The following is an 81,150-nucleotide window of genomic DNA, read 5'->3' on the forward strand; positions in this document are numbered from 1 at the left end:
GGCCTCCGCCGCCGAAGCCGCCGCCACCGCCGCCGCGCGGGCCACCGCCGCCGCCGCCGCCGTAGCGATCACCGCCCCCGCCGCCGAACCGGTCGCCGCCGCCGCCGCCGAAGCGGTCACCGCCCCCGAACCGGTCGCCGCCGAAGTCGCGGGGCGGAAAACCGTCATTCCCGCCGCCAAACGGATCGAAGCCATCTTCGCCGAAACCGTCGCGCTTGTCGCGGCCGCGCCGGCGTCCCCTATCGTAACCCATAGATCAAAACGTACCTTGCCACACTGCCCGTCCTCCAAAGCTCCGATGTCGTGAGCAGTGAGCCGCACCGGACACAGTCGCGCCGATCTTGTGGTCCGGCAGCGCACGTGGTTTCAGGTATAGCGTACAAAAGCCTGCTTTGCGAACGAAATAACCGGGACGACCGGTGAGCCCGGCTGCGAGCCCCGCAAGCCATGGCGCGCGGGCGCTTGCGGCGCGCCCCGCCTTTGGGCAAGAGTGGCGCGCAGGGTCACCGCGACAACAGGACGACAGCATGAGCGATTTTCGCCGCCTCAACGAAAATGTGTTGGTGAGCCCGCAGCTTGCGCTGGAGGATATCGCCGCTGCCGCCGCGCTTGGCGTCTCCACCATCGTCAACAACCGCCCCGACGGCGAGGAGCCCTCGGCGCCGCAGGGTGACGCGATCGCGGCGGCGGCGGCGGCGGCGGGGCTCAACTATGTCGCCATTCCCGTCGGCCATTCGGGCTTCAGCGAGCCGCAGGTCGATGCGATGATCGCCGCGCTGGAACAGGCCGAGGGGCCGATTCTCGCCTATTGCCGCTCGGGCACGCGCTCCACGCTGCTGTGGGCGCTCGCCAGCGCCAGGCAGGGCGACGATCCCGACACCATCGCTCGCACCGCTGCGCAGGCGGGCTATGACGTGGGCCCGATTCGCAGCCTGATCGACATGCTCGCGGCGCGCTGAGGCGCTGCCGTTTCGTGGCCCTGCTGACCCAGACCGCCGGCTCGCTCGTCGCCATCCTCGCGCTGGCGGGGCTGGCGTGGTGGCTGAAATTGGGCGGGACGCCGCGGCTCGACAGTGCAGCGACGGTCGCGCGCGCGGCGGGCGAGGTCGAGGACGGGTTCGCGCCGGTAACGTCCGCCTGCGACGCTGCGGGCGCGGCCGCGCTCGCCCGCGATGCGCAGGGGCGGATCATGGTCATCAAGCGCCACGGCAACCGCTTTGCCGGCCGCGTGCTCGGCCCGGGTGCTGCGGCGCGGATCTGGCGTGACCCCGGCGATATCGCGCTCGAGGTCGATCCGGGCGAGCCGCGCTTCGGCAAGGTTGTCCTCACCCTCCCCGACGCCGAGGCTTGGGCCGCGGCGATCAATCGGGTAAACGGGGCGCGCGATGCCTGACTTCAACCCCACCCAATATGCCGTGCCGCTGTTCGTGGCGGCGGTGCTCGCCGAGATGATCTGGGCCCGGTTCCGCGCGCCCGCAGCCTACGAGCCCAGGGACACCCTCGTCAGCCTGATGTTCGGCCTCGGCTCGACCGTGGCGGGCGCATTGCTCGGCGGATTTGCGCTCACCCTCTTCATCGAGACCTACGAATACCGCATCTTCGATTTCGGCCCCGAGTGGTGGACGGTGTGGTGGGCCTGGCCGGTCTGCTTCGTGCTCGACGATCTCAAGTATTACTGGGTCCACCGCGCCGGGCATCGCATCCGCTGGATGTGGGCGAGCCACGTGAACCACCACTCCTCGCAGCACTACAACCTCTCCACCGCTCTCAGGCAGACATGGACGGGGATGTTCACCTTCGGCTTTCTCTTCGCGGTGCCGCTGGTGCTTCTGGGCTTCCATCCGGCGATGATCGCGATCTGCGGCGGGTTCAACCTCATCTACCAGTTCTGGATCCACACCGAGGCGATTGGCCGCATGCCCGCGTGGTTCGAGGCGGTGATGAACACCCCCTCGCACCACCGCGTCCACCACGCGACCAACCCGCGCTATCTCGACACCAATTATGCGGGCGTGTTCATCGTCTGGGACAGGCTGTTCGGCACCTTCACCCCCGAGGTCGATGACGAGACAATCCGCTACGGGATCGTCAGGCAATTGGGCAGCTTCAACCTCCTGTGGTCGGTGTTCCACGAATGGATCGGGATGCTGACCGATATCTGGCGCAGCCCCTGGCAGCACAAGCTGGGCTACCTGCTGCGCGAACCCGGCTGGAGCCATGACGGCAGCCGCGAGACCTCCGGCATGATCCGCGCGAAGTGGCAGGCCCGGGTCGGCACTGTTGGCCTGCAAGCAACATCAGTGGCGGAACGAAACCCGATTGCGGGCGGCACGGAAGCTGCCTAAACCTCTCCTAACGAGCACGTCCCGGCCACTCTGTGTCACCGTGACGGAGCGGAATCCGGCGCAGTGCAAGGCGCGAGGAGGGAGCGATGCTGATGCATCGTGACCGACGAGCAACGCCGCAATGCGCCGGATTCCGCCCGCCGCGAAGCGGTTGCGTCAGGGAGCCCGCTGGACGGCGTTCCGGCGATTGCAGGGGCAACCAGCCCCTGCTGCACGCCGCGCCTTGCCAGCGGGCTCCCTGACGCAATCACGGTAACACGGAGTGGCCGGGACGTGCTCTGAAAGGGAGAGATCATGGAAAGTTTCGACTACATCGTCATCGGCGGTGGCAGCGCGGGCAGCGCGGTTGCCGGGCGGCTCGCGGTGGACGGCACGCGCCGGGTGTGCCTCATCGAAGCGGGCGGGCGCAACGACAACATTCTGGTGAAGACGCCGGGCTTCATGCCCTTCCTGCTCAAGAACGCGAACTATCGCTACGAGACCGTGCCGCAGAAGGGCTTGGGTGGCCGCACCGGATACCAGCCGCGCGGGCGGGGCCTGGGCGGCTCCTCGGCGATCAATGCGATGGTCTATATCCGCGGCAACCGCTGGGATTACGACAACTGGGCGGCCGAGGGCGCGACCGGCTGGGGCTATGACGATGTGCTCCCCTATTTCAAGCGCGCCGAGGCGAACGAGCGCGGGGGAGATGACTTCCACGGCGCGGGCGGGCCCCTGTTTGTCGAGGACCAGAAATACGCCAACCCGGCGAGCCACGCCTTTGTCGAGGCGGCCGCCGCGCTCCAGCTGCGCACCAATGCCGATTTCAACGGCGCGCGGCAGGAGGGCTTCGGGCTCTACCAGGTCACCCAGCACAAGGGCGAACGCTGGTCGGCGGCGCGGGCCTATGTGGAGCCGATCCGGCAGCAGGGCAATTTCGCGGTGCGCACCGACACGCTGGTCGAAAAGCTGGTGATCGAGGCCGGGCGCGTCATCGGCGTCCGGGTCCGGCGCGGCGGCAAGTCCGAGACGCTGCTCGCGAAGGCCGGCGTGGTGCTGAGCGCAGGCGCGTTCAATTCCCCCCAGATCCTGATGCTGTCCGGCATCGGCCCGGCGGAGCATCTCAAGACGCACGGGATCGACGTGGTGCTTGACCGCGCAGGCGTGGGCGGCAACCTTCAGGACCATATCGACTATGTCTCGGGCTGGGAGACGCAAAGCGACGTGCCGCTCGGCCAGACGCTCAAGGGCACGCTCAAGATGGCGGCCGCGATCGTCGAGCACCGCCGCAAGCGGACCGGCACGATGACCACGCCCTATGCGGAAGCGGGCGGGTTCTGGACCGTGATGCCCGAGAGCCCGGCCCCCGACGTGCAATGGCATTTCGTCCCCGCGGTGCTCGAGGATCACGGGCGCGAGAAGGTCAAGGCGCACGGCTTCTCGCTCCACGCCTGCGTGCTGCGGCCCGAGAGCCGGGGGACGGTGCGGCTGGGGAGCGCGGATGCGGCCGCCGCGCCGGTGATCGATCCCAACTTCCTCGATGACGAGCGCGACATGGCGGTTCTGCGCGCCGGCGTGCGCCTGTCGCACCGCATCGCCGAGGCGCCGCCGCTGCAGGCCTTCGGCCCCAGGGACCGCCACCCCATCGACATGGACGACGACGCCGCGCTCGATGCGCTGATCCGCGCGCGGGCGGACACGGTCTACCACCCGGTCGGCACCTGCCGCATGGGGAGCGACGCGGACGCCGTGGTCGATCCGAGTCTCAGGCTCAACGGGCTCGAGGGCCTGTGGGTGGCGGACGCGAGCGTGATGCCCAAGCTCGTCAGCGGCAACACCAACGCGCCCAGCATCATGATCGGCGAGCGGTGTGCCGATTTCGTGATGGCGAGTGAATAGTTTACGCCCTCAAGCGCCGGGCGCGGCCCGTCCGGGCCGCTTGGCTTTCGCGCCATAAGGCGCGGCGGCCGTTCGGCCTTGCGGTCGCTTCGCGCCCGAACCAGAACCCGCCCGATCAGACTGCGCTGATCCGGCCCGCCATCGGACGGGCCGCAAGCGCGACCGCGCGACCGCAGGCGCCCGGCGCGTAGCGGAGGAACAGCGCCGAGGACGAACGCCCGGAGGGGCGAGCGAAAGACAAAAAAGGGCCGGAGACGCATTACGCGGCTCCGGCCTTATTCAGTCTGTTCGTTCGCAGGAGGAACGTGGTGAGGCGGGGGGAGGGGAGAGGGAGAGAGAGGCCTCCCCCCGCCAAGCTGGGTGGGTGAGGGGCTTAGTTGTAAGCCCGCTCCCCGTGTTCGGAGATGTCGAGGCCGTTGGTCTCGGCTTCGGCGTCGGGGCGCAGCCCGATGGTGTACTTGAGCGCGAGGAACAGCGCCGCCGAGACGATCCCGGTCCATGCGACGGTCACGCCGACCGCGTAGATCTGGGTGGTCACCTGGCCGACGAGGTCGAACGCGCCAGCGACGGCCACCGGCGCGGTGTAGTCGATCCAGCCCTGCCCGCCGAGCGCCGGGTCGGCGACGATGCCGGTCCCGATCGCGCCGATGATCCCGCCGACCGCATGGATGCCGAAGACATCAAGGCTGTCGTCGTAGTTGAGCTTGTTCTTCACCGTGGTGACGAAGACATAGCAGATCACCGAGGCGACAGCGCCGAGGATGATCGCCGTGCCGGGGTGGGCAAAGCCCGCCGCCGGGGTGATCGCCACAAGGCCGGCCACCACACCCGAGACCGCGCCGAGCAGCGAAGCCTTCTTGTGGGTGATCTGTTCGATGATCGCCCAGGCCGCACCGGCTGCCGCAGTGGCGACGAAGGTGTTGACGAAGGCGAGCGCGGCGAAGGCGTTGGATTCGAGCGCCGAGCCGGCGTTGAACCCGAACCAGCCGATCCACAGCAGGCTGGCGCCGATCATGGTCATCACCAGGCTGTGCGGGGGCATGGGCTCCTTCTTGTAGCCGATGCGCGGGCCGATCACGAGGCAGCCGACGAGCCCGGCGATCCCTGCATTGATGTGCACCACGGTGCCGCCGGCGAAGTCGAGCGCGCCCCAGCCCCACAGCAGGCCGTAATCGGTCGGCGCGGCGTGGAGGAAGTCGGGGCCGGCCCAGTACCACACCATGTGCGCGATCGGGAAATAGGCGAGCGTCATCCACGCGACCACGAAGATGATCAGCGGGGTGAACTTCACGCGTTCCGCAAAAGCGCCGACGATCAGTGCCGGCGTGATGCAGGCGAAGGTCATCTGGAACATCACGAAGACCAGCTCGGGGAGATAAACCCCGTTCGAGAAGGTCGCGGCAAGGCTGGTGACGGTCACCCCCTTGAGGAACGCCTTGTCGAGCCCGCCGACAAACGCCGGGAAGGGGGTGCCGGTGGAGGTGAAGGCCATCGAGTAGCCCCAGCCGAACCACACCAGCGCGGCAACGCAGACGATGGTGAGGACCTGCATCAGCACGCTCAGCATGTTCTTGGCGCGCACCAGGCCGCCATAGAACAGCGCGAGCGCGGGAACGCTCATCATCAGGACCAGCGCGGTCGAGACCATCATCCAGGCGACATCGCCCTTGTTGACCATGTCGGCAGTGGGCACGAACGGCGTCGGCGCCGCCGCGGGCGCGGCCATGGCCGGCGCGGCGAGCAGCGCCGCCCCGGTCGCCACGACCGCAAGATTGGAGAGAATGCGCTTCATTGCTTTGGGTCCCCTTACAGCGCGGTTTCGCCGGACTCGCCGGTGCGGATGCGGGTGGCGGACGACAGATCCAGTACGAAGATCTTGCCGTCGCCGATCGCGCCCGTGTTGGCGGTCTGCTGGATGGTTTCGACCACTTGCGCTGCGATCTCGTCGCTGGCAGCGATCTCGAGCTTCACCTTGGGAAGCATGTTGGTGGAATATTCGGCGCCGCGGTAGATTTCGGTCTGACCCTTCTGGCGGCCGAAGCCCTTGACCTCGGTCACGGTCATTCCCGCGATGCCGATGCCGCTCAAAGCCTCGCGCACGGTGTCGAGCTTGAACGGTTTGATGATGGCGATGATGAACTTCATCTGTGGCCCCTGTTGCACCGGATTTTTTCCGGCCGCCGGACACACAGCAACAAGCGTGCCAAGATTGTGTAACGCAGGTGACGCAAAGGAATCCGCGCGTTTTTACGCAAGCGCGGGATAATACCCGCCTAATTTACGGGCACGTGATTAACACTTAGGCAATTTTTGCGGCCAGCCGTGCGTCACTCACCCGCGATATAGCGGTCGGTCGCGCGGGTCGGCAGGCCGTCGATACTGCGGGTCCGCTTGGCCATCTTGGCCTCCCACTCGGCGGGATCGGACTGGCGGTGGGCCTTCTTGAGCGTATCGCGCTCGCCCTCCAGCGCCATGAAGGGCACGCCCCAGCCGCAGGAGGACTGCACGCTCTCGACCGCAATGTCGAAGAACTGGCGCGTGCCGGGCATCAGCGTGAAGTGCGCCGCGAGCGCGCTCCAATCGGGGTCCTGCGGCAGCACCGGCCGCCCCCGCCCGTAGATGCGCAGGATCAGCGCGGGCTGCTGGAAGTTGCAGAACATCACCGTGATCCGGCCCGCATCGGTTTGGGCCGCAGCAAGGTGCGCGTGGGTCTCGTTGCCCGATCCGCCAAGGTCGAGCCAGGCGACCCGGGTGGGCGAGAGCACGCGGAAGGCGTCATAGCCCTTGGGGCTGAGGTTGATCCGCCCCTCCCCCGCCGCGCTCGCCACGAAGAACACCGGCTGTGCGGCGATCATGGCGATGTGCTTTTCGGTGAGCGCCTCGGTGAAATCGGCCATGCGCGAACCCTCCTTTTGCACGCGTTCTAGCCCGCAACGGCAGGCTTTCCTACAGCGATGCTGCCGGGGTAGATTGCGCGCGGCTCTTTCGCATTGTCTGCCCCCCGGTCGCAGCCCGGGTCATGCGCCCGATCCCGGCACGAACATGCGCGAATCTGTGTGAACTTCGCTTTTGCCCCGCAACTGCCTGAAACGCTTTAGGAAATCCTGTAGGATTGCGCGTTTTGCAATGTGAACTTCGTGAACTTCGCAAGATTGTTGCGCGCCGCCCCGGCTCCTAGAGGAAATCGCGCAGGGTCTTGATAAAGCGGTCGAACTGGTCGTGGTGAAGCCAGTGCCCGGCCTTCTCGAACTCGATCACGCTGGCGGTTTTGAAGTGGGCGATGCGCCCGTCCTTCTCCGGGTTCGAGGCCCACGAATCCGCCCCGTAGAGCAACAGCGCCGGGCACCGGATCGCGCTCCACAGCTGTTCGATGAATTCATCGCCGATATCCTCGACCGGCCAGACATTGAGGTGCGGATCGAACTTCCAGCTATAGGTGCCGTCCTCGTTGCGGTTGACCCCGTGGACGGTGAGGTGGCGCGCCTGTTCCTTGGTGAGGTAGGCGTTCTCCTCGATCATGCGGGCGAAGGCCGCCTCGATGCTCTCGTATTTGCGCGGCGTGCGCCCGGCCGCCTTGCGCTTTTTCTCGATCCATTCGGCAAGGCGTTCAGGGTAAGGTGTCTCGCGCTGTTTCTCGCGCCATTCGGGCGAGGGGCCGAGACCCTCGATCGCGACGAGCTTCGTGACCATGTCGGGAAAGGCCCCGGCATAGCGCAGCGCGACATTCCCGCCCATCGAATGCGCCACCATCCTGACCGGGCCGACGCCAAGCTGGTGGATCAGCTGGGCAAGGTCATAGACCATGTCGGCGGCCGAATAGACCCCGTCCGAGACCCAGTCCGAATCGCCATGCCCGCGGTGGTCCATGGCGATGACATGGTAGTCCGCGCTCAGCGCCTCCGCCGTCCAGTCCCAGCTGCGCGCGTGATCGCGCCCCCCGTGGACCAGCACCAGCGGCGGCTTCCCCCGCCCGCCCCAGTCGAGGTAATTGAGCTTGAGGCGCTGCGAGATGAAGCTCTGCGAGGTCGGGCCGGTCGTATCCATGGCCCCCGCCATGCCGCGAAGCCCGCGCCCCCGCAAGCCTAGCGTTCCTTCGTCGCCGAGAAGGTCAGCTCCGGGTTCTTTTCGACCTGGTAGGTCACGTCCCACGGGCTCTTGGCCATGAACACCATGTCCCCGTCGCGGTCCTTGGCGAGGTTGGCGCGGTTGAAGCCGGCGAAGTCGTACAGCGCCTTGGCGTCCCCCTTGATCCAGCGCGCGGTGGCGAAGGGCGAGGGTTCGAGCACGGCTTCGACCTTGTATTCGGCCTCGAGCCGGCTGATCAGCACCTCGAGCTGCAACTGGCCGACCACCCCGACGATGTGGGCCGAGCCGATCTCGGGATAGAAGACCTGGATCACGCCTTCCTCCGAGAGGTCGTCGAGCGCCTTCCTCAGCTGCTTGGTCTTGGTCGGATCGCGCAGCTGCACGCGGCGCAGGATTTCGGGGGCGAAGTTGGGAAGGCCGGTGAAGCGCACCTGGTTGCGTTCGGACAGGGTATCGCCCACCCGCAAGGTGCCGTGGTTGGGAATGCCGATGATGTCGCCGGCCTCGGCTGTGTCGGCGAGCTCGCGGTCCTGCGCGAAGAACAGGATCGGGGAATGCACCGCGATCGGCTTGCCGAGGCCCGACGGGGTGAGCTTCATGCCGCGTTTGAAGGTGCCCGAGACCTGCCGCATGAAGGCGATGCGGTCGCGGTGGTTGGGGTCCATGTTGGCCTGGACCTTGAAGATGAAGCCGGTGACCTCGTCGCGGGTCGGGGGGATCTGCTCCTCGCCTGCGGGCTGGGGGCGCGGCGGCGGGGCGTGGCGGGCGATGGCGTCGATCAGTTCGGTGACGCCGAAGTTCTTCAGTGCCGAGCCGAAATACACGGGCGTGAGGTCGCCGTGGCGGAAGGCTTCGAGGTCGAATTCGGGGTAGCCGCCGCGCGCCAGCTCGATCTCGTCGAGGAAGCGCTGGGGGATGGCAGCGGTATCGCGGGTGCCGAGGAATTCGCGGCTCGGCCCTTCGGGGCGGGCGACGGTTTCGGTGGCGAAATCGAGCAGCCCCTCGAACTCGCCGCCCATGCCGATGGGCCACATCTGGGGCGAGACGTCGAGCGCCAGCATGTCGGCGACCTCGTCCAGCGTCTCGAAGGGATCGCGGCCCTCGCGGTCGACCTTGTTGACGAAGGTGAGGATCGGGACGGAGCGCAGGCGGCACACCTCGAAGAGTTTTCGCGTTTGCGGCTCGATGCCTTTCGCCGCGTCGATCACCATCACTGCGCTGTCGACCGCGGTGAGCGTGCGGTAGGTGTCCTCCGAGAAGTCCTCGTGGCCCGGGGTGTCGAGCAGGTTGAAGACGATGCCGTCCTTCTGGAAGGTCATCACCGAGGAGGTCACCGAGATCCCGCGCTGCTGCTCGATCTTCATCCAGTCCGACCGCGCCCGCCGGGCAGCACCGCGCGCCTTGACCTCGCCGGCCAAGTGGATCGCCCCGCCTTGCAGCAGCAGCTTTTCGGTGAGCGTGGTTTTCCCTGCGTCAGGGTGCGAGATGATCGCGAAGGTGCGGCGGTTGGAGGTCACTGGCTGTCGCGCGCGACGCGGAAGCCCGCGAAGTCCTGGTTGACCGGCATCAGCTCGATCCGGTTGATGTTGAGGTGCGGCGGCAGGCTGGCGATCCAGCCGATGGTGCCGGCGATGTCCTCAGCCGTCATCGGGTTGACGCCGCGATAGAGATCGTCCGAGGCCTGCTGGCTGCCGGTGCGCACCACGGTGAATTCGGTCTCGACCATCCCCGGCTCGATGCTGGTGACGCGCACCCCGGTGCCGTGGAGATCGGCGCGCAGGGCGAGCGTGAAGTGGTTCACGAAGGCCTTGGACCCGGCATAGACATTGCCGCCCGGATAGACGTAGTTTCCCGCGACCGAGCCGATGGCGATGATCGCGCCCTTCCTCTCGATCAGCTGCGGCAACAGCTTGCGGGTCAGCACCGCAAACGCGGTGACGTTGGTGTCGATCATCGTGTGCCAATCGTCGAGACTGGCATTCTGCGCCGGGCTAAGGCCTTGGGCGAGACCGGCGTTGTTCACCAGCAGGTCGATCTCGCGGAAGCCTTCGGGGAGGCCCGCCAGCGCGGCATCGAGCGCTTCCGTGTCGCGCACGTCGAAGCAGGCGGTGTGGACTGTGTCCGCGCCCAGTTCGGTGACCAGCGCGTCAAGCCGCTCCTGCCGCCGCCCGGTGGCGACGCAGCGCCAGCCGTCGGCGACCAGGCGGCGCACGGTGGCCAGGCCGATGCCGGCGGTCGCGCCGGTGACGAAAGCGGTCTTGCTCATCCGCGCAGCTCCCCGCCCAGCTTGGCCGCGGCGGCGACGACCTTCTCGGCAATCGCCTTGAGGTCGGCATCCTTGAAGCTCGCCTCGCCCGGCTGGAGCGTGACTTCGACGGCGATGGACTTGTGGCCCTCGGGCACGCCTTGGCCTGCGAACACGTCGAACACCCGCACGCCGGTGATGAAGGCCTTGTCCGCGCCCTGCACGGCGCGCACGAGATCGCCCGCCGCCAGCGTCGCGGGCACGAGGAAGGCGAAATCGCGGGTCACGGCTTGCAGCGCGGGCGGGGTGAAGCCCGGGCGCGCGAAGGCCGCGCCCTGAGTCAGGTTTTTCCGGGCCGGGATCGCGTCGAGGAACAGCTCCACCGCCGCGATGGGCCCATCCGCATCGAAGGCTTTCAGGGTCGAGGGATGCACCATCCCGAAGCGCGCCAGCACCACCTTGGGGCCGAGCCTGAGGGTCGCGGACTGACCGGGGTGGAACTGCGCCCCCGCCCCAAACGCTTCTGGGCCCATCACCATCAGGTTGGCGACCGGAGCCCCCGCCGCTTCAAGCAGCTGGAGCGCGAGCGCCTTGGCGTCATAGGCGTCGAAGGGCCTGGCCTTGCCGCTCTGCCAGCCGCGCTGCGTTTTCTCGCCCGCGAGCACGATGCCGAGGGTGGGCTTTTCGTCGGAGAGACCGTTGGCGCCCCGGAAGTAGCGCCGTCCGATCTCGAACAGGCGTGAGGATGCCGCGCCGCGGTCGGCATTGCGCTTGGCGGCCATCAGCAGGCCGGGGAGCAGCGAGGGGCGCATCGCCTTCATGTCCTCGCTGATCGGGTTGGCGAGGGTCCAGAGGGGTTGATCCGAACCGAAGTGCTCCGCCGCCCAGGCGGGCAGGAAGGACCAGGTCACCGCCTCGTTCAGCCCGCTCGCAGCGGCGGCACGGCGCAGGCCCCGTTCGAGCTTTTGCTGCGGGGTGGCGGTCGGGCGGGCGACGCCTTCCGCGCGGGGAAGCGCGACGCTCGCCACCTTGTCGAGGCCGTGGATGCGCACGACTTCCTCGACGAGATCGGCCGGACCTTCGATGTCGTGGCGGCGCAGCGGGCAGGTGACCTGCCAGCCCCCATCTTCTTTGGCGCCGATGCTGAAGCCGAGGCTTTCGAGGATGCGCTGCTGTTCGGCCTCGGGCACCTCCACCCCGCCGAGACGGGTGGTGAGCGAGGGATCGAAGGCGACGACCTTCGCTTGCGCCGGCGGCGAACCGGCACGGACGATGTCGCTCGGCGTGCCGCCTGCCAGCTCCACGATCAGCCCGGTGAGCAGATCGAGGCCTTGATCGAGAAACGCGGGGTCCACCCCCCGCTCGAACCGGGTGCGCGCGTCGGAGGACAGCCCCAGCCTGCGGCCCGTTGCGCCGATGCGGGCGGGATCGAAGTAAGCGATTTCGAGCAGGACGTCGGTGGTGTCATCCTGCACCCCCGAATGCTCGCCGCCCATGATCCCGGCAATGTCGTGCACGCCCGCATCATCCGCGATCACGACCATTTCGCTGTCGAGGGTGTAGGTCTTCTCGTTGAGCGCCAGCACCTCCTCGCCGTCCTTTGCGCGCCGCGCCACCACCGCGCCCGAGAGCTTGGCGAGGTCATAGGCGTGGGCCGGACGCCCGAAGCCCAGCATCAGGTAATTGGTGAGGTCGACCAGCAGCGAGATCGGGCGCTGGCCTGCGCTCTTCAGCCGCGTCTGGAGCCAGTCGGGCGAGGGGCCGTTGGTCACACCCGTCACCACGCGGCCATAGAAGGCCGGGCAGCCTTGGGGGTCGTCGGTGCGGATTTCGACCGGGCACGCGCCGCGCGCGTTGAAGGCGGGCATGGGAACCGGCTTCAGCGTCCCCAGCCCCTTGGCCGCCAGATCGCGGGCGATGCCATGGACACCCATGCAATCCGGGCGGTTGGGGGTCACGGCGACTTCGATCACCGGATCGCTGCCGTGATAGGCGGCGAAATCGGTGCCGACCGGCGCATCGTCGGGCAGTTCGATGATCCCGTCGTGATCCTCGCCCAGCTCCAGCTCGCGGGTCGAGCACATCATGCCGTTCGATTCGACGCCGCGGATCGCGCTCTTCCTCAGCACCATGCCGTTGGCGGGGACGGTAGCGCCCGGCAGGCCCAGCACGCCCTTCATCCCGGCGCGCGCATTGGGCGCGCCGCACACGACTTGCAGCGGGTTGCCGTCTCCGGTGTCGACGGTGAGCACCTGAAGCTTGTCGGCATCGGGGTGGCGCACGGCGGTCAGCACGTGGGCGATGCGGAAACCGGCGAGCCTCGTAGCCGGGTCCTCCACGCCTTCCACTTCAAGCCCGATGGCATTGAGCGCGTCGCAGATTTCCGCCACCGAAGCGGTGGTCTCGAGGTAATCCTTGAGCCAGGTCAGCGAGAACTTCATGCGCGTGCTCCCACGCCGGCAGACAGGGTGGGCTGGTCGAAGGGCGAGAAGCCGTAATGCGCCAGCCAGCGCGGATCGCCGTCGAAGAAGGCGCGCAGATCGTTCATCCCGTATTTGAGCATCGCGATGCGGTCGATCCCGAGGCCGAAGGCGAAGCCCTGCCACTCCTTCGGATCAAGCCCGGCGAATTCGAGCACGCGGGCGTTGACCATGCCGCTGCCGCCCAGTTCCATCCACGCATGGCCCGGCGCATCGCCATGCCCGCCAACGACGCGGCGGCCCCCTTCGTTGGAGTATCCCACGTCCACTTCAACGCTCGGCTCGGTGAAGGGGAAATAGGAGGGGCGCAGGCGCAAGGTGATATCCTCGCGCTCGAAGAAGGCCTTGAAGAAGGTTTCCAGCGTCCACTTGAGGTGGCCAAGGTGGATGCCCTTGTCGATGACGAGCCCTTCGACCTGATGGAACATCGGGGTATGCGTCGCGTCGCTGTCCGAGCGGTAGACGCGGCCCGGCGCGATGATGCGGATCGGCGCGCCCTGATCCAGCATCGCGCGGATCTGGACGGGCGAGGTGTGGGTGCGCAGCAGCACTTCACGGCCCTCGGGAGTCTTTTGTTGGCCTACCGCTTCGCTACTTGAGGCCAAAGTCTTGTCCGGAAAATAGAAGGTGTCGTGCATCGCCCGCGCGGGATGCGTCTCGTCCATGTTGAGCGCGGTGAAGTTGTGCCAGTCGTCCTCGATCTCGGGGCCCGTGGCGACCGCGAAGCCGAGGTCGGCGAAGATTTCGGCGAGTTCGTCCATCACCTGGCTGACAGGGTGCACCGAACCCCGGGGCGCGGCCGCAGCCGGGAGCGTCAGGTCCACCGTCTCGCGCGCCAGCTGTTCTTCGAGCGCAGCGGCTTCCAATGCGGCCTTCTTCGCGTCGAGCGCATCGGCGATCGCCGCGCGGGCCGACTGGATCGCGGGGGCGGCCTGTGTGCGTTCTTCGGGGGTCATGCCGCCCAGGGTCTTGAGCGCAAGGCTCACCCAGCCCTTCTTGCCGAGGGTTTCGAGCCGCTCGGCCTCGAGCGCATCGAGGCTGGTCGCCGCGGCGATCGCGGCCAGCGCGGCCTCGGTTCGGGAAGTGATGTCGGTCATGGATTGCAGGTGCTCTGAGCCGTGATTTCGCCGAGGCCCGCTAGCGGCAAATCGCCGGAAATGCAAAGGACCTTGGCACTCGGGGAGCGGTGCCCGGCCGTTCAGGATGCCCCGGCCGGCGTGGGCGCGTGGAGCCCCTGCACCGCCGCGCCTGCCACCGCCAGCCGCGCCCGCGCCGCCGCCGCCAGCAGGGGCTTCTCCGCGCGCGCATATTCGGACGGGCTCATTCCCATGAAGCGCCGGAAATCGCGCACGAAATGCGACTGGTCGTGATAGCTGCAATCGAGCGTGCCGAGCCACTTGCGCGAGGGATCGATCATGAACCGCGCAAGGCTTCTCAGGAACCGCTGGCGGCGCAGCAGCAGCTTGGGCGGAAAGCCGAAAGCGCGCCGCGAGAGGCGCTCGAGACTGCGCACCGTCATCCCCACCCGCGCGGCGATATCGGCCACCGTCAGCGTATCGGGATCGATGAGCGCTGCATGGATGGCGATGATCGCGGCCTCGGAAGGGTGCCGGGGCCCGTCGAACAGCCGCGCCATGTGCGCCTCGATCTGCGCGAGTTCTGCGGCATGATTGCCGCGGCTCTTCGCCAGCGCGGCGGCAAGCGGGGCGAGGGGAGCGAACACCGGATCGGCGGCGCCATCGACGAAGCGGTCGGCATAGTCGCTCGCACCGGCAGCAAAGAGCCGTGCCCAGCCCAGCGGGAGCAGCCCGACCCCCCAGCTGTGCCCCGAGCCGACCCGGAACCGCACCGCACGGCTGGTCGGTCCGGTGACGGTGAAGACGGGGCACGCCGCCAGCGGCCCCGGGCCGATCACCGACTGCGCATCGACCGCGCCCAGAAACCGGATATTGGCCCATTCGGGGTGGAGCCAGTCCTCCAGCCACACCCTGCCGACCGAGCACACCACATCGGTGCGGTAATAGGTCGTCACGTAACGTCGCAGCGGCTCTGCCGGCAGGGCAAAGCGCAATTGTACCGAATCCCCTGCCAGCGCGTGCATCAGATTTTGTCCCCCGCCGCGCCCTGCCCCGGGAGCGCGTGCTGCATGCGACCGCATTGTGACCGTCTGCCGGTCATCGCGGGGGGCCGATAGCATGATCCAGACAGCAGGGGTAGCGGTGCTTGTGTCAGGTGCGAGGGCTGGGCGGCGCCGGCGGATCGAGGGTCTGCGCCGCGCTGCCCCACACTCTGGCCCGGGCTTCCATGAACGAAGTCAGGATCGGGTGATCGAGCGCGGCATATTCGCTCGGGTTCATCGCCATGAAATCGCGGAACTCGCGGGTGAACTGCGCCTGGTCGTGGTAATGCGCGTCCATCGCCTCGGTCCACGGCCGCCCGCCGCGCTGGAGCATGAAGGTCGCAAGGCTGCGCATGAACCGCTGGCGGCGCATCAGGAGCTTGGGCGAGAAGCCGAAATAGCGGGTGCAGACCCGTTCGAGGGTGCGGATGCTCATCGCGCAGGCGCTGGCCAGCTCGTGGACCGAGGCGTGATCGCCGTTGACCAGCGCGGCGTGGACCCGGGCAATGCGCGGCTCGTCGCGGCTCGGGCGCATCGCGCGTGCGAGCCCCTCGACAAGCGCTGCATATTGCTCCTCGATGCTCGCTTCGGGGTCGCACAGCACCTCGGTGAGCGGGGCGAAATGGGCAAAGGCGGGGTGCGCGGCGCCATCGCAGATGAGGTTGGTGACCGTGCTCGCATCGGCATCGAAGAACCGCGCCCAGCCGAGAGGCAGGAACCCGACCCCCCACATCCGCACCTTGCCGAGCGAGAAGCGGCACGCGCGCGAGCTGGGGCCGGTGGCGACGAACGGCGCCCCGCTCAGCGTCAGCCCGGCCATCTCGGCTTCGGGCAGGCCCCCGCAGAAGAAGCGGATGTTGCCCCATTCGGGCTGGAGATAGTCGGTGACCCGGCCCCCGCCCTCGGGCAGGTCGAGCGTGAGGTGGTAGAGCGAGGTGAAGCACCCGGCGAATTCCGGCGGCGGTTCGCGGAATTCGGCCGACAGCCGTTCGGGCGGCAACGGCGAAGGTCGCCGGGCGGCGCGCGTGTAATTTCCATCCCCCATGTGCGCTATAAAGCGCAAATGGCGCAGTTCTACAAGGCTTGTGGCGGATTTCTACAAACCGGACGCGAACAGGGGCAGGCTCCCGTGCGGGAACCTGCCCCTACATTTCGTGCCGGGCCGAGGCCCTGCGCGGCTTACGCCGGGAGCGCCGCCTTGGCTTGGGCGATCACGGCCTTGAAGGCGCCGCCTTCGTTCATGGCGAGATCGGCCATCGCCTTGCGGTCGAGTTCGATGCCAGCCAGCTTGATGCCGTGCATGAACTGCGAATAGGTCAGGCCTTCCATGCGCACGGCAGCGTTGATGCGCTGGATCCACAGGGCGCGGAAGGTGCGCTTCTTCACCTTGCGGTCGCGGTAGGCGTACTGCCCGGCCTTCTCGACCGCCTGCCGGGCGATGCGGATGGTGTTCTTGCGGCGACCGCGATAGCCCTTGGCCTGGTCCAGAATCCGCTTGTGCTTGGCGCGGGTGGTAACACCCCTTTTGACGCGTGACATATCAGTATATCCTTGTTTCTACGTGCGTAAGGGCCAAGGCCCGGCTCGCATCAATCCAGCCCGTAGGGCGCCCACTTCTTGATCGTCGGCGTATCGTTGGCCGACAGGACCGAGGTGCCGCGGTTGGTGCGGATATACTTCGCATTGTGGCTGATCAGACGGTGACGCTTGCCAGCGACGCCGTGCTTGACCTTGCCGGTGGCGGTGATCTTGAAGCGCTTCTTCACACCGCTCTTGGTCTTCAGCTTGGGCATTTTCATCTCCTGCATGAGACACGTCGGAACCGGCCATGGCAGCCCTTGTCGCCAGGCTGGCTAATTGATTCGTGTCGGTGAAGTACGCGCGCTTAGGCGTGTGGGCGGCGAAAGGCAAGGGGGATGGGGGGCGCATGCCGCCCCGCAGCGATGCTTCGCCAGGTTCGCGCGTCAGCGGGTGCCGGGCTGTTTGAGTTCGGCAAGGCTGACCGCCTGGCTGATGCCGATGCTGCCATCGAGCATCTGCACTTCCATCAGCACAGACGGCGACGGCGCCCCCCAATCGATCGTCAGCCGCCCGAAATTCGGCATCAGCGGGGCCTTGGCGATGCGGTTCCGATTGGGGCCGAACACCGGCCACACTTCGGTCAGCCCGGACGAGGTGAGTTCGTAAAGCGGATAAGGCATGCGCTCGTCCAGCCGCGAGAGTTCGGCATAATGGGTATCGCCCGAGATGATCAAAAGGTTTTCAACCTGGGCAAAGTCGATCAGGTCCAGCAGGCGCTGGTGATCCGCCTGAAAATTGATCCACGCCTCGTAGCCGGGCGCATCGGGCAACATCTGCGTTGACGAGGCAAGAATGCGCAGATCGGCGGGACGGCGCAGTTCGGCCTCCAGCCAGTCCCATTGCGCCTGCCCCAGCATCGTCGCGTCCGGATCAGGATTGACGACATACTGGCCCTTGTCCTCAGGCTCGACGCTGTAGCCGAGCAAGGGCGTGCGAAAGGTGCGGTTGTCCGGCAGGATCACCTGGATCCGGCGGCCTTCGGGGCCGAACAGATAGCTCGCGTAGATGCCTTCATGGCTACGGCGCGGGTGATCGGCCGGCACCCCCCAGAAATCCAGAAAGATTGCCGCGCTTTCGGCCTTCATCGGATATTCGCTGCCGCCATCATTGACGCCGAAATCGTGATCGTCCCAGGTCGCGATGACCTTCGCATTGCGGCGCAGGGTGCGGAATCCCGGCTTGGCGGCGAGCTTGTCATACTTGGCTCGCAACACCGCCATGTCCTCGGTGTCGCCATAGATGTTGTCGCCGAGGAAGATGAAGAGCTCAGGGTTCCAGGCATTCACCAGATCCCAGATCGGCTGTTCCTTGTCCTGATGGGCGCACGAGCCGAAGGCAATCCGGGTGAGCGCCTGTTGTGCTGCGGGCGCTCCCAGAGCGGGGGCCGAGGCAAGGGCTGCGCTGGTCGCTGCGCCCTTGATCACACCGCGACGCGAAATCGGACTTGCCACCCGTTACCTCCGTGGTTGCACCTGCCGATCACCAACCAGGCGGAGCGGCCGGGCACCCTATCGGACAGGATTGTTGCAAAGTCCGGACAGGATTGCAGCTTGAGCCCATCGTGTCGGTCCGGGTGGGGGGCAATGGCGCTTGCCCCTTACCCCATCGCCTCGAGCACGTCTTCCAGCCGCGCCGGATCGCCGAGCGCGATCACCGTGCCGTCGCTGCCGGCATCGAGCGGGTTGCCCTGCCAGTCGGCCATCATTCCCCCTGCGCCCTCCACCACGGGCACCAGCGCGGCGTAATCGTGCAGCTTCAGCCCCGCCTCGATCACGATGTCGATATGGCCGCTGGCGACGAGGCCGTAATTGTAGCAATCCCCGCCATAGACGATCTTGCGCTCGGCGACGCTCTTGGCGACCGACATGAAGGCGTCGGCTTCCTCGTTGGTGAAGGCGTGGGGGCTGGTGGTGGCAAGCACCGCGTCCGATAATTCCTTGAGCGGCTTGGTGGCGGCGGGCGTGCCGTTGAAGAGCGTCGGCTGGCCGATGCGGCCCACCCAGCGCTCGCCGCTGACGGCCTGGTCGATGATGCCGAGCACCGGCCAGCCATCCTGAAGCAAGGCAATCAGCGTGCCGAAGATCGGGCGGCCGGCGATGAAGCTGGTGGTGCCGTCGATGGGATCGAGCACCCACTGGCGGCCCGCGCCCTCGTTGCGGGTGCCATATTCCTCGCCGATGATGCCGTCGGCGGGGAATTCGGCTTCGATCAGGGCGCGCATCGCGGCCTCGGCGGCGCGGTCGGCTTGGGTGACATAGGTGCGGTCGGCCTTGCGCTCCTGGCTCCACTGGCCGCGGAACAGCGGACGGATCGCGGCCCCGGCGGCATCGGCGAGCGCCAGGGCGAGGGCAAGGTCCTTATCGGTTGGCGAGGTCGCCATCAGCGGTTCTTCCAATAGTCGAAAGCGAGTTGTTGCTGCGCTTTGACATGCGCAAGAGCGTCAGGGCCGGTCCACTCGCCTTGGTAACCGGCGGCCTTTGCCCGGGTGACCCACCAGCCTTGACCGGGCAATTCGTCGGATTGGCGAACCACCAAAACCGCCAGCAATGGCTCGACGTTGGCGCGGCAATGCTCGTCGATCCTGTCGAGCACGCGGCCCAACTGTCCAACAAGATTGGTATTAAAATCGAACCCGAGACGCTCGATGACTTCCTTGTAAGTCAGCATGTTGCCCGTGCGCGCAGCCTCGAGAAGCATGTCCCGAACTTGGCGAGGGTCTAGAGACATCAGTCGAACAGGCTCGAAACCGAGCTCTCGTCCGCAATCCGCCGGATCGCCTCGCCAACGAGGGGCGCGATGGGCAGGATGCGGATGCGGTCGCTGGCTTCGGCGGCTTCCGTCGGGCGGATCGAATCCGTGATCACCAGCTCCTTGAGGCTCGATCCGTTGATCCGCGCCACCGCCCCGCCCGACAGCACGCCGTGGGTGATATAGGCCGCGACCGACTTGGCGCCGCCCTCCAGCAGCGCCTCGGCCGCGTTGCACAGCGTGCCGCCCGAATCGACGATGTCGTCGATCAGGATGCAGTGCCGGCCCGAGACGTCGCCGATGATGTTCATGACCTCGCTCTCGCCCGGACGGTCACGCCGCTTGTCGACGATCGCCAGCGGCGCGTTGTCGAGGCGCTTCGCCAGCGCCCGGGCGCGCACCACGCCGCCGACGTCGGGCGAGACCACCATCAGCTGCTGGTCGCCATAGCGCGCCTGGATGTCGGCAGCCATGACGGGCGCGGCATAGAGGTTGTCGGTCGGGATATCGAAGAAGCCCTGGATCTGCCCGGCGTGAAGATCGACCGCGAGCATCCGGTCGGCGCCGGCCTCGGTGATGAGGTTCGCCACCAGCTTGGCCGAGATCGGGGTTCTCGGCCCGGGCTTGCGGTCCTGCCGCGCGTAGCCGAAATAGGGCACCACCGCGGTGATCCGCTTGGCCGAGGCGCGGCGCAGCGCGTCGATGCAGATCAAAAGTTCCATCAGGTTGTCGTTCGCCGGGAAGTTGGTCGGCTGGACGACGAACACGTCCTCCCCGCGCACGTTCTCGTGGATCTCGACGAACACCTCTTCATCGGAGAACCGCCGCACGCTGGCATCGGTCAGCGGGATTTCGAGATAGGCCGCGATCGCACGGGCGAGCGGCAGGTTCGAATTGCCGGACATGATCTTCATGGAAACGCGAATCCCCGTAGGCCCAAGACACAGCCCGCCTAGCGATGCGTCATGGAAATGCAACGCAGTGCGGAGCGGTTCTCGTCAGGCAAGACGCGGCGGCGGGCAAGGAGGGGACCCGCCGCCGCATCCCGCGCGCTCTGGCGCGCTGGTGTCGGGCCTTGTGCCTCAGCCCGGCACTTTCCAGACCTGGAAGCCCTTCACCCGCATCTCCGCCGTGCCGCCGGCATAGTCGCCGGTGTGCTTGACCGCGACATTCATCAGCGGGAACCAGGTCGTGCCCTTGAACGGGTTGACGGTCTGGTAGGTCTCCTTGCCATCGACGAACCAGGTGATGAAATCGGGCGCGATGTCGACGGCGTAGCGGTGGTAGGCAGTGTCGAACCCCGACAGCCCATAGGCATTCGCGGCATTGACCTGCATCAGCGCGGTAAAGGTGCGCGTACCATTGGCGCCGCCATGGATGTTGCCGCTGATGTTGCGGGAGAAATTCCAGCCGCTCGAATAGCCGAAGCCTTCATAGACGTCGATTTCGGGCGGCCAGCCGCTCGCGGGGAGCAGCCACAGGGCGGGCCATCCGCCGCGGCGGTTGGGCATCATCGCGGTCCATTCGTATTGCCCGTATTGCAGCTGGGTTGCAGGCATCCGCTGCCCGGTGAGGATCGCGGCGCCGTGGTTCCAGTAGACCCCGTCGTGGAGGATCGGACTGACAAGCTGCTGGCTGCGGATCACCAGCTCGCCGTTCTCGATGGCGAAGGGGGCCATGGCGGAGGGATGCAGCACCGGATCGAGATAGAGCCCGGTCTCGGCATTGCCGGGCTGGGTGCGCCCGTGGGGCAGACGCGTGCGCCAGGCATCGGCTGCCCCGCCATCGCTCCAGGTCACCCGGGCAGGATCGAGCTGGTAGGCGAGCGCGCCGCTCGGGCCGAAGGTCCGCGCCGGGCGGAAGCCGGCGGTTCTGGCCACCCCCGCCGCCGCACCGGCTACCGCGGTGATCCGCGCCCACGAATTGATCACCGCGCCGCCCACCACGCCTTCGGGCAGGATCAGGTCGAAGGTGCGCCCTGCGTCCATGTTGATGAGCGGGATGCGCACGGTTTGCTCCAGCGGGTCGCCCGGGCGGAAGAACAGCGTAGTGACGGTGCGCTGGAAGTGCCGCCCCTCGACGCCGGCCAGCGTGCCCGATCCGTTGCGGGTCATCACCCGGACGATCACCGTGTTGGGGGTCTGGCGGTTGATGCGGACCGGCACGAAGGCCTCGGTCGCGCCGACCGGCACGCTGACCGTCCCGATGCTGACCGCCGCCTTGGCAGGATAGGCGGTGCCGTTCTTGAAATCGAAGGCGGCAAAGGGGTTGGTGGTGGTGACGGCGCCTTCGGGCAGGCTGGTGGCGAGCGCGGCCTCTTTGTCGCCGTTCGGCTGGACGGACGTGGCCGGCTGGGCGGCACTGGCAAGCCCGGCTGACGGCGCGGCCGCCTCATCCCCGCCGCAGGCGCCGAGAACCGATACAAGAACAGCAAGTGAGACAAGGCGCTTCATGGGACAATCCTCCGGTTGCCCCGTTTTGATGGGGGCCGGAATCCTGATCCGTCAATATAATCTGGGTTAAAATACGACGAGTTGTGAAATAACATTCATTAGTAAACGAGAATAGAATATTTTTTACTCTTTTGTTAAACGGATCATCGCAGCATTGGCTATGAATAGATCGCTGGTGTGTATTTTGACATATTCGGGAAAAGGTCTGTCGCCCGATTCGGATCGGGTCTCCAAGGCCAGAAAGTCCAGGCCGTAACCTTGCGGCGGCACTGCGGAGCGGCCATGCCCGCGCCGGTCGCGCGTGACGCAGGTGAAGCCGGCGCGGGCGAAATGGGCGACCAGATGATGGAGAGCGGTGCCATCGCCCGCCCGGACAGCGCCTTGCGGTTGAGGCCCGACGATTATCGCGGAGGCAATCTGCCGCCGGCGCGCCTCACGCCTCCAGTTCGACGTCCCAGTAGAGCCAGTCGCGCCAAGTTTCGTGGAGGTAGCCGGGAGGGAACATCTTGCCGTGCTGCTGCAATTGCCAGCTGGTCGGGCGGATCGGGGGCTGGTGGATCGGCATCCCGGCCTGCTTGGGGGTGCGCCCGCCCTTCTTCATGTTGCACGGCGCGCAGGCGGTGATGATGTTCTCCCACGTGGTCCGCCCGCCAAGTCGGCGCGGGGTGACGTGGTCGAAGGTCAGGTGATCGTGGCTGCCGCAATACTGGCACTGGAAGCGGTCGCGCAGGAACACGTTGAAGCGGGTGAAGGCGGGAAACTCGCTCGCCTTCACATATTGGCGCAGCGCGATCACGCTCGGGATCTTCATGTCGAAGCTGGGCGAATGGACCTCGCGGTCGTAGCTCGCGACGATATCCACCCGGTCGAGGAACACCGCCTTGATCGCGGTCTGCCACGGCCACAGGCTCAGCGGATAGTAGGACAGCGGGGTATAATCGGCGTTGAGCACCAGCGCCGGACAGGCCGAAAGATTGCGCGTCGGGTCCTCGTCGACCCCGCGGAACTTCGCCACTTTCTCGATCAGTTCGGCATTGAACACGACGCGCGTTCCTCCCTGATTGACCTCTATCCTGCCGTGGCAGGGCAAAGAGTCAAACCCGTGACAGGGTGGGTTTCCACAGAGTTGGCCACAGGGACATCCTGTTGATGACCTGTGGATAGCGCAAGGAAATGTCCTGTGGCATGGGCCTTTGCGATGGTTCGCACCGCCCCGCCCGTGACCCGTTTCGCGCCGAGCCCCAACGGGCGGCTGCACCTTGGCCACGCGCTGTCGGCGATCGTCGCGCATGATCTGGCGGCGGCGGGCGGCGGGCGGTTCCTGCTCAGGGTCGAGGATATCGACGGGCCGCGCTCGCGCCTCGAACTGGCGGATGAATTCCGCCGCGATCTGGAATGGCTCGGACTGGAATGGGAGGAGGTCCCCGCCCAGTCCACCCGCCTCGCCAGCTATGCGGCGGCGGCCGAAGCGTTGCGGGTGCGCGGGCTCATCTACCCCTGCACCTGCACCCGCTCCGAGATCGAGGCGGCAGGTGCCTTGCCCGGGGCGGAGGGCCTGATCTACCCCGGCACCTGCAAGCACCGCCCGCCCGATCCCGCGCGCCCGGCGGCATGGCGGCTGGATAGTGCGAAGGCCTTGGCCGAAACCGGCGCGCTGCGGTGGGAGGATGCGCTGGCCGGGCCGCAAGCGGTCGACCTTGCAGGCCTCGGCGATGTGGTGCTGGTGAGGAAGGATCTGCCGGCAAGCTACCACCTCGCCGTCACGCTTGACGATGCCGCGGACCGCGTCACGCTGGTCACCCGCGGCGCGGACCTGTTCACCGCGAGCCACGTCCACCGCACCCTGCAAGCCCTCCTCGGCAAGCCCGTGCCGCGCTGGCACCACCACCGGCTGCTGCTTGGCAAGGACGGCGAAAAGCTCGCCAAGCGCCGCGGCTCGCCCGCGCTGGCCGAGCGGCGGGAGCAGGGCGCGGACGGACGGATGCTCGCCGATCAACTCAGGATGCAACTTTTGTCACTTGGAACCTGACGCTGATGCGTCCATTTAGGGACCCATGACCTATGTCCTCATCCCCGCGCTGCTCATCCTCATGGGCCTGACCGCCTTCTCGCTGGTGAAGGGCATCATCGCCTTCCTCCAGACGACCAAGATCGACCTCGAAACCGGCGAGGGCAGCACCGCGACCGACATGCAGCTCGCCCAGAACAAGGCGATGTTCGCGCGCATCAAGTATCAGGGCCTGGCCATCGTGGTGGTCGCGATCCTGCTGGCGGTGTCGCGCTAGGCCTCAAGCTTCATGGTCAAGCTCAACCGCATCTACACCCGCACCGGGGATGACGGGACGACGGGTCTCGTCGACGGCTCGCGTTGCCCCAAGCATTCGGCGCGCATCGCCGCGATGGGTCTGGTGGACGAGGCGAACTCGGCGATCGGCCTTGCGATCTGCGCGCTCGCGGGCGAGGCCGAGAAGGCGCTCCTCACCCGCGTGCAGAACGACCTGTTCGATCTCGGTGCCGATCTCGCCACGCCCTCGGCCGACGGTGATTTCACCCCGGGCGAGATGGTGCTGCGCATCGTCCCCAGCCAGCCCGACTGGATCGAGACGCAGATCGATGCGCTCAACGAACGGCTCGAACCGCTCACCAGTTTCGTGCTGCCCGGCGGGAGCGAGGCGGCCGCGCGCGTCCATGTCGCCCGCGCCACCACCCGCGCCGCCGAACGCGCGATGGTGGCGCTGGCCGCCGAGGACGCGGTCAATCCCGCCGCGCTCGCCTATATCAACCGCCTCTCCGACCTGCTCTTCGTGCTCGCCCGGGTGGCGAACGACGAGGGCCGCGCGGACGTCAAGTGGGTGCCCGGCCAGAACCGGTAGCGCGCCGATAGCTAGCCAAATAGGCTGCTAGCCAGCGCCCGCGTTCCCCGCTAGGGCGGCGTTCTTGCTGCACTTGCGAAGGAACTCACCCCCCATGACCAGCCCCATGCGCAACATCGCCGTCATCGGTGCCGGCCAGATGGGCACCGGCATCGCCCAGACCGTCGCGGCCCAGGGCATGAAGGTCATGCTGACCGATGTCGACCTGCCCCGCGCCGCAGCGGGCAAGGCCAATATCGAGGCGGCGCTCGCCAAGCTGATGGGCCGCGGCAAGATCGAGGCGGCCGAGGCCGAGGCGCTGCTCGCCCGGATCACGCCGGTCGCCGATTACGCGCCCTTCGCCGAGGCCGACCTCATCATCGAGGCCGCGACCGAGCGCGAGGAGATCAAGAACGCGATCTTCGGGAAGGCCGGGAAGGTGCTTGGCCCAGGCGCGATCATGGCATCCAACACCTCGTCGATCCCGATCACCCGCATGGCCAACCACTCGCCCGATCCGGCGCGCTTCATCGGGCTGCACTTCTTCAACCCGGTGCCGGTGATGGGCCTCATCGAAGTCATCCCGGGCCTTGCCACCGCCAAGGAGACCACCGACGCGGTGACCGCCTTCGCGCGGGGCCTCGGCAAGGAAGTGGTGCTCAGCCAGGACGAACCCGGCTTCGTCGTCAACCGCATCCTGCTGCCGATGATCAACGAGGCGGTGTTCGTGCTCGGCCAGTCCACGGCAGGGATCGAGGATATCGACAAGGGCTGCCGCCTCGGCCTCAACCACCCGATGGGGCCGCTGCAACTGGCCGACTTCGTGGGCCTCGACACCTGTCTCGACATCATCAAGGTGCTCTACAAGACCACCCGCGACAGCAAGTATCGCCCCGCCCCGCTGCTGGTGAAATATGTCGAGGCGGGATGGCTCGGCCGCAAGACCGGGCGCGGGTTCTACGACTACACGGGCGAGGCGCCGGTCCCGACGCGCTGAGGCGCGGGCGCTGATCCCGGCGCATGCCCGGCGCGTCCGGGCGCAGACGGGTCGCAGGCCGGGCAACAATCGGCCGGGCTGCGCGGTTGGGCAGGGGGAAGGAGACGCCCCATGCCCGAAACCACCCCGCCCCGCCCCGGCCATCTCGCCGGTCCGCCGCCCGAAGCGCATAACGACGAACAGGACCCGCGCGCAGCGCAGGCGCGGGATGTCGCCGCGGATGCCCGCCGCGAGGACAGCCGCAGCGCCAGCCCGCTCGACAGCACCAAGCCTCCCGCCACCGCCACCGATCCCGCCCCCGACAGCACCGGCGACCTTGTCGACGAGATGCGCCGCATGGAGGGCGAGGGCCGGATCGACATGTCCGCCTTTGCGGGCGAGCCCAATCACGATGACGAGCCCGGCACCTATGGCGGCGAGACCACCGATGATGACGACAGCGAATGGCTCACCGCCGATGGCGAGACGCTGAACGAGGAGGAGATCGATATCCTGCTCGACGCGGAAGGCTATGCCGAACTCGAACGCGCGCTGGATGCAGATGACGAGGACGGGGCCGACGCGGACCCGGTGCCGGGTCTCGACGAGGAGGAGTGAGGCGGGCTGTCGCTTGAGCCGGCCGTGTTGCTGACCCTATGACCCTGGTGCCTGATCGTCCGGGATGACCGGATCTGCCGGGGCCGGTCCGGCGATCACCGCTCCCGATGCCAGGGGCGCGGTCATCGGGTTGCCGGCAGCGACGCTGCTGCCCGGCGAGGGAAGCGGCGCGGGGCTCGCCGGGGTATCGGGATCATACTCGCCGAACACCGCAGGCGGTGCTTTCTGCCCTTCCCCAGCCACCGGCTGCGCGCCTGCGGCCAGCAGCCCGCGCTGGCCTTCGGACAGGCTCACCACGCGCGTCACCAGCCCGCCATTGTCCTGCGAACCGATCATCGCCGCCGCGCCGAGCACGGTCAGGACCACAAAGGCGAGCGCCATACGACTGTTCTGGAACAGAAGCCTCATCATGCCGCGCGCATAGCAGGCGCATGGTTAAGCCTTGGTTGCCTTCAGCCGCGCGCCGCGGGCAGGCCGCGCTTCCATTCATACAGCAGATCGAGCGCCTCGCGCGGGGTCAGGGCATCGAGATCGGCCGCCCTGAGGCTCTGTGCGAGCTGCTGTTCGGGGGCCGCAGGCTCGGGCTCGGCGGGCGCGAGGTTGGCGAACAGCGGCAGGTCGCCAAGCCCCGCCGCAATCCCGCCGGTCGCCTCGCGCTGCGCCTCGAGCCTGGCGAGCACCGCCTTGGCCCGCGCGACGACATTGGCAGGCACCCCGGCGAGCCGCGCGACGGCAAGGCCATAGGAACGGTCGGCCGGGCCATCGGCAAGTTCGTGGAGCAGCACCAGATCGCCCTGCCATTCGCGCGCGCGGACGTGGTGGAGGCTCAAGGCCTCGCAGGTTTCGGCCAGCCTTGCGAGCTCGTGATAATGGGTGGCGAACAGGCACCGGCAGGAAATCTGCGAATGCACCGCCTCGGCCACCGCCCAGGCGAGCGCGAGGCCGTCATAGGTGGATGTCCCGCGACCGACCTCGTCAAGGATCACGAAGCTGCGATGGGTGGCCTGCGCGAGGATCGCGGCGGTCTCGACCATCTCGACCATGAAGGTCGAACGCCCCCGCGCAAGGTTGTCGGCCGCGCCCACCCGGCTGAACAGGCGGTCGACGAGGCCGATTCGCGCAGCGGTGGCGGGGACGAAGCACCCGGCCTGTGCGAGCAATACGATCAGCGCGTTCTGCCTGAGGAAGGTCGATTTGCCGCCCATGTTGGGCCCCCCGATCAGCCACAGGCGGTTATCGGCAGCAAGCTGGCAATCATTGGCGACGAAGCGCTCGCCGGTCTTTGCCAGCGCGGCCTCGACCACCGGATGGCGGCCCGCGGTGATGGCAAGACCTGCATCCTCGGCGATCTCGGGCCGGCACCAGTCGCCCTCCGCCGCCCGCTCGGCATTGCCCGCGCCCACATCCAGCCGCGCGAGCGCTGCGGCGGTGGCGGCGATGGCTTCGCGCGCGGCGATGACCTCGGCCACCAGCCTCTCGAAGTGGGCTTCCTCGCAGCCCAGCGCATGGCCGCCGGCCTCGGCGATGCGGGCGGCTTCCTCGTGCAGTCTCAGCGAGTTGAACCGCACCGCACCGGCCATCGTCTGGCGGTGGGTGAAGCCGCTATCGGGCGCCATCAGTGCATCGGCATGACGCGCGGAGACCTCGATGAAATAGCCGAGCACCCCGTTGTGGCGGATTTTCAGCGAGGCGATGCCGGTCTCCTCGCGGTAGCGCGCCTCCATCGCCGCGATCGCGCGGCGCGCATCGCCCGATGTGGCGCGCAATTCGTCGAGCGCGGCGTCATAGCCGTCGGCGATGAACCCGCCGGAAGACCGCTCGGTCGGCGGCGAGGGGACAAGCGCGCGCGCGAGGTGATCGGTGAGCGCGCCGTGGCCGGTCAGCCGCGAAGTCACCTCGGCGAGCAGCGCGGGCCCGTCGGGGGCGCCTGCAAGCCAGTTGTGGAGCCGTCCCGCCTCCGAAAGTCCATCGCGCAGCTGGCCAAGATCGCGCGGGCTGCCCCGCCCCGCCACCACCCGGCCCAAGGCCCGCCCGAGATCGGGGATCGCCCGCAGAATGTCGCGCAATTGCGCGCGCTCGATCGGGCGGTCGCGCCAGAACTGCACGAGAGCCAGCCGGGCCTCGATGGCACCTGCATCGAGCAGCGGCGCCGACAGGTCCTCGGCCAGCAGCCGCGATCCTGCACCCGTCACGCAGCGGTCGACCGCGCCGATCAGGCTTCCGGCGCGGCCCCCTTGCGCCGATTCGAGGATCTCGAGGCTCGCGCGCGTCGCCGCGTCCATCGCCATGGTGCTGGCGGTCTCGCGCGCCACCGGGGGGAGCAGCAACGGCAGACGCCCGCGCCCGACATGGTCGAGATAGGCGACCAGGCCCCCCGCCGCCGCCAGCATCGCGCGGCTGAAGGCCCCGAAGGCATCGAGCGTCGCGACGCCGTGCACCGCCTTCAGACGCTCCGCCCCGGCATCGCTGGCGAAGGTCGAGCGCGGGCGGAAGATCGCCTCCTCGGGGCCGCCAGATTCTTTGGGCTCCCAATCCTCGGGCACCACCACCTCGCTGGGCGAGAGCCGCGACAGCACCGCGCCCAATTGCTCGCCCGTGCATTCCTCCAGCACCATCGCGCCGGTCGAGACATCGACCGCGGCGATCCCGACCTTGCCCCGCAGTTCGGCGAGGGCCGCCAGCACATTGGCGCGGCGCGGTTCCAAAAGCGCTTCCTCGGTGAGCGTGCCCGCCGTCACCAGCCGCACGATCGCCCGGCCGACCAGCACCTTGGAGGACGGCGTGCCTTCACGCCTGGCGCGCGCCTTGGCTTCCTCGGGCGTTTCGACCTGCTCGGCAATCGCCACCCGGCAGCCCGCCTTGATGAGACGCGCCAGATAGCTCTCGGCCGAATGCACCGGCACCCCGCACATCGGGATCGGCGCGCCGCCATGCTCGCCCCGGGTGGTCAGCGCGATATCGAGGATGGCCGCCGCGCGCTTCGCGTCCTCGAAGAACAGCTCGAAGAAATCGCCCATGCGGTAGAACAGCAGCGCATCGCCCGCCTCTTCCCGCAGGCGCAGATATTGCGCCATCATCGGGGTGGGTTTCGGATCGTCGCGCGCGGGCATGACGATCGCCTAGCGCGCCGCGCGGCGATTCGGGAATGTCGCCACTTGCAGCTTTCCCCGAACCTGGTGCGATAAACGACCTATCGCATCGGCGCGGCTCGGGCTAAGCGGGGCACGGTTTGCGTTACGGACGATGAGGGGGACGGGCACCATGGCGGACGACAACAAGGGCGGCTTCACCGCGCGAGAAGCGCTGTTCTATCACGAGACGATCCGTCCCGGTAAGCTGGAGATCGTCGCCACCAAGCCGATGACCTCGCAGCGCGACCTCAGCCTTGCCTATTCGCCGGGCGTCGCGGTGCCGGTCGAAGCGATCGCCGGCGATCCCTCGCTCGCCGCGCGCTACACCGCCAAGGGCAACCTTGTCGCGGTGATCTCCAACGGCACCGCGATCCTCGGCCTCGGCAACTTGGGCGCGCTTGCCTCCAAGCCGGTGATGGAAGGCAAGGCGGTGCTGTTCAAGCGCTTCGCCGACGTCGATTCGATCGACATCGAACTGGCCACCGAAGACCCCGAAGCCTTCATCAACGCCGTCGCCCTGATGGAGCCGACCTTCGGCGGCATCAACCTTGAAGACATCAAGGCCCCCGAATGCTTCATCATCGAAGCCGCGCTGCGCGAGAAGATGAAGATTCCGGTGATGCACGATGACCAGCACGGCACCGCGATCATCACCGCGGCGGGCCTGCTCAATGCCTGCCACATCACCGGCCGCGATTTCGAGGATGTGAAGGTCGTGGTCAATGGCGCGGGTGCGGCGGCGATCGCCTGCACCGCGCTGATCAAGGCGATGGGCGTGCGCCACGAGAACGTGATCATGTGCGACCGTTCGGGCCCGATCACTCCGGGCCGCGACGGGGTCGACCAGTGGAAGAGCGCCCACGCCGTCGCCACCAGCGCGACCAGCCTCGAACAGGCACTGGAGGGCGCGGACATCTTCCTCGGCCTGTCGGCGGCGGGCGCGTTGAAGCCCGAATGGGTCAAGAAGATGGCCGACAAGCCGATCATCTTCGCCATGGCCAACCCCACGCCTGAAATCATGCCCGACCAGGCCAAGGCGGTGCGGCCCGACGCGATCGTCGCCACCGGCCGTTCGGACTTCCCGAACCAGGTCAACAACGTGCTGGGCTTCCCCTTCATCTTCCGCGGCGCACTGGATGTGCAGGCAACCACCATCAACGAAGAGATGAAGGTCGCCGCCGCCAAGGCCATCGCCGAGCTCGCCCGCCAGCAGGTGCCCGAGGAAGTGGCGAGCGCCTATGGCAAGAACCACAAGTTCGGCACCGACTACATCATCCCGGCCCCCTTCGATCCGCGCCTGATCGAGGTCGTCTCGTCAGCGGTCGCCAAGGCGGCGATGGATTCGGGCGTGGCGCGCACGGCCATTGAGGATTTCGATGCCTACCGCGTCGCGCTGCGCAGCCGCCTCAACCCGACCACCTCGGTCCTCACCGGCGCCTACGAGATCGCCCGCGCCAATCCCAAGCGGATGGTCTTTGCCGAGGCCGAGGAAGAAGTGGTGCTGCGCGCCGCGATCCAGTTCCGCGATTTCGGCTATGGCACCCCGATCCTGGTGGGCCGCACCAAGGCAGTGCTGGACAAGCTGCACCAGCTTTCGGTCGGCGATCCGGGCAGCTTCGAGATCCAGAACTCGGCCGACAGCGAGCATGTGCCCGCGATGGTCGCCTATCTCTACAAGCGCCTCCAGCGCCGCGGCTATACCGAGCGCGATGTGCGGCGGATGGTCAACCAGGATCGCAACGTCTTCGCCTCGCTGCTGGTCGCGCTGGGGCATGGCGACGGGATGATCACCGGCATGACCCGCACCTTCGCGCAGACCGTGCGCGAGGTGAACCTGGTGCTCGATCCCAAGGAAGGCTGCCTGCCCTTCGGCATCCACATGATGATCGGCAAGAATCACACGACCTTCCTTGCCGACACCACGATCAACGAACGCCCCGATGCTGCCGCGCTCGCCCACATCGCGCGCGAGACCGCCGCGGTCGCCAAGCGCATGGGGCACGAACCGCGCGTGGCGTTCCTGTCCTACTCGACCTTCGGCAACCCCTCGGGCCAGTGGCTCGACAATATCCGCGCCGCAGTCGCGATCCTCGATCAGGAGGAACAGGGCTTCGAATATGAAGGCGAAATGGCGCCCGATGCCGCGCTCAATCCCAAGGTGATGGCGCTCTATCCCTTCAGCCGCCTGTCGGGCCCGGCCAATGTGCTCATCATGCCCGGGCTGCAATCGGCGAACCTGTCGGCCAAGCTGCTGCGCGAACTGGGGAGCAACGCGACCATCGGCCCGATGATGATCGGCATGGAAAAGCCGGTCCAGATCGTGCCGATGACCGCGAGCGTCCCCGATGTGCTGACGCTCGCGGTGCTGGCGGGCGCGGGGGTGGTGGGCTGAGAGAGGCGCGCCCCTGTCGTTACAGCCGGGGCGCGCGGCCCGTCACGCCTCGGCCGCTGCCGGATTGACCTCGCCCGAGGCGATCGCAGTCATCTTGCGGTCGCCGCCGCGGGTGTCTTCGAGGCACTGGACGAGCACGCCCGCGTCCTCCTCGAGCCCCAGCCGCCGGGCAAACGCCGCCGCGGTGCCATAGCCCGAAATGCCGTAATGGGTCATACGCTGGTATTGCGCGATGATCGAGGCATCGCGCACGTCCTCGTCGGTGAAGTCCGCCTCCACCCCGTGCGCGCGGGCTTCGGCGACAAGGCCTTCCATGCCCCGGCAATGCTCGCCGCGCGGGTTGGCGTCGTGGCTTTCGATCAGGCTCTTGAGCTGCGCCATCCCCTCCTCGATCCCCTCGGCCCCGGCCGACAGCGCCTTGCGCAGCTCGCCCGAACGGGCGGTGTCATGGAGCTCGCGCGTCGCCTGCAAGGCCTGGCGGTTGGCGCTGTAGAGGTCCTTGAGGGTCGAGATGGTCATGGCGGGGCTCTCCGGTGCGGGGTTGGGTTCTGCCCTGGCGATTGCCGGCACCGCCGGAGAGCGGCCCTGTCATGGGTGAGGGCTGCGACGCGGATCGGACAGGACGTCAGGGTCTTGCGACGAGGCGCGCCTCGCGGCCCAGCGCGACCACCGGCCAGCCGCCGCGCCACACCAGCGGCGCGGCGAGCATGATGCGGCGGGTGTTGATCTCGTCCTCGGGCCGGGCACGGGGGCGCCCGGCGTCGACCGCGTGGTAGAGGATGAAGGTCTCGCCGTCCTTCTCGGCCAGCGCATTGTGCCCCGGCGCGGTCCATCCGGGCGAGGCTGCGAGGATCACGCCGCCGTTCTGCGGCCTGACCGCGAACGGCCCCGTCGCCGAGCGCGCGCGGGCCACCATCACCGCGTAATGCGCGTTCGGCCCGCAGCAATTGTCGCCCGAGAAGAACAGATAATACCAGCCTGCGCGATAGGTGACCCACGCGCCCTCGACGAGGCGGCGGTAGTGCGCGGGGTCATCGGTCGGCACGGGGGCGACGAGGTCGATCGTCGTGCTGCCGGGGGCAAAGGCGAGGCCGTCGGCGGTCATCTCGCGCACCTTGATGGGGCCGAACCCCGAGCCCCAGTAAAGCAGCCGCTTGCCGGTCTGAGGGTCGTCGAACAGCATCGGGTCGATATTGACGAAGCCGGGGCCGCACAACAGCGGCTTGCCCGTGTCGGTGAAGGGCCCCTCGGGCCGCGCGGCGGTGGCGAGGGCGAGGCACAGGCCCTGCGCCGGGTCATCGAGCGCGGCATCGGGCTTGGCCGAGTAATAGAGCAGGTAACGCCCCTCGACCCGGGCGACATGCGGCGCCCAGAAATCCTGTGTCCGGCCGGCCCATGCAGGCTTCACCGGCAGCGCATCGCCGAAGTGCTGCCACTGCGCAAGGTCGGGCGAGCGGGCGATCTGGATGTTGACCTGCCGGCCTTGCACCGAGCCTTGCGTGGCATAGGCGTAGAACGTGCCGTCGTCAGCGCGCAGCACGGCGGGGTCGGGGAAGTCGGCATCGATGGCGACGCGCGGTGCGAGTGTGGCACAGCCCGCCATCAGCAGGGGCAGAAGGGCGATCGCGATCCGGATCATCGGGGGCCTCCGCGCCCGCAGCGGCGCTGTCAGCCCTCATTTATAAGATATATTACCGCAGGCAAGCAGCTTGCGGTGCGGGGGCCTCATTTCCGCCGGAACCGGAAATACCACACCTCGTGGCCGTAGACGGTGCGCGCCTTGTGTTCGTAGCGCGTCTCGGGCCAGCCGGAGGGGCGGACCTGCCAGTTGGCGGGCTTCTCGACCACCCACTCGAACAGGTCCGTGTGGCGCTGCATCACCATCAGCGCGTGGCGCAGATAGACCGCGTGGTCGGTGCCGAAGCGGAATTCGCCGCCGGGCTTCAGCTTCTGCGCGAACAGCCGCACCGGGCCGTCGTTCATCATCCGCCGCTTGGCGTGGCGGGCCTTGGGCCAGGGATCGGGGTGGAGCAGGTAGACCATTGTCAGCGCGCCATCGGGGATGCGGCTGAGCACCTCCAAGGCATCGCCGTGATGGATGCGGATATTGGCAAGCCGCTGGTCGGCCACGTGGGTCAGCGCCTGCGCGACACCGTTGACGAAGGGCTCCGCGCCGATGAAGCCGTGATCGGGCAGCAGGTCGGCGCGGTAGGCGAGGTGCTCGCCCCCGCCAAAGCCGATCTCGAAATGCAGGGGACGCGTGTCGCCGAACAGCACCTCGCTCGTGACCGGGCCTTCTGCGGGCACGGTGATCTGCGGCAGGAGGTTGTCGACCAGCCCCTGCTGATAGGTGCGCAGCTTCTTGCCGACCGAGCGCCCGTAAAGCCGCGCGATGGTGGTCGGATCGCCTTCCTTGAATGCCGTCATGGAGAGGGCCATAGAAAAACGCCCGGGGTGTTTCCAGCCCGGGCGTCCGATTTCATCATGACGCGATTGGCCGGCCCGAAGGGCCGCGAGCGCACGGCGCGAGCCGCAGGTGCCCGAGCCGGAAAGGCTCGGAACAGCGCCGAGGACGCTCGCCCGGAGGGGCGAGCGCAAAACCCATTACGCCGCTTCGACCTCGGTCTCGCTGTCGCGCAGCACGTAGCCGCGGCCCCAGACGGTCTCGATGTAGTTGTCTCCGCCGCAGGCCAGCGACAGCTTCTTGCGCAGCTTGCAGATGAACACGTCGATGATCTTGAGCTCGGGCTCGTCCATCCCGCCGTAAAGGTGGTTGAGGAACATTTCCTTTGTCAGCGTCGTGCCCTTGCGAAGCGAGAGCAGCTCGAGCATCGCATATTCCTTGCCGGTGAGGTGCACGCGGGCACCATCGACCTCGACCGTCTTGGCATCGAGGTTCACGGCGAGCTTGCCGGTGCGGATGACCGACTGCGAGTGGCCCTTCGAACGGCGCACCACGGCATAGATGCGGGCGACCAGTTCCTCGCGGTGGAACGGCTTGGTGACGTAATCGTCTGCGCCGAAGCCGAAGGAGCGGATCTTCGAATCCATCTCGGAAATGCCCGAAAGGATCAGCACCGGGGTCTGCACCTTGGCGACGCGCAGCTTCTTGAGCACGTCGTAGCCATGCATGTCGGGCAGGTTCAGATCGAGCAGGATGATGTCGTAATCATACAGCTTGCCGAGGTCCAAACCCTCTTCGCCAAGGTCGGTCGAATAGACGTTGAAGCCTTCGGTGGTGAGCATCAGCTCGATCGCCTTGGCGGTGGTCGGTTCGTCTTCGATGAGCAGAACGCGCATTTCTGTACCCCTGTCTTACCCCTGGTAACCCCCGCTTAGGAGAGGTTGTCGCCTGTTAACCACGCCACTTCTCACCAAAAAAGGTTAACAAGAAGTTTAGCTCGTAAACTTTTTGGAGTGAGTCTTTCGAGTCACACCCCCGGACGGGGCGAAATCGGGGCAAGGCTAGGACTTTACGATCGCCCCGTCGCCTGAGGGAAAGTCCTAAGACGCCCCCGCCAGTTTCTTCGCCCGCCGCCGCTCCGCGCTCGACCCCAGCCCGATCGCCTCGCGGTATTTGGCGACCGTGCGCCGGGCGAGGTCGAAGCCCTCCTTCTGGAGCATTTCGGCAAGCTGCTGGTCGGACAGGATATTCTTCGCGGTCTCGGCGTCGATCAGCGCCTTGATGCGGGCCTTGATCGCGGCGCTCGAAGCGCCTTCGCCGTCGGCTGACGCAACGCCGCTGGTGAAGAAGTATTTGAGCTCGAACGTCCCGCGCTCGCACCACAGGTATTTGTTGCTGGTGACGCGGCTGACGGTGCTTTCGTGCATCCCGATCTGCTCGGCCACCTCGCGCAAGGTCAGCGGGCGCAGTTCGGCAACCCCGCGGCGGAAGAAGCCGTCCTGCTGCTTGACGATTTCCGCGGCGGTCTTGAGGATGGTCTTCTGGCGCTGGTCCAATGCGCGGATCAGCCAGTGCGCATCGGCGAGCTTCTCCTTGAGCCAGCCTTGCGATTCCTTGTTGGTCGCCCCCCGGTTCAATTCCAGATAATAGCCGCGGTTGACGATCAGCTTGGGCAGCGTCTCCTCGTTGATCGCGATGTCCCAGCCTCCGGCCGCGTTGGCGGTAAGGAGGATGTCGGGGACCACGGTGCCGGTCTCGGCAGGGGCGAAGGCGAGGCCGGGGCGCGGGTTGTAGCTGCGCAGTTCGCGCAGCATGTCGGCGAAATCCTCGTCGTCGACGCGGCACAGGCGCTTCAAGCGTTCGACCTCCCCGCGGGCAACCAGATCGAGATTGTCGATCAGCGCCTTCATGCAGGGGTCGTAGCGGTCCGCCTCGCGCGCCTGGATGGCGATGCATTCGGCAAGGTTGCGCGCCCCCACGCCCGACGGGTCCAATGATTGCACCAGCCGAAGCCCCGCCTTGGCATCGAAGATATCGACCCCGAGATCGTCCGCCACTTCCTCGAGCGGGATGGTGAGATAGCCCGCTTCGTCGAGCAACCCGATGATGGCCCTCGCGATGAAGCCGGTCTGCGCGTCGCTGGCAAGGGCGCCGACCTGATTTTCGAGATGCTCGGCAAGGGTGATGTCAGCGGCGCGCAGCTGCTCCCAGTCGGGCATGTCGTCGAAGTCGCCGGAGCCCCCACTGCCGGCCGCGCCCCATTCGGCATCGCGCATCGAAGGCCCCGCGCCGTCGCCGGTGTCGAAATCGCGGTCCACCGCGCCCAGATCGAGCGGCGCATCGCCCTCGCCCCCGCCGGCCAGCATCAGCTGATCGGCGGTCGCCTCCTCGCCGGCAGGCGCGGCGATTTCGATGCGGTCAGGCTCGCCCGGGTCGGCAGGCCCGCCGGTATCGAGCAGCGGATTGGCCTCCAATGCGTCGGATATGAAGGTCTCGATCTCGAGATTGGAGGCCGCCAGCAGCTTGATCGCCTGCTGCAATTGCGGCGTCATTACCAGCGATTGCGTCTGCCGGATATCGAGGCGGGGGCCCAATGCCATTATGCGTCGATCCGCATTTCGCTTCGCATAATGCTGCGCGCCGGGCTGGCACGATCCCCCGCCCTTCCACCCGGGATCATAGGCGGAAGGGCGGAAGGGCGGGGGAACGGGCTGGCCTCGACCCCGGTGGACCAAGACCCACCCGCAGCCATCAGTTGGCCTCCCACCGGAAAATCACAGCGTGAAGCTCTCGCCCAGATACAAGCGCCGCACATTCTCGTCGGCGACCAGTTCCTGCGGGGATCCGGCGAACAGCACCTGCCCGCCATAGATGATGCAGGCGCGATCGACGATGTCGAGCGTCTCGCGCACGTTGTGATCGGTGATCAGCACCCCGATGCCGCGCTGCTTCAGGTCCTTCACCAGATCGCGGATATCGCTGATCGAAAGCGGGTCGATCCCTGCGAAGGGCTCGTCGAGCAGCATGATCGAGGGCTTGGCGGCGAGCGCGCGGGCGATCTCGCAGCGGCGGCGCTCCCCGCCCGACAGCGCCATCGCCGGGCTTTCGCGCAGGCGGGTGAGGCCGAATTCGTCGAGCAGCCGCTCCAGTTCGGAGGCGCGGGTGGCCTTGTCGGGCTCGACCAGTTCGAGCACGCAGGCGATGTTCTGTTCCACCGTCATGCCGCGAAAGATCGAGGTTTCCTGCGGGAGGTAGCCGAGGCCGAGGATCGCGCGGCGATACATCGGCAGCTTGGTCACATCCTCGCCGTCCATCAGGATGCGGCCCGAATCCGGCTTCACCAGCCCCATGATCGAATAGAAACAGGTGGTCTTGCCCGCCCCGTTGGGTCCGAGCAGGCCGAGCACCTCGCCCTTGGCAACGCTCAGCGAGATATCGGTGAGGACCGCGCGCTTTTCATAGCTCTTGGCGATCGAGATCACCTCGAGCCCGGAGCCGGTCGGCTGGATCGGGGCGGCCTCGCCCTGCGATTGTGGGAGGGTGGCGGTGTTCATTGCGCCCGAGTCTTTAGCACCATGGCGAGGCGAGGAAAGTGGCGCAGTGCATTTGGCAGGATTTTTGCTTAGGCGCGCGGCAATCGGGTGCCAGGCAGCACAACCCTCCCGCGAATAGAGCGGCTTGCGCGGCGATCCTTGCGCGGCGCGCAATATTGCGCCGGGCGCGCGCGGCTTATTGCAACCGTGCTACACCTTTGCGATACTGCGTTATTCGCATCACACCGTCGGGGAGCGGCACGCATGGTGAATTCTGAAGAGCGCAACCACGGCAAGGCGCTGTCTGCAACCCGGGTGCGGGACTGGCGCAAGGCGATGAGCGATCATGTCGCCTATGGCCTGCTCGCCTACACCGCGTTGCAGATCTTCGTGACCGTCAAGGCGCTGGCCGAGGGTTCCTCGACGGGGCTTCCCTACCTTGCACTGATCGTACTGGTCGCCGGGATCATTCCGGTGTGCCGCTGGTTCGAGAAGCGCTGGGCGGTGCTCGGCGATGCCGAGGCCGCCGACCCTGCGCTCGCGGGCGAATTCCGCCGCGACGTCATTGCGCTGTGGGCCATGGCGATCGGCCTGCCCTTCGGGCTGACGCTGATCTTCAAGATGTTGCTGGAAGTGTTTTGATGGGGTGCCCGCCTCCGCGGGTATCCTTGTGTTTTGCAGCCCCTGCGGGCTGCGAAATCCTCGCTCACGGGGCCTGACGGCCCCATCGCTGCGGGCGCCCGTTCGGGCTTGCGGACGCTAAAGCGACCGATCCCAGCGCATACCACTCATGTTGGCACTGGTTCGGCCCACAGGGCCGCGAGCGCACGCGCGCGAGCCGCAGGTGCCCCGTGGCGCTAGCCACGGGAACAGCACCGAGGACGGGCCCGCAATCAGGAAGTCTTATACCGCTCGATCGCCTCGACGGTGATCTTGCGCGCTTCGGAGGCATCGCCCCACTTGCCGACGCGCACCCACTTTTCGGCTTCCAAGTCCTTGTAGTGGGTGAAGAAGTGTTCGATCTGCTGGAAGATGATGCTCGGCAGGTCGGTGGTTTCCTTGACCTCGGCGTAATAGGGGAAGGTCTCGTTCACCGGCACGCAGACCAGCTTCTCGTCGCCGCCCTGCTCGTCTTCCAGATTGAGCACGCCGATCGGCCGCGCGCGCACCACGCAGCCCGGGATGAAGGGCGAGCGCGAGATCACCAGCGCATCGAGCGGGTCGCCATCGGGGCTGAGCGTGTGCGGCACGAAGCCGTAATTGGCCGGATAGCGCATCGGGGTGTGGAGGATGCGGTCGACGAACAGCGCCCCGCTTTCCTTGTCGAACTCGTACTTCACCGGCTCCCCGCCGGTCGGCACCTCGATGATCACGTTGAGATCGTCGGGGGGGTTCACGCCGGTGGGAATCTTGTCGATGCGCATGGATGTTCTCTTCTGGCTGGGCGCCGCGCGTTTGCGCTTGCGGCGGAGAGGTTCGGATCGCCCCCTTAATCGGTGCGGCAGGATTGCGAAAGGCCCTGTGTGGGCCTAATCCGCGCGCCCATGAGCAAGAAGACCCCGCGCCAAACACCCCAGGCCATCCGCGGCACGCAGGACATTTTCGGCGCCGATGCCGAGGCCTTCGCCTTCGTCGTCGCAACCTTCGAGCGCGTGCGCCGCCTGTACCGCTTCCGCCGGGTGGAAATGCCGGTGTTCGAAAAGACCGAGGTGTTCGCGCGCTCGCTCGGCGAGACGACCGATGTGGTCTCCAAGGAGATGTATTCCTTCGATGATCGCGGCGGCGAGAGCCTGACCCTGCGCCCCGAATTCACCGCCGGCATCGCGCGCGCCTTCCTCACCAACGGCTGGCAGCAATATGCGCCCTTGAAGGTCGCCACCCACGGCCCGCTGTTCCGCTACGAGCGCCCGCAGAAGGGCCGCTACCGCCAGTTCCACCAGATCGACGCCGAAGTGATCGGCGCGGGCGAGCCGCAGGCCGATGTCGAGCTGCTGGCGATGGCGGACCAGCTGCTGCGCGAGCTGGGCATCCACGATGTCACCCTGCACCTCAACACGCTGGGCGACGGCGCGAGCCGCGAGGCGTGGCGGGCAGCGCTGATCCAATACTTCCGCGCGGTGAAGGGCGAGCTCTCCGAGGAATCGCAGGAGCGGCTGGAGAAGAACCCGCTGCGCATCCTCGATTCGAAGGACCCGAGGGACAAGCCCTTCCTGGCGGACGCGCCGAAGATCGACGCGTTCCTGTCGGAGGAGGCTTCGGCTTTCTTCGCCGCCGTCACCAGCGGGCTCGATGCGGCGGGCGTGAAGTGGGTGCGGGCCGAAAGCCTCGTTCGCGGGCTCGACTACTACCGCCACACCGCCTTCGAATTCATCCCCGACGAGGGGAGTGCTTCGGCGGCCGCGCTGGGCTCGCAGAGCACGGTGCTGGGCGGCGGGCGCTATGACGGGCTGATGGAGAGCCTCGGCGGCGCGCCGACGCCTGCCGTGGGCTGGGCCGCGGGGATCGAGCGGCTGGCGATGCTGGTGGGGGCGCGGGAGGAGGAGCGGCTCGAGGCGATGGTGCTCGTCGAGGATGATGCCGGGCTTGGCGCCGCGATTGCCTTGCTGGCAGACTTGCGCAAGTGCGGTGTCGTTGCCGAGATCATGGCGACCGGTTCGCCAAAGAAGCGCTATGATAAGGCTGTGAAGCAGCAGCCGCAGCACATTCTGAGGGTCAACGCGACTGGCTACTACGGCATCTCGGGCGAGGGTCCGACCGACAGGATTGTCGCTGCGCTCAACAACACGTCGTCTCCCCGGGCTTGACCCGGGGCCCCGCTTTTCTTCTCGCGGCGGATCATTAAGTAGCGGGATCCCGGATCAAGTCCGGGAAGACGAGAAACACACCGAACCCCATGCAAATCCCCCCCGAACGCCTTGACCAGATCGCGCACCGCTTTGCGGAGCTGGAAGCGCGCATGGCGTCCGGCACGCTCGAGGGCGAGGCCTTCGTCCGCGCCTCGCGCGACTATGCCGAGCTTGAACCCGTCGCCAAAATCGCCGCCGAAGTGAAGGCCGCGCGCGAGGAGATGGCGGGGCTCACCGAAATGCTCGCCGATCCCGAGATGAAGGCGATGGCCGAAGAAGAGCTCGCCAACCTCAAATCCGCCCTCCCCGATCTCGAACGCCGCCTCGCCATCGCGCTGCTGCCGCGCGATTCGGCCGATGCCAAGCCCGCGATGCTCGAAATTCGCGCGGGCACCGGGGGTGACGAGGCCGCGCTGTTCGCCGCCGATCTCTACCGGATGTACGAACGCTACGCCGCCGAACAGGGCTGGAAGGTCGAGGCCGTCAGCATCGCCGCCTCCGACATCGGCGGCTACAAGGAAGTCATCGCCAACGTCACCGGCACCGGGGTCTTCGCCAAATTGAAGTTCGAAAGCGGCGTCCACCGCGTGCAGCGCGTGCCGGTGACCGAGAGCGGCGGGCGCATCCACACCTCGGCCGCGACCGTCGCGGTACTGGCCGAGCCCGACGAGGTCGACATCCAGATCGAGGACAAGGACCTCAAGATCGACGTCTACCGCGCGAGCGGAGCCGGGGGCCAGCACGTCAACACCACCGATTCGGCGGTGCGCATCACCCACCTTCCCACCGGGACGGTTGTGACCTGTCAGGACGGACGCAGCCAGCACAAGAACAAGGAAAAGGCGATGCAGGTGCTGCGCACGCGGCTCTACGATGCCCAGCGCGAGGCGACGCAGGGCGCGGAGGCCGAGGCGCGCAAGGCGATGGTCGGCAGCGGCGACCGTTCGGAGCGCATCCGCACCTACAACTTCCCCCAAGGCCGCGTCACCGATCACCGCATCGGCCTCACCTTGCACAAGCTCGAAGAGGTGCTCGCCGGGCCGGGGCTTGCCGAACTGGTCGACGCCCTGATCGCCGAGGACGAGGGCAAGCGGCTCGCCGCGCTCGCGGAATAATGACCGTCGGCGAAGCGATCCGCGCCGCAGCGACGCGCCTCGCAGCCACCAGCGATACCGCGCGGCTCGATGCCGAACTGCTGATGGCGCACCTCTTCGGCGTGACCCGTTCGGAACTGCTGCTGCGCCACATGCGCGATCCCGCCCCGCCGGGCTTTGCCGCGCTGGTCGAACGGCGCACCGGGCACGAGCCGGTCGCCTACATCACCGGGCGCCAGGATTTCTACGGCCTGCCGTTGATCGTCACCCCCGCCACCCTGATCCCGCGCGCCGACAGCGAGACGCTGGTGGAGGCGGCGCTGGCGGCGAGGCCCGAGGCCGCCCGCGTGCTCGACCTCGGCACGGGATCGGGGGCGCTGCTGCTCGCCGTGCTGGCCTATCTGCGGGGCGCCCGGGGCGTGGGCATCGACCGCTCGCCCGAGGCGCTCGCGGTGGCGGAGCGCAATGCCGAAGCGCTGGGGCTGCGCCCGCAGGCGCGGTTCCTCGAGGGTGACTGGCACGCGGGCGGCTGGGCCGGAGATCTCGGCACCTTCGACCTCATCTTGTGCAACCCGCCCTATGTCGAGGAGAGCGCCGCGCTCGACCGGCAAGTCACCGGTTTCGAGCCTGCCTCGGCGCTGTTTGCCGGGCCCGAGGGGCTCGACGATTACCGCGTGCTGATCCCGCAACTGCGCGCGCTGATGCGGCCCGGCGCGCTTGCCGTGCTTGAAATCGGGGCGAATCAGGCCGGGGCCGTCGGCGCGCTGGCGACCGCCTCGGGGTTTTGCGTGGAGCTGGCCCGCGACCTTGCGGGCCGCGCGCGGGCCCTGCTGCTGACGTAACAGAATTACGCGCGCGGGGCTTGGCAAACCGGTTTCGCATCGCTACGTCTTGCCTAGGCCAGATGGATTGCGAAGGGCGCAAACCGCTGGGCCATGCTCCTGAACTCAGCTGATACCGCCGTGAGGGCTCGCCCCCGGCAGCATCCAGCGCGGAGCACGCGGCACGCTTCGGCCCATTGGAACGACGGGGTCCGGCGTGGCGCAAGGGCAAGGGGTCTGTTGACCGCGCGTATGACCAATGTTTTCGCGCTAGGTCGCTGTTAAGGAACGTTTTCCTTGAATAACAACCGTAATAACCGGCGTCGTGGACGCGGCAACCGCAACCAGGGCGGAGGCGGCGCACAATTGAACCGCATCGACAGCCGGGCGCGCGGCAATGCCCCGCAGATGCTCGACAAGTACAAGAAGCTCGCCCAGGACGCCCAGCACAATGGCGACCGGGTGCAGATGGAGTACTATCTCCAGTTCGCGGACCACTATTTCCGCGTGATCGCCGACAACAAGGCGCGTCAGGACGAACAGCGCGGCGGCAATGGCGGCGGCGGCAACCGTCGCCATGACGAGCGCGAGAACCCTGAGGATTTCGAGGACGATTTCGACTTCGGCCGTCGCAGCGACACGCCGACCCGTTCGCCCTATGACCAGCCCGACACGATCGGCAGTCTCGATGTCGCCGAGGGCGAGCCCGGGCAGGAGGGCGAAAGCTTTCTCGCCGATGATCGCGGCGATGACCGCGAGACCGGCCGCGGCGAGCGGGACGGCAACCGCGGGGAAGGCAACCGCGGGGAGGGGCGCGGGGAGGGGCGCGATCGCGGCCAGCGTCGCCAGCCGCGCAAGGAACGGGACGGCAATCGCCAGGATCGCCCGGAACGCAGCGAGAAGCGCGCCGACAAGCCTGCCGAGCGCACCGAACGCGCCGACAAGCCCGCGCGCACCCGCATGCCCCGCAAGAGCGCCGATGACGGCGAGCAGCGGGGCATCGACAGCTCGATCCTCCCGCCCTCGATCCGTGGGGACGATACGGGCGGCGATAGCGGCACGCTCGAAACCGTCGAGTAAGCGCCATGCGTGAGCGGCTGGCAGCCGCGGCGAGCGGGGTGCCCGCGCTGCTGCGGCGCTTTCCGGCGCTGACGGCGGTGGCGCTGGGGCTGATCGCGGCCTGCGCCTACCCGCCGCTCCACCTCTGGCCGCTGGGCCTTGCCGCGCTGGCGGGGTTCGTGTGGCTGGTCCACTCCGCCGAAAACTGGCAGCAGGCTGCGGCGCGCGGCTGGGTGTTCGGCTGGGCGCACCTGACGCTCGCCAACAACTGGATCGCGACCGCCTTCACCCATCAGGCCAAGATGCCCGAGGTGCTCGGCTGGGCGGCGGTGCCGCTCTTGTGCGTCTACCTCGCGGTCTATCCGATGCTGGCGGCGCTGGCGGCGCATGGGCTGGCGCGCAAGCAGCCGATGTGGGCCTTCGGGCTGGTGCTGGCAGGGGCGTGGATCGTCACCGAGTGGCTGAGGGGCTGGGTTTTTACGGGCTACCCGTGGCCGCCGTTGGGGCTGATGCTGCTGGGCACATGGGACGCGCCGGGGCTGGCGGGCAGCTGGCTGCCAGGGATGGGCAGCTATGCCCTGTCGGGCCTCACCCTGTTTCTCGCGGGGCTGTTCCTGTTCTGCGTTGTGCAAAGGCAGTGGCTTGCCCTGCTCGCGCTTGCGCTTGCCGTCGTCGGACTGATGTTGGCGCCCGGTACAAAGACGCCGGACTCCGCCCTGCGCTACACCCTCGTCCAGCCCCATATCCCGCAGTCCGAGATCAACGACGCCTCGAAGTTCGAGGATCAGTTCGAGCGCCTCGCCCGCCTCACCGGCAAGGGCACCGGGAGCCGGCGCATCGTGCTGTGGCCTGAAAGCGGCGTGCCCGACTATCTCGAGGACGGCTATCCGGCGCGCTACTACACCGCGATGACCGCAGGGGGCGATCCGGACTTCGCCCGCCGCCGGATCGGCCGGGTGATCGGCCCGCAATCGACCCTGCTGACCGGGGTTGTGAACCTCAATATCGGTCGCCTGCCCGATGGCCGTTCGGGAGCGGTGAGCGCGCGCAATTCGGTGATGGCGCTGGACGGCGCGGGCCGGATTCGCGGCGGCTACGACAAGGCGCATCTCGTGCCCTATGGCGAATATCTGCCGATGCGCACCATTCTGGAACCGCTCGGGCTGTCGCGGCTGGTGGCCGGCAGCATCGACTACCTCCCCGGCCCCGGCCCGCGCACGCTGGACCTCGGGCGATACGGCAAGGCGGGGGTGATGATCTGCTACGAGATCGTCTTCTCCGGCCACGTCGCGTCCCGCGCGAATCGCCCCGACTACATCTTCAATCCCTCCAATGACGGCTGGTTCGGCAGCTGGGGCCCGCCGCAGCACCTTGCCCAGGCGCGGATGCGGGCGATCGAGGAGGGGCTGCCGGTGCTGCGCTCGACCACCACCGGGATCAGCGCGGTGATCGACGCGGGCGGCATCGTGCGCGGCACCATCGCACCGGGCAAGGCCGACAGGCTGGAGGGGCTGGTCCCCGCCGCCAAGCCGCCGACGCTGTTCGCCCGGTGGGGCCATGCGCTGACGCTGGCATGGGCGGCGCTGTTCGCGGGTCTCGGCATCGCGGCACCGAGAGTGCTTGCGCTTGTCCGCGCGCGCGGCTAGGGCGGTCGGCAGACAAGCGGGACATAAAGGTTTCCTTATATCTCTATAAGGTGCCCTTGGCCCGCCCCGCCACGCCCATTCCAGCCCCCGGGGGACATCCATGCGCACCAACTACCTGTTCACCTCCGAAAGCGTTTCCGAAGGCCACCCCGACAAGGTCGCCGACCAGATTTCGGACGCGATCGTCGATCTGTTCCTCTCCAAGGACCCCGAGGCGCGCATCGCCTGCGAAACCCTCACCACCACCCAGCTGGTGGTGCTGGCCGGCGAAATCCGCTGCAAGGGCGTCTACGAAAACGACGAGTGGGCCCCCGGCGCCAAGGAAGAGATCGAGGCGACCGTGCGCGCCACCGTGAAGCGCATCGGCTATGAACAGGACGGCTTCCACTGGGAGAAGTTCCTGTTTCTCAACCACCTGCACGGCCAGTCGGCGCACATCGCGCAAGGCGTGGACGCGGGCGAGAACAAGGATGAAGGCGCGGGCGACCAGGGCATCATGTTCGGTTACGCCACCGACGAGACCCCGGGCCTGATGCCCGCGACGCTCTACTACAGCCACAAGATCCTCGAGCGCATGGCCGCCGACCGCCACTCGGGCGCCGCCCCCTTCCTCGAGCCCGATGCCAAGAGCCAGGTGACCCTGCGCTACGAAGGCTCGCTGCCGGTCGCCGCGACAGCGATCGTCGTCTCGACCCAGCACAAGCCGGGCTATGACGAGAACGATCCGGCCAAGCAGGCGGAACTTGAAGCCTATGTGAAGGGCGTGATCGCCGACGTGATCCCGCCGGTGCTGCTGCGCGAGACCGAATATTTCATCAACCCCACCGGCAGCTTCGAAATCGGCGGTCCCGATGGCGACGCGGGCCTTACGGGGCGCAAGATCATCGTCGACACCTACGGCGGCGCCTCGCCCCATGGCGGCGGCGCGTTCAGCGGCAAGGACCCGACCAAGGTCGACCGTTCGGCCGCCTACATCACCCGCTACCTCGCCAAGAACGTGGTCGCCGCCGGCCTCGCCACGCGCTGCACCATCCAGATCGCCTATGCGATCGGCGTGTCGAAGCCTTTGAGCCTCTACGTCGACACCCACGACACCGGCACCGTCGGCGACGACACGATCGAACAGGCGATCCTCGGCATTGCCAAGCTCGGCGGCCTGACCCCGCGTTCGATCCGCACGCACCTTGGCCTCAACAAGCCGATCTACCAGCCGACCGCCGCCTACGGCCACTTCGGCCGCACCGCGGAAGGCGACTTCTTCCCGTGGGAACGCCTCGATCTGGTCGACGACCTCAAGGCCGCGCTGGGCTGATTTTATGGGACGGGGGGTGCCGGACAGGCCCACCCCCTGCCCCTCCCGCAAGCGGGAGGGGCGTATCCGCGCCAACCATCCCCCTCCCGATTGCGGGAGGGGTTAGGGGTGGGCCTGCGCCGACGGCCCAAGAAAACCCCTGTGTCACGGCCTCAGATAGGCTACCTATCGGCCCCGTGATCCCGCCGCCGCCCCCCGCCCCCCGCATCCTCGCGCTCGACGCTTTGCGCGGCATTGCGGTGATCGGCATCATCGGCATGAATGTGCTCGCCTTCGCCATGCCGGGGCCGGCCTATTACAACCCGGCGAGCTTCAGCCCCCCGGTCTTCGGCAGCACCAGCCCGCCCGATTACTGGGTGTGGCTGGCGAGCTTCGTGTTCATCGAGGACAAGTTCCGCACCCTTTTCGCGATGCTGTTCGGCGCAGGGTGCCTGATCCTTGTCGAGCGTTCCGGACCCCGCCCGTGGCGCGCGCATTATGCGCGGATGGCCGTGCTTTTCGCGATCGGCCTCGTCCATGCGACGCTCCTTGCGAGCAACGACGTGCTGCGCGCCTATGCGCTCGCCGGGCTGGCCCTGCCATTGCTTGCCGGGCTCAGCGCCCGCGCGCTGGTGACGGTCGCGCTGGGGCTGCTCGGCGTCCACCTGTTCATGGGGCTCGCGCTGCTCGGGCCTTCGCTGGCATCATGGCTGGCAGGCCGCGAGGGGTCCGAGCTTGTGCTCTGGGCCGAGCGCCAGTTCGGGCGCGAACCCGCCGCCATCGCCGCGCTGCTCGAACAGGGGCGCGAGGCCTTTGGCGCGCGCGTCGTCCGCCGCACCCTCGGCATTCCGGCGCAGATGATCGCGCTGGTTGCCGCGCTGCCCTTGAACCTGTCGGCGATTGCGCTGGGCATGGGGCTGTGGCGGGGCGGGATGCTGAAGGGCGCGTGGCGCACCTTCCGGCTCCGGCGGATCGCCGGGCTTGCCGCGCTTGTCGCGCTGCCGGGGCTGCTGGGCCTCGCGGGCGTGCTGGTCAGCACCGGCTTTCCCGCCGCGCTGGTCGGGCCGGTGGCCCTGCTGCTGTCCGCACCCTTCGACATGGCGCTGGCGGTCGCTTACGCCGCGCTCGCCATGGCCTTCCTCGGCAGCGGCGCGGCGGCGGAGCGGCTGGCGATGGCCGGGCGGCTGTCGCTCACCAACTATCTGATGACGAGCGTGATCCTGTCGGCGATCTTTGCGTCCTGGGGCCTCGGCCTGTTCGGCGAGGTGACGCGCTGGCAGGCCTTTGCGATCGGGCTGGTGCCGGTGGCGGCGATGCTGGCGTGGTCGCCTGTCTGGGTCACGAAAGTAGGACAGGGGCCGTTCGAACGGCTGTGGCGGCGGCTTTCGCACCGGCTTGCATCGGGTCTTTCCTACACGCCTGAAAAGTGACAGCCTTGCGGGGATGAACGCCCGCGCGCCCGTTTGGATGACCGCTCAGGACAGGCTGCACACGACGCGCGGTTTTCCGTCCCTGGACAGTGTCTCATTGTCTCCTACACGCCAAGCCGGCAGGTGCGCTCAGCCGTGCTCCCCGTGGATCGGCGAGGGCCGGTCCAGGGCCAGTTCGGCGTCGGAGAAGGTGAAGGGGCTCCTCACCCCCGCCATCCCGCCAAGCTCGATCCGCAGCCCCCGGGCGATGACCTGCGGATCGGCGAAGACCTCGTCCAAGCGGTTGATGGGGCCGGCCGGAACGCCTGCGGCATGGCAGGCATCGAGCAGGCCCTGCTTGGTCCACCCGGCGGTGGCGGCGGCGATTGCGGCGTCCAGCGCCGCGGCGTTGGCGGTGCGATCGCCGTTGGCGGCAAAGCGCGGATCGGTGGTGAGGCTCGCGAGGCCCAGCACCGCCATCAGCTTGTGGAACAGCCCGTCATTGGCCGGCGCAAGGATCACGTGCCCGTCACTGACGGCGAAGACGCCGTATGGCGCGACCTGGGCATGGGCATTGCCCATCCGCGGCGGGTTCTGTCCGCAAGTGAAGAGGTATGTCGCCTGGTTGGCAAGCATGCCCACCGAGCAATCGAGGAGGCTCATGTCGACCTGCTGGCCCCTCCCGTGCATGGGCCCCGTGCGCGCGCGCATCAGCAGCGCCGCCTGCACGCCGTTCGCCGCCCACACGCCGGTGGCAAGGTCGCTGATCGAGATGCCCATCTTGACGGGGTGGCCTTGCGGTTCGCCGGTCAGCGACATGAGGCCGCTCATCCCTTGCGCGACGAAGTCGTATCCGGCCTCCGCGCTGCGCGGGCCAGTCTGGCCGAAGCCGGTGATCGAGCAGTACACAAGGCCCGGATTGGCGGCGGAGAGGGAGGGGTAATCGAGGCCGAACTTGGCGAGGCTGCCGGTCTTGAAGTTCTCGATGAGAACGTCGGCCCCGGCGATGAGGGCCTTCACGCGGGCGAGGTCATCGGGATCGGCGAAGTCGGCGATGATGGAGCGCTTGCCGCGGTTGCAGGCGTGGTAATAGGCGGCCTCGCGGTGGACGGTGCCAGCAGCGTCGGTGCGCTCCACCCAGGGCGGGCCCCACAGGCGGGTGCCGTCGCCTTCCGGGCTCTCGACCTTGATGACATCGGCGCCGAGGTCGGCGAGGATCTGCCCGCAGAACGGCCCGGCGAGCACGCGGGCGAGCTCGATGACCTTGAGGCCGGCGAGCGGCGCCTTGGGGTTGCGGGGCTGGTCGAGCCACATGGCCTAGCGCTCCAGCTCGGCCTTGAGGAAGCGGACCGAGTCGGCCAGCACCGTGCCCTTGGCGCGGAACGGGACCGAGAGCGCCATGACCACCTCCTCGTGGGAGAGCGGGCCGTAGTTGACGACGTCGGCAACCGCGCCCAGCTCGCGCTGGCGGGCGGCGAGGCTGAGGGCGTTGCGGGCGCGGACGGTGGTGTCGCCATCGGAAGTGACGAGCAGCAGCGGCGGCGCGTCGGCACGGGCGAAGGTGACCGGCTGGGTCTCGGCCGGCTCGGGCCACTGGCTGAAGGCGGCGATGGCGCGATCGGAGGTGAAGGGGTGGAAGTCGTAGGGGCCCGACAGGCCGACCGCGGCCTTGACCCCCGCCGGGTCCGCCCCCGCCGCGGCGAGCCGCTTGGCATCGAGCGCCAGCATCACCGCCTGATAGGCCCCGGCCGAGTGGCCCATGAAGGCGATCCGCCCGGGGTCGCCGCCGTGCCTTGCGATGGTCTGCTGGGTCCAGGCGACCGCCTCGGCACCATCGTCGAGGAAGGCCGGGAAGTGGACGCCGGGCACCTTGCGGTAGTCGGGGATGACGACGAGGAAGCCCTCGCGCGCCAGGGCCCGTCCGGCGAAGGCATAGGAGGTGCGCTCGCCCTTGGCCCAGCCGCCGCCATACCAGAAGATGACGACCGGCAGCTTGCCAGCCGCTGCTTCGGGCTTCCAGATGTCGAGGCTCTGGCCGTGGCTGCCGAAAGCGATGCCTTCAGCCGCCAGCACCGCGCCGCCCGCCCCGCCGGCGATGCGGTCGTACCACGAGAGCAGCCGCGGCGGCGAGGTGAAGGCGAGAACCCCGCCCACCGCCGCCGCCAACGCGAAGCCGCCGATCGCGAGCTTGCGCTTCATCAGGCGGCGAAGTGCGCGGTGGTGCTCGCCGCGATGTCGGCCCCGGTGACGCCCGGAGCCATCTCGATCAGGCGGAACGGCTCGCCCTTGGAGGGGCGCTGGAACACGGCAAGGTTGGTGATGACCATGTCGACCACGCCTGCGCCGGTCAGCGGCAGGGTGCATTGGGGAATGAACTTCGGGCTGCCGTCCTTGGCGGTGTGGTCCATCACCACGATGATCTTCTTGACCCCTGCGACAAGGTCCATCGCCCCGCCCATGCCCTTGATCATCTTGCCCGGGATCATCCAGTTGGCGATGTCGCCATCCTGGCTCACTTCCATCGCGCCGAGCACGGTGAGGTCGATATGCCCGCCGCGGATCATGGCAAAGCTGGTCGCGCTGTCGAAATAGGCGCTGTGCGGCAGTTCGGAGATGGTCTGCTTGCCGGCATTGATGAGATCGGGATCGACCGCGTCGTCATAGGGGAAGGGCCCGATGCCGAGCATCCCGTTCTCGCTCTGGAGCGTCACCAGCATCCCTTCGGGGATGTGGTTGGCGACCAGCGTCGGGATGCCGATGCCGAGGTTGACGTAATAGCCGTCCTTCAATTCGCGCGCGGCGCGGGCGGCCATCTCGTCGCGGGTCCAGCCGGTGGGAAGCGTCGTCATGGGAAGAGGTGTCCTTACTGGCCCAGCAGCGGTTCGATCAGGAACCACCCGTCGCCGATCAGCGGTTCGATGCCGGCGCCGGCTTCGGGGTTGCGCAGGTATTTGAAGCGCAGGTCGAAATCGGGCCGCTCGTCACCGGCGATGGCAATGATGCAGGTGATCCCGGCGAGGTTGGCGCGGCGCTGGTCCTTGCTGTCGCCCTCGTCGCGGCGCAGCGAGATGATATCCTGCCCGCGCGGGTCGAGCCCGGATTGCTCGAGCGCGGTGCGAAGACTGCCTGACTGGTCGGTCGAAAGGTCCGTAAGCCACGCGATCTCGACCCGCGCCTCGCGCAGCACCGCAAGGCCGAGCGCGAGGCTGGGGAGCTGGCCGGGGCTGGCAGGCGGCGCGAAGATGCCGCCCGCCGGATCGAGATCGATCACCGCGATAAGCTGCTCGCCGGCCGAACAGCGGCGGCGCTTGCCATCGAGCGCGACCGGATCGGCAAGAATCGCCGAGGGCAGCTCGGCCCCGCCCGCCGCCTGCCGCGCGGCGGCCTGGGTGTAGCGCACGAAGCGCGCGAAGTTGGCCTGCCCGGACGCAAGCGGGCGTTCGGGATCGGGATAGGCGGTCGGCGGGCCGAGCGCGGCGATGCTCGCGGGAGCGGGGGCAGGCGTCGGGGTCGGCGGAGGGACCGGCTCGGGGGCCGGCGGGGGTGCCGCAGCGATCGCTGGCACCGGCTTGGGGGCCGGGACTGGCGTCGGCGTCGGGGCAGGCGTCGGGGCAGGCGTCGGGGAAGGTTGGGGCGCAGGCGTCGGGACCGCGACCGGCGGCGCAGCCACCGTTGCCACCGCCACGGGTGCCACCGCCACGGGGCGCGCCGGTTGGGGCGCAGGCCCGGGTGCCGGGGGCGAGACGATCACGACCGGCGTCGCTTCTGCGGCCGGGGTTGCTGCGGGCGTCGGTGCGGCTTCGGGCTGCTCGCCGTCCTTGATCACCCGCGATCCGACCATCGTCGATCCCGCGATCACCGGGATCACCGCCGCCACGCAGCCCGACAGCGACGTCCCCGCCAGCAATGCCAGCAGCGCCGCAAACTTCTTGTCCATCACGCCGTCTCCCTCTCCCGCACGGTCCGGAACTCGATCTTCTTGTCATAGGGCGCGCCGAGGACGATCCGGTTAACGAATACGCCCGCCAGATGGATCTGGTCGGGATCGAGGCTGCCCGCTGGCACCACCTCCTCGACCTCGGCGACGCACACCTTGCCGCAGGTCGCGGCGGGCAGATTGAAATTGCGCGCGGTCTTGCGGAACACGAGGTTGCCGGTTGCGTCGGCCTTCCACGCCTTGACGATCGCAAGATCGGCGAAGATCCCGTGCTCGAGGATATAGGTCTGCATCACCCCGTCGCGGTCGGGGAAGTCCTTGTGCTCCTTGCCCTTGGCGACTTCGGTGCCCACGCCGGTGCGGGTGTAGAAACTCGGGATCCCCGCGCCCCCTGCCCGCATCCGTTCGGCGAGGGTCCCCTGGGGGCAGAACTCGACTTCGAGCTCACCGGCAAGATACTGCCGCTCGAACTCCTTGTTCTCGCCGACATAGGAGCTGATCATCTTGCTGACCTGCCGGGTGCGCAGCAGCTTGCCGATGCCCTCGTTGTCGATCCCGGCATTGTTGCTGGCGAAGGTGAGGTTCCTGACGCCCGAATCGCGGATCGCATCGAGCAGCCTTTCGGGCAGGCCGCAAAGGCCGAAGCCCCCTGCGGCGATCAGCAGGTCATCACGCAGCACGCCGGCGAGCGCGCTTGCGGCGTCGGGGTAGAGCTTGGTCATTGCGGCTCGGCTGCCTCTTGTGGTGTCGCCCAGGGATGACCCCGATGGCGGGATCGGAGCAGTGATTAGAGCGTTCGGGAGGCGCTGTCACCCCTCGCGCGACTCGAAGTCGAATCAACTTTCATGTTGCGACGCAAAACGGTCACAAAGGCATTTTTTGCCCAATCTTTGAGCGACTGCCGCCGATTTGGGCAGAAATTTGCAAGTTTGCGCACAAATTTGCACCGAAATGGGTGTTGATTGCACTCTTTGCAACGAACTACGCGTCTTTCGCACTTGCACAATCGGCTCATCTGCGGCATTTGGAAGGTGCCTTTCAGGCATCCTCTCCCAAACTTTCCAAGCCCGGTGCCTCGCACCGGGCTTTTTTCTTGCCGGTTGGCGCTACCGCTCGGCCGGCTCCGCGCGCCCCGTCCCGATTGCATTCGGCTCCCCCCCTTCCTAGCTTGGCGGTCAACCACCGCTTGGACAGGACTGCCCCATGGCCGACGCCGAAACCGCCACCCCGATCCGCACCGTGCGCCTCCAGGTCGCACCCGCGCGGCAGGAGGAATCCGGGGCGGGAATCGCCCGCATTCCGCGCGCGGCCTTCCAGAAGCTCGGCATCACCGAGGGCGATGTCGTCGAGATTCGCGGCAAGCGCACCACCGCCGCGATCGCGATGGCCGCCTATCCGGAAGATGACGCGCTCGACGTGGTGCGCCTCGACGGCCTCCAGCGTGCCAATGCCCAAGGGGGCTCGGGCGAGCATGTCGAGATCGCGAAGGGGCAATCCCGCCCCGCCACCCGCGTGGTCTTCGCCCCCGCCCAGCGCGAGATGCGCCTCCAGGGGCCGACCCAGGCCTTGAAGCGCAACTTCTTCCGCCGCCCGCTGGTGGCCGGAGACCTCGTCGCGACCACCGGCCAGCAGCCGGTGCAGAACATGCCCGCCGACGTGCGCCAGCTGCTGCGCGCCCCCGCCTATGCACTTACCCAGATCCGCCTCACCGTCGCCTCGACCAGCCCCAAGGGCCTCGTCCATATCGACGAGAACACCGAGGTCGAGCTGCGCGCCGAGTTCGAGGAACCGCGCGATGGCCGGGCAGTGGTCAACTATGACGACGTCGGCGGGATGGAGGAGACCATCCGGGCCCTGCGCGAAATGGTCGAACTGCCGCTGCGCTACCCGGAACTGTTCATCCGGCTCGGGGTCGAGCCGCCCAAGGGCGTGCTGCTGCACGGGCCCCCGGGCACCGGCAAGACCCGCCTCGCGCAGGCGGTCGCCAATGAAAGCGATGCCGAATTCTTCATCATCAACGGGCCGGAGATCATGGGCTCGGGCTATGGCGAAAGCGAAAAGCGCCTGAGGGAAGTGTTCGAGGAAGCCACGCGGGCCTCCCCTGCGATCATCTTCATCGACGAAATCGATTCGATCGCCCCCAAGCGCACCCAGGTGCCGGGCGAGGCGGAAAAGCGCCTTGTCGCCCAGCTGCTCACCCTGATGGACGGGCTGGAGAAGCGCGCCAACCTCGTGGTGATCGCCGCCACCAACCGCCCCGACGCGATCGACGAGGCGCTGCGCCGGCCCGGCCGCTTCGACCGCGAGATCGTGATCGGCGTCCCCGATCAGCGCGGGCGGCGCGAGATCCTCGCCATCCACACCCGCGGGATGCCTTTGGAGAGCGCGGTCGACCTCGACGAACTCGCCCGTGTCACCCACGGGTTCGTCGGCGCGGACATCGCCGCGCTGGCGCGGGAGGCTGCGATCGAGGCGGTGCGCCGGATCATGCCGCGCCTCGACCTCGACGAACGCACCGTCCCGCCCGAGGTGCTCGAGGACCTGTGCGTCACCCGCGACGATTTCCTGTCCGCCCTCAAGCGCGTCCAGCCTTCGGCGATGCGCGAGGTGATGGTGCAGGTGCCCAATGTCGGCTGGGCCGACATCGGCGGCGCGGGGGAATCGGTCGACAAGCTCAAGGAAGGGATCGAGCTTCCGCTGAAGAACCCGGACGCCTTCCGCCGTCTGGGGATCCGTCCGGCCAAGGGCTTTTTGCTCTATGGCCCGCCGGGCACGGGCAAGACCCTGCTCGCCAAGGCGGTCGCCAAGGAGGCCGAGGCGAACTTCATTTCCATGAAATCCAGTGACTTGCTTTCGAAGTGGTATGGCGAGAGCGAGCAGCAGATCGCCCGCCTCTTCGCCCGCGCGCGGGCCGTCGCGCCTTGCGTGGTGTTCATCGACGAGATCGACAGCCTCGTCCCTGCGCGCGGCTCGGGCCAGGGCGAGCCGCAGGTCACGGGCCGGGTGGTCAACACCATCCTTGCCGAGATGGACGGATTGGAAGAGCTGCAATCAGTGGTGGTGATTGGCGCCACCAACCGGCCGACGCTGGTCGACCCGGCGTTGCTGCGCCCGGGCCGCTTCGACGAGCTGGTCTATGTCGGCACGCCCGACGCCGCCGGGCGCGAGCACATCCTCGGCATCCACACGGGCAAGATGCCGCTCGCCGGCGATGTCGATCTGGGCAAGCTGGCCGCCGAGACCGAGCGCTTCACCGGCGCCGACCTCGAAGACCTCGTCCGCCGCGCCGGGCTTGCCGCGCTGCGCCGCGTGGGGGGCGAGGTCAGCGCGGTGGAAGCGCGCGACTTCGAAACCGCGCTCAAGGATTCGCGCGCGACGGTGACGCCCGAAATGGAGAGCGAATACCAGCAGATGCGCGGCGAACTGAAAAAGCGCGCCGCCGCAGTGCAGCCGATGGGCTTTTTCGCGCCGGAAATGCTCAAGCCCACACGGGAGAGGAAGCACGATTGAGCAGGGGCGCTCCGCTCCTCGAATGTTCCGCGTGAAGCATTGGCGTGGGACGCTCTCTAGTGCGCCGCGTCCCAGCTCAGCCCGGTGCCGATCTCGACCCCGAGCGGGACGGTCAGCTCCACCGCAGGCAGCGCCGCCTCGGCCATTACCTGGCGAATGATCGGCGTCGCGGCATCGACCCGCCCCTCGGGCAGTTCGAACACCAATTCGTCGTGGACCTGGAGCAGCATCCGCACATCATGCAGCCCCGCGCCCGCCAGCGCCGGGAGCATCCGCGCCATCGCGCGCTTGATGATGTCGGCACTCGTGCCCTGGATCGGGGCGTTGATCGCGGCGCGTTCCGACCCCTGCCGTTCGGCCTGGTTCTTCGAATTGATCCGCGGGAACCATGTCTTGCGCCCGAACAGCGTCTCGGAATAGCCGCGCGACCGGACGCTTTCGAGCGTTTCGTGGATATAGCGCTGGATGCCCGGGAAGCGCTGGAAATAGGTGTCGATCATGCCTTGCGCCTCTTCGGGCGGCACTTCCAGACGCGCGGCGAGACCCCAGCGTGAAATCCCGTAAAGTATTGCGAAATTGATCGTTTTAGCGCGGCTGCGGGTATCGCGCGTCACTTCGCCGAACATTTCGCGCGCGGTGCGGGCGTGGATGTCCTCGCCTGCCGCGAAGGCCTCCTTGAGGCTCGGCACGTCGGCCATGTGCGCGGCAAGCCGCAGTTCGATCTGCGAATAGTCCGCCGCAAGCAGCACATTGCCCGGCTCGGGCACGAAGGCCTCGCGGATCTGCCTCCCTATTGCCGTGCGGATCGGAATGTTCTGCAAGTTGGGGTCGGTCGAGGACAGCCGTCCGGTCTGCGCACCCACCAGCGAGTAGGAGGTATGCACCCTGCCCGTATCGGGATTGATCGCGGCTTGCAGCGCATCGGTATAGGTCGACTTGAGCTTCGCCAGCTGCCGCCATTCCAGCACCAGCCGCGCGACGGCTGCGCCCTCGGCGGCGAGCTTTTCCAGCACGGTGACATCAGTCGAATATTGCCCGGTCTTGCCCTTCTTCCCGCCCTTGTAGCCCAATTTGTCGAACAGGATTTCGCCCAGCTGCTTGGGACTGCCGACAGCGAATTCCTGCCCGGCGACCGCGTGGATCGCGCCTTCGAGCCGGGCGATTTCGTGCGAGAATTCCTCCGAGAGCCTCGCCAGACGGGCGCGGTCGACCTTGATGCCCTCGCGCTCCATGCCGGCGACGACGGGGATCAGCGGGCGGTCGACGCGTTCGTAGATGCGCGCCCCGCCCTCGACCGTCAGACGCGGCTTCAAGTGCGCGTGAAGCCGCCATGTCACATCCGCATCCTCGGCGGCATAGGCGGTGGCGCGGTCCAGGGGCACTTCGGCGAAGCTGATCGCCTTCTTGCCGGTGCCGCACAGGTCCTTGAACGGGATCGGGGTGTGGCCGAGGTGGCGCTGCGAAAGCTCGTCCATCCCGTGGCCGCCTCCCATCCCGTCCTCGCCGCGCCCGGCGTCAAGATCGAAGCTGATCACCATCGTATCATCGATGGGGGCGACCATGATCCCCTGACGGGCGAGCACGTTGAGGTCATACTTGCCGTTCTGGAAGATTTTCAGAACGGCCTCGTCCTCCAGCAGCGGCTTCAAGAGGGCGATCGCCTCGGCGAGCGGCACCTGATCCGGCTTCTGCGCGAACATGTCCGTCCCGCCGTGACCCAGGGGGATGTAGCAGGCATCGTTGGGGCCGAGCGCGAGGCTGACCCCGACGAGATCGGCGCGCATCGCGTCCAATGAGGAGGTCTCGGTATCGACCGCCACGGCCTGCGCGGCCTGCGCGCGCGCGACCCAGGCTTCAAGCCGTTGGCGCGTCTGCACCGTCTCGTAGGCGGCGTGATCGACCGCCGGAAACTCCGGGAGGGGCTGGCGGTTGCCCTCGCCCGCCGCGGGCGCGGCGGCACTCGCGGTCGTGGGCTTGGCCGGGTTGAGATCGGTGGCGCGCGAGGGGCTCCCCACCCCCGCATCCAGCCGCCGCAGCAGCGAGGTGAAGCCGTGGGTCCCAAGAAACAGCGCCAGCGGTGCCGGCGGGATCGGGCCCAGCGCCATCTCGTCCAGTGGCTGGGGGAGGTCGCAATCCTCCTTCAGCGTCACCAGCACCTTGGATAGCTCGGCATCCCCGCGCCCCTCGATCAGCCGGTCCCTGAGCTTGGAGGGCTTCATCGCCGGCGCCGAATCCAGCGCCGCTGTCAGCGAGCCGTGTTCGGCGATCAGCTTGGAGGCGGTCTTGGGACCGATGCCGAAAATGCCGGGCACATTGTCGACAGAATCGCCCATCAGCGCGAGCACATCGCCGACAAGTTCGGGGCCGACGCCGAACTTCTCCTCGACCTCGGAAAGCCAGATGCGCTGGTTCTTCATCGTGTCGAGCATGTCGATCTTCGCACCGTCCACCTCGCCGATCAGCTGCATCAGGTCCTTGTCGGAGGAAACGATGGTGACATCCCAGCCGCGCCGCTGCGCCTCGCGGGCGTAGGTGGCGATGAGGTCGTCGGCCTCCAGCCCCTCGACCTCGATGCACGGCAGGCTGAAGGCGCGGGTGGCGTCACGGATCAGCGGGAATTGCGGCTTCAGATCCTCGGGCGGTTCGGGGCGATTGGCCTTGTAGTGTTCGTAGATGTCGTTGCGGAAAGACACCCCGCTCGCATCGAGAATCACCGCAAGGTGGGTCGGGCCATCGGCCGCGTCGAGATCGGCGGCGAGCTTCCACAGCATCGTGGTGTAGCCATAGACCGCGCCGACCGGCGTGCCTTGCGGGTTCGTCAGCGGGGGCAGGCGGTGATAGGCCCGGAAGATGTAGGAGGACCCGTCGACGAGATAGAGGTGCTGCTTTTCGGCCATGGCTGCGTGCTAGCACCCGGCGCCGCGCGCGGGTAGGGGTTTGGCAGCGGGGGCCGCCCGGGCAAAGGCGGGCGGGAATGTGGCGAGATTGCGGCGAAAGCGCCTTGTGCGGCGGCGCTGCGCGCCTTAGATTCGGCAGCGAACCGGATGACCGGTCGGCGTGCCCGCCAAGGGTGCGTGGCAATCGCAAGGACAAGGGAACACACCTCATGCGCAAGATCATTCTCGCCGCCGCCATCGCCACCGCCGCGCTCGGCCTTTCGGCGTGCAGCAACAAGACCGAAGCCGAGGCCGACGAGACGGTCGAGGCGATGAACGCCGACGCCGAAGCCAGCGCCGATGAAGGCGCCGCGATCGAAGGCGTCGCCATCCAGAGCGCCGAAGACATCCAGGCCGACGCCAAGGATGCGGCCGACGATGCGGTCAAGACCACCGACGAAATCGGCGACGATGCGCTGAGCGTCGTCGACCAGGCCGAGGAAGCCGGCGCGGAATAAGCGCCCTTCCCCCCTCGGGGCCGAAACGCAAAGGGCGGCTGCCGCTCCGATCAGGGAGGGGCGCCGCCCTTTTTGCTGTCCGCGGTGTGCGGGGGCGGGGCTTCAGCCGCCGGTTGCGTAGGGGGCGCTCGCCCAGTTGCGGGTCGGGTTCTGCTGCGCCTTCACCGCAAAGCCATCATACACAGCGCGCGCGATCGCGGCGATGCGTTCCTCGCGGGCGAGCTTGCCGCCCTGCCCGGTGGCATAGATGGCGACCGCGATCACGCGGCCATCGGGGCATTCGATGATGCCGATATCGCTCGAGGTGTTGCTGAGCGAGCCGGTCTTGTGGCTGACGCGGGCTTCGAGCGGGATATTGGCGGGGATGCGGCGCTTGCCGGTGACGGTGCGGCTCATCGCGCCGAGGATCACCTGGCGGCTCTGTTCCGACAGATATTCGCCGCGGTAGAGCCCGGCAAGCAGGCGCACCATCGCGCGCGGGGTCGCCGCATCGCGGGTGTCGATGAAGTTGGCGGGGTTGTACTCGCCATCGTCCCGCACCAGCGTGGCGATGTCGCGGTTGATCGAGAACGGCGCCAGCCCCTTGCGCTGCACCCAGCTGTTGACCGCCTGCGGGCCGCCGACCGCGGCAAGCAGCGCGTCGGTCGCGGGGTTGGAAGAGCGGGTGATCATCAGCTCGATGAGGTCGATCGCCGGCATGTACTGGCCAGCCCTGACCGGCGCCTTGGCGGTGGAAAACCTGGCCGAGGGCACCGGCAGCATCAGCGGGAATTCGGAGGTGAGGGTGAAGCGGCCCTGTTCCACCATCTCGAGATAGGTCGCAGCGATCGCGACCTTGCTGGTCGAGGCCATCGGGAACAGCTGATCGCCCAGCACCATCACTTCCTCGCCCGTCGCCAGATCGACCGCCGCCACGCCGATGCGGCCCAGCGCGGGGTTGGCGAGATCGGCGATGCGCTGCTCGAAGGTCGAGGCGTAGACGGCATCGAAGCTCTGCGGATCGCGCGCCTGGGTGCCGAAGGTGCTGTCGAAGGTCGCCGTCAGATCGTCCTGCGCCGCAGCCGGGCTGGCAAGCGCCGCGATGGAGGCCAGAAGGCCGGTCAGTGCGGCAAGGAAACGGGGGCGTGCCATGCGACTAAGGCTACTCCGACAGGGTTTCGGCGGGCTTAACGCTGCACTTAGCCACGCGCGATTCGGCGCGGCAAGGCCCCGCTCTGCCGTGTGCGGCGAACGGTGCGAGAGGCACGACCGGGATACGCACGAAGGCCGCGGGAGGCGCGCAAGCGCTTGCTCGAAGGTGGTAAGGGGTTCGTCGATTGGGCTCTTGCGGGGCAGCTGGCGCACTTGACTGCGCACGCGCGCAAGGCAGGGTGGCGGTCAAGCACCGATCCAAGGGGACTTCACGTGATGACCGACACCGCCACCGCCTGCGCCGCGCGCGCCGGCCTTGCCGCCCTGCTGCTGTCCGCCTCGGGCCTGGCCTTTGCCCAAAGCGAACAGGCGCCCGTGCCGATCGTGAAGCCGGGCGCGCCCGGGCAGGCCTCGAAGACGCTCTCGGCACAAGAGGCGACCAGGCTCGCGCAGGCAAGCTACACCGCCGGGGACGTCGCCTTCATGCAAGCCATGATCGTCCACCACCAGCAGGCCGTCGACATGGCGGTGCTGGTCAAGAACCGCACCAACACCGAGGGATTGAAGACCATCGCCGGCCGCATCGAATCCGGCCAGGCCGATGAAATCGCCTTCATGCAGACCTGGCTCAAGGAGCGCGGCGAGCCGCTCGAGGACCCGGCGATGAAGGGTCACGCCGAACACCTGCACCACATGATGAAGGGCATGGCTTCTCCTGCGGACCTGAAAGCCCTCGCCGCCGCCAAGGGTGCGGCTTTCGACAAGCAGTTCCTGACGCTGATGATCGCCCACCACGACGGCGCGCTCAGCATGGTGGAGGAGCTGCTGGGCGAGGACGGCACCGCCGCCGATCCGGTGCTGTTCCAGTTCGTGGGCGATATCGAGAGCGAGCAGAAGGCCGAAATCGGCAAGATGGACAAGCTCCTCGCCAGCCTTTCGGCCGATCCGCGCACAGGGCTTGCAGCGGGCTTCGACAATGCGGGCGAGGCGATCATGGGCCTCGTCAAGGTCGCCGAGCTGGGCAAGCCGGCGGGCTTCTTCAACCCCGAGAACCCGGCTGACCTGCGCCCCGTGGTTCCGCCCCGGAAGGACAAGGACGAGAAGGAGCTGGAAGAAGCGGCCGAAGTTGCCGTGGCGGCAATCGAAGCCGCTGCCGATGCGGCTGCCGCTGCCACCCCGGCCAAGGGCGCTCCCCCCGCCGCCGCTCCCCCGCCGGCGCGTGAGGAGGAGGACAGCCTCACCGAATATGCCGAACGCACCCCCCTGCTCGATTTCGCCAATACCGACATGGCCTTCTTCGGCGACGTGATGGTGGCGGGCTCCTACCACGGGTTCAACATCTACCAGCTGGGCGCGGACGGCATCCCCACCTTGAAGAGCAGCGTCGTGTGCCCCGGCGGGCAGGGCGATGTCTCGGTGGTCGGCAACCTCCTCGTCATGAGCGTCGAGCAGACCCGCGGGCGGATCGACTGCGGGCTCGAGGGCGCGCCGGGCAAGGTCAACGAGGAGCGCTTCCGCGGCCTTCGCATCTTCGACATCTCCGATCTTGCCGCCCCGCGCCAGGTCGGCGCGGTGCAGACCTGCCGGGGGAGCCACACGCATTCGGTGGTCAGCGCCGATCCCACGCGCCTCATCATCTACAACTCGGGCACGGCGGGCATCCGCGACGAGAAGGAGCTTGCCGGCTGCATCGGCGGCACGCCGGGCGACACCCGCACCGCGCTGTTTTCGATCGACGTGATCGAGGTGCCGGTGGCCGACCCCGCCAAGGCGCGCATCGTCAAGTCCCCGCGCGTCTTCGCCGACGAGACCACCGGCGAGATCGCCGGCCTGTGGAAGGGCGGCGACCATGGCGACGACACGCAGACCACCGCGCGCACCGACCAGTGCCACGACATCACCGTCTTCCCGGCGCTGAAGATCGCGGCAGGCGCCTGCTCGGGCAACGGCATCATCTTCGACATCGCCGATCCCTTGAACCCCAAGCGATTGGACGTCGTCACCGACACCGGCTTTGCCTACTGGCATTCGGCGACCTTCAACAATGACGGCACCAAGGTGATCTTTACCGACGAATGGGGCGGCGGCGGGCGGCCGCGCTGCAAGGCGTCCGACCCCAAGACCTGGGGCGCCAACGCGATCTACGACATCGTCGATGGCAAGCTGGTGTTCCGCGCGCATTACAAGATGCCCGCGCCCCAGAGCGACAAGGAGAACTGCGTCGCGCACAACGGCTCGATCATCCCGGTCCCGGGCCGCGATCTGTTTGCGCAGGCGTGGTATCAGGGCGGGCTTTCGGTGATGGACTTCACCGACAGCGCGAACCCCAAGGAGGTCGCCTATTTCGACCGCGGTCCGATCGACGCCAGGCAGATGGTGCTGGGCGGCTACTGGTCGGTCTACTGGTACAAGAGCCACATCTACGGCACCGAAATCACCCGCGGGATCGACGTGTTCACGCTGAAGCCGGGCGAGCACCTCAGCAAGGCCGAAATCGCCGCCGCCAACGCCGCCAGGTATGAAGACAACCGCTTCAACCCCCAGACCCAGACCCGCGTGACGTGGGACGAGGCCGCGATCAAGGCGGCGGCGGCGAGCCGGAAGAGGCGGTGAGGCGATCCTACTAATAGCGATCAAGCATCAACGCGTTTACTAGGTGAGGAATGGCTTGGACAAAAGTTGGGCCTGCCAACATCTTTCTTCTGTACGCGTTAGGTGAAGCTGCGAGAGCAATTGCGGCGTTTGATGAAGCTCTACGCTTGTCACACATCGTGCATGAGCGACAACCCGGGGTGCAAGCGCTTGAGTTGAAGTCTGTTCTTGATCAGTTGCGCCTCGGCATCTCAGCCTCGGCAAGTGTCTCGCGGGTGTTTTGGCCAGCATTCAACCGGAACACAGAGGATCTTGAACGTGCTAAGGCGCGCGCTGTTCGTTTGCGAGAACTCTGTAGAATTCCGCCGCAACATGCTCTCAAAGATCGGACACTAAGAGATGCGGTAGACCATTTTGATGAAAGGTTGGACGCTTGGGTTGGCGATGCTCCTAGGCCCTATCTAACTGATCAAACGGTTGCACATCCGCTGACGGTCAATAAGGCTGAGTACTTGTCCGAAGCGGCGCTTCTAGTATACGATGTCGCGAACAATGAAGTTCTTATACTAGGTAGGCGACTATCTATTATCAAAACTACTGAAGGCTTAGAAGATATTTGCGCTCTGATCAGCAAGGCACTCGTCAGTTTAGATTGGGACGATTGACAACCGCACTACATCCACGAAGTGGTTTCTTCACTTCCTACCCTTCCGGCGCAGCCTTCTTCTCCATGAACGGGCGCAGCGGGAACAGCCATTGTTCCGCGATCGACAGCCGCTTGCGATCGTCCTGACCGACGATGGCGCTCTCGCCGTCCTTGTAGGTGCCGAACACGCGGTCCCAGAAGATCACCGAATTGCCGTAGTTGCAGCGCGTGTCCTCGTAGCTCGTGGCGGTGTGGTGCAATGAGTGGTGCGGATCGTGGTGAAGAAGTAGCCGTACCAGATCGGCGGATCGGCCTTCACATTGGCGTGGGCATAGGTCGCGATCACCCCGCCTGCGGTGATGCTGGCGAACAGGGCGTTCATGTCGACATCGAGCAGTGCGGTGATGCCGATGGAAATCAGGAACAGCTCCACCGGATTGCCCACGAAGCCCTTGGCCGCGTTCAGCTGGGTGATGTGGTGATGCGGCGCGTGGGTCAGCCACAAGGGGGTCCAGTTGTGCATCGCGCGGTGCATCCAGTACTGGCCCAGCTCGAACAGGAACAGGACGATCAGCGTCTGCACGAGGAAGGGCAGGTCGGCGAGCCACGGCGTCGCGATGCCCCAGCTGTCCTTCAGCGCGCTCAGCGGCGAATGGATCAGCGCCTCGGTGGCATAGCCGATCGCGGTGTAGCTGAGGACGACGTAGAACACATCGGTCGCCAGTTCCTTGCCGTTGATGCGCCAGCCCGCGTGGCGCTCGAACACCAGTTCCAGGGCTTGCACGAAGACCAGCGTGCCGATGCCCACCGCCAGCAGCGACCACGGAGTCTCGACCCATGCGGCCGGCGCGAGGCCCCAGAAGGCAATCACCACCGCAAGCGTGGCGGGCGGCAGAAGGTTGATGAGCGACTGTTTCACCGGATCGTCGTCCCCTGATGGATCGGCTCGGCAGTAAAGTGGTGCGGCAGGCTGCGGGAATACGCCATTTTGCGCAGGGCGCCAAGAGCGGGCGGAGTTCGCCGCAAGCGCGCTGTGACCGGCGGGCAACGTCCGCAAATGGTCATCGTTGCGCCCCTGAACTGCAACCAATCCGCCCGCGAACCGCAACATCGCGCGCCTAGGCGCCAGCCTCGCAACCATAAAAGGGGCAAGAAACATGAAGACTTCCGCAATGCGCACCGCATTCCTCTCGGGCACCGCGCTCCTCGTCCTCGCCATCCCCGCTGCCGCCTTCGCGGCCGAGGCCGAGGCTGAAACCGCCGCCGCCGACACCGCTGCCGAGGGCGAAGAGATCGTCGTCTACGGCAAGGGCGAAGTGCGCCAGGTGACCGAAATCGGCGCCGCCGACATCCAGCTCACCACCGCCGGCTCCAGCCCCTTCATCGCGCTGCGCAAGCTGCCGGGCGTCAACTTCCAGTCGGCCGATCCCTTCGGCACCTATGAATGGTCGACCCGCATCACCCTGCGCGGCTTCAACCAGAACCAGCTCGGCTTCACGCTCGATGGCGTGCCGCTCGGCGACATGAGCTACGGCAACACCAACGGCCTGCACATCAGCCGCGCGATCATCGCCGACAATATCGGCGAGACCCGCGTGAGCCAGGGCGCGGGCGCGCTCGGCACGGCCTCGACCTCGAACTTGGGCGGCACGATCGAATTCGCCAGCCGCGATCCGCAGGACGAACTCGGCATTGCCGGCAACGTGACCTACGGCGACAGCAACACGATCCGCGGCTACGCCACGCTCGACACCGGCGATCTCGGCGGCTTCAAGGCCTATATCAGCGCTGCCCATATCGATGCCGACAAGTGGAAGGGCTTTGGCAGCCAGCGTTCGACGCAGGTCAACGCCAAGCTGGTCGCCGACCTGTCGCCTTCGACCACCTTCACGGCCTTCGTGAACTTCTCGGATCGCAAGGAAAGCGACTATCAGGACCTCAGCCTCGAAATGATCAACCGTCTCGGTTATGACTGGGACAACATCTCGAACGATTGGCCGCTCGCAGTGCGCCTCGCGTTCATCGGCGCCAACCGCGGCGATACCGGCGTGGTGGTCGGCCCGAACACCTTCGGCACCACCTATCCCGCCCCCATCGCCACCATCGACGATGCCTATTACGACGCCGCCGGCCTGCGCCGCGACTGGGTTGCAAGCGGGCGCATCGAGCAGCAGCTGGGCGATGCCGTCGCTGCGGGCCTCCAGGTCTATTACCACACCAACAAGGGCCAGGGTTCGTGGATCACGCCCTACCGCGCCAGCCCGAGCGCCGGCCTGCCGCTGAGCTTCCGCACCACCGAATACGAGATGGAGCGTATCGGCGTGCTCGGCGATATCGAGGCGGAACTCGGCGCGCACACCGTCAAGGTCAACCTGTGGTACGAGAACAATGACTTCGAACAGGCGCGCCGCTTCTACGACATGGGCACCAGCCAGACCGTGCCCGGGCGCAACGCTCTCGACTACCAGTCGAACCCGTTCTTCACCCAGTGGAACAACGCCTACAACACCCGCACCTTCCAGTACGCCGTGCAGGACACCTGGGACGTGACCGACGCCTTGACCGTCACGGCCGGTTTCAAGGGCCAGTCGGTGAAGCTTGAAGCGACCCCGATCAACCCCAACCCGGGCCCGCTGGCGCTCGGCGAGATCAAGGCGGAAGACTTCTTCCTGCCGCAGGTCGGCGTGCTCTATACCCTCGGAGGCGGCAACGAGATCTTCGCCAGCTTCACCCAGAACCAGCGCGCCTTCACCGCCGCTGCGACCACCGGTCCGTTCGCGACCTCGGCCGCGGGCTTTGCCGCGCTGCGTGACCGGATCGAGCCGGAAAAGACCAACACCTACGAGCTCGGCTTCCGCTTCGGCGAAGGCCAGCTTTCGGGCGTGATCGCGGCCTATCTCGTCAACTTCTCGAACCGCCTGCTCGCCGTGCCGCAGGGTCCGGGCATCGTCGGCAACGCCGCGCTGCTTTCGAACGTCGGCGACGTGCGCTCGCTGGGTGCGGAAATCGGCCTCCAGTGGCAGCCGGTCGAAAGCTTCACCGTGACCGGTTCCTACGCCTACAACGAGAACACCTACCGCAACGACATCGTCAACCAGGCGGGTGTGGTCGTGCAGGCGATCGACGGCAAGACCGTGGTCGACAGCCCGGAAAGCATCGCCAACCTCGAACTGGCCTATGACAACGGCAGCTTCTACGCCCGCGCCAATGCCAACTACACCTCGGAGCGGTTCTTCACCTACTCGAACGATCGTTCGGTCGACGGGCGCGTGCTGGTCGATGCGCTGATCGGCTACCGCCTCCAGAGCGACAACCGCTTCCTCGACGGCCTCGCCATCGAAGGCACGGTGACCAACCTGACGGGCGAGGACTATGTCGGCACGATCGGTTCGAACGGCTTCGGCTTTGCGGGCGACAACCAGACCCTGCTCGCGGGCGCGCCGCAGCAGTTCTTCGTGACGCTCCGCAAGGATTTCTGATCGGGTCCTGACACCCGATACCTTGCTGGGGGCCGGCGAGCGCGCGCTCGCCGGCCCCTTTTTCGTTCAGCCCGCGAGGCGGTAGAGCGCGAGCGGGCAGCCCGGCACCGGCGTGACGGCGAAGGTCTTGCGCGCCCGGTCGGCATGCGCCGGACCGGCGGCGAGGACATGGGTGACCTTGAAGGTTGCCGCGAAGCTGCGGGCATCGGCGGCATCGAGCCGCCCCTCGGCAAGGTTGCGCGGCGCCATCATGGCCGCGATTCCGCCTTGCGCCCCGGCCCGCGCGGCGAACAGGTCGTCGCCGATGACCAGCACCCGCGCGTCGGACACGCCGGCAAGGCAGGCCTTGAGCGTGCGGACATCGGCAGGATCGTCGAAGGCCGCAGCCTCTCCGGCGCGGGGCGCGGTGAGCGCGAGCGCCGCTGCCGCGACCACCGCGACCGCTCCGGCCCCGCGCGCAAACACCCGGCGCTGCGCGAGCGCACCGCTCGCGGCGATCCCGAAGCTCGCCGCTGCCAGCAGCGCCGTCCAGACCAGCGCGCTGAAATAGCGCTGCTCGACATAGCCGGTGAGCAATTGCGGCGCGAGCATCGCCGCCATCAGCACCGCGAACACAGTCAGCACCGCATGGGGCGCCCCGTGCCCGCGCAGCCCGGTCCGGCACAGCCGCGCCAGCGCGGCGGGCAGAGCGAGGAAGGCCGCCGCCACGAACCCCAGCGGGCTCAGCGCCAGCCCCGCCGCGACATAGGCCAACCGCCCGAGATTCCCTGCGACCTTGCCCGCCCACGCCGCCGGATCGTCAGCGAGGGTCGGCTGCGCGGCGGGCCACCAGTCGGTCACATAGGCGCGCGGATCGAGCGCGGCGGCGATCCCGGCATTGTCGGTGGCAAAGGGCGTGCCGAAGCTCGCCGACCACGGCCCTTCGCTGGCGTAGGAGCGCCAATGGGTGAAGCGGTAGAAATCGCCCACGACGGTCTGCGACAACTCCCACAGCGCCCAGGAATCGGGCGAGTAGGGCGGCGCGGCCGCCACCCCTGCCAGCAGCACCGCCAGCAGCGCGACAAGAACGGCCACCGGCCACAGCCACCCCGCGCGGCCCACGGCGCTGTCCGGCGTGTAACCGCCGGTCGCCGCCATGAAGGTCTCTGCGAGCAGCGCCAGCTTGGACGCGAACCCGCCGATCTTGGTCGGCACCTTGCCGTCGTCGGGGTAGCGCCGCTCCACGGGCACATGGGCGACCCTGAGGCCCAGCTGCCCGGCCCGCACCGTGAGATAGAAGAGCAGGTTATAGACCGAAAACACCGGACGGAACGGCTGCACACCGGGGTGCGTCAGATAGCGGGCGGAATAGGCGCGAAAGCCGTTGGTGGTGTCGGTGAACCAGTGCCGGCCCGCGATGCTCAGCATCGGCGCGTGGACCAGCCGGTTGGCGATGGTGCGCTCCAGCGGCGTGTTTTCGGCCGCCCCGCCGGGCAGGTAGCGCGAGCCCTGAACGTAATCGCAGCCCGCTTCCAGCCTGGCGACCATCGCCGCGACCGCCTCGACCCCGTCCTTGCCATTACCGTCGATGGTGACGATGCCCGCATAGCCCTGCTGCAAGCACCAGGCATAGGCCATGCGCAATTGGGCGGAGAGCTTGCCGGGCCCGGTCTTGGTCAGCACCGCGCGCACGCCGACCTGCGCCATGAAACCGGGATCGAGCGAGCCGTCGCTCGATCCGCCGTCGGCGATCACCACGTCGACCGGCAGGCCCGCAGCCGCGATGCGGGCGAGCTGGCCCCTGATTCGCTCGCCCTCGTTGATGACGGGGATGACTAGCGCATGGGCATGAACGCGCGGGGCGTAGAGCGCGGTCTCGTGCGCGGGCAACTCCCATGCGGCGTCATCGAGGATCAGGGGCGGCAGCACGGTCATGCGCGTTCCCCCCGGGGCGCGAAGACGATCCGTTTGGAGAGCACGAAGTTGACACTGAACGACACCCCGGCGCCTGCGACAAGGATCGCCAGCGGCCAGGCCCCCGGCAGCGCCCGGTCGAGCAGCGCGACGATCCCCACCCGCACCCCGAGCGTCGCCAGCGCGACACCCGCATAAAGCCCCGCGCGCCGCAGCGAGAGCGCACCGTTCCGGAAACTCCAGGTCTGGTGGATGACGTAATTGGCCAAGGCTGCCACCGCAAAACCGCTCGCCGCCGCCAGCCACAAGGGCACCCCCGCCCACCGATGCAGCGCAAAGGCGATGGCAAGGTCGAGGATCACCCCCAGCACCGTCACCGCGAAGAAGCGCACCAGCTCGCTCACCGGGCGTCTCCCGCAAGGTGGCGGGCGATGCCCTCGGGCAGCGGGGGGAGCGCGGCGAGGTCGACATCGGGTGCGGCGGTGGCGGTGCAGGCGGCGCTGCCGATCGCCGATCCGTCGAGGGTTTCGAGCGTCAGCCGGGTCGCGCGACCCGGCGCGACCGGCGCCATCAGCTCGAGCGCGGGCACATTGGCTATACCGTAGCGGGGGAAACCGGCCCAGCGACCAGTGGTGCGGGCGGTATCGGGTGACGTCTCGATCACCGTCAGCATCGCCCCGCGCGCGGTGGCGAAGGGCGGCTGGCGGGTGAGGCGGACCGTCGCGGGGCCCACCGCAGCGCTTTCCACCTCGACCACGATCCGCCCCGGCGAAGCTTCGGCAATGCGGCAGGTGGCAGATGCAGGGGGCAGGCGCCGCGCATCGCTGCGCACCCACAGCACCTGCTGGTCATTGCGGGCAAGCGGCGCGTAATTCTCCCGCAGCGCGCGAAAAAATGGCCACTGCGCGCGGGTCAGCCACCCCTCCCACCCGCTGTAATCGGGAGCGATGGTGGTGACCGCGGCAACCTGCCCTCGCGCGACGAGCGCGGTGAAGGCGGCGCGCTTGTCCGGCCCCAGCGCATGGATCAGCGAGCCGACATCGGCGGGGCTGCGCACCCCGGCAACAATATCGAGCGGCGAGGTGTAGACCGAGAGCAGCCGGCGATCGGCCGGGATGCCCTGCTGGTCCCACGCCGCCGCCAGCTGGCGCATCGCGGCAAGGTCCCCTGCATAGGCGGGGGTCACATGGAACCCCAGCGCCGGGTCATAGACAGTGCGCCCGGCCCGCTCCGGTGAGGTGGCAATCCTTGCCGCCTCGGTCCCCGCCATCGCCAGCACCGCCGCTCCGGTCAGCGCGGCGATGTGGCGCGGGCCGATGGGACGCAGCAGCCCCCTCGCCTGCCGCCACAGCCCCGCAGGCAGCACGATCAGCGGTGCGCAAGTCGCGAGGACGAAGGTGATGCCGTTATACTCCGCCCCGACATGCCCGCCGATCTGGGGTACCAGGGCCGTGCTGAGCACGCTTGCGCCCACAAACAGGAAGGCGCTCCCCCGCACCGGGGCGCTGCGTGCGCGCAGGCGCTGGATCGCGGCAAAGGCGAGGCAGGCCGCCAGCACGACGAGGCCCAGCGCCGCCAGCGGATCGGCATCGGCGAGGATCTGCGGCAGGTCGGCGGGCGAGAGGATACGGGTGCCCCGGTCCCACGGGGCGAAGAACCAGAACTGGTCGCCCGCGACATCGCGGAAATTGTATTGGATCCACGGGCCGGGCGCGCTGTGGGTCACGCCCGTCAGGAGCGCTCCGGCCGAGGCGGCCAGACCCGCGCCCAACCCCGCCAGCGTCCGCGCCAGCAGGGCAAGCCGCTCCCACAAGGCCAGCACCAGCGCGCCGGCGGGGGCGATCACCAGCGGAACCCCCGCATCGTTCGACCACAAGAGCCCCGCTCCCGCGACCAGCCCGAGCATGACGCCGCCCGTCAGCGCGCGCCGCCCGAGCAGCACGCGGCGCAACAGCACCACATAGAACGGCAGCACAAGGAAAGGGAGCGCCCCGCGCAGGGGCCGCAGAGACACGCCCGGGTCCAGCGTCGCCGGCCACAGGATCCCGCTCGCCTGACCCACCATTGGCCCGGCGTAGTAGAACAGGCACACCAGCACCAAAGCCGCTTGCCAGCGGGCGCGGGGCGGGATCGGGCGGATCAGCCACACGCAGGCGCAGGCGGTCCCAAAGGCGCCCAGCAGAACCATGGTGTAGGCCGCCAGCGTCGAGGCGAACAGCGTCTTGCCGCCCGCAACGAAGACCGGCAGCAGCGCCAGCACCATCGTCACCCCGAGGTATGACTGAAACGCCGTCCCCAGCTGATCCCCGCGCGCGAAATGGTCGGCGGCGAACCATGTTTGCAGCGCCCCGTCGATCGAATTGAGGCTGTGCGCGTGAAGCAGCCATGCACCCCGCAAGGCAGCGAGCACCACGAGCACCCCCGCAAGCGCGGCAAAGCCGCGCGCGCGCCCGCGCAGGCCGGGAACCTCAGGCCCAGAAATCTCAGGCATGGACCCGCCCGAACACATGCGCAGGGTCAAGCGCGGCGAACTCCCCGCCGCTGCCCTTCACCGCTTCGAACAGGTCGTAGATATTGTCGATCTTGCCGCCCAGCACCGAGATCACCCGGCTGGCTGCCGGGCTGCGGTGATAGAGGATCGGGCGCCCGTCATCGCCCTCGTTCTTGATGAGGACGGTCTTCACCTCGTAGATCGAGCGCCGGTATTGCGCCCCTGCCAGACAGGGCAGATAAAAGCGCGCATCGCGCAGCATGAAGGCGTAGCGGCTCTCGGGCTCCAGCCCGGCGAAATGGGCATGGGGATCGCGCGCCGCCGCATTGTCGGCCCAGCTGTCGTGCGGGATGTAGCGCACGTGGGTGAGCGAATAGAGCCCCTCGGCAGGGTAGGGCATGGCCGAGAAGAACGGCCCGTCCATCACCGTCACCCCGATGCGCTCAAGCTCGCCCGGGGGCTCGATCAGGGCGAGCTCGGCGATCTCGTGCTTGAGGCGGGCGGGCGGCAGGCCGGCCTTGGCAAGCACGGCATTGATCTGCGCATAGGTGATGTTGAAGGCGAAGCGCGCGGTGACCTCGCTGCCGTCGGAGAGGCGCGCAAGCACCCCCTCGCGGCGGTCCTCGAGGCCGACAACGGCGGTCGCCAGCCTGACTTCGATCCCCGCGGCCGCCAGCCTTTCGCCCACCAGACGGCCGAGGATCTTGTGATCGAAGGCGACCTCGCGGCAGGCGAAGGCTTCCTCGATCCGCTCGGCATCGAACAGCGCGCGGTGGGCAGGCGATGCGACCGCGATCGGCGCGCCCATGTCTCGGAACATGCGGTGGAATTTCTTCGCCGTCACCTTCGAGCGACGCCGCGCGATGGCGTAGAGCATCTGGAAATCGCCGACCACGGCCTCGGGGAAATCGGCGAGGAAGCGGCGGTGGAGCAGCATCGACTTCACCGCCGTCGCCGCAGAGCGCGGGTAGTGGAAGCCGGTGTGCACCCGCGCCTGGTTGACCCGCGAGGCGCGGTCCATCAGCCCCTCGCCCGCCTCCACCAGCAGCACCCGCGCGGAAATCGAGCGCAGGTAAAGCGCGAGGCAGCAGCCGTAAAAGCCGCCGCCGATGACGATGCAATCACAGGAGGTGCGCCCGGCGCTCATCACCCCTCCGGAGGCGGAGCAGGCGTATCGCTCTCCAGCACCACGTTGAGATCGAAGGCGACCTGCTGGAACAGATCGATGCGGTTCACCTCCTCGGGCACCAGGCCCGCCTTCAGCCGCCGCTGCTGCTTCAGCAGGTGCTGGAGGCCGAGGCTGAGGCCGAGGGTCGAGAAACCCATGAACACCGCGCTTACCGCCAGCATCGCATTGGTCGTCAGCCAGCCTTCCGCCAGGCGCTCCACCAGCAGCAGCGCGCCGATGATCCAGGCCGCATAGGCAAGGCCGACCAGCGTCAGGATCGTCGAGGAGATCGCGACCACAGTCAGGATCGTCGGCGTGAGATAGACCAGCAGCGTCTGGAGCAGCGCCAGCCGCCGGGCGATGCCGGTGAAGGCGGTGCGGCTTTCGACATTGGCCGCGGTCCGGAACCATTCACGCGGCAGGCGCGGGTCGCGCGGGGGGAAGCGCAGCGCGAGGCGCGGCTCGTCATGCGCAAGCAACAGGTTGAGCAGCGTGCGCGGCACCGCGATCGACTGGAATTCGGCCGGATCGACATTGAAGCCGGCGAGCTTGCCGAGCGCGATGAACGGCCAGGCGAGCGCGCGCTTGAACGGGCGGCGCGCTGGGCGAAAGGCCATCGTCACCGCGTTCCGGCTTTCGGCGAAGTTCAGAAAGGCGAGCACATCGAGCGCCGCGATCTCGTCGAGATTGCCGAGGATCACGAGGTCGCCGATCGCTTCTTCGGCGGCGATCACGCGGCGGTCGTAATACTCCGTGCCGCGGCGGACCACGAAGAGGCGGATGTTGGGCACCTCGCGCACGATATCGAGGAAGGCCTCGCGGCTCGTATCGTCGACCACGAGGATGATCTCGCGGAAGCGGTAGGCGCCGTCGAGCGTGGCGGCCAGATCGCGCAGCTGCGCGAAGGTGGCGGGGGTCGCGGCAAGCTCCGAAAAGCACCCCGAGACGACCACATCCTCGCGGGCCTTGGGAAATTCGCCTGCTCCGGGCTCACGCATGGGCTGCCACCATGGCGTCATGCGCGGCGGCGAGCCCGGCTACGGCGCTGCGCACGGCGGCAAGGCCGAGGGCTGCGCGCTTCATCTCGATGGAGACCGCGCGGACATATCCGCCAGCGCGCAGCGCGGCGAGGACGGGGACCAGCGCGGCCGGATCGGCGGGCGCGGGCGCAAGGTCGGGCTCGCTGACGTGGATGTGCGAGAGGCGCGGGGCAAGATCGGGGAGAAGCGCGGGCACCGAGGCGAAATCGCCGTTCATGTGCATGGCGCCGAGATCGAGGTGCGGAACGATCGCGGGATGATCGACCCGGGCGACAAAGCCCAACGCCGCGCCAAGCGTGGTGCAGAAATTGGTGCCATAGGCCGCCGGATTGGCCTCGATGGCGATGCGGGTGTCGGCAGCGGCGGCGGCATCGCCGAGCTTGCGGAACACCTCGGCGGCCTCCGCCAGCGCCTGTTCCATCGCCAGCCCCTCGGGCACGCGGCGCTGCTGCGGCGAGCCGAACACGAGGTTGGGAATGCCGAACCGCTCGGCGAGCGCGATGGCGCGGCGCATCGCCTTGTCGAAGGCGGCGCGGGCCTCGGGCGACCCGAACAATGCCGCGCCGGTGACACCGAACAGCAGCGATTGCATCGAGACCACGGCCAGCCCCGCATCCGCCGCCTCGACCCGCGCGCGGCGGGCGCTGGCGGTGTCGGGCACGAAGGGGTCTTCGGCCTCGTGGAAGAACAGCGCAGGCGCGATCTCGAGCCCGGTGAAGCCCGCCCCGGCGAGGATCGCATAGGCCTCGAGCCGCTCGTCGGGTGCCCACGCGATGTTCGACATGGCGAGCCTCATGCCGCGCCCCCGCGCTCGCCCGCGAAGAAGGCGGCGAGGCTTTCGAGCGTCGCGGCGGCGGTGAACTGGTAGGGATCGCTCGCGCCCCACAGGCCGGCGTGGCGGGTGCGCATGTCCTCGGCATGGAGACACGCGGGCGTTTCGGGCATGGGGCGACCGGTGAGGCGCGCATGGATAGCGGCGGCGGCAAGCGGTTCGGGGGCGAGGTGGAGACGGGCGAGCCCCGCCGCCAGCGCGATGCCGATGTCCTGCCACAGGCGGGCGGTGTCGTAATACTGGTAGGTCGCGGCGCGGTGGTGGAACTGCGTCGCGCTCGCCCCCAGTGCATCGAGCGCAGCTTCCAGCGCGGGCCGGCGCGGGTCGGCATCAAGCGCCGCACGGTCGAGCCTCAGCATCCCGGTCGGCGCATCGGGGGTGTAGAGGCCTTCGAACCAGCCGGACAGATCGCGGTCCAGCGCGCGCAGCAGGCCTTGGTGCCTCTCCCCGGTGAGCATCGAGGGCACCGGGTTCAGCAGATCGAACAGGAAATTCTTGCGCAGCCCTGCGCCGAATAGCGCGGGCAGGCGCACCACGAGGCTGCCGGGGAAACGCTCCTCGACAAAGGCCTCGAGCGCGCGGCGATGGCGGCCATAGGCGAGGGTTTGCTGGAACGCTGTCGTGCCCTCGTCATCGCCGCCCGCGAAGTCGGCAAGCACCGCGATCGAGGAGATCAGCACGACGCGCTCCGCCGCGACGCTATCGAGCCGCGCGATCAGCGCGTCGATCGCCGCCTTGTCGCGCTCGGGCGCGCGGTTGGCCTCGAGCATCGATCCCGGCGCGGCGGCGCACACCAGCGTGCCGAAGCGCGCGCCCGTGATCTCGCCGATATTGGCGCTGTTGAAGCAGGCATCGAACCGCGTCTGGCGCAGCAGCGCGCCGCCGACAAAGCCGGTGTGGCCGATCAGGGCCGTGGGGCGGGGAAGGACGGCTGGGGCAGTCATCGCGTTGTGGGCCGGGCTCGCTCAAAGTCCGCAGGATGCGACCCGGCCGGCCCGGCAGCCGCAGCGGCCGCCGAACCGTCACGGTTCGCGCCCACTCGCGATAATTAACATTGCTCTAGATTGGGTTAACCACCCTCCTGCCACCCCGGGTCAGGCGCGCGCGGCGATCTGGGCAGCGTCGAAATAGTGGATGCGCAGGGTCCTGAGCAGCCCGTCCTCGAAGGTCCCCGCCTCGCAGATGGTCTGGGTAAAGGGCTCGCTGCCGTCCTTGGGATGCATGGTGAGGCGGATCACCATCACCGCGTGGGTATCGCCCCCGGTGCAATCGAGCATTTCGAGCTTCGTGTCGGCCCACGTGCCATACATGGCGGCAGCGCAGCGCTGGAGCGCGTCCCTGCCCCGCCACTCGCCCGCGAAAGGCAGGCTGGCGGCCTCGTAGAGCACGAAATCGGGATGGATCAGCGCCTCCACCGCCGCCCAGTCGCGGGTGCCGGCGGTGGCGTAGACCGTCGCCAGCATTTCCCTAGGCGTGCTCATTCCTCAATGGTGCCAATGAGGTCGCCGACCTTGTAGACCGCGCCTTCCTCGCCCGTGGGATGGATGATCCCGCTGGCCTGGGCCTCGATCTCGGTGGTGCTCTTGTCGGTCTCGACGGTGTAGATGATGTCGCCCTTCTCGACCCGCTCGCCGTCGCCGAACATCCATTCGACGAGGGTCATTTCGACAGCGCTCATGCCGAGCTTGGGAATGCGGATTTCACTGGCCATTAGAGCTTTCCGAGAGAGGCTTTGATCTGTTCGACGATTTGCGGCTTGGTCGGGATCCACGCCTGTTCCAAGTGGCTGGCGAAGGGCACCGCCGAGAAGGTCCCGCCGATGCGCCGCACCGGGCCCTTGAGGCTGTCCCAGCACTTCTCCTGGATGTTCGCCGCGAGTTCCGCGCCGGTGCCGAAGGGGCGCACCGCTTCGTGCAAGGTGAGCGCGCGGCCGGTCTTGCGCACGGATGCCAGCACCGTCGCCTCGTCGTAAGGCGCAATGGTGCGAAGGTCGACGACCTCGACGCTGATGCCTTCCTTGGCAAGGTCATCGGCCACCGCCAGCGCGTCCAAGACGGTGCGGCCATAGGTGATGATCGAGATGTCGCTGCCCTCGCGCGCGATCGCCGCCTTGCCGAGCGGAACGCGGTAGCCCGGGCCCGGGTCCTCGGCCTTGAGGCCGTAGCACAGGATGTTCTCGATGAAGATCACAGGGTCATTGGCGTCAATCGAGGCGCGCATCAGCCCGCGCGCATCGGCCGGGTTCGACGGCGTCACCACATGAATGCCCGCCACATGCGCAAACCACGCTTCGAGCATGTCCGAGTGCTGCCCGCCGAAGCCGACGCCGACGCCGGTGGTGGTGCGGATCACCATCGGGCACGGGGTCTGCCCGCCGCTCATGAAGCGGAGCTTGGCGGCGTGGTTGACGATCTGGTCCATGCACACGCCGACGAAGTTCATCAGCATGATCTCGGCAATCGGGCGCTGGCCGGCGAGCGCAGCACCCACCGCCGCGCCGATGATCGCGGTCTCCGAGATCGGCGTCGCGCGGATGCGGTGTTCGCCGTATTTCTCGGTCAGGCCCGAGGTGACCTTGAACACCCCGCCGCCCTGCTTGGCGGACACGTCTTCGCCGAGGCAGAACACGCCCGGGTCTTCGGCCATCGCCTCGTCGATCGCGAGGTTCAGCGCCTGGGTCATGGTGATCTGGGCCATCAGGCGGTCTCCTCCAGCACGTCCTTGTAGATTTCGCCCACATCCGGCAGCGGCGCGGCAAGCGCGTGTTCGACCGCCGCGTTGATCTGCGCGTCGATGTCGGCGACGATCGCGTCCAGTTGCTCTTCGGTGAACTGGTGTTCGAGCATCACCTTGCGCAGCTTGGGGAGCGGGTCTTCGGCCTTCATCTCGGCGATGTGTTCAGGCGGCATGTAGCTGAAATCGGCGCCGAAGAAGTGGCCCATCATGCGGTAGCACATGGCCTCGACCAGCGTCGGCCCCTCGCCCCGGCGCGCACGGTCGACCGCTTCCTTCACCGCAGGGTAGATCTGGTGGACGTCGTTGCCGTCAACCGTAACCCCCGGCATGCCGTAACCCGCCGCGCGCGCCGCGATGTTGGGGCTGTCGGTGTGGTCGGCATAGGCGGTGTGCTCGCCATAGCGGTTGTTCTGGCACAGGAAGATCACCGGCAGCTTGTACAACTGGGCCATGTTCATCGCCTCGTGGAAGCCGCCGATATTGGCCGCCCCGTCGCCGAAGCTGACCAGCGTCACGCGCCCGTCGCCGTTGTTCTGGCTCGCCATCGCAAGGCCATTGGCGATGGGGAGGCCCGATCCGACCACCCCGGTCGTCACCATGATCCCCGTCTCGGGATCGGTGATGTGCATGGTGCCGCCCTTGCCCTTGCAGGTGCCGGTCGCCTTGCCGAGGCATTCGCCCCACCACTTTTCCATCGGGATGCCCTTGGCGGTCTGTTCGCCCTGCCCGCGATAGGTGCACACGACGTAGTCGTCCTTCTCGAGCGCCGCCATCGCCGCGGCCGAGACCAGCTCCTGCCCGCGCACGCAATAATACATCACCGCGACCTTGCCGCCCATCAGCAGCTCGCGGAACTTCTCGTCGGTGCGGTTCACCTTCATCGTGCGGGTGTAGATGTCGAGCAGCTTGTCGCGGTCTATCTCGGCCATGTTGGGTGCCTCTCAGGGAAGGGGGATTAGAACTGGACGCGCTGGGTAAACCCGCCGTCGACCACGATATTCGCGCCGGTCATGTAAGGCACCGCCGGGCTCGCGACGAAGACGATCGCCTTGGCGACCTCGACGGGCTCGCCGAAGCGGCCGGTGGGCATCTTGGCGAGGGTCGCGTCGAAGAACGGCTTCATGTGCTCCTCGATGATCTCCCAGTTGCCGCCCTTGTAATAGATCGCGCCCGGGCTGACGGTGTTCACGCGGATGCCCTTGGCGGCGTAGGCCTGCGAGAGCTGCGAGGCATAGGTAATCAGCGCCGCCTTGATCGCGTTGAAGGGGTTGGGGGCGATGAAGGTCTCGAGCGCGGCGGTCGAGGACAGCATCACGATCGAGCCCGTGCCCGAAGCCTCAAGGTAAGGCGTCAGCGTCTCGACCGCGAAGGCCGCGCCCTTCAAATCCATGTCGAGGCACGCCTGCCAGTCGCCGGCCCCGCCGGTGCCCGAGGCAGAAGCGGTGTGGACGAAGATATCGCACCCGCCAAGCTCGGCCACGGCCTTTTCGAGCCACGCCTGATAGGCCTCGGTGCCCGACGCCATGTCGAACACTTCGGCAAAGACCTTGCCGGGGCCGGCAGCGTCGATCTCGGCAACGGCGGCGGCGATCTTGTCTTCCTTGCGACTGAAGAAGGCGACATCCGCGCCCTCGGCGGCGAACAGCTTCAGGGATTGCAGGCCAAGCCCGTGGGCCCCGCCGTTCATGATGACCTTCTTGCCCTTCAATCCCAGATCCATAGCGCCTCTCCCCGGCTTGTCGTGGTGGCCTGCGGGGATAGCCGAGGGACGGGGCGGGGCGTATCGTCAAATTTGGGGGGTTGCGCGGTTGTTTGCCGCTGGCGGCGCGCGGGCGGGATTTCCTTTGGGGCCTCCGCAATAGCCTGTTACAGGCGCGCGCATGCTCACGATCGACAACGTCACAGTCCGGCTCGGCGGCCGGGCGATCCTCGAACGCGCCAGCGCGACCGTGCCGGCAGGCGCGCGCGTCGGTCTGATCGGCCGGAACGGCGCGGGCAAATCGACCCTGATGAAAACGCTGATCGGCGAGATCGAGCCCGATGACGGCGAGATTTCCAAGCCCGCGCGCGCGCGCATCGGCTACATCGCGCAGGAAGCCCCGCACGGCAGCATGACCCCCGAGGAGGTCGTGCTCGCCTCGGCGACCGAGCGCGCGGCGCTGCTCGCCGAGCTCGAAACCTGCACCGATATGGACCGGATGGGCGACGTCCACGAGCGCCTGCTCGCCATCGACGCCTATTCCGCGCCCGCGCGCGCGGCGAAGATCCTCAATGGCCTCGGCTTCGACGAGGCAATGCAGCAGCGCCCCGTCGACAGCTTCTCGGGCGGGTGGAAGATGCGCATCGCGCTTGGCGCGCTGTTGTTTTCCGAGCCCGACATCCTGCTGCTCGACGAGCCTTCGAACCACCTCGATCTCGAAGCGACGCTGTGGCTGGAGAACTTCCTCAAATCCTACCCCGCCACGCTGGTGGTGATCAGCCATGAACGCGACCTCCTCAACAAGGTGGTCGATCACATCCTGCACCTCCAAGGCGGGCAGCTGACGCTCTATCCGGGCGGCTACGACGCCTTCGAGAAGCAGCGGGCCGAGCGCGCCGCGCAGCTCGCCGCGGCCAAGGCCTCGCAGGAGGCGCAGGCGGCGCGGCTCAGGGATTACGTCGCGCGCAACTCGGCCCGTGCCTCGACTGCCAAGCAGGCCCAGTCGCGCGCCAAGATGCTCGCCAGGATGCAGCCCATCGCCGCGCTGATGGAAGACCCGAGCCTGAGCTTCGATTTCCCCGATCCTTCCGAGATGAAATCGCCGATGATCACGCTCGAGCACGCCGCGGTCGGCTATGGTGCGGCGCCGCCGATCCTCAAGCGGCTGAATTTCCGGATCGAGGCCGATGACCGGATCGCGCTCCTCGGGCGCAACGGCAACGGCAAGACGACGCTCGCCCGCCTGCTCGCCGCGCAGCTTGCGCCTGCCGAGGGTGCGGTGAATGCCCCGGGCAAGCTGAAGGTCGGCTATTTCACGCAGTACCAGGTCGAGGAACTGGCCGGCGAGGACACCCCGCTCGACCTGATGGCGCGCGCGATGGAAGGGCAGTCTCCCGCCGCCGTGCGCGCGCAGCTCGGGCGTTTCGGGTTTTCCGGCCCCAAGGCGCAGACGCGGGTCGAGAAGCTTTCGGGCGGGGAGCGCGCGCGGCTCGCGCTGGCGCTGATTACCCGTGACGCGCCGCATCTGCTGATCCTCGACGAGCCGACCAACCACTTGGATGTCGATGCGCGCGAGGCGCTGGTGCAGGCGCTGAACGCCTATAGCGGCGCGGTGATCCTGATCAGCCATGACCGCCACATGGTCGAGCTGACCGCGGACCGGCTGGTGCTGGTGAACGGCGGCACGGCGCGCGAATACGACGGCAGCATGGATGATTACATCGACTTCATCCTCGGCCGGAACCAGCCGAGGGGCGCAGGCAGGGAGCGCGGCGGCGCGCGCGGCGGCAAGGCCGGGGCGGACCTCAAGGCGGCGCAAGCCGAAGTCAGCAAGGCCGAAGCCGCGATTGCCCGCCTGACCGACGAGGTCGAAAAGCTGGACGCGCGCATCGTCGCGCTGAGCAGCGAGGCCGGCGGGCAAAGCGGCGCAGCGATGCAGCGCCTGCTGACCGACCGCGCGGCGGCCGCCGACAAGTTGGCGGCGGCGGAAGAAGCATGGCTCGCCGCGGGCGCTGCGCTCGAAGAGCTTCAGGCGGCGTAAGCCCCGCCGCTGGCGCAAGATCAGATCTGGTTGAAATCGGCCCAGCGCGCGTCCTGCTGGTAAATCTCGTCGAAGCGCAGCAGGCTGCACATCTGTGCAAAGGAGAACAGCGGCACCCCTTCGTTGAGACTGGCGCCGTTCGTCTTGAGCATCCGCAGGGCAGTTTGCGTGGCTGCCGCGGCCGCCAGCGCTGTCATGGCCGGGAAGATCGCTCCGGAATAGCCCATCTGCTCGAGCGTCGCTGCCGGAAGGATCGGCGTGTGGCCGCCGTCCGCCATGTTCATCATCGCTGGCCCCGGCAAGCGGGCGGCAACGAAGGCGATTTCCTCCTCGGTCGTCAGGGCTTCGGGGAACAGGATGTCGGCGCCTGCCGCATGATAGGTTTCCAATCGCCGAAGCATCGCATCGAGCCCTTCCATGGCGCGGGCATCGGAACGGGCGATGATGAGCGGTCCGGCCTCGCCTTCGCGCGCCTCGCGGGCGACCCTGACCCTGTTCCTCAGCATGGCCCATGCACGGGTCGAGATCGCTGCCTGGGTCGAGGATTACAACCG

73 protein-coding genes and 1 pseudogene are annotated in these 81,150 nt (G+C 67.7%); 25 read left to right on the forward strand and 49 right to left on the reverse strand.

All coding sequences use genetic code 11. From position 1 onward, the window contains the following. From D620_RS16575 to D620_RS0106530, 5 genes and pseudogenes are all read left to right on the forward strand, one after another. Nucleotides 1-307 (forward strand): annotated as a pseudogene (locus tag D620_RS16575) (hypothetical protein); the annotation flags it as partial. Nucleotides 308-527: 220 nt separating this feature from the next. Then, nucleotides 528-959 carry a TIGR01244 family sulfur transferase gene (locus tag D620_RS0106515; protein WP_017664993.1) on the forward strand — a complete coding sequence of 144 codons (432 nt, stop codon included), beginning with the start codon at nt 528-530 and terminating at the stop codon, nt 957-959. 14 nt (nt 960-973) lie between these two features. Then, on the forward strand, nt 974-1,393 hold the full coding sequence (locus tag D620_RS14835) for a hypothetical protein (RefSeq protein ID WP_017664994.1): 420 nt from the start codon (nt 974-976) through the stop codon (nt 1,391-1,393). After that, complete coding sequence (locus tag D620_RS0106525; protein WP_017664995.1) at nt 1,386-2,345, forward strand: sterol desaturase family protein; 960 nt, start codon at nt 1,386-1,388, stop codon at nt 2,343-2,345. The genes D620_RS14835 and D620_RS0106525 overlap by 8 nt, the downstream gene beginning before the upstream one ends. A gap of 294 nt (nt 2,346-2,639) precedes the next feature. Beyond that, on the forward strand, nt 2,640-4,223 hold the full coding sequence (locus tag D620_RS0106530) for a GMC family oxidoreductase (protein WP_017664996.1): 1,584 nt from the start codon (nt 2,640-2,642) through the stop codon (nt 4,221-4,223). A 373-nt stretch (nt 4,224-4,596) separates the two neighbouring features. Here D620_RS0106530 and D620_RS0106535 read toward each other — a convergent pair whose 3' ends face one another. The 18 genes from D620_RS0106535 to D620_RS0106620 form a co-directional block, all read right to left on the reverse strand. Then, nucleotides 4,597-6,015, reverse strand: coding sequence for an ammonium transporter (locus D620_RS0106535; RefSeq protein WP_017664997.1), 1,419 nt, complete (start codon nt 6,013-6,015; stop codon nt 4,597-4,599). Nucleotides 6,016-6,029: 14 nt separating this feature from the next. Then, nucleotides 6,030-6,368 (reverse strand): P-II family nitrogen regulator, encoded by a 339-nt coding sequence (locus tag D620_RS0106540; protein ID WP_017664998.1) that lies wholly within the window; start codon nt 6,366-6,368, stop codon nt 6,030-6,032. Nucleotides 6,369-6,550: 182 nt separating this feature from the next. Beyond that, nucleotides 6,551-7,120, reverse strand: a complete 570-nt coding sequence (locus D620_RS0106545) for a pyridoxamine 5'-phosphate oxidase family protein (protein WP_017664999.1) — start codon at nt 7,118-7,120, stop codon at nt 6,551-6,553. Nucleotides 7,121-7,397: 277 nt separating this feature from the next. Next, on the reverse strand, nt 7,398-8,267 hold the full coding sequence (locus tag D620_RS0106550; protein WP_017665000.1) for an alpha/beta fold hydrolase: 870 nt from the start codon (nt 8,265-8,267) through the stop codon (nt 7,398-7,400). A gap of 38 nt (nt 8,268-8,305) precedes the next feature. Further along, the gene (locus D620_RS0106555) at nt 8,306-9,826 is read right to left on the reverse strand and encodes a peptide chain release factor 3 (protein WP_017665001.1); all 1,521 of its coding nucleotides are present in this window, start codon (nt 9,824-9,826) and stop codon (nt 8,306-8,308) included. Further along, nucleotides 9,823-10,575 (reverse strand): SDR family NAD(P)-dependent oxidoreductase, encoded by a 753-nt coding sequence (locus D620_RS0106560; protein WP_017665002.1) that lies wholly within the window; start codon nt 10,573-10,575, stop codon nt 9,823-9,825. The genes D620_RS0106555 and D620_RS0106560 overlap by 4 nt, the downstream gene beginning before the upstream one ends. Next, complete coding sequence (pheT, locus tag D620_RS0106565; protein ID WP_017665003.1) at nt 10,572-12,995, reverse strand: phenylalanine--tRNA ligase subunit beta; 2,424 nt, start codon at nt 12,993-12,995, stop codon at nt 10,572-10,574. The genes D620_RS0106560 and pheT overlap by 4 nt, the downstream gene beginning before the upstream one ends. Next, on the reverse strand, nt 12,992-14,131 hold the full coding sequence (pheS, locus tag D620_RS0106570) for a phenylalanine--tRNA ligase subunit alpha (protein WP_017665004.1): 1,140 nt from the start codon (nt 14,129-14,131) through the stop codon (nt 12,992-12,994). The genes pheT and pheS overlap by 4 nt, the downstream gene beginning before the upstream one ends. A 101-nt stretch (nt 14,132-14,232) precedes the next feature. Continuing rightward, on the reverse strand, nt 14,233-15,135 hold the full coding sequence (locus tag D620_RS0106575) for a helix-turn-helix domain-containing protein (protein ID WP_033376369.1): 903 nt from the start codon (nt 15,133-15,135) through the stop codon (nt 14,233-14,235). 127 nt (nt 15,136-15,262) lie between these two features. After that, complete coding sequence (locus D620_RS0106580; protein WP_155800055.1) at nt 15,263-16,198, reverse strand: helix-turn-helix domain-containing protein; 936 nt, start codon at nt 16,196-16,198, stop codon at nt 15,263-15,265. A 134-nt stretch (nt 16,199-16,332) separates the two neighbouring features. After that, complete coding sequence (gene rplT / locus D620_RS0106585) at nt 16,333-16,692, reverse strand: 50S ribosomal protein L20 (protein ID WP_017665007.1); 360 nt, start codon at nt 16,690-16,692, stop codon at nt 16,333-16,335. 50 nt (nt 16,693-16,742) lie between these two features. Beyond that, entirely contained in the window at nt 16,743-16,946 is a 204-nt protein-coding gene (rpmI, locus tag D620_RS0106590; RefSeq protein WP_026092007.1) for a 50S ribosomal protein L35, read from the reverse strand. Between the two features lie 171 nt (nt 16,947-17,117). Then, nucleotides 17,118-18,158, reverse strand: coding sequence for an alkaline phosphatase D family protein (locus tag D620_RS0106595; RefSeq protein WP_017665009.1), 1,041 nt, complete (start codon nt 18,156-18,158; stop codon nt 17,118-17,120). Nucleotides 18,159-18,331: 173 nt separating this feature from the next. Then, nucleotides 18,332-19,114 (reverse strand): histidinol-phosphatase, encoded by a 783-nt coding sequence (gene hisN, locus D620_RS0106600; RefSeq protein ID WP_017665010.1) that lies wholly within the window; start codon nt 19,112-19,114, stop codon nt 18,332-18,334. Beyond that, on the reverse strand, nt 19,114-19,431 hold the full coding sequence (locus D620_RS0106605; protein ID WP_233992009.1) for a ribose-phosphate pyrophosphokinase: 318 nt from the start codon (nt 19,429-19,431) through the stop codon (nt 19,114-19,116). The genes hisN and D620_RS0106605 overlap by 1 nt, the downstream gene beginning before the upstream one ends. Nucleotides 19,432-19,460: 29 nt before the next feature. Next, a complete protein-coding gene (locus tag D620_RS0106610; protein WP_017665012.1) occupies nt 19,461-20,396 on the reverse strand; it encodes a ribose-phosphate pyrophosphokinase in 936 nt (311 codons plus the stop codon). Nucleotides 20,397-20,564: 168 nt separating this feature from the next. Beyond that, on the reverse strand, nt 20,565-21,935 hold the full coding sequence (locus tag D620_RS0106615) for a glycoside hydrolase family 16 protein (protein ID WP_017665013.1): 1,371 nt from the start codon (nt 21,933-21,935) through the stop codon (nt 20,565-20,567). Between the two features lie 433 nt (nt 21,936-22,368). Next, the gene (locus D620_RS0106620) at nt 22,369-22,977 is read right to left on the reverse strand and encodes an HNH endonuclease (RefSeq protein ID WP_017665014.1); all 609 of its coding nucleotides are present in this window, start codon (nt 22,975-22,977) and stop codon (nt 22,369-22,371) included. A 156-nt stretch (nt 22,978-23,133) separates the two neighbouring features. On the opposite strand from D620_RS0106620, the gene gluQRS reads away from it, so the two are divergent. The 5 genes from gluQRS to D620_RS16580 all read left to right on the forward strand — a co-directional run bounded on the left by gluQRS (nt 23,134) and on the right by D620_RS16580 (nt 26,381). Continuing rightward, nucleotides 23,134-23,964 (forward strand): tRNA glutamyl-Q(34) synthetase GluQRS, encoded by an 831-nt coding sequence (gluQRS, locus tag D620_RS0106625; RefSeq protein WP_017665015.1) that lies wholly within the window; start codon nt 23,134-23,136, stop codon nt 23,962-23,964. Nucleotides 23,965-23,989: 25 nt separating this feature from the next. Further along, nucleotides 23,990-24,220, forward strand: coding sequence for an HIG1 domain-containing protein (locus tag D620_RS0106630; protein ID WP_017665016.1), 231 nt, complete (start codon nt 23,990-23,992; stop codon nt 24,218-24,220). A 12-nt stretch (nt 24,221-24,232) separates the two neighbouring features. Continuing rightward, nucleotides 24,233-24,808 (forward strand): cob(I)yrinic acid a,c-diamide adenosyltransferase, encoded by a 576-nt coding sequence (locus D620_RS0106635; protein ID WP_017665017.1) that lies wholly within the window; start codon nt 24,233-24,235, stop codon nt 24,806-24,808. Nucleotides 24,809-24,914: 106 nt separating this feature from the next. After that, complete coding sequence (locus tag D620_RS0106640; protein ID WP_026092008.1) at nt 24,915-25,784, forward strand: 3-hydroxyacyl-CoA dehydrogenase NAD-binding domain-containing protein; 870 nt, start codon at nt 24,915-24,917, stop codon at nt 25,782-25,784. Between the two features lie 111 nt (nt 25,785-25,895). Further along, on the forward strand, nt 25,896-26,381 hold the full coding sequence (locus D620_RS16580; RefSeq protein WP_017665019.1) for a hypothetical protein: 486 nt from the start codon (nt 25,896-25,898) through the stop codon (nt 26,379-26,381). 36 nt (nt 26,382-26,417) lie between these two features. Here the strand turns inward: D620_RS16580 and D620_RS0106650 are convergent, their stop codons facing one another. Together D620_RS0106650 and mutS are read right to left on the reverse strand one after the other, a co-directional pair. Then, complete coding sequence (locus tag D620_RS0106650) at nt 26,418-26,792, reverse strand: hypothetical protein (protein WP_155800056.1); 375 nt, start codon at nt 26,790-26,792, stop codon at nt 26,418-26,420. Between the two features lie 41 nt (nt 26,793-26,833). Beyond that, nucleotides 26,834-29,491: a DNA mismatch repair protein MutS gene (mutS, locus tag D620_RS0106655; protein ID WP_017665021.1), complete on the reverse strand. Its 2,658-nt coding sequence runs from the start codon at nt 29,489-29,491 to the stop codon at nt 26,834-26,836. Nucleotides 29,492-29,642: 151 nt separating this feature from the next. Between mutS and D620_RS0106660 the strand changes: the two genes are divergently transcribed. Then, nucleotides 29,643-31,904 carry an NADP-dependent malic enzyme gene (locus tag D620_RS0106660; RefSeq protein ID WP_017665022.1) on the forward strand — a complete coding sequence of 754 codons (2,262 nt, stop codon included), beginning with the start codon at nt 29,643-29,645 and terminating at the stop codon, nt 31,902-31,904. Nucleotides 31,905-31,946: 42 nt separating this feature from the next. Here the strand turns inward: D620_RS0106660 and D620_RS0106665 are convergent, their stop codons facing one another. The 6 genes from D620_RS0106665 to lptB form a co-directional block, all read right to left on the reverse strand. Continuing rightward, a complete protein-coding gene (locus D620_RS0106665) occupies nt 31,947-32,423 on the reverse strand; it encodes a DUF892 family protein (RefSeq protein WP_017665023.1) in 477 nt (158 codons plus the stop codon). A 106-nt stretch (nt 32,424-32,529) separates the two neighbouring features. After that, nucleotides 32,530-33,543, reverse strand: coding sequence for a glycoside hydrolase family 43 protein (locus D620_RS0106670; protein ID WP_017665024.1), 1,014 nt, complete (start codon nt 33,541-33,543; stop codon nt 32,530-32,532). Nucleotides 33,544-33,629: 86 nt separating this feature from the next. Then, nucleotides 33,630-34,331, reverse strand: coding sequence for a tRNA (guanine(46)-N(7))-methyltransferase TrmB (gene trmB / locus D620_RS0106675; RefSeq protein ID WP_017665025.1), 702 nt, complete (start codon nt 34,329-34,331; stop codon nt 33,630-33,632). A gap of 177 nt (nt 34,332-34,508) precedes the next feature. Continuing rightward, nucleotides 34,509-35,204 carry a response regulator transcription factor CtrA gene (ctrA, locus tag D620_RS0106680; RefSeq protein ID WP_017665026.1) on the reverse strand — a complete coding sequence of 232 codons (696 nt, stop codon included), beginning with the start codon at nt 35,202-35,204 and terminating at the stop codon, nt 34,509-34,511. Between the two features lie 204 nt (nt 35,205-35,408). Continuing rightward, a complete protein-coding gene (gene rpoN / locus D620_RS0106685) occupies nt 35,409-36,908 on the reverse strand; it encodes an RNA polymerase factor sigma-54 (RefSeq protein ID WP_017665027.1) in 1,500 nt (499 codons plus the stop codon). 174 nt (nt 36,909-37,082) lie between these two features. Then, entirely contained in the window at nt 37,083-37,862 is a 780-nt protein-coding gene (gene lptB, locus D620_RS0106690) for an LPS export ABC transporter ATP-binding protein (protein WP_017665028.1), read from the reverse strand. Nucleotides 37,863-38,105: 243 nt separating this feature from the next. Between lptB and D620_RS0106695 the strand changes: the two genes are divergently transcribed. Further along, the gene (locus tag D620_RS0106695) at nt 38,106-38,483 is read left to right on the forward strand and encodes a hypothetical protein (protein ID WP_017665029.1); all 378 of its coding nucleotides are present in this window, start codon (nt 38,106-38,108) and stop codon (nt 38,481-38,483) included. A 251-nt stretch (nt 38,484-38,734) separates the two neighbouring features. Here the strand turns inward: D620_RS0106695 and ppa are convergent, their stop codons facing one another. Next, nucleotides 38,735-39,265: an inorganic diphosphatase gene (gene ppa / locus D620_RS0106700; RefSeq protein ID WP_017665030.1), complete on the reverse strand. Its 531-nt coding sequence runs from the start codon at nt 39,263-39,265 to the stop codon at nt 38,735-38,737. A 120-nt stretch (nt 39,266-39,385) separates the two neighbouring features. Between ppa and hisS the strand changes: the two genes are divergently transcribed. The 7 genes from hisS (at nt 39,386) to D620_RS0106735 (ending at nt 48,028) form a co-directional block, all read left to right on the forward strand. Further along, nucleotides 39,386-40,645 (forward strand): histidine--tRNA ligase, encoded by a 1,260-nt coding sequence (hisS, locus tag D620_RS0106705; protein ID WP_017665031.1) that lies wholly within the window; start codon nt 39,386-39,388, stop codon nt 40,643-40,645. Between the two features lie 89 nt (nt 40,646-40,734). Further along, on the forward strand, nt 40,735-41,802 hold the full coding sequence (gene prfA / locus D620_RS0106710; protein ID WP_017665032.1) for a peptide chain release factor 1: 1,068 nt from the start codon (nt 40,735-40,737) through the stop codon (nt 41,800-41,802). Beyond that, a complete protein-coding gene (gene prmC, locus D620_RS0106715; RefSeq protein ID WP_017665033.1) occupies nt 41,802-42,623 on the forward strand; it encodes a peptide chain release factor N(5)-glutamine methyltransferase in 822 nt (273 codons plus the stop codon). The genes prfA and prmC overlap by 1 nt, the downstream gene beginning before the upstream one ends. 276 nt (nt 42,624-42,899) lie before the next feature. Continuing rightward, the gene (locus D620_RS16780; protein ID WP_081596544.1) at nt 42,900-43,682 is read left to right on the forward strand and encodes a DUF4167 domain-containing protein; all 783 of its coding nucleotides are present in this window, start codon (nt 42,900-42,902) and stop codon (nt 43,680-43,682) included. Nucleotides 43,683-43,687: 5 nt separating this feature from the next. Then, nucleotides 43,688-45,307, forward strand: a complete 1,620-nt coding sequence (lnt, locus tag D620_RS0106725) for an apolipoprotein N-acyltransferase (RefSeq protein WP_017665035.1) — start codon at nt 43,688-43,690, stop codon at nt 45,305-45,307. Nucleotides 45,308-45,407: 100 nt separating this feature from the next. Then, the gene (metK, locus tag D620_RS0106730; protein ID WP_017665036.1) at nt 45,408-46,619 is read left to right on the forward strand and encodes a methionine adenosyltransferase; all 1,212 of its coding nucleotides are present in this window, start codon (nt 45,408-45,410) and stop codon (nt 46,617-46,619) included. Between the two features lie 176 nt (nt 46,620-46,795). Then, nucleotides 46,796-48,028 carry a DUF418 domain-containing protein gene (locus tag D620_RS0106735; RefSeq protein WP_017665037.1) on the forward strand — a complete coding sequence of 411 codons (1,233 nt, stop codon included), beginning with the start codon at nt 46,796-46,798 and terminating at the stop codon, nt 48,026-48,028. Between the two features lie 129 nt (nt 48,029-48,157). On the opposite strand, the gene D620_RS0106740 is transcribed toward D620_RS0106735, so the two are convergent. The 5 genes from D620_RS0106740 to D620_RS0106760 are packed head-to-tail and all read right to left on the reverse strand — an operon-like array spanning nt 48,158 to nt 52,666. Beyond that, nucleotides 48,158-49,321, reverse strand: coding sequence for a CaiB/BaiF CoA transferase family protein (locus D620_RS0106740; protein ID WP_017665038.1), 1,164 nt, complete (start codon nt 49,319-49,321; stop codon nt 48,158-48,160). A gap of 3 nt (nt 49,322-49,324) precedes the next feature. Then, the gene (locus D620_RS0106745; protein WP_017665039.1) at nt 49,325-50,206 is read right to left on the reverse strand and encodes an alpha/beta hydrolase; all 882 of its coding nucleotides are present in this window, start codon (nt 50,204-50,206) and stop codon (nt 49,325-49,327) included. Beyond that, nucleotides 50,206-50,856, reverse strand: a complete 651-nt coding sequence (locus D620_RS0106750) for a CoA transferase subunit B (protein ID WP_017665040.1) — start codon at nt 50,854-50,856, stop codon at nt 50,206-50,208. Before D620_RS0106750 ends, D620_RS0106745 begins: the two co-directional genes overlap by 1 nt. A 14-nt stretch (nt 50,857-50,870) precedes the next feature. Beyond that, nucleotides 50,871-51,944, reverse strand: coding sequence for a hypothetical protein (locus D620_RS15740; RefSeq protein WP_017665041.1), 1,074 nt, complete (start codon nt 51,942-51,944; stop codon nt 50,871-50,873). Further along, a complete protein-coding gene (locus D620_RS0106760) occupies nt 51,944-52,666 on the reverse strand; it encodes a CoA transferase subunit A (RefSeq protein ID WP_017665042.1) in 723 nt (240 codons plus the stop codon). The genes D620_RS15740 and D620_RS0106760 overlap by 1 nt, the downstream gene beginning before the upstream one ends. Before the next feature lie 481 nt (nt 52,667-53,147). Here D620_RS0106760 and D620_RS0106765 point away from each other — a divergent pair, with 481 nt between their 5' ends. Then, nucleotides 53,148-55,454 (forward strand): CDC48 family AAA ATPase, encoded by a 2,307-nt coding sequence (locus D620_RS0106765; protein WP_017665043.1) that lies wholly within the window; start codon nt 53,148-53,150, stop codon nt 55,452-55,454. 56 nt (nt 55,455-55,510) lie between these two features. Here the strand turns inward: D620_RS0106765 and polA are convergent, their stop codons facing one another. Continuing rightward, nucleotides 55,511-58,351, reverse strand: coding sequence for a DNA polymerase I (polA, locus tag D620_RS0106770; protein ID WP_017665044.1), 2,841 nt, complete (start codon nt 58,349-58,351; stop codon nt 55,511-55,513). A gap of 209 nt (nt 58,352-58,560) precedes the next feature. On the opposite strand from polA, the gene D620_RS14860 reads away from it, so the two are divergent. Then, nucleotides 58,561-58,848: a hypothetical protein gene (locus D620_RS14860; protein WP_017665045.1), complete on the forward strand. Its 288-nt coding sequence runs from the start codon at nt 58,561-58,563 to the stop codon at nt 58,846-58,848. 102 nt (nt 58,849-58,950) lie between these two features. Here the strand turns inward: D620_RS14860 and D620_RS0106780 are convergent, their stop codons facing one another. Further along, entirely contained in the window at nt 58,951-59,979 is a 1,029-nt protein-coding gene (locus tag D620_RS0106780; RefSeq protein WP_017665046.1) for a serine hydrolase, read from the reverse strand. A gap of 276 nt (nt 59,980-60,255) precedes the next feature. Here D620_RS0106780 and D620_RS0106785 point away from each other — a divergent pair, with 276 nt between their 5' ends. After that, nucleotides 60,256-62,592: a DUF305 domain-containing protein gene (locus tag D620_RS0106785; protein ID WP_017665047.1), complete on the forward strand. Its 2,337-nt coding sequence runs from the start codon at nt 60,256-60,258 to the stop codon at nt 62,590-62,592. A gap of 50 nt (nt 62,593-62,642) precedes the next feature. Beyond that, complete coding sequence (locus tag D620_RS16350) at nt 62,643-63,236, forward strand: hypothetical protein (protein ID WP_155800057.1); 594 nt, start codon at nt 62,643-62,645, stop codon at nt 63,234-63,236. A 37-nt stretch (nt 63,237-63,273) separates the two neighbouring features. On the opposite strand, the gene D620_RS16785 is transcribed toward D620_RS16350, so the two are convergent. Both D620_RS16785 and D620_RS15520 read right to left on the reverse strand, forming a co-directional pair. Continuing rightward, entirely contained in the window at nt 63,274-63,423 is a 150-nt protein-coding gene (locus D620_RS16785) for a hypothetical protein (RefSeq protein WP_233992011.1), read from the reverse strand. Beyond that, nucleotides 63,420-64,136, reverse strand: coding sequence for a sterol desaturase family protein (locus D620_RS15520; RefSeq protein WP_233992013.1), 717 nt, complete (start codon nt 64,134-64,136; stop codon nt 63,420-63,422). Before D620_RS15520 ends, D620_RS16785 begins: the two co-directional genes overlap by 4 nt. Nucleotides 64,137-64,374: 238 nt before the next feature. Here D620_RS15520 and D620_RS0106795 point away from each other — a divergent pair, with 238 nt between their 5' ends. Continuing rightward, nucleotides 64,375-66,696, forward strand: coding sequence for a TonB-dependent receptor (locus D620_RS0106795; RefSeq protein ID WP_155800058.1), 2,322 nt, complete (start codon nt 64,375-64,377; stop codon nt 66,694-66,696). 66 nt (nt 66,697-66,762) lie between these two features. Here the strand turns inward: D620_RS0106795 and D620_RS16585 are convergent, their stop codons facing one another. The 12 genes from D620_RS16585 to D620_RS0106855 form a co-directional block, all read right to left on the reverse strand. Beyond that, nucleotides 66,763-68,610 (reverse strand): glycosyltransferase family 2 protein, encoded by a 1,848-nt coding sequence (locus D620_RS16585; protein ID WP_017665049.1) that lies wholly within the window; start codon nt 68,608-68,610, stop codon nt 66,763-66,765. Further along, complete coding sequence (locus tag D620_RS0106805; protein WP_017665050.1) at nt 68,607-68,993, reverse strand: GtrA family protein; 387 nt, start codon at nt 68,991-68,993, stop codon at nt 68,607-68,609. Before D620_RS0106805 ends, D620_RS16585 begins: the two co-directional genes overlap by 4 nt. Next, on the reverse strand, nt 68,990-71,080 hold the full coding sequence (locus D620_RS0106810; protein WP_017665051.1) for a hypothetical protein: 2,091 nt from the start codon (nt 71,078-71,080) through the stop codon (nt 68,990-68,992). The genes D620_RS0106805 and D620_RS0106810 overlap by 4 nt, the downstream gene beginning before the upstream one ends. Next, nucleotides 71,073-72,227, reverse strand: coding sequence for an FAD-dependent oxidoreductase (locus D620_RS0106815; protein WP_017665052.1), 1,155 nt, complete (start codon nt 72,225-72,227; stop codon nt 71,073-71,075). Before D620_RS0106815 ends, D620_RS0106810 begins: the two co-directional genes overlap by 8 nt. Next, the gene (locus D620_RS0106820; RefSeq protein ID WP_017665053.1) at nt 72,227-73,246 is read right to left on the reverse strand and encodes a hypothetical protein; all 1,020 of its coding nucleotides are present in this window, start codon (nt 73,244-73,246) and stop codon (nt 72,227-72,229) included. The genes D620_RS0106815 and D620_RS0106820 overlap by 1 nt, the downstream gene beginning before the upstream one ends. Continuing rightward, nucleotides 73,239-74,072, reverse strand: a complete 834-nt coding sequence (locus D620_RS0106825; RefSeq protein WP_196795266.1) for a sugar phosphate isomerase/epimerase family protein — start codon at nt 74,070-74,072, stop codon at nt 73,239-73,241. Before D620_RS0106825 ends, D620_RS0106820 begins: the two co-directional genes overlap by 8 nt. A gap of 8 nt (nt 74,073-74,080) precedes the next feature. After that, nucleotides 74,081-75,064 (reverse strand): hypothetical protein, encoded by a 984-nt coding sequence (locus tag D620_RS0106830; protein WP_017665055.1) that lies wholly within the window; start codon nt 75,062-75,064, stop codon nt 74,081-74,083. A 150-nt stretch (nt 75,065-75,214) separates the two neighbouring features. Further along, entirely contained in the window at nt 75,215-75,601 is a 387-nt protein-coding gene (locus tag D620_RS0106835; RefSeq protein ID WP_081596545.1) for a nuclear transport factor 2 family protein, read from the reverse strand. Then, nucleotides 75,598-75,831 carry a biotin/lipoyl-containing protein gene (locus D620_RS0106840; RefSeq protein WP_017665057.1) on the reverse strand — a complete coding sequence of 78 codons (234 nt, stop codon included), beginning with the start codon at nt 75,829-75,831 and terminating at the stop codon, nt 75,598-75,600. The genes D620_RS0106835 and D620_RS0106840 overlap by 4 nt, the downstream gene beginning before the upstream one ends. Further along, complete coding sequence (locus D620_RS0106845; protein WP_017665058.1) at nt 75,831-76,817, reverse strand: alpha-ketoacid dehydrogenase subunit beta; 987 nt, start codon at nt 76,815-76,817, stop codon at nt 75,831-75,833. The genes D620_RS0106840 and D620_RS0106845 overlap by 1 nt, the downstream gene beginning before the upstream one ends. Continuing rightward, entirely contained in the window at nt 76,817-77,785 is a 969-nt protein-coding gene (locus D620_RS0106850; protein WP_017665059.1) for a thiamine pyrophosphate-dependent dehydrogenase E1 component subunit alpha, read from the reverse strand. Before D620_RS0106850 ends, D620_RS0106845 begins: the two co-directional genes overlap by 1 nt. Nucleotides 77,786-77,811: 26 nt before the next feature. Then, nucleotides 77,812-78,576: an SDR family NAD(P)-dependent oxidoreductase gene (locus D620_RS0106855; RefSeq protein WP_017665060.1), complete on the reverse strand. Its 765-nt coding sequence runs from the start codon at nt 78,574-78,576 to the stop codon at nt 77,812-77,814. Between the two features lie 160 nt (nt 78,577-78,736). Here D620_RS0106855 and D620_RS0106860 point away from each other — a divergent pair, with 160 nt between their 5' ends. Further along, nucleotides 78,737-80,596, forward strand: a complete 1,860-nt coding sequence (locus D620_RS0106860; protein WP_017665061.1) for an ABC-F family ATP-binding cassette domain-containing protein — start codon at nt 78,737-78,739, stop codon at nt 80,594-80,596. Nucleotides 80,597-80,616: 20 nt separating this feature from the next. Here the strand turns inward: D620_RS0106860 and D620_RS15525 are convergent, their stop codons facing one another. Further along, nucleotides 80,617-81,102, reverse strand: a complete 486-nt coding sequence (locus D620_RS15525) for an isocitrate lyase/phosphoenolpyruvate mutase family protein (RefSeq protein WP_017665062.1) — start codon at nt 81,100-81,102, stop codon at nt 80,617-80,619. Between the last annotated feature and the right edge of the window lie 48 nt (nt 81,103-81,150).

It is taken from the genome of Porphyrobacter sp. AAP82 (assembly GCF_000331285.1).
In the GTDB taxonomy this organism is placed as follows: Bacteria; Pseudomonadota; Alphaproteobacteria; order Sphingomonadales; family Sphingomonadaceae; genus Erythrobacter.

Bases quoted from the DNA above. Each gene is read 5' to 3' on its own strand.
- D620_RS0106515 (WP_017664993.1), top strand. From the start codon at position 528: ATGAGCGATTTTCGCCGCCTCAACGAAAATGTGTTGGTGAGCCCGCAG.
- D620_RS0106525 (WP_017664995.1), top strand. From the start codon at position 1,386: ATGCCTGACTTCAACCCCACCCAATATGCCGTGCCGCTGTTCGTGGCG.
- D620_RS0106530 (WP_017664996.1), top strand. From the start codon at position 2,640: ATGGAAAGTTTCGACTACATCGTCATCGGCGGTGGCAGCGCGGGCAGC.
- D620_RS0106535 (WP_017664997.1), bottom strand. From the start codon at position 6,015: ATGAAGCGCATTCTCTCCAATCTTGCGGTCGTGGCGACCGGGGCGGCG.
- D620_RS0106540 (WP_017664998.1), bottom strand. From the start codon at position 6,368: ATGAAGTTCATCATCGCCATCATCAAACCGTTCAAGCTCGACACCGTG.
- D620_RS0106545 (WP_017664999.1), bottom strand. From the start codon at position 7,120: ATGGCCGATTTCACCGAGGCGCTCACCGAAAAGCACATCGCCATGATC.
- D620_RS0106550 (WP_017665000.1), bottom strand. From the start codon at position 8,267: ATGGATACGACCGGCCCGACCTCGCAGAGCTTCATCTCGCAGCGCCTC.
- D620_RS0106560 (WP_017665002.1), bottom strand. From the start codon at position 10,575: ATGAGCAAGACCGCTTTCGTCACCGGCGCGACCGCCGGCATCGGCCTG.
- pheT (WP_017665003.1), bottom strand. From the start codon at position 12,995: ATGAAGTTCTCGCTGACCTGGCTCAAGGATTACCTCGAGACCACCGCT.
- pheS (WP_017665004.1), bottom strand. From the start codon at position 14,131: ATGACCGACATCACTTCCCGAACCGAGGCCGCGCTGGCCGCGATCGCC.
- D620_RS0106575 (WP_033376369.1), bottom strand. From the start codon at position 15,135: ATGCACGCGCTGGCAGGGGATTCGGTACAATTGCGCTTTGCCCTGCCG.
- D620_RS0106580 (WP_155800055.1), bottom strand. From the start codon at position 16,198: ATGGGGGATGGAAATTACACGCGCGCCGCCCGGCGACCTTCGCCGTTG.
- rplT (WP_017665007.1), bottom strand. From the start codon at position 16,692: ATGTCACGCGTCAAAAGGGGTGTTACCACCCGCGCCAAGCACAAGCGG.
- rpmI (WP_026092007.1), bottom strand. From the start codon at position 16,946: ATGCCCAAGCTGAAGACCAAGAGCGGTGTGAAGAAGCGCTTCAAGATC.
- hisN (WP_017665010.1), bottom strand. From the start codon at position 19,114: ATGGCGACCTCGCCAACCGATAAGGACCTTGCCCTCGCCCTGGCGCTC.
- D620_RS0106605 (WP_233992009.1), bottom strand. From the start codon at position 19,431: ATGCTTCTCGAGGCTGCGCGCACGGGCAACATGCTGACTTACAAGGAA.
- D620_RS0106610 (WP_017665012.1), bottom strand. From the start codon at position 20,396: ATGAAGATCATGTCCGGCAATTCGAACCTGCCGCTCGCCCGTGCGATC.
- D620_RS0106615 (WP_017665013.1), bottom strand. From the start codon at position 21,935: ATGAAGCGCCTTGTCTCACTTGCTGTTCTTGTATCGGTTCTCGGCGCC.
- gluQRS (WP_017665015.1), top strand. From the start codon at position 23,134: ATGGTTCGCACCGCCCCGCCCGTGACCCGTTTCGCGCCGAGCCCCAAC.
- D620_RS0106630 (WP_017665016.1), top strand. From the start codon at position 23,990: ATGACCTATGTCCTCATCCCCGCGCTGCTCATCCTCATGGGCCTGACC.
- D620_RS0106635 (WP_017665017.1), top strand. From the start codon at position 24,233: ATGGTCAAGCTCAACCGCATCTACACCCGCACCGGGGATGACGGGACG.
- D620_RS0106640 (WP_026092008.1), top strand. From the start codon at position 24,915: ATGCGCAACATCGCCGTCATCGGTGCCGGCCAGATGGGCACCGGCATC.
- D620_RS16580 (WP_017665019.1), top strand. From the start codon at position 25,896: ATGCCCGAAACCACCCCGCCCCGCCCCGGCCATCTCGCCGGTCCGCCG.
- D620_RS0106650 (WP_155800056.1), bottom strand. From the start codon at position 26,792: ATGATGAGGCTTCTGTTCCAGAACAGTCGTATGGCGCTCGCCTTTGTG.
- mutS (WP_017665021.1), bottom strand. From the start codon at position 29,491: ATGCCCGCGCGCGACGATCCGAAACCCACCCCGATGATGGCGCAATAT.
- D620_RS0106660 (WP_017665022.1), top strand. From the start codon at position 29,643: ATGGCGGACGACAACAAGGGCGGCTTCACCGCGCGAGAAGCGCTGTTC.
- D620_RS0106665 (WP_017665023.1), bottom strand. From the start codon at position 32,423: ATGACCATCTCGACCCTCAAGGACCTCTACAGCGCCAACCGCCAGGCC.
- D620_RS0106670 (WP_017665024.1), bottom strand. From the start codon at position 33,543: ATGATCCGGATCGCGATCGCCCTTCTGCCCCTGCTGATGGCGGGCTGT.
- trmB (WP_017665025.1), bottom strand. From the start codon at position 34,331: ATGACGGCATTCAAGGAAGGCGATCCGACCACCATCGCGCGGCTTTAC.
- ctrA (WP_017665026.1), bottom strand. From the start codon at position 35,204: ATGCGCGTTCTGCTCATCGAAGACGAACCGACCACCGCCAAGGCGATC.
- rpoN (WP_017665027.1), bottom strand. From the start codon at position 36,908: ATGGCATTGGGCCCCCGCCTCGATATCCGGCAGACGCAATCGCTGGTA.
- lptB (WP_017665028.1), bottom strand. From the start codon at position 37,862: ATGAACACCGCCACCCTCCCACAATCGCAGGGCGAGGCCGCCCCGATC.
- D620_RS0106695 (WP_017665029.1), top strand. From the start codon at position 38,106: ATGGTGAATTCTGAAGAGCGCAACCACGGCAAGGCGCTGTCTGCAACC.
- ppa (WP_017665030.1), bottom strand. From the start codon at position 39,265: ATGCGCATCGACAAGATTCCCACCGGCGTGAACCCCCCCGACGATCTC.
- hisS (WP_017665031.1), top strand. From the start codon at position 39,386: ATGAGCAAGAAGACCCCGCGCCAAACACCCCAGGCCATCCGCGGCACG.
- prfA (WP_017665032.1), top strand. From the start codon at position 40,735: ATGCAAATCCCCCCCGAACGCCTTGACCAGATCGCGCACCGCTTTGCG.
- prmC (WP_017665033.1), top strand. From the start codon at position 41,802: ATGACCGTCGGCGAAGCGATCCGCGCCGCAGCGACGCGCCTCGCAGCC.
- lnt (WP_017665035.1), top strand. From the start codon at position 43,688: ATGCGTGAGCGGCTGGCAGCCGCGGCGAGCGGGGTGCCCGCGCTGCTG.
- metK (WP_017665036.1), top strand. From the start codon at position 45,408: ATGCGCACCAACTACCTGTTCACCTCCGAAAGCGTTTCCGAAGGCCAC.
- D620_RS0106740 (WP_017665038.1), bottom strand. From the start codon at position 49,321: ATGTGGCTCGACCAGCCCCGCAACCCCAAGGCGCCGCTCGCCGGCCTC.
- D620_RS0106745 (WP_017665039.1), bottom strand. From the start codon at position 50,206: ATGAAGCGCAAGCTCGCGATCGGCGGCTTCGCGTTGGCGGCGGCGGTG.
- D620_RS0106750 (WP_017665040.1), bottom strand. From the start codon at position 50,856: ATGACGACGCTTCCCACCGGCTGGACCCGCGACGAGATGGCCGCCCGC.
- D620_RS15740 (WP_017665041.1), bottom strand. From the start codon at position 51,944: ATGGACAAGAAGTTTGCGGCGCTGCTGGCATTGCTGGCGGGGACGTCG.
- D620_RS0106760 (WP_017665042.1), bottom strand. From the start codon at position 52,666: ATGACCAAGCTCTACCCCGACGCCGCAAGCGCGCTCGCCGGCGTGCTG.
- D620_RS0106765 (WP_017665043.1), top strand. From the start codon at position 53,148: ATGGCCGACGCCGAAACCGCCACCCCGATCCGCACCGTGCGCCTCCAG.
- polA (WP_017665044.1), bottom strand. From the start codon at position 58,351: ATGGCCGAAAAGCAGCACCTCTATCTCGTCGACGGGTCCTCCTACATC.
- D620_RS14860 (WP_017665045.1), top strand. From the start codon at position 58,561: ATGCGCAAGATCATTCTCGCCGCCGCCATCGCCACCGCCGCGCTCGGC.
- D620_RS0106780 (WP_017665046.1), bottom strand. From the start codon at position 59,979: ATGGCACGCCCCCGTTTCCTTGCCGCACTGACCGGCCTTCTGGCCTCC.
- D620_RS0106785 (WP_017665047.1), top strand. From the start codon at position 60,256: ATGACCGACACCGCCACCGCCTGCGCCGCGCGCGCCGGCCTTGCCGCC.
- D620_RS16350 (WP_155800057.1), top strand. From the start codon at position 62,643: ATGGCTTGGACAAAAGTTGGGCCTGCCAACATCTTTCTTCTGTACGCG.
- D620_RS0106795 (WP_155800058.1), top strand. From the start codon at position 64,375: ATGAAGACTTCCGCAATGCGCACCGCATTCCTCTCGGGCACCGCGCTC.
- D620_RS16585 (WP_017665049.1), bottom strand. From the start codon at position 68,610: ATGACCGTGCTGCCGCCCCTGATCCTCGATGACGCCGCATGGGAGTTG.
- D620_RS0106810 (WP_017665051.1), bottom strand. From the start codon at position 71,080: ATGCCTGAGATTTCTGGGCCTGAGGTTCCCGGCCTGCGCGGGCGCGCG.
- D620_RS0106815 (WP_017665052.1), bottom strand. From the start codon at position 72,227: ATGAGCGCCGGGCGCACCTCCTGTGATTGCATCGTCATCGGCGGCGGC.
- D620_RS0106820 (WP_017665053.1), bottom strand. From the start codon at position 73,246: ATGCGTGAGCCCGGAGCAGGCGAATTTCCCAAGGCCCGCGAGGATGTG.
- D620_RS0106825 (WP_196795266.1), bottom strand. From the start codon at position 74,072: ATGTCGAACATCGCGTGGGCACCCGACGAGCGGCTCGAGGCCTATGCG.
- D620_RS0106830 (WP_017665055.1), bottom strand. From the start codon at position 75,064: ATGACTGCCCCAGCCGTCCTTCCCCGCCCCACGGCCCTGATCGGCCAC.
- D620_RS0106835 (WP_081596545.1), bottom strand. From the start codon at position 75,601: ATGAGCACGCCTAGGGAAATGCTGGCGACGGTCTACGCCACCGCCGGC.
- D620_RS0106840 (WP_017665057.1), bottom strand. From the start codon at position 75,831: ATGGCCAGTGAAATCCGCATTCCCAAGCTCGGCATGAGCGCTGTCGAA.
- D620_RS0106845 (WP_017665058.1), bottom strand. From the start codon at position 76,817: ATGGCCCAGATCACCATGACCCAGGCGCTGAACCTCGCGATCGACGAG.
- D620_RS0106850 (WP_017665059.1), bottom strand. From the start codon at position 77,785: ATGGCCGAGATAGACCGCGACAAGCTGCTCGACATCTACACCCGCACG.
- D620_RS0106855 (WP_017665060.1), bottom strand. From the start codon at position 78,576: ATGGATCTGGGATTGAAGGGCAAGAAGGTCATCATGAACGGCGGGGCC.
- D620_RS0106860 (WP_017665061.1), top strand. From the start codon at position 78,737: ATGCTCACGATCGACAACGTCACAGTCCGGCTCGGCGGCCGGGCGATC.
- D620_RS15525 (WP_017665062.1), bottom strand. From the start codon at position 81,102: ATGCTGAGGAACAGGGTCAGGGTCGCCCGCGAGGCGCGCGAAGGCGAG.